This window comes from Pseudomonas sp. VA159-2, assembly GCF_024126635.1.
GTDB classification, from domain to species: domain Bacteria; phylum Pseudomonadota; class Gammaproteobacteria; order Pseudomonadales; family Pseudomonadaceae; genus Aquipseudomonas; species Aquipseudomonas muyukensis.
This window is the reverse complement of sequence record NZ_JAMYBV010000007.1, coordinates 53711-168478: the sequence shown is the minus strand read 5'-3', so window position 1 is coordinate 168478 and position 114768 is coordinate 53711. Positions and strand designations below refer to the sequence as shown.

101 protein-coding genes and 5 pseudogenes (2 of these 106 only partly in view) are annotated in these 114768 nt (G+C 65.2%); 40 read left to right on the top strand and 66 right to left on the bottom strand.

Annotation, left to right across the window (positions count from 1 at the left end):
- Positions 1 to 675, bottom strand: the 5' portion of a protein-coding gene (gene cobF / locus NJG22_RS09430) for a precorrin-6A synthase (deacetylating) (RefSeq protein ID WP_253093982.1). 75 nt of this gene lie to the left of the window's left edge; 675 of the gene's 750 nt are visible here — the first part of the coding sequence; the start codon lies at positions 673 to 675; its stop codon lies beyond the left edge, outside the window.
- A 222-nt stretch (positions 676 to 897) separates the two neighbouring features.
- Entirely contained in the window at positions 898 to 2187 is a 1290-nt protein-coding gene (locus NJG22_RS09425; protein ID WP_253093980.1) for an OprD family porin, read from the bottom strand.
- Between the two features lie 357 nt (positions 2188 to 2544).
- Here NJG22_RS09425 and NJG22_RS09420 point away from each other — a divergent pair, with 357 nt between their 5' ends.
- The 3 genes from NJG22_RS09420 to NJG22_RS09410 all read left to right on the top strand — a co-directional run bounded on the left by NJG22_RS09420 (position 2545) and on the right by NJG22_RS09410 (position 3976).
- Positions 2545 to 2904, top strand: a complete 360-nt coding sequence (locus tag NJG22_RS09420; RefSeq protein WP_217847816.1) for a histone-like nucleoid-structuring protein, MvaT/MvaU family — start codon at positions 2545 to 2547, stop codon at positions 2902 to 2904.
- Between the two features lie 208 nt (positions 2905 to 3112).
- Positions 3113 to 3640, top strand: a complete 528-nt coding sequence (gene gloA / locus NJG22_RS09415) for a lactoylglutathione lyase (RefSeq protein WP_253093978.1) — start codon at positions 3113 to 3115, stop codon at positions 3638 to 3640.
- Between the two features lie 93 nt (positions 3641 to 3733).
- Positions 3734 to 3976, top strand: a complete 243-nt coding sequence (locus tag NJG22_RS09410) for a hypothetical protein (protein ID WP_253093975.1) — start codon at positions 3734 to 3736, stop codon at positions 3974 to 3976.
- Between the two features lie 68 nt (positions 3977 to 4044).
- On the opposite strand, the gene NJG22_RS09405 is transcribed toward NJG22_RS09410, so the two are convergent.
- Entirely contained in the window at positions 4045 to 4866 is an 822-nt protein-coding gene (locus NJG22_RS09405; RefSeq protein ID WP_253093973.1) for a shikimate 5-dehydrogenase, read from the bottom strand.
- Between the two features lie 242 nt (positions 4867 to 5108).
- On the opposite strand from NJG22_RS09405, the gene NJG22_RS09400 reads away from it, so the two are divergent.
- Together NJG22_RS09400 and NJG22_RS09395 are read left to right on the top strand one after the other, a co-directional pair.
- Positions 5109 to 5510, top strand: a complete 402-nt coding sequence (locus NJG22_RS09400; protein ID WP_134689603.1) for a MerR family DNA-binding transcriptional regulator — start codon at positions 5109 to 5111, stop codon at positions 5508 to 5510.
- A 20-nt stretch (positions 5511 to 5530) separates the two neighbouring features.
- Positions 5531 to 6430: a hydroxymethylglutaryl-CoA lyase gene (locus NJG22_RS09395; RefSeq protein ID WP_253093971.1), complete on the top strand. Its 900-nt coding sequence runs from the start codon at positions 5531 to 5533 to the stop codon at positions 6428 to 6430.
- A gap of 539 nt (positions 6431 to 6969) precedes the next feature.
- Here the strand turns inward: NJG22_RS09395 and NJG22_RS09390 are convergent.
- Positions 6970 to 7500, bottom strand: a complete 531-nt coding sequence (locus tag NJG22_RS09390; protein ID WP_253093969.1) for an MgtC/SapB family protein — start codon at positions 7498 to 7500, stop codon at positions 6970 to 6972.
- A gap of 178 nt (positions 7501 to 7678) precedes the next feature.
- On the opposite strand from NJG22_RS09390, the gene NJG22_RS09385 reads away from it, so the two are divergent.
- The 4 genes from NJG22_RS09385 to NJG22_RS09370 all read left to right on the top strand — a co-directional run bounded on the left by NJG22_RS09385 (position 7679) and on the right by NJG22_RS09370 (position 12998).
- Positions 7679 to 7918, top strand: a complete 240-nt coding sequence (locus NJG22_RS09385) for a DUF3203 family protein (RefSeq protein ID WP_253093968.1) — start codon at positions 7679 to 7681, stop codon at positions 7916 to 7918.
- A gap of 121 nt (positions 7919 to 8039) precedes the next feature.
- Positions 8040 to 9449: a cytochrome c oxidase accessory protein CcoG gene (ccoG, locus tag NJG22_RS09380; RefSeq protein WP_253093966.1), complete on the top strand. Its 1410-nt coding sequence runs from the start codon at positions 8040 to 8042 to the stop codon at positions 9447 to 9449.
- 38 nt (positions 9450 to 9487) lie between these two features.
- Positions 9488 to 10897, top strand: a complete 1410-nt coding sequence (mapR, locus tag NJG22_RS09375) for a GntR family transcriptional regulator MpaR (protein WP_253093964.1) — start codon at positions 9488 to 9490, stop codon at positions 10895 to 10897.
- A gap of 55 nt (positions 10898 to 10952) precedes the next feature.
- Positions 10953 to 12998, top strand: a complete 2046-nt coding sequence (locus NJG22_RS09370) for a PAS domain-containing protein (protein ID WP_253093962.1) — start codon at positions 10953 to 10955, stop codon at positions 12996 to 12998.
- Here the strand turns inward: NJG22_RS09370 and NJG22_RS09365 are convergent.
- The 4 genes from NJG22_RS09365 to NJG22_RS09350 form a co-directional block, all read right to left on the bottom strand.
- On the bottom strand, positions 12995 to 13741 hold the full coding sequence (locus NJG22_RS09365) for an SDR family oxidoreductase (protein WP_253093960.1): 747 nt from the start codon (positions 13739 to 13741) through the stop codon (positions 12995 to 12997). The genes NJG22_RS09370 and NJG22_RS09365 overlap by 4 nt on opposite strands.
- A 100-nt stretch (positions 13742 to 13841) precedes the next feature.
- Entirely contained in the window at positions 13842 to 15377 is a 1536-nt protein-coding gene (locus NJG22_RS09360; RefSeq protein ID WP_134689611.1) for a DHA2 family efflux MFS transporter permease subunit, read from the bottom strand.
- The gene (locus tag NJG22_RS09355) at positions 15374 to 16567 is read right to left on the bottom strand and encodes an HlyD family efflux transporter periplasmic adaptor subunit (RefSeq protein WP_253093958.1); all 1194 of its coding nucleotides are present in this window, start codon (positions 16565 to 16567) and stop codon (positions 15374 to 15376) included. Before NJG22_RS09355 ends, NJG22_RS09360 begins: the two co-directional genes overlap by 4 nt.
- Before the next feature lie 30 nt (positions 16568 to 16597).
- Entirely contained in the window at positions 16598 to 17071 is a 474-nt protein-coding gene (locus tag NJG22_RS09350; RefSeq protein ID WP_217847802.1) for a MarR family transcriptional regulator, read from the bottom strand.
- Positions 17072 to 17202: 131 nt separating this feature from the next.
- Here NJG22_RS09350 and alkB point away from each other — a divergent pair, with 131 nt between their 5' ends.
- A complete protein-coding gene (alkB, locus tag NJG22_RS09345; RefSeq protein ID WP_253093956.1) occupies positions 17203 to 17847 on the top strand; it encodes a DNA oxidative demethylase AlkB in 645 nt (214 codons plus the stop codon).
- An 88-nt stretch (positions 17848 to 17935) separates the two neighbouring features.
- On the opposite strand, the gene NJG22_RS09340 is transcribed toward alkB, so the two are convergent.
- The 10 genes and pseudogenes from NJG22_RS09340 to NJG22_RS09295 all read right to left on the bottom strand — a co-directional run.
- Positions 17936 to 18847, bottom strand: a complete 912-nt coding sequence (locus tag NJG22_RS09340; protein WP_253093954.1) for a LysR family transcriptional regulator — start codon at positions 18845 to 18847, stop codon at positions 17936 to 17938.
- A gap of 99 nt (positions 18848 to 18946) precedes the next feature.
- Complete coding sequence (locus NJG22_RS09335) at positions 18947 to 19903, bottom strand: peptidylprolyl isomerase (protein ID WP_253093952.1); 957 nt, start codon at positions 19901 to 19903, stop codon at positions 18947 to 18949.
- The gene (locus tag NJG22_RS09330) at positions 19900 to 20376 is read right to left on the bottom strand and encodes a YbjN domain-containing protein (protein WP_217847798.1); all 477 of its coding nucleotides are present in this window, start codon (positions 20374 to 20376) and stop codon (positions 19900 to 19902) included. Before NJG22_RS09330 ends, NJG22_RS09335 begins: the two co-directional genes overlap by 4 nt.
- A 28-nt stretch (positions 20377 to 20404) precedes the next feature.
- On the bottom strand, positions 20405 to 21052 hold the full coding sequence (locus NJG22_RS09325) for a DNA repair protein (RefSeq protein WP_253093950.1): 648 nt from the start codon (positions 21050 to 21052) through the stop codon (positions 20405 to 20407).
- 15 nt (positions 21053 to 21067) lie between these two features.
- Positions 21068 to 22765 (bottom strand): putative porin, encoded by a 1698-nt coding sequence (locus NJG22_RS09320; RefSeq protein WP_253093949.1) that lies wholly within the window; start codon positions 22763 to 22765, stop codon positions 21068 to 21070.
- Positions 22766 to 22803: 38 nt separating this feature from the next.
- Positions 22804 to 23478 (bottom strand): TonB family protein, encoded by a 675-nt coding sequence (locus NJG22_RS09315; protein WP_253093948.1) that lies wholly within the window; start codon positions 23476 to 23478, stop codon positions 22804 to 22806.
- A gap of 8 nt (positions 23479 to 23486) precedes the next feature.
- Positions 23487 to 23912, bottom strand: coding sequence for a biopolymer transporter ExbD (locus tag NJG22_RS09310; protein ID WP_011534002.1), 426 nt, complete (start codon positions 23910 to 23912; stop codon positions 23487 to 23489).
- A gap of 10 nt (positions 23913 to 23922) precedes the next feature.
- The gene (locus tag NJG22_RS09305; protein ID WP_253093947.1) at positions 23923 to 25728 is read right to left on the bottom strand and encodes a MotA/TolQ/ExbB proton channel family protein; all 1806 of its coding nucleotides are present in this window, start codon (positions 25726 to 25728) and stop codon (positions 23923 to 23925) included.
- Positions 25729 to 25784: 56 nt separating this feature from the next.
- On the bottom strand, positions 25785 to 27335 hold the full coding sequence (locus tag NJG22_RS09300; protein ID WP_253094102.1) for a ShlB/FhaC/HecB family hemolysin secretion/activation protein: 1551 nt from the start codon (positions 27333 to 27335) through the stop codon (positions 25785 to 25787).
- A 227-nt stretch (positions 27336 to 27562) separates the two neighbouring features.
- Positions 27563 to 27727 (bottom strand): annotated as a pseudogene (locus tag NJG22_RS09295) (transposase); the annotation flags it as partial.
- Between the two features lie 556 nt (positions 27728 to 28283).
- On the opposite strand from NJG22_RS09295, the gene NJG22_RS09290 reads away from it, so the two are divergent.
- Positions 28284 to 29306: a FecR family protein gene (locus NJG22_RS09290; protein ID WP_253093946.1), complete on the top strand. Its 1023-nt coding sequence runs from the start codon at positions 28284 to 28286 to the stop codon at positions 29304 to 29306.
- Between the two features lie 49 nt (positions 29307 to 29355).
- Here NJG22_RS09290 and NJG22_RS09285 read toward each other — a convergent pair whose 3' ends face one another.
- On the bottom strand, positions 29356 to 30675 hold the full coding sequence (locus tag NJG22_RS09285; protein WP_253093945.1) for a Na+/H+ antiporter family protein: 1320 nt from the start codon (positions 30673 to 30675) through the stop codon (positions 29356 to 29358).
- A gap of 262 nt (positions 30676 to 30937) precedes the next feature.
- On the opposite strand from NJG22_RS09285, the gene NJG22_RS09280 reads away from it, so the two are divergent.
- From NJG22_RS09280 to NJG22_RS09255, 6 genes are all read left to right on the top strand, one after another.
- Complete coding sequence (locus NJG22_RS09280; protein ID WP_253093944.1) at positions 30938 to 33085, top strand: methyl-accepting chemotaxis protein; 2148 nt, start codon at positions 30938 to 30940, stop codon at positions 33083 to 33085.
- Between the two features lie 205 nt (positions 33086 to 33290).
- Positions 33291 to 34307: an ABC transporter substrate-binding protein gene (locus tag NJG22_RS09275; protein ID WP_253093942.1), complete on the top strand. Its 1017-nt coding sequence runs from the start codon at positions 33291 to 33293 to the stop codon at positions 34305 to 34307.
- Positions 34304 to 35152: an ABC transporter permease subunit gene (locus tag NJG22_RS09270; RefSeq protein WP_253093940.1), complete on the top strand. Its 849-nt coding sequence runs from the start codon at positions 34304 to 34306 to the stop codon at positions 35150 to 35152. The genes NJG22_RS09275 and NJG22_RS09270 overlap by 4 nt, the downstream gene beginning before the upstream one ends.
- Positions 35153 to 35205: 53 nt before the next feature.
- Positions 35206 to 36069: a LysR family transcriptional regulator gene (locus NJG22_RS09265; protein WP_217848099.1), complete on the top strand. Its 864-nt coding sequence runs from the start codon at positions 35206 to 35208 to the stop codon at positions 36067 to 36069.
- Positions 36070 to 36190: 121 nt separating this feature from the next.
- A complete protein-coding gene (locus NJG22_RS09260) occupies positions 36191 to 37108 on the top strand; it encodes an AEC family transporter (RefSeq protein WP_253093938.1) in 918 nt (305 codons plus the stop codon).
- A gap of 278 nt (positions 37109 to 37386) precedes the next feature.
- Positions 37387 to 38244, top strand: coding sequence for a CAP domain-containing protein (locus tag NJG22_RS09255; protein ID WP_253093936.1), 858 nt, complete (start codon positions 37387 to 37389; stop codon positions 38242 to 38244).
- 70 nt (positions 38245 to 38314) lie between these two features.
- On the opposite strand, the gene NJG22_RS09250 is transcribed toward NJG22_RS09255, so the two are convergent.
- A complete protein-coding gene (locus NJG22_RS09250) occupies positions 38315 to 39277 on the bottom strand; it encodes a helix-turn-helix domain-containing protein (protein WP_253093934.1) in 963 nt (320 codons plus the stop codon).
- A 98-nt stretch (positions 39278 to 39375) separates the two neighbouring features.
- On the opposite strand from NJG22_RS09250, the gene NJG22_RS09245 reads away from it, so the two are divergent.
- Positions 39376 to 39987, top strand: a complete 612-nt coding sequence (locus NJG22_RS09245; RefSeq protein WP_253093932.1) for a LysE family transporter — start codon at positions 39376 to 39378, stop codon at positions 39985 to 39987.
- 38 nt (positions 39988 to 40025) lie between these two features.
- On the opposite strand, the gene NJG22_RS09240 is transcribed toward NJG22_RS09245, so the two are convergent.
- Complete coding sequence (locus NJG22_RS09240) at positions 40026 to 41231, bottom strand: MFS transporter (RefSeq protein WP_253093930.1); 1206 nt, start codon at positions 41229 to 41231, stop codon at positions 40026 to 40028.
- Positions 41232 to 41337: 106 nt separating this feature from the next.
- Positions 41338 to 42237, bottom strand: a complete 900-nt coding sequence (locus NJG22_RS09235) for a LysR family transcriptional regulator (protein ID WP_253093923.1) — start codon at positions 42235 to 42237, stop codon at positions 41338 to 41340.
- A gap of 72 nt (positions 42238 to 42309) precedes the next feature.
- Here NJG22_RS09235 and NJG22_RS09230 point away from each other — a divergent pair, with 72 nt between their 5' ends.
- Positions 42310 to 42639, top strand: coding sequence for a cupin (locus NJG22_RS09230; protein WP_253093921.1), 330 nt, complete (start codon positions 42310 to 42312; stop codon positions 42637 to 42639).
- Here NJG22_RS09230 and NJG22_RS09225 read toward each other — a convergent pair.
- Entirely contained in the window at positions 42627 to 43997 is a 1371-nt protein-coding gene (locus tag NJG22_RS09225) for an MATE family efflux transporter (protein ID WP_253093919.1), read from the bottom strand. The genes NJG22_RS09230 and NJG22_RS09225 overlap by 13 nt on opposite strands.
- Before the next feature lie 103 nt (positions 43998 to 44100).
- Here NJG22_RS09225 and NJG22_RS09220 point away from each other — a divergent pair, with 103 nt between their 5' ends.
- From NJG22_RS09220 to NJG22_RS09210, 3 genes are all read left to right on the top strand, one after another.
- Positions 44101 to 44694, top strand: coding sequence for a TetR/AcrR family transcriptional regulator (locus NJG22_RS09220; RefSeq protein WP_253093917.1), 594 nt, complete (start codon positions 44101 to 44103; stop codon positions 44692 to 44694).
- A 297-nt stretch (positions 44695 to 44991) separates the two neighbouring features.
- Positions 44992 to 47397, top strand: coding sequence for a glucose/quinate/shikimate family membrane-bound PQQ-dependent dehydrogenase (locus NJG22_RS09215; protein ID WP_253093915.1), 2406 nt, complete (start codon positions 44992 to 44994; stop codon positions 47395 to 47397).
- A gap of 107 nt (positions 47398 to 47504) precedes the next feature.
- Positions 47505 to 48755, top strand: coding sequence for a carbohydrate porin (locus NJG22_RS09210; protein ID WP_253093913.1), 1251 nt, complete (start codon positions 47505 to 47507; stop codon positions 48753 to 48755).
- 12 nt (positions 48756 to 48767) lie between these two features.
- Here the strand turns inward: NJG22_RS09210 and NJG22_RS09205 are convergent.
- Positions 48768 to 48971: pseudogene (locus tag NJG22_RS09205) on the bottom strand (M20/M25/M40 family metallo-hydrolase); the annotation flags it as partial.
- Between NJG22_RS09205 and NJG22_RS24560 the strand changes: the two are divergent.
- Both NJG22_RS24560 and NJG22_RS09200 read left to right on the top strand, forming a co-directional pair.
- The gene (locus tag NJG22_RS24560) at positions 48943 to 49074 is read left to right on the top strand and encodes a hypothetical protein (RefSeq protein ID WP_290444624.1); all 132 of its coding nucleotides are present in this window, start codon (positions 48943 to 48945) and stop codon (positions 49072 to 49074) included. The pseudogene NJG22_RS09205 and the gene NJG22_RS24560 sit on opposite strands and share 29 nt — an antisense overlap.
- Positions 49074 to 49205 (top strand): annotated as a pseudogene (locus tag NJG22_RS09200) (RidA family protein); the annotation flags it as partial. The gene NJG22_RS24560 and the pseudogene NJG22_RS09200, both read left to right, overlap by 1 nt.
- 75 nt (positions 49206 to 49280) lie before the next feature.
- Here NJG22_RS09200 and NJG22_RS09195 read toward each other — a convergent pair.
- From NJG22_RS09195 to NJG22_RS09180, 4 genes are all read right to left on the bottom strand, one after another.
- A complete protein-coding gene (locus tag NJG22_RS09195) occupies positions 49281 to 50168 on the bottom strand; it encodes a pirin family protein (RefSeq protein ID WP_253093911.1) in 888 nt (295 codons plus the stop codon).
- 299 nt (positions 50169 to 50467) lie between these two features.
- Positions 50468 to 52105 carry a phosphoglucomutase (alpha-D-glucose-1,6-bisphosphate-dependent) gene (gene pgm / locus NJG22_RS09190; protein WP_253093910.1) on the bottom strand — a complete coding sequence of 546 codons (1638 nt, stop codon included), beginning with the start codon at positions 52103 to 52105 and terminating at the stop codon, positions 50468 to 50470.
- Between the two features lie 81 nt (positions 52106 to 52186).
- A complete protein-coding gene (locus tag NJG22_RS09185; RefSeq protein WP_253093908.1) occupies positions 52187 to 54442 on the bottom strand; it encodes an ATP-dependent DNA helicase in 2256 nt (751 codons plus the stop codon).
- On the bottom strand, positions 54439 to 56088 hold the full coding sequence (locus NJG22_RS09180; RefSeq protein ID WP_253093905.1) for a VRR-NUC domain-containing protein: 1650 nt from the start codon (positions 56086 to 56088) through the stop codon (positions 54439 to 54441). Before NJG22_RS09180 ends, NJG22_RS09185 begins: the two co-directional genes overlap by 4 nt.
- Positions 56089 to 56401: 313 nt before the next feature.
- On the opposite strand from NJG22_RS09180, the gene NJG22_RS09175 reads away from it, so the two are divergent.
- From NJG22_RS09175 to NJG22_RS09165, 3 genes and pseudogenes are all read left to right on the top strand, one after another.
- Positions 56402 to 56791 (top strand): DUF2946 family protein, encoded by a 390-nt coding sequence (locus NJG22_RS09175; RefSeq protein ID WP_253093904.1) that lies wholly within the window; start codon positions 56402 to 56404, stop codon positions 56789 to 56791.
- 71 nt (positions 56792 to 56862) lie between these two features.
- Positions 56863 to 59016, top strand: a complete 2154-nt coding sequence (locus NJG22_RS09170; protein WP_253093902.1) for a TonB-dependent receptor — start codon at positions 56863 to 56865, stop codon at positions 59014 to 59016.
- Positions 59017 to 59172: pseudogene (locus NJG22_RS09165) on the top strand (PepSY domain-containing protein); the annotation flags it as partial.
- Positions 59173 to 59346: 174 nt separating this feature from the next.
- On the opposite strand, the gene mnxG reads toward NJG22_RS09165, so the two are convergent.
- Entirely contained in the window at positions 59347 to 65196 is a 5850-nt protein-coding gene (gene mnxG, locus NJG22_RS09160) for a manganese-oxidizing multicopper oxidase MnxG (protein WP_253093900.1), read from the bottom strand.
- Positions 65197 to 65993: 797 nt separating this feature from the next.
- On the opposite strand from mnxG, the gene NJG22_RS09155 reads away from it, so the two are divergent.
- Positions 65994 to 67058, top strand: a complete 1065-nt coding sequence (locus NJG22_RS09155; RefSeq protein ID WP_253093898.1) for a 3-deoxy-7-phosphoheptulonate synthase — start codon at positions 65994 to 65996, stop codon at positions 67056 to 67058.
- Between the two features lie 116 nt (positions 67059 to 67174).
- Here the strand turns inward: NJG22_RS09155 and NJG22_RS09150 are convergent, their stop codons facing one another.
- The 5 genes from NJG22_RS09150 to NJG22_RS09130 form a co-directional block, all read right to left on the bottom strand.
- Complete coding sequence (locus NJG22_RS09150) at positions 67175 to 68521, bottom strand: hypothetical protein (protein ID WP_253093897.1); 1347 nt, start codon at positions 68519 to 68521, stop codon at positions 67175 to 67177.
- A 66-nt stretch (positions 68522 to 68587) separates the two neighbouring features.
- Complete coding sequence (locus NJG22_RS09145; RefSeq protein ID WP_253093896.1) at positions 68588 to 69907, bottom strand: hypothetical protein; 1320 nt, start codon at positions 69905 to 69907, stop codon at positions 68588 to 68590.
- Positions 69908 to 69940: 33 nt separating this feature from the next.
- Entirely contained in the window at positions 69941 to 72676 is a 2736-nt protein-coding gene (locus NJG22_RS09140; RefSeq protein WP_253093895.1) for an Ig-like domain-containing protein, read from the bottom strand.
- A 68-nt stretch (positions 72677 to 72744) separates the two neighbouring features.
- Positions 72745 to 73749: an Ig-like domain-containing protein gene (locus NJG22_RS09135; protein WP_253093894.1), complete on the bottom strand. Its 1005-nt coding sequence runs from the start codon at positions 73747 to 73749 to the stop codon at positions 72745 to 72747.
- 59 nt (positions 73750 to 73808) lie between these two features.
- Positions 73809 to 77903: a hypothetical protein gene (locus NJG22_RS09130; RefSeq protein ID WP_253093893.1), complete on the bottom strand. Its 4095-nt coding sequence runs from the start codon at positions 77901 to 77903 to the stop codon at positions 73809 to 73811.
- A 176-nt stretch (positions 77904 to 78079) separates the two neighbouring features.
- Between NJG22_RS09130 and NJG22_RS09125 the strand changes: the two genes are divergently transcribed.
- The 9 genes from NJG22_RS09125 (at position 78080) to NJG22_RS09085 (ending at position 88732) form a co-directional block, all read left to right on the top strand.
- Positions 78080 to 78361: a peptidylprolyl isomerase gene (locus NJG22_RS09125; RefSeq protein ID WP_166891867.1), complete on the top strand. Its 282-nt coding sequence runs from the start codon at positions 78080 to 78082 to the stop codon at positions 78359 to 78361.
- Positions 78362 to 78374: 13 nt separating this feature from the next.
- Positions 78375 to 80288, top strand: coding sequence for an extracellular solute-binding protein (locus NJG22_RS09120; protein WP_253093892.1), 1914 nt, complete (start codon positions 78375 to 78377; stop codon positions 80286 to 80288).
- Positions 80285 to 81343, top strand: coding sequence for a microcin C ABC transporter permease YejB (locus NJG22_RS09115; protein WP_253093891.1), 1059 nt, complete (start codon positions 80285 to 80287; stop codon positions 81341 to 81343). Before NJG22_RS09120 ends, NJG22_RS09115 begins: the two co-directional genes overlap by 4 nt.
- Entirely contained in the window at positions 81343 to 82359 is a 1017-nt protein-coding gene (locus NJG22_RS09110; protein WP_253093890.1) for an ABC transporter permease, read from the top strand. Before NJG22_RS09115 ends, NJG22_RS09110 begins: the two co-directional genes overlap by 1 nt.
- A 165-nt stretch (positions 82360 to 82524) precedes the next feature.
- Positions 82525 to 83907 (top strand): sigma 54-interacting transcriptional regulator, encoded by a 1383-nt coding sequence (locus NJG22_RS09105; RefSeq protein WP_253093889.1) that lies wholly within the window; start codon positions 82525 to 82527, stop codon positions 83905 to 83907.
- Positions 83908 to 84171: 264 nt separating this feature from the next.
- Positions 84172 to 85563, top strand: coding sequence for a GntP family permease (locus tag NJG22_RS09100; protein ID WP_253093888.1), 1392 nt, complete (start codon positions 84172 to 84174; stop codon positions 85561 to 85563).
- Between the two features lie 11 nt (positions 85564 to 85574).
- Positions 85575 to 86345 carry a 3-hydroxybutyrate dehydrogenase gene (gene hbdH / locus NJG22_RS09095; protein WP_253093887.1) on the top strand — a complete coding sequence of 257 codons (771 nt, stop codon included), beginning with the start codon at positions 85575 to 85577 and terminating at the stop codon, positions 86343 to 86345.
- A gap of 81 nt (positions 86346 to 86426) precedes the next feature.
- Positions 86427 to 88376 (top strand): acetoacetate--CoA ligase, encoded by a 1950-nt coding sequence (locus NJG22_RS09090; RefSeq protein ID WP_253093886.1) that lies wholly within the window; start codon positions 86427 to 86429, stop codon positions 88374 to 88376.
- Positions 88377 to 88456: 80 nt separating this feature from the next.
- A complete protein-coding gene (locus NJG22_RS09085; protein ID WP_133323846.1) occupies positions 88457 to 88732 on the top strand; it encodes a peptidylprolyl isomerase in 276 nt (91 codons plus the stop codon).
- On the opposite strand, the gene NJG22_RS24555 is transcribed toward NJG22_RS09085, so the two are convergent.
- Both NJG22_RS24555 and NJG22_RS09070 read right to left on the bottom strand, forming a co-directional pair.
- Positions 88720 to 89844 carry a methyl-accepting chemotaxis protein gene (locus NJG22_RS24555; RefSeq protein WP_366518790.1) on the bottom strand — a complete coding sequence of 375 codons (1125 nt, stop codon included), beginning with the start codon at positions 89842 to 89844 and terminating at the stop codon, positions 88720 to 88722. The genes NJG22_RS09085 and NJG22_RS24555 overlap by 13 nt on opposite strands.
- Before the next feature lie 126 nt (positions 89845 to 89970).
- Positions 89971 to 90249 (bottom strand): annotated as a pseudogene (locus NJG22_RS09070) (LysE family transporter); the annotation flags it as partial.
- 202 nt (positions 90250 to 90451) lie between these two features.
- Here NJG22_RS09070 and NJG22_RS09065 point away from each other — a divergent pair.
- Together NJG22_RS09065 and NJG22_RS09060 are read left to right on the top strand one after the other, a co-directional pair.
- Complete coding sequence (locus NJG22_RS09065) at positions 90452 to 91129, top strand: hypothetical protein (RefSeq protein ID WP_253093885.1); 678 nt, start codon at positions 90452 to 90454, stop codon at positions 91127 to 91129.
- Positions 91126 to 91566, top strand: coding sequence for a hypothetical protein (locus tag NJG22_RS09060; protein WP_253093884.1), 441 nt, complete (start codon positions 91126 to 91128; stop codon positions 91564 to 91566). The genes NJG22_RS09065 and NJG22_RS09060 overlap by 4 nt, the downstream gene beginning before the upstream one ends.
- A gap of 197 nt (positions 91567 to 91763) precedes the next feature.
- On the opposite strand, the gene umuC is transcribed toward NJG22_RS09060, so the two are convergent.
- Positions 91764 to 93035, bottom strand: a complete 1272-nt coding sequence (gene umuC, locus NJG22_RS09055) for a translesion error-prone DNA polymerase V subunit UmuC (protein ID WP_253093883.1) — start codon at positions 93033 to 93035, stop codon at positions 91764 to 91766.
- Positions 93025 to 93453 carry a LexA family transcriptional regulator gene (locus NJG22_RS09050; protein WP_253093881.1) on the bottom strand — a complete coding sequence of 143 codons (429 nt, stop codon included), beginning with the start codon at positions 93451 to 93453 and terminating at the stop codon, positions 93025 to 93027. The genes umuC and NJG22_RS09050 overlap by 11 nt, the downstream gene beginning before the upstream one ends.
- A 106-nt stretch (positions 93454 to 93559) precedes the next feature.
- On the opposite strand from NJG22_RS09050, the gene NJG22_RS09045 reads away from it, so the two are divergent.
- Positions 93560 to 94225, top strand: coding sequence for an SOS response-associated peptidase family protein (locus NJG22_RS09045; RefSeq protein ID WP_253093879.1), 666 nt, complete (start codon positions 93560 to 93562; stop codon positions 94223 to 94225).
- Here NJG22_RS09045 and NJG22_RS09040 read toward each other — a convergent pair.
- The 28 genes from NJG22_RS09040 to NJG22_RS08905 form a co-directional block, all read right to left on the bottom strand.
- Entirely contained in the window at positions 94219 to 94407 is a 189-nt protein-coding gene (locus NJG22_RS09040; RefSeq protein ID WP_253094100.1) for a hypothetical protein, read from the bottom strand. The two genes, NJG22_RS09045 and NJG22_RS09040, sit on opposite strands and share 7 nt — an antisense overlap.
- A gap of 90 nt (positions 94408 to 94497) precedes the next feature.
- The gene (locus NJG22_RS09035) at positions 94498 to 94689 is read right to left on the bottom strand and encodes a hypothetical protein (RefSeq protein ID WP_253093877.1); all 192 of its coding nucleotides are present in this window, start codon (positions 94687 to 94689) and stop codon (positions 94498 to 94500) included.
- 82 nt (positions 94690 to 94771) lie between these two features.
- A complete protein-coding gene (locus NJG22_RS09030; RefSeq protein ID WP_253093875.1) occupies positions 94772 to 95566 on the bottom strand; it encodes a DNA adenine methylase in 795 nt (264 codons plus the stop codon).
- A 152-nt stretch (positions 95567 to 95718) separates the two neighbouring features.
- Entirely contained in the window at positions 95719 to 96261 is a 543-nt protein-coding gene (locus NJG22_RS09025; RefSeq protein ID WP_253093874.1) for a lysis system i-spanin subunit Rz, read from the bottom strand.
- Positions 96261 to 96812 (bottom strand): glycoside hydrolase family 19 protein, encoded by a 552-nt coding sequence (locus NJG22_RS09020; protein WP_253093872.1) that lies wholly within the window; start codon positions 96810 to 96812, stop codon positions 96261 to 96263. Before NJG22_RS09020 ends, NJG22_RS09025 begins: the two co-directional genes overlap by 1 nt.
- Positions 96813 to 96835: 23 nt before the next feature.
- Entirely contained in the window at positions 96836 to 97888 is a 1053-nt protein-coding gene (locus NJG22_RS09015; protein ID WP_253093870.1) for a contractile injection system protein, VgrG/Pvc8 family, read from the bottom strand.
- Positions 97889 to 97945: 57 nt separating this feature from the next.
- Entirely contained in the window at positions 97946 to 98152 is a 207-nt protein-coding gene (locus NJG22_RS09010) for a tail protein X (RefSeq protein ID WP_253093867.1), read from the bottom strand.
- Complete coding sequence (locus tag NJG22_RS09005; protein WP_253093866.1) at positions 98127 to 98969, bottom strand: phage tail protein; 843 nt, start codon at positions 98967 to 98969, stop codon at positions 98127 to 98129. The genes NJG22_RS09010 and NJG22_RS09005 overlap by 26 nt, the downstream gene beginning before the upstream one ends.
- Before the next feature lie 9 nt (positions 98970 to 98978).
- Positions 98979 to 101567, bottom strand: coding sequence for a phage tail tape measure protein (locus NJG22_RS09000; protein ID WP_253093864.1), 2589 nt, complete (start codon positions 101565 to 101567; stop codon positions 98979 to 98981).
- 131 nt (positions 101568 to 101698) lie between these two features.
- Positions 101699 to 101995 carry a phage tail assembly protein gene (locus NJG22_RS08995; protein ID WP_253093862.1) on the bottom strand — a complete coding sequence of 99 codons (297 nt, stop codon included), beginning with the start codon at positions 101993 to 101995 and terminating at the stop codon, positions 101699 to 101701.
- A 26-nt stretch (positions 101996 to 102021) separates the two neighbouring features.
- On the bottom strand, positions 102022 to 102531 hold the full coding sequence (locus tag NJG22_RS08990) for a phage major tail tube protein (RefSeq protein ID WP_253093860.1): 510 nt from the start codon (positions 102529 to 102531) through the stop codon (positions 102022 to 102024).
- A gap of 12 nt (positions 102532 to 102543) precedes the next feature.
- A complete protein-coding gene (locus NJG22_RS08985; protein ID WP_253093859.1) occupies positions 102544 to 103710 on the bottom strand; it encodes a phage tail sheath family protein in 1167 nt (388 codons plus the stop codon).
- A gap of 83 nt (positions 103711 to 103793) precedes the next feature.
- Positions 103794 to 104216, bottom strand: a complete 423-nt coding sequence (locus NJG22_RS08980; protein WP_253093857.1) for a tail fiber assembly protein — start codon at positions 104214 to 104216, stop codon at positions 103794 to 103796.
- A 1-nt stretch (position 104217) separates the two neighbouring features.
- Positions 104218 to 106011: a phage tail protein gene (locus NJG22_RS08975; RefSeq protein ID WP_253093855.1), complete on the bottom strand. Its 1794-nt coding sequence runs from the start codon at positions 106009 to 106011 to the stop codon at positions 104218 to 104220.
- A complete protein-coding gene (locus tag NJG22_RS08970; protein WP_253093853.1) occupies positions 106004 to 106612 on the bottom strand; it encodes a phage tail protein I in 609 nt (202 codons plus the stop codon). The genes NJG22_RS08975 and NJG22_RS08970 overlap by 8 nt, the downstream gene beginning before the upstream one ends.
- Positions 106609 to 107496, bottom strand: coding sequence for a baseplate J/gp47 family protein (locus tag NJG22_RS08965; protein WP_253093840.1), 888 nt, complete (start codon positions 107494 to 107496; stop codon positions 106609 to 106611). The genes NJG22_RS08970 and NJG22_RS08965 overlap by 4 nt, the downstream gene beginning before the upstream one ends.
- A complete protein-coding gene (locus tag NJG22_RS08960) occupies positions 107493 to 107819 on the bottom strand; it encodes a GPW/gp25 family protein (RefSeq protein ID WP_253093837.1) in 327 nt (108 codons plus the stop codon). Before NJG22_RS08960 ends, NJG22_RS08965 begins: the two co-directional genes overlap by 4 nt.
- Before the next feature lie 2 nt (positions 107820 to 107821).
- The gene (locus NJG22_RS08955; RefSeq protein WP_253093829.1) at positions 107822 to 108037 is read right to left on the bottom strand and encodes a hypothetical protein; all 216 of its coding nucleotides are present in this window, start codon (positions 108035 to 108037) and stop codon (positions 107822 to 107824) included.
- A 44-nt stretch (positions 108038 to 108081) separates the two neighbouring features.
- Positions 108082 to 108684 (bottom strand): phage baseplate assembly protein V, encoded by a 603-nt coding sequence (locus NJG22_RS08950; protein ID WP_253093827.1) that lies wholly within the window; start codon positions 108682 to 108684, stop codon positions 108082 to 108084.
- On the bottom strand, positions 108681 to 109193 hold the full coding sequence (locus NJG22_RS08945) for a hypothetical protein (protein ID WP_253093825.1): 513 nt from the start codon (positions 109191 to 109193) through the stop codon (positions 108681 to 108683). Before NJG22_RS08945 ends, NJG22_RS08950 begins: the two co-directional genes overlap by 4 nt.
- Positions 109186 to 109848, bottom strand: a complete 663-nt coding sequence (locus NJG22_RS08940; protein WP_253093823.1) for a hypothetical protein — start codon at positions 109846 to 109848, stop codon at positions 109186 to 109188. The genes NJG22_RS08945 and NJG22_RS08940 overlap by 8 nt, the downstream gene beginning before the upstream one ends.
- Positions 109845 to 110159, bottom strand: coding sequence for a hypothetical protein (locus NJG22_RS08935; protein WP_253093821.1), 315 nt, complete (start codon positions 110157 to 110159; stop codon positions 109845 to 109847). The genes NJG22_RS08940 and NJG22_RS08935 overlap by 4 nt, the downstream gene beginning before the upstream one ends.
- Positions 110160 to 110161: 2 nt before the next feature.
- A complete protein-coding gene (locus NJG22_RS08930; RefSeq protein ID WP_253093819.1) occupies positions 110162 to 111157 on the bottom strand; it encodes a major capsid protein in 996 nt (331 codons plus the stop codon).
- A 61-nt stretch (positions 111158 to 111218) separates the two neighbouring features.
- Positions 111219 to 111566, bottom strand: coding sequence for a head decoration protein (locus NJG22_RS08925; RefSeq protein WP_253093817.1), 348 nt, complete (start codon positions 111564 to 111566; stop codon positions 111219 to 111221).
- A gap of 2 nt (positions 111567 to 111568) precedes the next feature.
- Positions 111569 to 112714 (bottom strand): head maturation protease, ClpP-related, encoded by a 1146-nt coding sequence (locus tag NJG22_RS08920; protein WP_253093816.1) that lies wholly within the window; start codon positions 112712 to 112714, stop codon positions 111569 to 111571.
- Positions 112711 to 114192 (bottom strand): phage portal protein, encoded by a 1482-nt coding sequence (locus tag NJG22_RS08915; protein WP_253093814.1) that lies wholly within the window; start codon positions 114190 to 114192, stop codon positions 112711 to 112713. Before NJG22_RS08915 ends, NJG22_RS08920 begins: the two co-directional genes overlap by 4 nt.
- Positions 114189 to 114395 (bottom strand): hypothetical protein, encoded by a 207-nt coding sequence (locus tag NJG22_RS08910; RefSeq protein ID WP_119140031.1) that lies wholly within the window; start codon positions 114393 to 114395, stop codon positions 114189 to 114191. Before NJG22_RS08910 ends, NJG22_RS08915 begins: the two co-directional genes overlap by 4 nt.
- Position 114396: 1 nt before the next feature.
- A protein-coding gene (locus tag NJG22_RS08905; protein WP_253093812.1) for a phage terminase large subunit family protein crosses the window boundary here: on the bottom strand, positions 114397 to 114768 show its 3' end. The gene runs 1668 nt beyond the window's last position; 372 of the gene's 2040 nt are visible here — the last part of the coding sequence; the start codon falls outside the window, past its right edge; it ends in the stop codon at positions 114397 to 114399.

The window sequence follows — 114768 nt, the reverse complement described above, 5'->3', positions numbered from 1 at the left end:
GATGCGTGACTTGACCTCCTGCAGCGGCCCCTGCACCAGCAGTTCATCCGCCGTGCCCAGGTAGGCGCCCCAGTAGATCAGCAAATGCGGATCGTCCAGCGCGGCAAATGCACACTGGCCGTCGAGCATCACCAGCACGTTGTCGATTCGCGCCTGCTCGCCCAGGCGTCGCCCCGGCAGCACGGTCAGCGGCTCGCCGATGCGATTGAGGGGGATCTGATGGCGGGCGGCCAGGGCCTGGATGCTGCTGATCCCAGGGATCACCTCCAGCGCCAAGGCCACGCCAGCCAGGCGCACCCGCTCGAGAATGCGCAGTGTGCTGTCGTAAAGGCCTGGCTCGCCCCAAAGCAGGAACGCACCGACCTCGTCGCCCGCCAGCTCCTGTTCCAGCAACCGGGCGTACAGGGCCGCGCGCTGGCGGTGCCAGTCTTGCACGGCGCCGACATAGTCGGTGGCCGCGCCATCCCGGCACGGGTCGGCGACCTGCACCAGGCGATAACCGCCCTGGGGCAGGTAGCGTTCGAGAATGGCCCGGCGCAGGCGCACCAGGTCTTGCTTGTCCGCGCCCTTGTCGAGCACGAAGAACACCGTGGCACGGCGTAGCGCATCCACGGCCTCGTAGGTGATCTGCCGTGGATCGCCCGGGCCGATGCCGATCAGTAGAAGCTTTTTCATCCCCTGCCCCGCCTAGTATGGTGCTGCACAAATAACGCCCCTGATTCGCGGTGCTTTTTGCGCTCATGCTGCATTGCCGCGCCTCGCCGTAGCGGGGCACGACTCGTCGCGACGCTTGCTTGAACACAAAAATCACGCGCCAATTATGGGGCGTATTTGCAAAGCACCACACCAGCAACCGGTGGTCATTTTCGACCGACCACCGGCCGCGGTAAAGGCGGCTTAGAAGATCGAGAAGTTGTAGCTGACGATGACGCGGGTCTCATCCATGTCGCGCGCCCACTTCTCGTAGTTGCTGCGGTAGGTGGAGTTACGCAGGCGCACGCTGACATCCTTGAAGGTGCCGCTCTGTACCTGGTACTTGAGCTCGGTGTCGCGTTCCCATTCCTTGCCTTCGGCATTGCTGCCCGGGACCTTGATGTTGTCACCGTTGATGTAACGGGTGAAGAAGGTCAGGCCAGGCACGCCCAGGGCCTTGAAGTCATAGTCGTAACGCAGCTGCCAGGAACGCTCCTGGGCGGCGGCGAAGTCATTGACCTGGGCGTAGTTGACCAGGTACGGGTTGGTGCCATCGAGGTACGGCATGGCGCTGTCGCCGTACATGCGCTGCCAGCCAGCACTGATCTTGTGGCCGCCCAGGCTGTAGCCGAGCATGCCGCTGAAAGCGCGGTGGTCGATCTGGCCGGCGCGGGCATTGCCGATGTCGTCGCTCTTGATCACCCGCAGGTCGGCCGACAGGGTGCCGACGTCCAGTGGCTGGCTGGCCACCAGGCCAAGGAAGTGCTGGCGGTAGATGTTTTCCAGCTTGGAGACCTGGTACTGGGCGCTGATGCGCTCGTTGAAGCGGTAGTCGACGCCAGCCAGGTCGAAGTGATCGGCCTCGATGTCGCAGGCGTAGCGCTTGTTCTTGCAGTGGACGCGAATGTCCTGGCGGTCGGTGGAGTCCCGCGCGGTGTACTGGTTGAGGCGGGCCAGGGTGAACTTCAGGTCGCGCACTTGCTCGCTGGTCAGCCAGGCGCCATGGAACATGGTCGGCAGCAGACGGCCGTCGTTGTACTTGAGCAGCGGCACATCGGGCATCATCGAGCCGTACTTGAGCACGGTCTCGGAGACCTTGACCTTGCCGGCGATGCCCATCTTGGCGTACTGGTCGGCCGAATGGCGCGGATCGTGGCCGGACGACGGCAACAGGCCGCTATTACTGTCGGCCGGGCTCGAGTCCAGTTTGAAACCGACCATGCCCAGGGCATCGACGCCGAAGCCTACCGGGCCCTGGGTATAACCGGACTGGACATTGAGGATGAACCCCTGGGCCCATTCTTCGCGTTTCGACGCACCCTGGCTGGAACTGCTGTGGCCGTCACGGAAGTCGCGGTTGAAATAGACATTGCGAGCTTCGACCTTGGCAGTGCTGTCTTCAAGAAAACCAGCGGCCTGGGCGTTGGCACCGACACACAGGAAGAACAGGCCGGCAACTCGGCGCCCGGGGGCGAGGGGGAAAGGGGCAAACATGCGAACAAAACATCCAAAAGAAGGGCAAAAAACGATCCGGGCAATCGACTGCACCGGCACTACGGGATGAACGAATACATTTCGACCATCATCCATAATTTTCACCCAGGGCCTCTAGCCCGCACCATGGGACCATGGTCTAAGGCCTCGGCCAGATACCCTGGCAGGGAAGTTCGAATACCGCGCGAAAAACCGGCGAAGTTCCCGGCTTATTGATTGAAAGTTTGCTGTTTACCCCTGTGCGGGCGATGTCTACACTGACACTCAGCGAACAGCTATACCCATCCGCGTGGCCGGCGTTTAGTCCAGTTTATGTTCGTCACGTCAGGCCACCGCAGACTTACAGGAGTGATGACAGTGTCCAGACTTGCAGAGTTTCGTGCTGCCGAAAAAGCGCTTCAGGAACAGATGGCACAACTGGAGGCGCTGAAAAAGGATGCCGGCCTTAAACGCGAAATCGAATTCGAGCAGAAACTAGTCGGCCTGATGAAAAGCTACGACAAGAGCCTGCGCGACATCGTCGCCATCCTCGACCCAAAAGCCAGCCAGCGCGCCCCGGCCGTGGCCGCCAAGCAGCAGCGCCGCCCGCGGGTGGTGAAGGTCTACGAGAACCCGCATACCGGCGAGCTGATCGAAACCAAGGGTGGCAACCACCGCGGCCTGAAGGCCTGGAAGCAACAGTACGGCGCGCAAACAGTGGAAACCTGGGTGCGCTGATGAAACCTCGACACCCGCTTCACACTTTTTTCACAAGCACAGGCTCAGTATCGAACCAGCTAAAGGACTAGCGACCCCATCACGCGCCCGCACACGCGGGCCTCTAATTCCAGCGCCCCGCCTTCATGCGGGGCGCTTTCATTTGCGCTGCCGGCTGACTCCCGTATCATGAACCGCCTCTACCAAGGCCCTGATTCTGGAGTACCCCATGAGCCTGCACGATCTTCAAGCGCTGCCCGGCGTCACCGCCCAGCCTGATACCGCCACCGCCCAGTTCGTCTTCAACCACACCATGCTGCGGGTCAAGGACATCGAGAAGTCCCTGGACTTCTACACCCGCGTCCTGGGCTTTCGCCTGGTGGACAAGCGCGACTTCCCGGAGGCGGCTTTCAGCCTGTACTTCCTGGCCCTGGTCGACCCGGCGCAGATTCCAGCCGACGATGCCGAGCGCCACCAGTGGATGAAGTCGATCCCCGGCGTGCTCGAGCTGACCCACAACCACGGCACCGAGAACGACCCGGCGTTCGCCTACCACAACGGCAATACCGACCCTCGCGGCTTTGGCCACATCTGCATTTCGGTGCCGGACGTGCGGGTTGCCTGCGCGCGCTTCGAGGCGCTGGACGTGCCCTTCCAGAAGCGCCTGCAAGATGGCCGCATGAACCACCTGGCCTTCGTCAAGGACCCGGATGGCTACTGGGTCGAAGTGATCCAGCCGACCGACCTGCAAGGCTGAAGCCGCGCGTCACGCTCGTCGGGCCGGACACCTGCGGCCCCTCGCTGTGGTATATGGAAGGAACTGCTTTCCAGCCACAGCGAGGTCAGGACGATGCAAACCCTTCACTGTGAATACCGCGATCACCACATCACCGCCAGCGTGATGCCCCACCCCAACTCCCCCCTGCCCTATGCGGCCGGCTGCCTGATCACCGATCCCCATGGCCACACCAGCAAGCGCATTTCCATGCCGATGAAATTCTTCAGCAACCTGGAAAATGCCCAGCATGTCTCCCTGGCCCATGGCCGGGCGCTGGTCGACCAGCAGCTGGACCAGGGCCAGAAGACGTTCTAGCTGCTAGGTAGGCGCCGTCCTGCCCGTCGCGTGCTTCGCCAGCAAGGCGCCTACGGTATGAGGTTGGGCTAGATTTCCCGGGCGTACGCCACCGCCGCCGCCACCTGCTCATCGCTTGGGCGCACGCCGGTGTACAACACGAATTGCTCCAGCGCCTGCAGGGCAATCACCTCCAGGCCGGTGATCACCGGCTTGCCCAGTGCTTGAGCCGCCTGGATCAACGGCGTGCGCTCGGGCATCGCCACCACGTCGAATACCCACTCGGCTGCGGCAATGGCCGTCTCGGCAAAGGCCAGCTGCTGCGCCTCGGGCCCGCCGGCCATGCCGATCGGGGTGACGTTGATCAGCATCGGCGGGCACAGGTCGCCCAGCTCGGGCAACCAGCGATAACCGCAGACATCCGCCAACTGGCGCCCGGCCTGCTCATTGCGCGCGACGATGGTGCCCTCGGCGAACCCGGCGTCGCGCAGCGCGCTGGCCACGGCCTTGGCCATGCCACCACTGCCGCGCAGGGCGAAGCCGGTCGCCGGGTCGAGCCGATGCTGCGCCAGCAACTGGCGCACCGCCAGGTAGTCGGTGTTATAGGCCTTGAGGTGCCCAGCGGTATTGACCAGGGTATTGACCGATTCAATGGCCGCCGCCGAGGGGTCGACTTCATCCACCAGCGCCATGCAGGCCTCCTTGTACGGCATCGACACACCACAGCCACGCACCCCCAGGGCGCGGATGCCCGCCACCGCCGCCGGCAGGTCCTGGGTGGTCATGGCCTTGTAGTAGTAGTCCAGGCCCAACTGCTGGTACAGGTGGTTGTGAAAGCGCACGCCGAAAGTGCCGGGGCGACCGGCCAAGGAAATGCACAGGACCGTGTCCCGGCTGGGTGAAATGATCATCGCGACTCCTGCAAAGATGGCTGAAACGATTGCGCCAGCGTAGCAGACCCTGCCGCCGGTGGCCCCTTACACAACCTTTACCCTTTGCCTGCGCTCGCTTGACCGGGCGCCCCCCGCCGCCAGTCTACAACGGCCCGCCACGCGGGTAAGCATCATGGCCGAGGTTCGCCTTGCCCCCCGCCAGCTTGACGTATACGTCAAGCTGGCATTAGGTTAGCGGCATTCCTTTCCCGAGCCCGAGCATGAGCAGCCAGACCTACAGCATCTCCGACCTGTCCCGCGAACTGGACATCACCACCCGCGCCATCCGCTTCTATGAGGAGCAGGGCCTGCTCAGCCCCGAACGACGAGGCCTGGAGCGCATCTACTCGGCGCGCGACAAGGTCACCCTCAAGCTGATCCTGCGCGGCAAGCGCATTGGTTTCTCGCTGGCCGAATGCCGTGAACTGATCGAGCTCTACGACCCCAGCGGCGGCAACCAGAAGCAGCTGCACAGCATGCTGGCCAAGATCGCCGAGCGCCGCGCTCAGCTGGAGCAGCAAATGCTCGATATCCAGCAGATGCACCTGGAGCTGGACACCGCCCAGGAGCGTTGCGAGCAGGCCCTGGCCGCCACCTTGAACACACCGCACAACCACCGTTGATCCGTCACAGGAAGCCTGCCATGTCATTGCCCGAGAAAGTCCGCCTGGTCGAAGTCGGCCCGCGCGACGGCCTGCAGAACGAAGCCCAGCCCATCAGTGTCGCCGACAAGGTGCGCCTGGTGGACGACCTCACCGACGCGGGGCTGGAGTATATCGAGGTGGGCAGTTTCGTGTCGCCCAAGTGGGTGCCGCAGATGGCGGGCTCCAGCGAAGTGTTCGCCGGCATTCATCAGCGCGAAGGTGTTACCTATGCCGCGCTGGCCCCTAACCTGCGCGGCTTCGAAGACGCCCTCGCCGCCGGGGTGAAGGAGGTGGCGGTGTTCGCCGCCGCGTCCGAGTCCTTCTCGCAACGCAACATCAACTGCTCGATCAGCGACAGCCTTGCGCGCTTCGAACCGATCATGGAAGCCGCCCGCACTCACGGAGTACGGGTGCGCGGCTATGTGTCCTGCGTGCTGGGCTGCCCCTATGAAGGAAGCATCAGTGCCGAGCAGGTCGCGCCCGTGGCCCGCGCCCTGCACCAGATGGGCTGCTACGAGGTATCGCTGGGCGACACCATCGGCACCGGCACCGCCGGTGCTACCCGCCGGCTGTTCGAGGTGGTCTCGGCGCAGGTACCCCGCGCGCAGCTGGCCGGGCATTTCCACGACACCTATGGCCAGGCGCTGGCCAACGTCTATGCCAGCCTGCTCGAAGGCATCAGCGTGTTCGACAGCTCCGTGGCGGGCCTGGGCGGCTGCCCGTATGCCAAGGGCGCCACGGGCAACGTCGCCAGCGAGGATGTGGTGTATCTGCTGCAAGGACTGGGCATCGACACCGGCATCGACCTGGACCGCCTGATTGCCGCCGGCCTGCGCATCAGCGAGGTGCTGGGCCGCGTCACCGGTTCGCGCGTGGCGCGCGCACGGACCGCGCACTGATTCACACGATTGTCACAGCAGTGTGGGTGGAGTGTTACCGCCTACACGCCCGCCAGCGAAAAATCGGGTAACAGGGAAACAAATCGACAAAATTTCACGTGCCACGAATTCTTCAAAAATGACCAAGCCATTGATTTTAAAGGCTTTTAAAAAGTTGGCACGGCACCTGCTATATCTTCTGGCATAACAAGAACAAAAAACGCGATACCTAATAAAAACAACAGAGAACGGCTCTGACATAACAAGAACAACACGGCAGAGGCGTAGCAAGCAGATTTTTTTGGAGTCGACGTGCTTTCCTGGGGTACAGGCCCCGCAGCCGGACACAGAACAATAAAACTACCTCCGAGGTAGCGACCGTCCAGGTTGGATCACGTGCGATGAACGCAGGTCAGCGCTCAAAAAAATACGTTTGCTCTTGGCCCCGGTTGGGGGCCGCGCAACACCGAGACAACGGCTGACAAAAACAACAACGGGCCCGTCTCCAATAATAATAAAAGAGCAAGCAACAACGCTTATGAGGGGAGCTTCGGCTCCCCTCAGTGCTTCCTGCTCTCCTCCTCCCGGCGCTTCTCCTCCTGCTCCCCTTCCACCTTCTCCACCAGCACCGGCATGCTTGCCAGTACCAGCAGCGCCAGCACCGTGCTGATCAATGCCGTGGCTTCACGGCCCATGCCGGCGGCGGTACCTATGGCTGCGGTCATCCACAGCCCGGCGGCGGTGGTCAACCCTTTCACATGGCTGGTGTCCTGGCCGTTGCCCTTGAGGATGGTGCCCGCACCGAGAAAACCGATCCCGGCGACGATGCCCTGGATCACCCGGCTCAGCGCCTGCTCATCGGCGCCGGCCATGCCCGGCGCCAGCACGAACAGCGCCGCGCCCATGGACACCAGCATGTGGGTGCGCACCCCGGCCGACTTGCCCTTGCTTTCGCGTTCGAAGCCCAGCACCGCGCCCAGTACGGCGGCCATCAGCAGGCGCAAGAGGATACGCGTCACTTCGCTTTCGTCGGTGATATCGGCGAATTCGGCCTGAATGACCGAGCCTATAGTTTGCAGTAGCTTTTCCATCCCAACCTCCAGCACAGCCGGTAGCCGCCAGCGTTGTTGGCGAACCAGGCACCGCAGTGCCTACACAGATGACCCTGGCGCGCGCGCCAAGTGCCCAGCGCACCACCCAGCGCAACGATGCAGCATCTGCCCCTGCGCTGCTGTCCACTGCTGTAACTACCCACCGGAGGTCACCCCCATGCCTGTTGAAGTCGACCCCAGCACCCGTCGTTGCACCTTGATCGGCGACCATATACGCCTGGAAGCCAGCGGCCCTGAAATCGAGATCGTCACCGATGAACAGTTGCGCATGTCGCTGGCGATCCTGGCCGGCGAGCGCATTCCCATCACCGAAAGCGAAGCCGACGCGCTGACTGTCGCAGGTGCGGTGGATAGCCGCAGGCATCTGAAGAGCAGCGCTCCAGGCTCGGTAATTTAAGGGCCGGATGCCAAACACGGGGAATCTGATACGGTTTTTATCGACATAGCTGAGTCTGTGCTGCAAACAGATCGGGGGCCATAGTGCCCGGGCCTGATCGAGGCCTGATGAGCGATGAACCATGAGCGATAGAATCCCCTTCCGAGTCATCGAGATTGACCCCGCCGCCAGCCACAAGAGCAAAAGCCAGAGCGCTGGCGGCATCCACACCCGCAGTTTCAGCGGCTTCTACCGCAACCTGCGCATCCTCTTCGCCGGCGCGCTGTTCGTGCTGTTCTTCGGCACCGCCTGGTTGCAGTGGAACGGCCGCCAGGCGGTGCTCTGGGACCTGGCCGAAAGCAAGTTCCACATCTTCGGCGCCACCTTCTGGCCGCAGGATTTCATCCTGTTGTCGGCGCTGTTGATCATCTGCGCCTTCGGCCTGTTCGCCATCACCGTGTTCGCCGGCCGCGTCTGGTGTGGCTACAGTTGCCCGCAGAGCACCTGGACCTGGCTGTTCATGTGGTGCGAGAAAGTCACCGAAGGCGACCGCAACCAGCGCATCAAGCTGGCCGCCGCGCCCTGGGGCGTGGAGAAGATCGCCCGGCGCAGCCTCAAGCACGGGCTGTGGCTGGCCATCGGCCTGCTCACCGGCCTGACGTTCGTCGGCTACTTCACCCCGATCCGGCCCCTGGCCGCAGAACTGTTCAGCCTCGAGCTGGGTGGCGTGGCCCTGTTCTGGATCCTGTTCTTCACCGCCGCCACCTACCTCAACGCCGGCTGGCTGCGCGAGGCGGTGTGCATGCACATGTGCCCCTACGCGCGCTTCCAGAGCGTGATGTTCGACAAGGACACCCTGGCGGTGGCCTACGACCCCAGCCGCGGCGAAGCCCGTGGTCCGCGCAAGAAAGGCAGCGACCCGCGCGACCAGGGCCTGGGCGATTGCATCGACTGCACCCTGTGCGTGCAGGTCTGCCCCACCGGCATCGATATCCGTGACGGCCTGCAGATGGCCTGCATTGGCTGCGCCGCCTGTATCGACGCCTGCGATGGGGTGATGGACAAGATGGGCTACGCCCGCGGCCTGATCGGCTACAAGTCCGAGCACAACCTGCAAGGCGGCAAGACCCACTGGCTGCGCCCGCGCCTGCTGGGCTACGCCACGGCCCTGACGGTGATGATCGGCGCGCTGCTGATCGCCCTGCAGATGCGCCCCATGGTGTCGATGGATGTGATCAAGGACCGTGGCCTGTTCCGCGAAAACGCCCTGGGCCAGATCGAGAACATCTACTTGCTCAAGATCATCAACAAGACCCAGGAACCCCAGCACTATCGCCTGCGCCTGGTGGACGCGGACGGCTTCGAGCTGCATGGGCGTACCGAAGTCACCCTGGCCGCCGGCGAGATGAGCGAGTTGCCGGTATCGGTGGCGATGCTCGCCGAGCGCCCGGCCAGCAGCTCGCAGACGCTGACCTTCGAAATCCAGGACAGCGACCAGCCGGGCGTGCGCAGCACCGCCAACAGCCGTTTCGTTGCGCCGATGAACCGCTGATCCCTTACACTGACCCGACCTTGCCTGCCGAAACCACAATGAAACGCTACGAACGATTTGCCGACGACATTGCCGAACTGATCCGCTCCGGGGTCCTGGGCCCCGGCCAGCGGGTGCCTTCGGTGCGCTATGCCAGCCAAACCCACGGGGTCAGCCCGTCCACGGTATTCCAGGCCTACTACCTGCTGGAACGCCGCGGCCTGATCCGTGCCCGGCCGCGTTCGGGCTACTTCGTCAACGCCCATGCGCCATGCCCGTTCAACGAACCCCAGGCCCAGGCACCGGCCAGCGAATCCACCGAGGTGGACGTCAGCGGCCTGGTGTTCTCGATCCTCGACTCGATCAAGGACCCGCATACCGTGCCGTTCGGCTCGGCATTCCCCAGCCCAGCGCTGTTCCCGCTGCAACGCCTGGCCCGCTCGCTGGCCAGCGCCAGCCGCGCCATGGACCCACGCATGGTGGTCACCGACCTGTCGCCGGGCAACCCGCAGCTACGCCGGCAGATCGCCCTGCGCTACATGGTCGCCGGGCTGATGCTGCCGATGGAGGAACTGCTGATCACCAACGGCGCGCTGGAAGCGCTCAACCTGTGCCTGCAGGCGGTCACCCAGCCGGGCGACCTGGTGGCCATCGAGGCGCCGGCCTTCTATGCCTGCCTGCAGGTGCTCGAACGCCTCAAGCTCAAGGCCGTGGAGATCCCGGTTCACCCACGCGAAGGCATGGACCTGGGGGTGCTGGCCCAGACCCTGGAAAAGCACCCAGTCAAGGCCGTGTGGTGCATGACCAACTTCCAGAACCCTGTGGGCGCGAGCATGCCGGAGGCGAAGAAACAGCAACTGGTGGAGCTGCTGCGTCGCCACCAGGTGCCGCTGATCGAGGACGACGTCTACGCCGAGCTGTACTACGCGCAACAGGCCCCCAAACCCGCCAAGGCCTTCGACACCGAGGGCCTGGTGATGCATTGCGGTTCGTTCGCCAAGAGCCTGGCACCGGGCTATCGCATCGGCTGGGTCGCCGCCGGGCGCTTCGCCCAGAAGATCGAACGGCTCAAGCTGATGACCTCGCTATGCGCCTCGATGCCGGCCCAGGCCGCCATCGCCGACTATCTGCAGCATGGCGGCTATGACCGCCACCTGCGCAAGCTGCGCTATGCCCTCGAGGGCCAGCAGGCCAACATGCTCGCCGCCATCGGCCGGCATTTCCCGGCGCAGACCCGGGTCAGCCAGCCTTCCGGCGGCTACTTCCTGTGGCTGGAGCTGCCCGAGCAAATGGACGCGCTGAAACTGTTCCACATGGCCCTGGCCCAGGGCATCAGCATCGCCCCGGGGCCGATCTTCTCGCCGACCCGGCGCTTCGGCAACTGCATCCGCCTGAACTACGGCAGCCCCTGGGGCGACGCCCCGGAACAGGCCATGGAGACCCTCGGGCGCATCGTGCGCTCGTTCTAGCCGACCAACGGGCAAGCAGGCTACAGTTGGGCACCGCCCAGCCCCGGACACCTGCATGCCCGAACCTGAAATCCTCGCGTTGCGCCAGCGCAACGCCGAACTCGAGTCCCGCCTGGCCCAGCGGGAAAGCGACGACAACCTGTACCGCTTCCTGTTCGACACCATGGACGAAGGGTTCTGTGTCATCGAGTTCTTCGACGGCCCCCATGGGCCACTGAGCGACTATGTGCATGTCGTGGCCAACGCCGCCTACGCCCGCCATGCCGGCATTGCCAATGTGGTCGGGCAGAAGCTGCGGGAAATGGTGCCCGACGAAGCCGACGGCTGGGTGGCGCGCTATGGTGCGGTCCTGCGTACCGGCGAGCCGCTGCAGTTCGAGCAGGAACTGGTGGCCACTGGCAGGGTACTGGCGGTCACCACGTTCCGTATCGAGCCGCCCGAACGTCGCCAGGTGGCAGTGCTGTTCAAGGATGTCACCGAGCGAAAGCGTGCCGAACACGCCTTGCACGCGCTCAACGACCAGCTCGAACAGCGGGTCGCAGAAGCCCTGGCCGAGCGCCGTCTGTTCGCCGAGCTGGTCGAGCACAGCGTGGCACGGGTGCATGTGGTGGATACCGAGCTGCGCTTGCTGGCCGTCAATCAGCGCGCGGTGAAAGACTTCGCATTCCTCTTCGGGCATCGCCTCAAGGCTGGAGACAGCCTGCCCGAATGCCTGGCCAATTTCCCCGAAGAACGTGCTCGGTCTGAGGCGATGTGGCGCCGGGCACTGGCCGGCGAAAGTTACCTGGAGACCATCGAATATGGCCGTGGCGCTCGCCTGCGTCATTTCGAACTGCGCTTCAACCCGCTACGCGATACCTGTGGCACCATCATCGGCGCCTACCTGTTCATCTATGACATCACCCGCCAGGTTGGGGAGCAGCAACGCCTGCTCGAGGCCGAAGACGCCCTGCGCCAGGCGCAGAAAATGGAAGCGGTAGGCCAGCTCACCGGCGGCATCGCCCACGACTTCAACAACCTGTTGGGCGGCATACTCGGCGCCCAGGAACTGCTGCGCCAACGCCTGGAGCAAGGGCGCCACGCCGAAATCCCGGCACTGCTCGACACTGCCGGGCACTCGGCCAGGCGCGCCGCCGCGCTGATCCACCGCCTGCTGGCCTTCTCCCGGCGCCAGACCTTGCTGCCCCAGGTCACAGCTGTCGGCGAACTGGTGAAGGGCATGGAGGAACTGATCCATCGCAGTGTCGGGCCAGCCATCAGCGTGCAGGTGCGGTGCGCTACCGACCTGTGGCCTTCCTTCATCGACCCGCCGCAACTGGAAAGCGCACTGCTCAACCTGTGCATCAACGCCCGGGACGCCCTGCCGGCCGGCGGCATGATCGACATCAGCTGCGACAACCGCTGGCTGGGCGACACCGATGCCGCAACCCTCGACCTGCCCAGCGGCCCGTACCTGTGCCTGAGCGTCCAGGACAATGGCCGCGGCATGGCGCAAGAAGTGCTCGCCAAAGCCATCGATCCGTTCTTCACCACCAAGCCGCTGGGCCAGGGTACCGGGTTGGGGCTGTCGATGGCCTATGGCTTCGTGCGCCAGTCCGGTGGTCAGTTGCAGATCAACTCCAGCCCGGGCGCTGGCACCCGGGTGGACCTGTACCTGCCGCGCCACGGCGAAGCCGCCATCGCCCAGCCTGCGCCCAGCGCGGCGCCCGCCCAGGTGCAACGCGCCGCAGCGCGGATCCTGCTGGTCGAAGACCAGGCCGCGCTGCGCCTGGTCATCGGCGATGTGCTCGAAGAGCTCGGTCATCGCGTCGAAAGCGTGGAGCACGGCCCCGCCGCGCTGAAGCTGCTGGAAAGCGGCTATGTGCCGCAACTGCTGATCAGCGACATCGGCCTGCCCGCAGGGCTCAACGGCCGGCAAGTCGCCGAGCGCTGCCGAGCCCGCTTCCCAGGCTTGCCCGTGCTGTATATCACCGGCTACGACGAAAGCGCGGCACTGAGCGACGGCAAGCTGCCGCCGCGCACCCAGGTCCTGCTCAAGCCCTTCGAGCTGCCCGACCTGATCGACAGCGTCGCCGGACTACTCGGCGACCTGGCGCACTAGCGCCCACCGCTCAGGTCGATGAAGCTGCCGGTCGAATACGAGGCCTTGTCCGACAGCAACCAGAGGATGGCCTCGGCCACCTCCTGGGGTTGACCGCCGCGCCCCATCGGCAGGCCCGGCTCGAGCTTGGTGACCCGGTCGGGATCACCGCTCAAGGCATGGAAGCCGGTGTGGATGTAGCCAGGCCGCACGCCATTGACCCGCACGCCCTCGCCCGCCACTTCCTTGGCCAGGCCGACCGTGAAGGTATCCAGCGCGCCCTTGGATGCGGCGTAGTCGACGTACTCGTTGGGCGAGCCCAGGCGCGCGGCCACGGACGACACATTGACGATCGCCCCACCCTGCCCGCCATGGCGCCGGGCCATGCGCAGCAGCGCGTGCTTGGCGCACAGGATCGGGCCGACCACGTTGCTCTTCATCACCTTGAGCAAGCGAAACTCGGACATTTCCTCGACCCGGCTCTGCTGGCCGATGGTGCCGGCGTTGTTCACCAGGGCGCTGACCCTGCCCAGCTCCTGGTCGACCCGTTGGAACAAGCGCACCACCTCATCCTCGACGCTGGCGTCGGCGCGCACGGCGATGGCCTCGGCGCCCAGCGCGCGAACCTGCGCCAGCACCGTCTCGGCGGCCTGGTCATCGACGTGGTAGTTGATGCAGATGCGGTAACCCTGTTGCGCCGCCAGCAACGCGGTGGCGGCACCAATGCCCCGGCTGGCGCCGGTGATGACGATAACCTTGTCCATGAGTCTGCCAAGTTGGGTGGAATAGGCTTACAAGATTAGGGGAAAAGATCTGTCAGGAGCAATGAGTAACCGCAGGCGCCAGCCTTGCTGGCGCCTGCGCTCAGTGGCCCGCCGAGGCGGGGCCGGCCTTGGCGGTGAACGGCGGCTTGGCCAGCCATACCAGCAGGATCAACCCGGCGAACACCCAGGTCAGCAGGGTGAAGTAATCCACCGTCGACATCATGTAGGCCTGGCTGTTGAGGATCTGCTCCAGCTTGGCGTACCCCTGCGGCCCAGCGCCGCCCAGCTGTTCGAGGGTCTGCCGGGTGGCCGGGTCGAAGCTGCTGATGTGCTCGCTCAGATAGGCATGGTGCTGGTCGGCCCGGCGGATCCAGATCCAGGTGGTCAGCGAGGCGGCGAAACTGCCACCCAAGGTACGCAGGAAGGTTGCCAGCCCCGAGCCGTCGGCGATCTGCTGCGGCGGCAGGTCCGAGAGCAGAATGCTCAAGGTCGGCATGAAGAACAGCGCCACGCCGATCCCCATGAACAGCTGCACCAGGGCGATATGCAGGAAGTCCACCTCGTTGGTGAAGCCAGCGCGCATGTAGCAACTGGTGCCGATCGCCAGGAAGGCGACCCCGGCCAGCACGCGCAGGTCGAAACGGTGCGCGTACTTGCCCACGAACGGCGACATCAACACCGGCAGCAGGCCGATCGGTGCCACCGCCAGGCCCGCCCAGGTCGCGGTGTAGCCCATCTGCGTCTGCAGCCACTGCGGCAGGATCAGGTTGATGCCGAAGAAGCCGGCATAACCGCCCACCAGGACCAGGGTGCCAATACGGAAGTTGCGATGCACGAACAGGCGCAGGTTGACCACCGGGTGGCGATCGGTCAGTTCCCAGATCACGAAGACCGCCAGGAACACCACCGAGATCAGCGTGCCAATGACGATGAACGAGGACTCGAACCAGTCCAGGTCGTTACCCTTGTCCAGCACCACCTGCAGCGCTCCGACCCCGACGATCAGGGTCAGCAGGCCGATGTAGTCCATCGGCTGGCGGCTGGTGACCACCGGCCGCGCGCGCATCTGCTGGCGTACCACGGCAGCGGCGAACAGGCCGATCGGGATGTTGATGAAGAAGATCCACGGCCAGCTGTAGCTGTCGGTGATCCAGCCACCGAGGATCGGCCCGGCGATGGGCGCCACTACCGTGACCATCGCCAGCAACGCCAGGGCCATCCCCCGTTTCGCCGGGGGATACACGGCGATCAGCAGGGTCTGGGTCATCGGGTACAACGGCCCGGCCACCACCCCTTGCAATACGCGAAACAGCACCAGCTCCGGCATCGACTGGGCGACGCCGCACAGGAACGAGGCCAGCACGAACAGCAGCGTGGCCCAGATGAACAGCTTGACCTCGCCGAAACGCCGACTCAGCCAGCCGGTCAGCGGCAAGGCAATGGCATTGCTCACCGCGAACGAGGTGATCACCCAGGTGCCCTGCTCCGAGCTCACGCCAAGGTTGCCGGAGATGGTCGGCAACGCCACGTTGGCGATGGTGGTGTCGAGCACCTGCATGAAGGTCGCCAGCGACAGGCCGATGGTGGTCAGCAGCAGGCTCGGCGGGGTGAACTGCGCGGGTGCCTGCTGGCTCATCGCTGGGCCGTCTTGCCGGTGGCGCTGTTGTCGTGGATCAAGCGGGCGATCAGCTGGTCGGCTTCGACCAGCTGGCGATCATATACCTGGGTGGTGTAGCTGGCCTGCTGCGGCGGTTGTTGGGCCAGGGCCGGGCCGCTCTGGTCGTGCAGGTCGACCTCGGCGACAGTGGACAGGCCGATGCGCAGCGGGTGCGCCTTGAGCTGTTCGGGATCGAGGTGGATGCGCACCGGCACGCGCTGGACGATCTTGATCCAGTTGCCGGTGGCGTTCTGCGCCGGCAGCAAGGCGAAGGCGCTGCCGGTACCGGCGCCGAGGCTGTCGACGGTACCGTCGTACTTGACCTCGCTGCCGTACAGGTCGGCGCTGATCTGCACCGATTGGCCGATACGCATGTCGCGCAGCTGGGTTTCCTTGAAGTTGGCATCGATCCACACCTCATCCAGCGGGATCACCGCCATGGTCGCGGTGCCCGGTTGCAGGCGCTGGCCCAGTTGCACGGTGCGCTTGGCCACATAGCCGGTGACCGGCGCCACCAAGGTGGTACGGGCATGGTCCAGGTAGGCCTGGCGCAGGTCGGCGGCGGCGGCCATGACTTCGGGGTGCGACGAGACCACGGTGTCGTCGACCAGGGCGGTGCTGGTGTTCAGTTGCTGGCGGGCACTGTTGACGGCGGCCTCGGCCACGCTCAGGTCATCGCGCGAATGGGACACTTCCTCGGCGGCGATGGCGCCACTGTCGGCGAGAATGCGCCGGCGGTTGTAGTCCTGCCGGGCCTTTTGCAGCTCGGCCTGGCGGGTGGCCAGTTGCGCCTTGAGCGAATCGACGTTGCTGTACAGCCCGCGCACCTGGCGCACGGTGCGCGCCAGCTTGGCCTCGGCCGCCTGCAGGGCGACTTCGCTGTCGGCCGGGTCGAATTGCAGCAGCACCTGCCCGGCATGCACCAGGTCGCCGTCATCGGCGCCGATGCTGGTGACAGTACCGGTCACCAGCGGGGTGATCGCCACCACGTTGCCGTTGACATAGGCGTCGTCGGTGCTTTCGTGCCAGCGCCCGACCAGGCTGTACCAAGCCCAGCTAGCGGCCCCGGCAAGGATCAAAAGCAGCAGCAAGGCCAACAGCCAGGCCTTGCGCTTGCGCGTGTTGTCCGGCGCGACGGCCGGAGTGGAAGTGTCGGCGGGAGTAGCCATGACAGTACCTTGGAAAAGTGTGACTTAGGATCAACGATCGGCGAAGCGGCGGATCGTCAGGGGGTCGCCGGCGTGCAGCAGGATCTTGGCGAGCAGGCCTTCGAGGGTTTTCAGCTCCTGCGCCTCAAGCACCCCGACCAGCTCGTTCATCGCCGCCGCGCCTACCTGAGGCAGGCGATCGGCCAGGCGCTGGCCATCGGCGGTGAGCGCCAGGCGCACCTGGCGACGGTCGTCGGGGCAGCGGTGGCGCAGGATCAGGCCCTTGTGTTCAAGGCGGTCGAGCATGCGCGTCATCGAACCACTGTCCAGGCCCAGGTAGCGGCACAGCTCGGCCGGGGTATCGACCTGGTACTGGGTGACGATGATCAACACCTTGAACTGCGCGGCAGTGACCCCGTCGGCTTCCAGGTGCCAGTCGAGGATACGGTCCTTGAGCAGCGCGGCGCGGCCGAGCAGCATGCCGATGGTGCAGGTCTGGAAGTTTTCCGGGGTGAAATGGGACATGAGGGTCTGCTCGGGCAATTGTGTACAAATATTACTGCCTAGGCAGTGAATGTCAAAGCCTTGATTAGCGGGCTAATTAAAAATTCATGAAGGGGATAGAATGCTCGGCAACTATCGCGTCCAGGTGCGCCATGATCCAATCCGACCTCGACCTGTTCGGCACCCAGCCGCAACGCCTGGCCAGCCATACCGTGCTGCTGCCCGGCTTCGCCCTGGCCGAGCTCGAGGCCCTGCTCGACGCCCTGCGCCCGGTGCTGCGCGCGGCGCCGTTTCGGCACATGCGCACGCCGGGCGGGCAGCACATGGCGGTTGCGCTGACCAATTGCGGGGCACTGGGCTGGGTCAGCGATGCCGAAGGCTACCGCTACAGCGCCACGGATCCGCTCAGTGGCAAGCCGTGGCCAGCACTACCGCCCATGCTGCTGGCACTGGCCGCACGGGCGGCCGCGCTGGCCGGTTTCGAGGGGTTCGTAGCGGATGCCTGCCTGGTCAACCATTACCTGCCCGGCACGCGCCTGAGCTTGCACCAGGACCGCGACGAGCAGGACTACGGGCAGCCGATCGTGTCGATTTCCCTGGGGTTGCCGGCGGTGTTCCTGTTCGGCGGCATGCAGCGCGCGGACCGTACCCAGCGCATCGCCCTGAACCATGGCGATGTGCTGGTGTGGGGCGGCCAGGACCGGTTGCGCTTTCATGGGGTACTGCCGATCAAGCCGGGCGTGCACCCGCGCATGGGCGAGCGGCGGATCAACCTGACCTTGCGCAAGGCCGGGTGACTCTCTCGCCAGCTCATGCTCCGCGTCGCCTGCTTCGCCAGCAAGGCTGGCTGCTGCCGGAACCGTCCATGGCAGCTGTGCGGCTGGTCTATCGGAACCACTCGCGGCGCTCGTCGAACGCGGCGCGGATCGCCGCGACCATCACCTGCACCAAGGGGTCGCCCTCGGTGTCGGCGTTGACCGCCAGCCACACCCGGCGGCGCATCGGCTCGCCGAACAGCCCCGGCAATGCCAGCAGGCCACGGTCCAGGTGCCCGGCATAGTGCGCGAGCAAGCCCACGCTGGCACTGCACTTGATCAACTGGCAGTACATCTCGTAGTCCTGGATCTGCGTCACCCCGGCGCTACGGCTCTGCAGCAGGGCCTGCCAAGGCCTCAGCGCCTCGACGCCGACTTCCCCCTGCCACTGCACCAGCATGTAGTCCTGCAAGTCGGACAGGCTGCCCGGCCGATTCGCCTCGCGGGCATAGCGCTTGGCGATATGCGGTAGATAGTCCAGCGTGGCCAACGCCTCGGGCACGCCACCCTGGGTGTAGCCAGGCGGTTGCAAGTCGCCCAGCCAGAGCGCGATGTCGACCCCTTGCTGCGGCGCCTGGCAGCCGTCGAGCGTGGCCACCTCCAGGCGCATGCCCGCATGCTGGCGCACGAAGTTGATCAGGTTGCGCCCCAGCAGGTCCTGCAACAGCGGCTCGGCCACCGCCAGGCGCACCTGGGCGCCCTGCTCCTGCGGCAACTGCACCGACACTGCGGGCTCGCGGGCTTGCAGCACCAGCAGCAAACGCTCGCCCTGCTGGCTGAGCACCGGGTTGTTGTTGCGGTTGACGAACAGGCTGTAGCCCAGGCGCGCTTCCAGCGCTGCCAGGCGTTTACGCAGCGCCACCGGCTTGAGGTTCAGCCGCCGCGCCGCCTGCATGAAGCAGCCGCAACGGGCGGTGACCAGAAAACAGTTGAGGGTCTGTTCGTCCAGGGCCAACGGCACCTGGGGGCGAACGACAGGCATGGCGGTTTCCGGGGGTCGCCCCCGGGACAGATCGATCGGCATCCCTCGCCTCCCGCGGGCCCGCCTGGGCAGGCCCGGCTCTTCCATGGTTGTTGAGGTTCAGCGGCTGCTCTCGAGCACCTGGTTGAGCGCCGCGCCATCGATACTCAGGGTGGCGCTGTCGAACATGCCTTCGACGTAGGCCTTGGCCACCTGTTCCTGGCGCTGGGCACGCAGTAGCTGGCGCAGACGCGGGGCGACCTCCTCGAGCGTCGCCGCACGCGCCGGCTGCTGCTCGACCAGCTTGATGATGTGGTACCCCGCCGCGCTCTGCACCGGCTCGCTGACCGCGCCGACCTTGAGCCTGGGCACCACCCCGCGCACCTCGGGCAACAATTGCGCCAGGGCTTGCAGGCCAGTGTCGCCGCCCCTGGCGGCCGTGCCGGTATCCTGCGAGTGCTCACGGGCCAGCGCGGCGAAATCGGCATCGCCGGCCTGGGCCTGCTTGGCCAGGGCCTGGGCCTGCTTGCGCAACGCCTCGTCATCCCTGGGGTTCTCCAGCCGCAGGAAGATCTGGCTCAGGCGGTAGCGCACCGGCAATTGCAACCCGGCCTTGCCGGCCTCATAGGCCTGCTTGAGCTCAGCTTCGCTGGGGTAGTCGTCGGGCACCTGGCTCACCGAGTTCAGGTAGTCGCGCAGCACGATCTGCTCGGTGGCCGCGCGGGTCTGCGCCTGGATCTCGGGCCGTTGCAACCAGCCCTGGGCTTCGGCCTGCTGGTACAGGGCCTTTTCCGCCAGGCGCGCGCGGATCCACGCTTCCAGGGCCGGGCGATCGCCACGCAGGTTGGCCCGGGCGTCTTCGGGCAACTGCGCAATCAGGGCCTTGAGCTCACCGCTGCCGACCTTCTGCTGGCCCAGGCTGGCCAGGGCCGGGCCGCTGTCGTTGCTGGCCTGCAAGGACGCCGACGCCGAGCGCGCCGCCGCCACCGGTTCATCGCCCGGGCGCAAGGCCAGGGCGACCGCCACCGCGACCACGGCCAGCGCGCCGGCGCTGGCCCAGAAAGTGCGCGCCGTCACGAGGCGTGCTCTTGGTCTGCGCCGACCTGGGCCGGCTGCGGGTCGGCGACGTTGCGGCTGTAGTCGCGCAGGTAGACGATCAGTTCCTGCAGCAATCGGTCCCACAGCACCAGGCTGCCCAACAGGTGCTGCTGGCTGACGCCGTCGGCGACCACCACGTCCTGTTCCATCACCAGGAACTCGCCCTGCACCGACAGGCGGGCGAAGCGACGGCTGGCGTTCCAGTGCTCGGCCAGGCCCGCCGGCAGCTCGCCCTGGATGCGCAGGGCGCAGCTGAAGGTGAAGTCGAGGAACTCGCCCTCCTTGCCCACGGCACGGTTGCCGAAGCGTACGGCATAGCCCACGCCCTGGCTGGCGCTGAGCAGTTGCACCACGGCGTTCTGTTCGGTGCGATTGACCCGGCAGCCGGCGTCCTGCAGCAGCTGGGTCAGGGAGTCGGCGCTAACGGTTTCGATCAGGGTGACTGCGGTCATGTGCTTACTTCCTTGCGTTGAGAAAACATCACGGGGTCACGCCCGTTGGGGCGTCGAACTGGCTTTCGTAGAGTTTGTCGCCATAGGCCTGGGCCAGCTCCTCGAAGCGCACCCGGGCACCGCCTGCGAACGGCTGGCGCATCTTCACCACATCGGTGATATCGACCTTCTCGTAGGCGACCAGCATCTGCTTGGCCACCGCGTACATCTGCTGGTTGCGTGCCTGGCATTGCTGCACCTGGCCATCGCGCTCGGCCAGTTGCGCCTGCAGGCCGGCGCGCTCGCTTTGCTTGGCCCGCGCCATGCCCAGCAGTTCGTCATAGGCTTGCTTGTACTTGTGCAGCTGCGCGTTGCTGCTGGCCACCAGGGCCTGGGCCTGGTTGTGCACGGCCTGCTGCTGCCCGGCCAGTTGCTCGCTCTGGCCGCGGGCCTTGGCCAGCTGCGCGGTGAGCTCGCGCACCTGGCCCAGGGCGGCATCGCGCTGCTGCTCGGCGGCCTGGCGCGCGGCGCTGGCCTGGGCCTGTTCGCTCTGCAGCGCCTGGAGTTGCTGGGTGGTGCTGCGCAGCTGGGCGCGCAGGCGTTCCTCGAGGGTATCGGCCGACACCGAGGCCGCCAGGCTTGCGCCCAGGGCCAGCACCAGCCAGGTACAGCGACGGCGGTAAGCTCCCTTGTTCATGCCCGTGCTCCTTCCCTAGAAACGGGTGTTGACTTCAAGTTGTAGCACATCGATATCAAACGGCGCGCCGTAGACCGCCTCGCTGCTCAGCCAGCGTGCTGTAGCGTAGACGTTGTCGGCCAGGCCGTAGTTGCCGCCGAGGAAATAACCCTTGGCGTTGGTGCCTCCCAGGTGGAAGCTGGAGTCGTTGAAGCCGTCCGGCAGCGCATCGGGCTCGATGCGCTTGTAGCCGGCGAACAGGTTCCAGTCGCCCGCCTTGCGCATGTCCAGGGCGTTGCCCAGGGTGAACTGGAACATCCAGGCGTCGCTGCCGCTCTTGATGTTGCCGTCTTCATCGACGTTGTTGGCCAGTTGGCCGGCCGAGCGCTTGCGCATTTCGCCTTCGTCGTAGGCCAGGTTGTGGATGTAGTTGGCCTGGCTGCGTAGCTTGAAGTCATGGGGCAGATCGGTGTCCCAGACCAGGTTCAGGTCGAGCAGCTCGAACTGCGAGGCGATACCGACGAATTGCGGTTGCGCCGTGGCGGCCGGGTTGGCCGGGTTCGGCGTGATATCGCGCAGCAGGAACAGGGTGTTGCCCTTCTGCATGAAGGTCGGGCGGGTCTCGTCGGTGTCGCAACCGGGCTGGCCATCCCAGGGCGCACAAGGGCTTGAACGCTCGCCGACGATATCGTCGAAGCGGTAGTAGGCGGCCGCGCCCTTGAGCCGGTTGTGCTCGTTGATCGCCCACTTGGCACCGAGCTGGGCGCCATACAGCCATTTGTTGTCGCTGTCCTCCTTGTCGAAACCATTGCTGGTGGCGTTATCGTCGCTGTACTGCACGGGGAACGCGCCGACGGTACCGAACACGCTGAGGTCGCGATTCACCGGCTGGTCGAAGATCGCCGCCAGGCCGTCGAAGTTGAGGTCGTGGGAATAAAGAATATCGGTGGACATGAACGGGTTGGCGATGCGCCCGCCGGTCAGGGTCAGGCGCTCGCTCGGGCTCCAGCTGACATAGCCCTGGTCGAGCCACAGGTCTTTCTTGCCGAAGCCACCACCGAGGTTCTGGGTGGTCGACACCGGGTTGTTGTTGGAACCGGTGGCAATGCGGATGCCCGCCACCCAGTGCTCGGCCAGTTGCGCCTTGAGGCCGAAGCGCGCGCGCAGGCGCAGGATGCTGTCGCGGTCCTCGCGGGTGTTGAGCAACGGCGGCAGGCTCGAGCTGCTGTTGGAGTTGACGTCGTAGGGGCCCTTCTCGTTGAGCTTGGCAAAGTCGACGATCTCGTTGCTGTTGCTGTCGGCATACGAGCGCGACTCGCCGCGCAGGCGCAGGTCGCCGTCGAAGCTGATGCGCGAAGCCCAGTCGGGGAAGCTATTGGGCGCGGCCCACTGTTCCTGCTTGGCGGTGTTCAGCACTTCGGCCTTGATCTCGTCGCGGATCTGCTGGCGCACGATGGCCGGCACGTACTGCACCCGCACCTCGCCGTTGGCCGCCGGGGCCTGGGCGACGATGGGCGCGCTGCTGGCGGCACGCGCCTGCTGGGCCTCGCGCTCGGCCTGGGCGATCAAGGCAGCGGCCTTGTCCTGCTTGAGCACGCCCTGCTCCACCAGCAGGCGGATCAGGTTGACGGTCGCGTTTTCCGACGGCGAGGCGTGGGCGACGGCCGGACCGACCGCGGTGGCGGCGGCCAGCAGGCCGAGCGCCAGGGTCAATCGGTTCACTGGGCACTTCATGGGTGTGCAACTCCTGTTGGTCTGTGCGGCTGCGTGGTTCATGGCCGGCGCCCCTGCAGGGCGATCTTCACCGGCAAAGTGAGGCTGGCGGGCGGGCGCTGGTCGAGGGCGCGGGCGGCGCGCAGGGCGGCGAGCACCTGGGCATCGACCTCAGGCTCGCCACTGCCGCGCAGCAGCTCGACCCGGGTGATTTCCCCGGCGGCGCTGAGCCAGATCTCGGCCTGCAGGTTGAACACCAGGTTGCGCAGCTCGGGGTTGTCGCGCAGCAAGCGCTGGAAGGCGTAGGCCAGGTATTGGCTGTAAGTGCCGCTGCCCAGCCCCCCACCGCCACCGCCGGCCATGCCGCCGCCCTTGCCGGCACCGACGTTGAAACTGTCGCTGCCGGCCTGCGCGTCACCGTCCATCTGCATGGGGTCGGCCAGGTCCTGGGCTGGGTCCGGCGCCGCTTCGGCCGGCTTGACTTCTTCGGCCTCCGGCACCGGTTGCGGCTCGACGATCTTTTCCTCCACCGGCGGCTCGGGTTCCTTCGGCGGTTCCGGTGGGGGCGGTGGCGGCGGGGGTGGCAGCGGGATGATCGCCGGCACCTTGGGCGCCTCGCGGCGCACCCCGGCCATGTCGTTGGCCCACTGCCACAGCAGCCAGGCCAGGCCTACGCCGGCCACGGCAAGCACGGCCCAGCTCAGCAGGCGACGGGGATTGGCTTTAGCGTGCATACCCGCCCTCACCCCTGGTTCGGCTTGCCGGTCACCAGCCCAACTTGGGCCAGTTCGAGGCGACGCAGCAAGTCGAGCACCTCGACCACCTTCTGGTACTGCACCCCAGCGTCGCCGCGCACGATCAGCGGGAAGTCCGGGTTGCGCGCCTTCTCGCTGCGCAGGCGGTCCTCGAGCTCCTGCAAGGTCACCGGGTAGGCGTCGAGGAACACCTGGCCTGCGTCGTTGATCGAGATCGCCTTGGTCTTGGGCTGGGCCAACGACACCGAGGCGCTGGCCTTGGGCAGCTGTACCTGGATCCCCGAGACCTGCGCGGTGGCGGTGAGGATGAACATCACCAGCACCACCATGAGCACATCCACCAGCGGGGTGATGTTGATGCTGTCCACGGCCGCGTCGGCGTCGTCGTCATGGGCGTTGTTCACCGATGCCATGGCTGCGCCCTCACGCTGGAACCGACGGGCTGATGCCGCGCGCGCTGCTGCGCTGCGCGGCTTCGCCGGCCTGGCCCTGGCCATGCAGCTCGGCCAGGCGGGTGATGAACTCGTCGACGAACACCCGCATGTCGGCGCTGACTTCGCGGTTGCGGGTGGTCAGGCGGTTGTAGCCGAACAGCGCCGGGATGGCGACGAACAGGCCCATGGCGGTGGCCAGCAGCGCGGCGGCCATGCCCGGGGCAATGGCGTTGATGTTGACGTCACCGGCCATGGCGGTGCCGAGGAACACCACCATGATCCCCAGCACGGTGCCGAGCAGGCCGATGTACGGGCCGCCGGCAATGGCGTTGGACAGGCTCGACAACTTCGCCGACAGCGCCTGGTTCTCCCGGGTGCGCACGCCGTCCATGGAGCAGCGAATCGCCTCGATGGTGGCCGCCGACACCTCGCTGGTGTCGGCGCCCTGGGCGCGACGGGTGCGAATTTCCTGCACGGCCACCAGGTACAGGCGCCACAGCGAGGAGTCGAACAGGCGCGCCTGCAGGTCGCGGTCGTCGGCGAACTGCTCCAGGCGCGTGCCGACCGTGGCGAACTGCTCACGGAACTGCGCGTTGGCCGCCGTGACGCGGTTCAAGGTGCGCTGCTTGCGCAGCATGATCACCCACGACTGCACCATCATCAGCACCAGGATGGCGATGATCACCCAGGCATCCACCGGCACCGCCTTGAGCAGGAAACCCAGGCCGCCGAAGCCGAAGCCCGACTGCTGCTCGTCGACGCCGTACACCACCAGCCGCGACTCGGCGCCCTGGGCCAGCACGTCGGCCTGCAGGCTGGCCGGGGTGCGGGCAACCCGGGACAAGCGCACTTCGTCCAGGGCACCGACAAAGACGGCGTAGGAGCTGGCGGCCTCGCCCTCGACCGGCGGCAGGTCGCCGCCAATGCCGATTGCGCCACTGAAGGCCGCTGGGCTGGCGCCCAGGCGCGCGACAGGCTGGCCCTCGACCAGCACGCTCAGGTTGCCGCCCTCGCCCACCAGGGCCAGGTGCTGCCATTGCCCGGCGCTGAGCGCCTGGTTGGCAGTGGCACGCTGGCCGTCGACCTCGACGAAGGGCACGCCCTGGGCCAGGCCCAGCAGCAGGCTATGACCGGCCTCGCGCCGGGCCAGCAACAGCTGCTCGCCCAACGCCTGGTCCTGGCGCAACCAGGTGCTGAAGGTGAAGGCCGCGCCGGCCGGCAGTTGCAGCGAGGCGCTGGCCGGCAGCTGCAAGGCCTGGCCACCGAGCTGGACGGCCCGGCCGATCACGCCATCGACGCTGACCGTCGGCCCTTGCAGCGGGTTACCGAAGGGGCTGGCATCGCGCGGCGTGGCGCCGTCGAAGTGGTACAGCGCGGTGTAGTCGGCGTCGAAGCTCGGCTGGCCAGCGGGGGGCTGGGCCTTGGGATTGCCGTAGTACATCCACAGCTCCTGGCGCTGGCCAGCCTCGATGCGCGGCACATCCACCCAGATCAGCGCCATGCCCATCAGCGGGTCGAACTGCTCGACGTGGTGGTTGAGCACGGTCTTGTCGTCGGCACTGACGAAGCGGATATCCGCGCCAGTCTCGCTGACACCGTCGAAGCTGAAATTACCGGTGTGCAGGCGCACCAGCAGCGCCGTGCGGCCCAACGCCTGGGTCAGGCCGGCGCCTTGGGGCGTGGTGTCCACGGCAATCTGCTTGCGGTACATCCAGTCGTCCTGCCACCAGGCGCTGGCGCTGCCTGGCAGGGCGAAGCCCAGGCACAGCAGCAAGGTCAAGATCAGGCGTTGCATGAGAGGTCTCCAGGTCGATGCCAGTCGGAAGGTTGCAAGCTCACTAGGTCGAAAGCTCAGAAAGTCGCCTGCACGCTGAAGTGCAGGCGCGGGTCGTTCTTGTCGGTGTTGGGGCCGTCCTTGAGCGGCACGGCCCAGTCGAGGCTGCCGGACAACCAGTCGTTGAGGCTGGCGCGGGTGCCGATGCCGACACTGGCCAGGCTGTAGCTGTCGTCCTGTTCGGGCAGGGCGTCCTGCAAGCGCAGTTGCGCGCCTTCGGCGAACAGATAGAAGCGCCAGTCGCTGATGTAGCTGCCGACATAGCGGCCGATGGAGGGGCTGCGCAGCTCCTGGGAGAACAGCACGCCATCGTCGCCGGTGCGTTCGGCGGCCAGGTAGCCGCGCACCGAAGTGGCGCCACCGGCGGCGAACTGCTCGTTCGACACCAGCGGCCCGGAAGCCAGCTGGAAGGCCAGCTTGGATGCGCTTTGCCAGTTGCCAGCAAAGTCGAACGCATAGCTGCCGTCGCCCTTGATCAGGGCGAAGCTTGAGTCGGCACGGAAGCGCTTGTTGTCGAACGCCTGGTCGTCGCTGCCGTAGCCGAACAGGCTGCCGGTGCCGGCCACCAGGTTCAGGCCCAGGCTCAACTGGTCCTGCTCGGTGAAGCGGTAGCCGTTGTAGCCCAGGGTGATCGGTGCGTACTTGAGCGGCACCTTGTCGCGGCTGTTGCCCAGGGCGACTTGCTCGTCGAAGTCCTTGAAGTCCACGCCCAGCGACAAGGCATGGGCCCAGGCGCCGACGCCCGGCAGGTTGTAGATGGCCGAGACGCCGTAGGAATGCCCCTTGCCCAGCACGTTGCTGCCACCCACGGTGGCCACGTCGCTGTCGGACTGGTAGCCGGAGAACTGCAAGGTCCAGCGCGCGTTCAGCGGCATGGCGTAGGAGCCCGACCAGACCTCGGCATTGTCGCGGTCTTCGGGTGCGGTGAACCAGGTCAGCGACACGCTGTGGCCGGCCTGCCAGAGGTTGTTGTAGCCAAGGCTGACGATGCTGCGCAGTTTTTCGGTGTCGGCGCTGTGGTCGTTGTTCAGGCCCAGGGTCAAACTCCAGGGCTGCTTGTCCTCGACTTGCAGGTCGACGTCCATGGTGCCGGGGCGCTGGCCTTCGCGCACCAAGGGCACGACCTGGCGGCCAGGGGTACGGTTCAGGCTCGCCAGTTCATCCTGGACCTGGGCGAAGTCAGGCACCTTGCCCTCCTCCAGCGCCGGCACCTGCTCGCGGATCTCCACTGGCGAGTAATGCTTGGCGCCGACCACGCGTACCCGCCCGACCTTGGTCTCGGTCACGTTCAGGTAGACGATGCCGCCCTCGACCTTCTGCTCCGGCAGCTCGACGAACACCGACTGGTAGCCGCGGGCCTGGTAGCTTTTCTGCAAGGCTTCGCGGGCGCCCTCCAGGTCGGCCAGGGTCCGGTCCGGGCCGAGGTACGGGTACACCGCCTCTTCGATGGCCTGGGCATCGAGCACGGTGTTGCCGCGCACCACGTATTCGTTGATCTCGACCCGCCGTTCAGGCGCGCTCGCCGGCGCCTCGGCCACCGCCGTGGCCGACAGCAGGCACAGCAGCACCCCTGCGCCAACGCCGCATCGTTTGAAGAAAAAATGCTCCACACCGCCCCCTTGAGCGCCTGCAGTTGGTTGGGTTTCTAGTGGTTGTCGTGACGTGCCAGCCAGCTGTGCAGCAGGCCCAGGTTGAGGCTGAACTCGGGCATCGCCTGCAGGCTGGCGCCGAGCACCTCGTCGACCATGCGCTGCAACAGCGACACGGCCATGGGGCTGGCCAGCAGCACGCCGAGGTCATGGCTGAACAGGCTGAAGTTCCACACCCGCGATTTCAGCTCCAGGCCGGCGAACCAGCGGAACAGCAGGTTGTAGGTGAGCTGCTCGTAGAGCTGCTTTTCGCTGGGCACCGAATACAGCAGTTGCAACAGCAACACCTGCATCAGGGTGTGCGGGGCGATGATCATGCCCTGTTGCTCGGCGAGCCTCGCCAATGGCCCCTGGTGCTCGACCAGCAGCGCCTCGATACGCGGCTTGAGCAGCGCCAGCGAGTGCCCGGGGGGCACGCAGCTGGCGACCTCGCGCAGGGCGCCCTGCCAGTCTTCCTGGGAGACGATCCAGACCCAGGGCGCGCCGTAGCGGTACACCGATACCGGCTGCTTGCGCGCGGCCTCGACGATTTTCGCCAGGCGTTGGTCGAGCTCCTGCATTCCCACTTTCGTGTAGCGTTCCATAGATCCCATCGCCCCGCTCCTACGCTGTGCCTGGCCTGGTGGCCCGACGCCCTTTGCGTGTCCATGGCTTTGACGGGGATGGCGCTTTGCTACCGAACTTTTGTCATGAAAGGTTCATCAGGGGATGACGGGAAACTGAACGCTTTGCAGCGACAGGCAAGGGAATACGGATGCAACCCAACCTCAGATACGACGAAATTCAGCTCAATTGATAGTCATTCGCCATTAACACGTTCTCGGAACCCCGCGCCAAGGGTAGAATGCCGCAAAACCGGGAGCCGCAATGAACCACGACCGCCACATCCCCAGCGAAGACGATGCCATCACCGATGCCGCCGCGCACTGGTGCATGCGCCTGCACGCCGAAGATTGCACGGCGGCCGAACAGCGCGCCTTCGCGCAGTGGCAGGCGGCCGACCCACGGCACGCCGAGGAATACCAGGCGATGCTGGAGATCTGGCAAACCGCCGACCTGCTGCCGCGCAGCGCCCAGGTGGTCGAACTCAAGCCGCCGCTTGCGCCCCGCTCGCGTGCGCGCCGTTGGCAGCCGCTGGCCACGGCGGCGGCCGTCACCCTGCTGGCCCTGCCCTTGGCCGGCTGGGTCGGCTGGGAACAGGGCTGGCTGCCGGACAGCTATCAACACTTCGAGGCCGGCAACCAACGCCAGCAAGTACGCCTGAGCGATGGCAGCCGGGTCGAACTGAACCTCAACAGCGAATTGCGCTTTTTGAATTACAAGGACGAACGCCGCGTCACCCTGGTCAAGGGCGAGGCGTTCTTCAAGGTCAGCCACGACGCCAGCCACCCGTTCATCGTCCGTGCCGGCAACGGCCAGACCCGGGTCACCGGGACCCAGTTCAACGTGTGGAAGTACCAGGACCAGGTCAAGGTCACCCTGGTGGAAGGCTCGGTGCTGGTCAGCAGCAATGGCCACAACGGCGGTTACCGCCTGGGCCCAGGGATGCAGGCCAGCTACCACCAGGGCGATTTCGAGCCTGAACTGAACCAGAGCGACGACTACGCCAACAGCCTGGCCTGGCGCAAGGGCAAGCTGGTGCTCGACAACCTGAGCCTGGCCCAGGCCCTGCCGGTGATCAATCGCTACCTCGAGCAGCCCTTGCGGCTGGCCGACGAAAGCACCGGCAATATTCGCATCAGCGGTATCTACAACACCGCCGAGGTCGAGCGCCTGGTCGACACCCTGCCCAAGGTGCTGCCGGTCTACCTCACCCGCAGCAAGGATGGCAGCACCGTGCTCAATCACATCAAGGCACCGCCCAGCCGCGCGGCATCCAGCACACGGTAGGCGCCAGCCTACCGGGACCCGCGGTTGCCTGCAGGCGCGGCGCGAAGCCTTACAGCGACATCGCCGCCAGCCAGCCAAACGCCAGCAACGGCAGGTTGTAGTGGATGAACGTCGGTACCACCGTGTCCCAGATATGGTGGTGCTGACCATCCACGTTCAGCCCCGAGGTCGGTCCAAGGGTCGAGTCCGAGGCCGGCGAGCCGGCATCGCCCAAGGCACCGGCGGTGCCGACGATGCACACGGTGGCCAGCGGGTCGAAGCCCAGCTGCACGCACAGCGGCACGAAGATCGCCGCCAGGATCGGCACGGTGGAGAACGACGAGCCGATACCCATGGTCACCAGCAGCCCCACCAGCAACATCAGCAGCGCACCGACGCCCTTGCTGTGGTTGATCCACTGCGCCGAGGCCTCGACCAGCGACTTCACCTCGCCGGTGGCCTTCATCACTTCGGCAAAGCCCGAGGCGGCGATCATGATGAAACCGATCATCGCCATCATCTTCATGCCTTCGGTGAACAGGTCGTCGGTGTCCTTCCAGCGCACGATGCCCGACAACGAGAAGATCAGGAAACCCACCATGGCACCGATGATCATCGAGTCCAGCCACAGCTGGATGACGAACGCCGCGGCAATGGCCACGCCAGCCACCAGCAGGGTCACCGGGTTGTATTGCACGCTCACTTGCTCGACCTGCTCGATACGCGCCAGGTCGTAGTCACGCTTCTTGCGGTAGCTGAAGCACACCGCCAGCAACAGGCCGGCGAGCATGCCGGCGGCGGGGATGGCCATGGCATGGGTGACATTGACGCCGCTCACATCGACCCCGGCGCGGGCCACGTTGGCCAGCAGGATCTCGTTGAGGAAGATGTTGCCGAAACCCACCGGCAGGAACATGTACGGGGTGATCAGGCCGAAGGTGATCACGCAGGCGATCAGCCGGCGGTCGATGCGCAGGCGCGTCAGCACGTACAGCAGCGGCGGCACCAGCAACGGAATGAAGGCGATGTGGATCGGCAGGATGTTCTGCGACGACACCGCCACCACCAGCATCAAGCCAATCAACAACCACTTGACCTTGCCGCCTTCGGCGTGGCCCTGCCGGTCGATCATCGCCAGCGCCCGGTCGGCCAGGGCATGGGCCAGGCCCGACTTGGCGATGGCCACGGCAAAGGCGCCGAGCAACGCATAGGACAGCGCCACCGTGGCACCGCCCCCCAAGCCGCCGTTGAAGGCCTTGAGCGTGCCTTCGATACCCAGTCCACCGACCAGGCCCCCGGCCAGGGCGCCGATGATCAGCGCGATGACCACATGCACGCGGGACAGGCTCAGGACCAGCATGAGCCCAACCGCGGCAATCACTGCATTCATGGTGTGCAAACCTCGTTACGACAGACAAAAGCGGGACGCTCCGGCGACAGGCTGCGCGCAGGCAGCGGCCGGACCAGGGGATGTTGTTATGAAGGGCGCACACTCTGAAGCACAGGCCGGCATAAGTCAAAAGCCTCTGCGCCGCGCACTACCACCGGGTATAGACGAAAGTCGGAGAATTAAATTGAACGTTTGAATAAAGAAAGCCGCGCGAGCGCCGACACAGTCGGCAGCATCAAACCTATTACAAGGGATTTTCCCCATGCCTTTGCTGCGACAACTCTCCATCCAATGGAAGATCACCCTGCTGGCGGGCCTGTGCCTGGCCGCCATCGTCACCCTGCTCGTCGGCCTTTCGCTGTACCGCATGGACCACAGTTCGGACCTGGTCAAGGCCAGCAGCATGCAGATGCTCACCGAGGCGGCCCAGTCGCGCATCGAGTCCCAGGGCGAAGTGCAGGCCCTGAACATCCGCCGCCAGTTCATGGACGCCTACCAGTACGGCGCCGGCTTTGCCCGCCAGGTGCTGTTCCTGCGCGAACAGGCGGAAAAACGCTTCCTCGACGCCTACGACCTGCGCCAGGACATGACCGCCCAGGTGCGTGCGGCCTTGCAGGCCAACCCCGACCTGCTGGGCCTGTCGCTGGTGTTCGAGCCAGGCGCGCTGGATGCCAAGGACAAGTTGTTCGCCGGGCAGAGCGAGCTGGGCAGCAACGAGACCGGGCGCTTCGCCCTGTACTGGTCGCAACCGCGCGCCGGCCAGCTGACCTCGATGGCCCTGCCCGAGCACGACATGGCCAATACCGAGATCGGCCCCAGCGGCCAACCGGCCAACACCTGGTGGGTGTGCCCGCGCAGCACCGGCGCGGTATGCGTGGTCGAGCCCTACTTCTATGACATCGACGGCCAGCGCGTGCTGATGACCAGCATCGTGTTCCCGCTCAAGGCCAACGGCAAGGTGATCGCCACCTTGTCCATCGACATCAACCTCAACAGCCTGCAGGCCCTGAGCCAGGCCGCCAGCCGCAGCCTCTACGAAGGCCGCACCACGGTCGGCATCCTCAGCCCGGTCGGCCTGCTGGCCGGCTACAGCGCCGATGCCGGCCTGCTGGCCAAGCGTTTCGACCAGGTCGACCAGGCCCAGGGCGGCGAACTGGTGCGCAAGCTCGCCGACGGCAAGCTGCAGATCCTCCACGACCAGCAGCGCCTGAAGGTGCTGGCCGCCTTCGAGCCGATCCCCGGTGGCAAGCCCTGGGGCGTGCTGCTGGATGTGCCGGAAAACGCCCTGACCGGCCCGGCCGAAGCCCTCAAGCAGGAACTCGACACCCTCAACACCAGCGGCACCCTGCTCGAACTGGGCCTGGGCCTGGCCGCCGCCATCGCCGGCCTGCTGCTGGTCTGGCTGATGGCCCGTGGCGTGACCCGGCCGATCCTCGGCGTGGCCGCCATGCTCAAGGACATCGCCAGCGGCGAAGGCGACCTGACTCGCCGCCTGCAATACGACAAGCGCGATGAGCTGGGCGAGCTGGCGGGCTGGTTCAACCGTTTCCTCGACAAGCTGCAACCGACCATCGCCGAAGTGAAGCGCTCGGTGCAGGCCGCCCGTGGCACCGCCGACCAGTCCGCGGCCATCGCCGCCCAGACCAGTGCCGGCATGGAGCAACAGTACCGCCAGGTCGACCAGGTGGCCACCGCCTCCCACGAAATGAGCGCCACCGCCCAGGACGTCGCCCGCAGCGCTGCGCAAGCCGCCCAGGCCGCGCGCGAAGCCGACCAGGCCACCCGCGAAGGCCTGGCGGTGATCGACCGCACCACCACCAGCATCGACACCCTGGCCGCCGACATGAGCAGTGCCATGGCCCAGGTCGAAGGCCTGGCGCACAACAGCGAGAAGATCGGCTCGGTACTGGAGGTGATCCGCTCGATCGCCGAGCAGACCAACCTGCTGGCCCTCAACGCCGCCATCGAGGCCGCCCGTGCTGGCGAAGCCGGACGCGGTTTCGCCGTGGTCGCCGACGAAGTACGCAACCTGGCGCGCCGCACCCAGGAGTCGGTGGAAGAGACCCGCCAGGTGATCGAGGCCCTGCAGGCCGGCACCCAGGAAGTGGTTGGCGCCATGGACAGCAGCCATCGCCAGGCCCAAGGTGGCGTCGAGCAGGTCGGCCAGGCCGTCAGCGCATTGCAGCGCATCGGCCAGGCGGTGACGGTGATCACCGACATGAACCTGCAGATCGCCAGCGCCGCCGAGGAGCAGAGTGCAGTGGCCGAGGAGATCAACAGCAACGTCGCCACCATCCGTGATGTCACCGAGTCGCTGAGCGGCCAGGCCAACGAATCGGCGCGGGTCAGCCAGTCGCTGAACAGCCTGGCCAATCAGCAGCAGGGCCTGATGGACCAGTTCCGCGTTTGATTCCCCCCGTCGGGGCTGCTACCAGCCCCGATTTCCCAGGCTGGCGCGTTCCCCTGTAGGAGCGGCCTTGCGTCGCGAACGGGGCGCGCAGCGGCCCCAGATGCTGAGTCACCCTCAAAATTGCAGGGGGCTGCTGCGCAGCCCCATCACCCTCGTCGTCTACACTTCTGGCGCAACCCAAGGACCGGCAACCGACGAGGCGCCAATGAAGAAGTTCCCCACCTTGCTGGCCGGCCTGCTCCTGGCCTGCGGCCTGGCCAACACCGACACCGCCGCCGCGACCGAACAACCCGCTCCCATCCATTTCGGCGCCATCGGCTGGGAAAGCGGCGCGCTGACCACCGAGATCCTGCGCCTGATCGTCGAGCACGGTTACGGCTACCGCACCGACACCCTGCCCGGCAGCACGGTCAGCATGGAAGTGGCCCTGGCGCGCAACGACCTGCAGGTGATCGCCGAGGAGTGGGCCGGGCGCAGTCCCGCCTGGGTCAAGGCCGAACAGGCCGGCCAGGTGTTCGCCCTGGGCGACACGGTGAAAAACGCCGCGGAAGGCTGGTGGGTACCGGCCTACGTGATCAAGGGTGATCCTGCACGCAACCTGAAACCCCTGGCCCCGGACCTGCGCAGCGTCGATGACCTCAAGCGTTACCCCGAGGTGTTCAAGGACCCCGAAGCCCCCGGCAAGGGCCGTTTCCTCAACAGCCCCAGCGGCTGGACCTCCGAGACCGTCAACAGCCAGAAGCTCAAGGCCTATGGCCTGGACGGGCTGTACAACAACTTTCGCAGTGGCTCCGGCGCCGCCCTCGACGCCGAGATCGCCTCGGCCATCCGCCGCGGCCAACCGGTGCTGTTCTATTACTGGAGCCCCACGCCGCTGATGGGCCGCTACGACCTGGTACGCCTTGAAGAACCGCCGTTCGACGCCGCCGCCTGGGCCACCCTGACCGATGCCGCCAACCCCCGGCCCAAAGGCAGCCGCTCGCTGCCAGCCAAGCTCTCCATCGGCGTGTCGAAGGCGTTTCGCGATAACTACCCGCAACTGGTCGCGGCGTTCGAGAAGGTCGACCTGCCCATCGCCACCCTGAACAAGGCCCTGGCCCGCATGAGCGAAACCCGGCAGAAGCCACGCGACGCTGCGATTGCCTTCCTGCGTGACAACCCGCAGGTGTGGAAAGCCTGGCTGCCGGCCGAGAACGCCGCCCAGGTCGAGGCCGGCCTGTGAGCGGCGGCTTTCCCGAAGCCCTGCAGTTTTCGTTCGCATCCTCGGTCAACCAGCTGGTCGATTGGCTGGTGCTGCATTACGGCGATCACCTGCGCAGCCTCTCCGATCAGTTGCTGCAGCTACTGGTGGGGCTGGAGAACCTGCTGCGCGCCCTGCCCTGGTGGCTGCTGTTGCTGCTGGTCGGCCTGCTGGCCTGGCATGCCAGCCGCAGCCTGGCCAGGGCCCTGGGGCTGACCGGCTTGCTGATGCTGATCGGCGTGCTCGGGCTGTGGGACAAACTGTTGCAGACCCTGGCCCTGGTACTGGTGAGCACCGGACTGTGCGTGCTGCTCGGCGTACCGTTGGGCATTGTCCTGGCCACCCGTCCGCTGGCCCGGCGCCTGCTGCTGCCGGTGCTCGACGTGATGCAGACGCTGCCGGCCTTCGTCTACCTGATCCCGGTGCTGATGCTGTTCGGCCTGGGCAAGGTGCCGGCGGTGTTCGCCACCTTGATCTACGCCCTGCCGCCCCTGGTGCGCCTGACCCAACTGGGCCTGGCGCAGATCGACCCGTCGCTATTGCAGGCCGCCCATGGCCTGGGCGCCGGGCGCTGGCAGCGGCTACGGCGCATCGCCCTGCCCCTGGCGCTGCCAAGCATCATGGCCGGGCTTAACCAGTCGGTGATGATGGCCCTGTCGATGGTGGTGGTGGCCTCGATGATCGGTGCCCGCGGGCTGGGTGAAGACGTGCTGGCCGGGATCCAGACCCTCAATGTCGGCCAGGGCGTCGAGGCGGGCCTGGCGATCGTCGCCCTGGCCATGGTCATCGACCGCATCAGCCAGGCCTACGGGCAGCCCAGGCGCTGAACCAGGTATTCGCGTATCGTGTCCACCATGCCCGCCACCGGAGCTTGCCTCGCGTGTCCCTCAAAGCCCTGCGCACCCTGGTCACCATCGCCCGCCACGGCACCTTCGCCCGTGCCGCCGACCTGCTGAGCCTGACCCCGTCGGCCGTGAGCCTGCACATCAAGACCCTGGAGGACGAACTGCAGGTGGCCTTGTTCGACCGCAGCCGTCGGCAAGTGGTGCTCACCGAGGCCGGCCAACTGGCCGTGGCTCGCGCCGAGGGGATTCTCGCCGCCTACGACGAACTGGCCGACACCCTGGCCAGCGGCCCGGCGCTGCGCGGCCGGCTGCGTATCGGCGCCATCCACACGGTGCTGGCCCGGCGCCTGCCGCGAGCGCTGGTGTGGATCAAGGCGCACCACCCGCAATTGCATGTCAGCGTGGTCTCCGGCATGTCGGCGGAGCTGGCGCGGCGGGTCGAAGATGGCGAGCTGGACGCAGCCATCACCACCGAGCCGGTCAGCCCCTATCCGCAGAGCCTGCACTACGTGCCCTTGTTCGAAGACCGCTTCTGGGCCATCGCCAGCGCCGAGCTGGCTGGGCAGAGCCTGCCCGCATTGCTCGCCAGCCAGCCGTTCCTGCGCTTCGACAAGCGCGCCTGGGCCGGTCGGCAGATCGAGCAGGAGCTGCGCCGCCAGCGCCTGCAAGTCAGCGAGCAAATGGAACTGGACAGCCAGGAAGCCCTGGCGCGCATGGCCGCCATGGGCCTGGGGGTGGCGATCATCCCCATGAGCGACGACGACCTGGCCCGCCTGCCGGCGGCCAGCGTGCTGCCCTTCGGCGAACCGCAACTGACCCGGCGCATGGTGCTGCTCGAGCACGAGAAGAGCCAGCGCAGGCACTTGAGCGCGGTGCTGAAAACAGCGCTGGAGGCCTAGGGGCGCAACGCGGCCCTAGCAACAATGCAGTTTTTCTCAACAGTCACTGCAGAAAACACCGTTTTTTCTGCGCACTGCCCTCCGCTACCCTGTGCCGGTACCCGTTCACGGACTGCCCGCCATGCTCCACCTGCTGCTGACCACCCTGGTCCCGATCATCCTGCTCATCGCCCTGGGCACCTGGCTGCGGGTCCGCGGCTTTGTCGCCGAGAGCTTCTGGCCCGGCGCCGAGCGCCTGAGCTACTACGTGCTGCTGCCGTCACTGTTCCTGCATGGCCTGGCCAGCGCCAACCTCGACGGCGTGCCGGTGCTGGGCATGGTCGGCGTGCTGATGCTCTCGACCCTGCTCGGCGCGCTGTTGCTGCTGCTCTACCAGGGCGCGGCCAGCCACGACGGGGCCGACTTCACCTCGGTGTTCCAGGGCGGCGTGCGCTTCAACAACTATATCGGCGCCACCCTTGCCGCCGGCCTCTACGGCAGCGCCGGGATCGCCCTGGCGGCGGTGGCCAACGCCGCCATCGTGCCCTTGGTGAACCTGCTCTGCGTGTTGGTGTTCGCCCGTTTCAGCGCCCGCCACAGCTCGCCGGCCACGGTGCTCAGGGCAATCTTCGCCAATCCGCTGATCGTCGGCTGCGCCGGCGGCCTGCTGCTGCGGGTGAGCGGCCTGGGGCTACCGGCGGGGCTGGAGCCGACGGTCAAGGCCTTGGGCCAGGCCGCCTTGCCGCTGGGCTTGCTGTGTGTCGGCGCAGCCCTGGGTGGCGCGCGCCTGGGGCAACAGGTCAAGCCACTGCTGGCGGCCTCGCTGTTCAAGTTCCTGGTCATGCCGCTGACCACCTGGGGCCTGTGCCGCCTGCTCGGCCTGGACGGCCAGGCGGCGGTGGTGGCGGTGCTGTTCCAGGCGCTGCCCACCGCCTCGTCGTCCTATGTGATGGCCCGGCAGATGGGCGGCAACGCGCCGCTGATGGCGACCATCATCGCTTTGCAGACCGTGCTTGGCGCCGCGACCCTGCCGTTGGTGCTGAGCCTGGCGCTGGGTTGACGCCGTTTGGCTAGGCGCTGTACGAAAAGCCTTGATCCAAGGCCTACCGCAAGAGCGCCGAAACCCGGCACTTGCTGTTCTACCGGCCGAACCCGGCGTTGGCCCATTGAGCCATGGCAAATCGCACTTTCCCGATTACCCACGGTCTACTCCCTCTTTTGCCGCTCGCAATCGATTGCCGGGCGTTTTCACGCATCGCACAACGCCGGGCCAAACACCGCGCGCTTGTGTAGGATGAGCAGCGCAGACCCGACGCTGCCAGTTACAGGGAGATCCACATGCGCGTCCCATCCGTTGCCTGCCTCTTCGGCCTGACGCTGGGCCTGCTCGCCAGCAGCGGCGCCCAGGCCTTCACCGGCGAAGAAGCGCAACTGATCGATACGATCAACCGTTACCGCAGCCAGGCCCAGCGCTGCGCTGGCGAAGCCTCGCTGGAACTGCCGCCGCTCAACAGCGACACGCGCCTGGCGCTGTCGCCGGAAGGCACCCGCGACCTGCAGCAGGCCATGACCCGCGCCGCCTACCCCATGGTCAACGTGCAAGCCATCAGCCTGTCCGGCCCGCGCGACGCCAAGGCGGCGATGAAGGCCGTCGAGGAAAGCTTCTGCCAGGTGGTGCTCGACCCGCAGTTCGTCGATATCGGCGTCAGCCAGGAAGGCCGCGACTGGCGCATCGTCCTGGCCCGGCCACTGCTCAGCGGCCGCCTGGGCGACTGGCAGGCCGAAGGCCAGAAGCTGCTGCAGGAAGTCAACGCCGCGCGCAACCTGCCGCGCCAGTGCGGCGGCCAGCCCTACCCGGCCGCCCCCGCCCTGACCTGGAGCACGCCCCTGGCCGGGGTCGCCGCCACCCACACGCGCAACATGGCCAACCAGAACTTCTTCGACCATATCGACCGCGAGGGCCGCACCCCGGGCGACCGCGCGGAGCTGGCCGGCTACCTGTACCGGCAGATCGGCGAGAACATCGCCGCCGGGCGCGACACCGCGCGCAAGGTGGTCGATGGCTGGCTGGCCAGCCCTGGGCATTGCGCCACCCTGATGAACCCGGACTTCCGTGAACTGGGCGCGGCCTATGCCGTGGACCCGAAGAGCGATGCCGGCATCTACTGGACGGGGTTGTTCGGTACGCCGCAGTAGGGCACAAAAGATCCGCCTGCCATGCACACCCCCTGTGGCAGCATGGCCATGGAGGCGCACCGCCCCGATCTCACGACCTGCGCAACGCCTGCGCCGTGCAGCCAAAGCGCCGCCGCACCCACTTGCCCAGGTAACTGGCGTCGCCCATGCCCACTTCATCGGCGATCTGCGCCAGGCTGTGGCTGGAGTTGAGCAGCCGCCAGCGCGCCTGCTGCAAGCGCATCTCCAGCCACCAGGCCTTGGCGCTCATGCCATGACTGGCCTGGAACTGGCGGTCGAGCTGGCGCCGACTGATACCCAGCTCGGCGGCCAAGGCCTCGATGGTCACTGGCGCCGCCAGGTGATGGCGCATCAGCGCGCTCGCCCGTTGCACCGCGCGCGCCTGCTCGGGCCCAGCCTCCAGCGAACGCAGGGCATGGCGGCTGTCGCGGCTCTCGTCCACCAGCATGTCGGCCAGCCCCTTGAGCGCCCGGGCCCGGCCACTGGCCTGGGCGATCAGGGCCACCGCCAAGTCGATGGCGGCGGTGCCGCCGGCGCAGCTGATGCGCGCGCCATCGAAGCAGTACAACTGTTCGGTCAGCACCTGTAGCTGCGGGAACGACGCGCGAAACTCCGCCTCGTGGCGCCAGTGCAGCACCACCTTGTGGCCCTCCAGCAAACCGCAGGCGGCCAGCAGGAACGCCGCGTTGTCGATGCTCACCAGCTTCACCCCCGCCTTCACCGCCTGGCGCAGCAAGGGTTTGTAGCGCGGGGCCAGCGCCGCGGTGGCCGCGGCATTGCGCCCACCGAACAGCACCAGGTAATCGAAGTCGCTCCAGTCCAGCTGTTGCGCGGTCAGCTCCACCTGCACCACCGCGCCACTGCTCGATTCCACCGGGGTGGCATCGAGCCCGAGGATGCGCCAACTGCAGTAGCGCTGGCGGCTGTAGTCCTCGTCATCGGCCGAAAACCGCAATTTGTCGAGAAAACCGCCAAAGGGCAGCAGCGCGAACGCCGGCAAGGGCAGGATCAGCAAGCGCAGGTCGGGTGTCATCGGGCGTCCAGATAGAACCGTTGAATGTCCAGATAATACCCGTCCATTGCAACACTGTGCCCTACACTGGCGCCCTGAATTGGTTAAAGGCACCTAGCATGGCACTCCACACCTGGCTCATCTACCTGCTGGCCAGCATTGGCCTGTCGCTGACCCCCGGCCCCAACAGCCTGCTGGCCCTGACCCACGGCGCGCTATACGGTGCCCGGCGAACGCTGTTCACCATTGTTGGCGGGGTGTTCGGTTTCAGCGCCCTGATCGCCCTGACCCTGTTCGGCCTGAGCGCCCTGCTGCAAGCCTCGGCCTCGCTGCTGAGCGTGCTCAAGTGGCTGGGCGGGGCCTATCTGCTGTGGCTGGGCATCCAGTTGTGGCGCAGCCCGGCGCTGCACCTGGAGCAGCCCCAGGGCAGCGCCCGGCTGAGCAATGCCGGGCTGTTCCGCCAGGGCTGCCTGTCGGCCATGGCCAACCCCAAGGTGCTGTTGTTCTACGGCGCCTTCCTGCCTCAGTTCATAGACCCGCAGCGTGGCTTGCTGCTGCAGTTCGTGGTGATGGCGGCGACCTTCGCCAGCGTCGAGTGCCTGGTCGAATACCTGCTGGCGCGCCTGGCGTTTCGCATTCGCCCGTGGCTGGCCAAGGGTGGCCGGGGCTTCAACCGTTGTTGCGGGGGATTGTTCGCGGTAATCGGCGTGGCCTTGCCACTGGGGCGTTAGCCAAACGTGACCGGCCCGCTCGCGCAGGGCCCGGTCGCTCAACGGCCTCGCCCATCCGCGACCAGCAGGAACACCGCCAGCGCCACGGCCGGCAGCCCCGCCCCCAGCAGCGCCACGCCGCCCCAGCCGAACTGCGCGTACACCCCGCTGGCCAGCGCCGAGCCCACGGCCCCGCCGAGGAAGATGCTGGTCATGTACAGCGCATTGAGCCGCCCGCGGCTGGCCGGGTCCAAGGCATAGACCTCGCGCTGGCCGATCACCATGTTCATCTGCACCGCGAAATCCAGCAGCACCCCGGTCACCCCCAGGCCAATCACGCTCATGCCCGGCGCGCTGACACCGAGCACCAGCGCCAGCGGCGCCAAGCCCATCGCCAGCAACGACGCCCGCCGCCCATGCCCGGCATCGGCCAGGCGCCCGGCCAGCGGCGCCGCCACCGCGCCCACCGCCCCGACCAGGGCGAACAGGGCAATCTGGCTCTGGCTCAGGCCATGTTCCTGCGCCAGCGCCAAGGGCACTGCGGTCCAGTACAGGCTGAAGGCGGCGAACATCAGCGCCTGGTACAACGCCCGCTGGCGCAGCAGCGGATAGCGGCGCAGCAGCACCAGCAGCGAGCGCATCAGCCCGGCATAGCTGGCCTTGTGCTCAGGCACACGGCGCGGCAGGGTCAGCGCCAGCAACAGGATGATCGCCAGCATCACCCCGGCGGCGCCGATGAACACCACGCGCCAGCCGAAGTGATCGGCCACCAGGCTCGACAGCGGACGCGCCAGCAGGATACCCAGCAGCAAACCGCCCATGATGTTGCCCACCACCCGCCCGCGCTGCTGCTCGGGGGCCAGGTGCGCCGCCAGGGGAATCAGCATCTGCACCGACACCGAGCTGAAACCGATCAACCCGGCATAGGCCAGGAACGCGGCCCCCTGGCCGTGGCCACGGGTGCCGGCCAACAAGAGACTGAGGGTGGCCAGTAGCGCGGTGGCGACCATCAACCGGCGGTTTTCCAGCAAGTCGGCCAACGGCACCAGCAGCAACAGGCCCAGGGCATAACCCAGCTGGGTCAGGGACACGATCAGGCTGGCACGCTCGCCGGACAGGCCCAGGTCCGGGGCGATCAGCCCGACGATGGGTTGCGCGTAATAGATATTGGCGACGATGGCGCCGCAGCAGAACGCCAGCAGGGTCACCAGGGCCCGGCTCAGGCCAGGGGCCGCGGGTTGGGCGACAGTCAGGGAAGGATGCATGGGGCAATGCCTCGCGAATGACAGAAAGTGCGCGCATGGTGCCGTGCCCGCCTGCGGACGAGAATCCACCGCCTGCGCAACGGGCTTTTGCGCAGCGCGCAACGGTTCAGCCTGCCAGCAGTGCCTCGCAGAACGCCACGAACGCCATCACCCGCCGCGAACCGCGGTGGTTGGGCAGGTACAAGGCATTGATCCCGGTGCTGGCGATACCGGGGCTGACCTCCCAGTCGGCGAACAGGCGGTGCAGGCGCCCGGCCTCGACATCGCCGCGCACCAGCCAGTCGGCCAGCAGCGCGACGCCGCTGCCGGCAATGGCGGCCTCGCGCAACAGGTCGGCGTTGGCGCTGCGCAGGGGCCCGGCGACATTCAGCTCCAGGGTCTGCTGCCCCTGACGCAGCCGCCAGGGCCGGGCGGCCTGGCCGTAGCGAAAGCGCAGGCAGGCGCAATCGGCCAGTTGTTGCGGCTGCTGCAAGGGCGCCCGTGCCGCCAGGTAAGCCGGGCTGGCCACCAGCCAACGCTGGAACTGCCCCAGCCGGCGGCACACCAGTTCGTCGCTGGGGGCAGGCTCGCCGAGGCGGATGGTCAGGTCGTAGCGGCCATCGAGCAGGTCGTCGAACCGATCGCTGAGGTCGATGTCCAGCTCCAGCCCCGGGTGGCGCGCCAGAAACGCGCCCAGGTGGGGGGCGATCACCCGCCGCCCGAACTCCACCGGCAGGCACAGGCGCAGCACCCCCACCGGCGCCTCGCCACGATCGGCGACGCTGGCATCGGCATCGGCCAGGGCCTCGACGATATCCCGCGCACGCTGGTAGTAACCGGCACCGGCTTCGGTCAGGCTCACCTGGCGGGTCGAGCGATTGAACAGGCTGGCGCCCAGGTCCTGCTCCAGGGCGTCGACCAACCGCGACACCGACGAGGTCGCCACGCCGAGCTTGCGCGCGGCGGCGGAAAACCCCCGGGCCTCGACGGTAGCCATGAACGCCTTGATCGCCAGCAGCTTGTCCATTGCACTTTCCCTGGGGCAAAGCCGGGAACCTTCCTACAATCTTGCCGTGCAATCAACTCCATGGAGGTCTTCATGCCTGGCAACCTGTTCACTGCCCTGCCGCCCCTGGACGCCCAGGCCGAGGAGCAATTGAGCACCTTGCTCGAACGCCCGGGCGTGCGTATCGAGCGCATCGTTTCCACTGGCCAGGCCAGCCCGTCCGGCTTCTGGTATGACCAGGACGAAGGCGAATGGGTGGTCCTGCTCAGCGGCAGCGCCGGGCTGCAGCTGGCGCATGAAAACCAGCCTCGCGTGCTGCGCGCTGGCGATCACCTGGACATCCCCGCCCACTGTCGCCACCGGGTGGCCTGGACCGAACCCGGCGTGGCGACGGTGTGGCTGGAGGTGTTCTATCGCGCCTGAACCGCAGCGCCGCGCGGCGCCGGCCGCTGCAGCTGGTAGAAGCGCCAGGGCAGCAGCAGCGCCGCCACCGTCAGGCCGCTGGCAAAGCCGACCCACACCCCTACCGCGCCCAGCGCCGAATGGAACGCCAGCCAGTAGCTCAGCGGCAGTGCCAGCAACCAGTAGCTGACCAGCGTCACCCCCACCGGCCAGCGGTAATCCTGCAAGCCGCGCAGGGCCCCCAGCGCGGTGGACTGCAAGCCGTCGGCCACTTGCATGGCGGCGACCACCACGAACATCGGCACGGCGATGGCAATCACCTGCGGGTCGTCGCTCATGGCCTCGGCGATGCGCCGGCCAAACAGCGCCAGCAGCACCGTGGCCAGCAGCATCCAGGCCGTGACGCTGATGAAGGTGGCGCTGCCGATGGCGCGGATGCGCGTGGTCTGGCCACGGCCCTGGGCCTGGCTGATGCGGATGCTCACCGCCGCCGCCATGCCCAGCGGCAGCATGTACAGCAGCGCGCCGATCGACTGCACCACCTGGTTGGCCGCCAGGGCCGCGTTGCCCAGCCAGCCGAGCATCCAGGCGGCGATCACCACCGCGCCGGCCTCGGCCAGGTAGCCCAGGCCCAATGGCCAGCCCTCGCCGAGCAAGGTCTTCCAGCCCAGGGGCGGCCCCAGGGGCGCCAGGCGGTAGCGCGCCAGCGAGGGCGCCAGGCGCCAGTAGGCCAGGGCCAAGGCGACCGCCAACGACTCGGCGATCACCCCGGCGATCCCCGCCCCGACCAGGCCCAGGGCCGGCAGGCCGAAATGGCCATGGATCAGGCCATAGCTCAGCGGGATATTGAACAGCACCGCGCTCATCACCAGCAGCACAGCCACCCACGGCCGGCCAATGGCCTCCAGCACGTCCTTGAACACCACCGCCAGGCAATAGGGGATCAGGAACACCGCCATGGCCTGCCAGTACGGCGTCAACAGCGCCACATCAGGCAGCGGCACGCCCAGCCATTGCAGCAGCGGCAAGCTGGCGAGCATCGCCAGGCAGCCGAGGCTGCCGACCAGCAGGCCGTAGCCAAGCCCGCCACGCAAGGTGCGCGCCACATCAGCCGGGTCATCGGCGCCATGGGCATGGCCGACGCGCACGCTCAGGGTCGCGAGCATGCCGTACAAGCCTGCGTGGAAAATCAGCCCGGCGCTGCTGGTCAGGGCGACACAGGCCAGTACCACGGTGCCCAGCGATGCCAGCAGCACGGTGTCGGTCAGGCTGATCAGCTCGGCGGCCGACAAGCCCAGCACCAGGGGCAAGGCCAGGCGCAGCAGGCCGGGCAGTTCGCCCAGCCAGGCCACCGGGGTCGTTGAAACACGGGCAGTCACGGTCACAACCTCCAATTGACATACGCTGCGTATGCTAATGCCATTTATTGACATACGCAACGTATGCTAATTTGCGCTGCATCGCTTTCGCCTTGGAGTTCCCATGCCCGCCCCTCGCCGCAGCCGCGCCGCCATGAGCGCCGACACCACCGAACGGCTGATTGCCGCCGCCCGCCGCCAGTTCGCCGAAAAGGGCTTCGCTGCCGTGGTCATGGACGACCTGTGCGCCGAGGTCGGCCTGACGCGTGGCGCCCTGCACCACCATTTCGGCGGCAAGGCCGGGCTGTTCAGCGCCGTGGTCCAGCACCTGCTGGACGCGATCAACCAGGCCCTGGATGCCCGCTACGACAGCCATACCGACCCGTGGGAGGGCTACATCGACACCTGCCTGCACTACTACGACCTGCTGCACGACCCGGCCTTGCGGCGGATCCTGCTGCAAGACGCCCCGGCTGTGCTCGGCCCGCGGCTGCGCGAGCTGGAGGAAGCCAGCTACATCGGGCCGATGGCCCAGGGCCTGGTGGAGCTGCAGCAGGCCGGGCGGTTGCGGGCGTTCGATGCCGTGGCCATGGCCCATTTGATCAACGGCGCAATGGGCGACAGCGGGATGTGGGTGGTTGCCCAGGACGATCCGCAACAGGCCGCCGAACGGGTGAAAGCAGCGCTGCGCTGTTTGCTGGAAGGCTTGCAACTGTAGGAGCGTGCTGGCGAAGCAGGTGCCGCGGTGGATGGCACCGGCTATGCCGGTGTTCGCCGGCAAGGCCGGCTCCTACGCCGTCTGCGGCCTGCCCGCCCGTAGGAGCCAGCCTTGCTGGCGAACCAGGCGCCGCAGTGGCTGGCACCGGCTGCGCCGGTGTTCGCCGGCCGCGACCTGCCAGCCTTGCGCGCGAAGCAGAAGACACGGGAGCGGATGGAATCTCGAAAATGTACTAACTTGTTAATTAGCTTGCTAAGGGCTTACACTGCCGCGCATTCCACCTGCGAGATCCCCGGCATGAAACACACCCCCCGCGCCCCTGGCGGCTCCACATTCATCCTGGTCGGCCTTGGCGTGGTCATCGCCCTGCTCGGCCTGCTCCTGGCTGCTGGCGGTGTCACGCTGGCCGGCCTGGGCGGCTCCTGGTACTTCCTGGTCGGCGGCCTGGCCATGGCCATCGCCGGCATCCTCATCGCCCGGCGCAAGCCGGCTGGGGCCTGGCTGTACGCCCTGTTCCTGCTCGGCACCCTGGCCTGGGCGCTGGCCGACACGGGCCTGGTGTTCTGGCCGCTGTTCTCGCGCCTGTTCATGTTCACCGCGATCGGCCTGGTGGTCGCGCTGGCCTACCCACAGCTGGTGCGGCGCCAGGCGCGCGCTGCCTATGCCGTGGCCGGCGTGCTGGCCGTGGGGCTGGCCATCGCCGCCGGCAACATGTTCGTCGCCCACCCCAGCGTCGCCGCCAACGGCAAGGGCCCGGGCCTGACCCCGGTAGCGCCGGGCAAGGCGCAGCAGAACTGGGCCCACTACGGCAACAGCGAAGGTGGCAGCCGCTTCGCCGCGCTGGACCAGATCAACCGTGGCAACGTCGACAAGCTCCAGGTGGCCTGGACCTACCACACCGGTGACGTGGCCATCAGCGACGGCAACGGCGCCGAGGACCAGCTGACCCCCTTGCAGGTCGGCGACAAGGTGTTCATCTGCACCCCGCACAACAACCTGATCGCCCTGGACGCCGACAGCGGCCGCGAGCTCTGGAAAAATCCGATCAACGCCCAGTCCAAGGTCTGGCAGCGCTGCCGCGGCATGGCCTACTTCGACGCCAGTGCCCCCCTGGCGCAACCGACCCGGCCGGGCAGCTCGCCAGTCACCGTGGCCCACGTGGCGCCCGGCGCCAACTGCCAGCGACGCCTGCTGACCAACACCATCGACGGCCGCCTGATCGCCGTCGACGCCGACACCGGCGCGTTCTGCCAGGGCTTCGGCCACAACGGCCAGGTCGACCTCAAGGCCGGCCTGGGCAATGTGCCGGACTCGTACTACCAGTTGTCGTCCGCGCCGCTGATGGCCGGCACCACCGTGGTGGTCGGCGGGCGCGTCGCCGACAACGTCCAGACCGACATGCCCGGTGGCGTGATCCGTGGCTTCGACGTGATCAGTGGGGCCATGCGCTGGGCCTTCGACCCGGGCAACCCGCAACAGCGCAACGCCCCGCAGGGCGACGCCACCTATGTACGCAGCACGCCGAACAGCTGGGCGCCGATGTCCTACGACCCGGCGATGAACACCCTGTTCCTGCCGATGGGCTCCTCGTCCACCGATATCTATGGTGTCGAACGCAACGCCCTGGACCACACCTACGGCGCCTCGGTGCTGGCCCTGGACGCCACCACCGGCAACCAGAAATGGGTGTACCAGACCGTGCACAACGACCTCTGGGACTTCGACCTGCCGATGCAGCCGAGCCTGATCGACTTCACCGGCGATGACGGCAAGACCGTGCCTGCCGTGGTGATCGGCACCAAGGCCGGGCAGCTCTACGTGCTCGACCGTGCCACCGGCAAGCCGCTGACCCAGGTCGACGAAGTGCCGGTCAAGCCGAGCAACATTCCCCATGAGCCCTATTCCCCGACCCAGCCGAAATCGGTGGGCATGCCGCAGATCGGCGCGCAGACCCTGACCGAGGCGGACATGTGGGGCGCGACCCCTTACGACCAGCTGCTGTGCCGCATCGACTTCAAGAAGATGCGCTACGACGGCCTGTATACCGCGCCCGGCACCGACCTGTCGCTGAGCTTCCCTGGCTCGCTGGGCGGCATGAACTGGGGCAGCCTGTCCACCGACCCGGTGCACGGTTTCATCTTCGTCAACGACATGCGCCTGGGCCTGTGGATCCAGATGGTGCCGTCGCAGAACCAGGGCGACGCCGCCTCCGGTGGTGAGGCGCTGAATACCGGCATGGGCGCCGTGCCGCTCAAGGGCACGCCGTACGCGGTGAACAAGAACCGCTTCCTGTCGGTGGCCGGCATCCCCTGCCAGGCACCGCCCTACGGCACCCTGACCGCCATCGACATGCACACCCGGCAGATTGCCTGGCAGGTGCCGGTGGGCACCGTCGAGGACACCGGCCCGCTCGGCATCCGCATGCACCTGCCGATCAAGATCGGCCTGCCGACCCTCGGCGGCACCCTGTCGACCCAGGGCGGCCTGGTGTTCATCGCCGGCACCCAGGACTTCTACCTGCGCGCCTACGACAGCAGCAACGGCAATGAGATCTGGAAGGCCCGCCTGCCGGTGGGCAGCCAGGGCGGGCCGATGACCTACGTGTCGCCGAAAACCGGCAAGCAGTACGTGGTGATCAGCGCCGGCGGCGCGCGTCAGTCGAGCGACCGTGGCGATTATGTGATGGCCTACGCCCTGCCGTAAGCATCGCGCTCCCGCACGCGCCAAGCACGCTCCCGCAGGCCTTGCACGAGGCCCTGCAGGAGCGCGCTTGGCGCGCCATGGCCTTCAGCAGTTCCGAGAATTTCGCAATGCGCTTCGTACCTCGCATCACCCCCGCCCTGCTCCTGACCCTGAGCAGCACCACCGCCCTGGCCGACGCCACTACCCTCACCGGCGACTGGGGCGGCCTGCGCCAGCGGCTGCAAGCCGACGGCGTCACCTTCACCGGCGACTACAGCGGCGAGACCGCCTACAACGCCCGCGGCGGCCTGCACCGCTCGGCCCGCTATGCGCAGAACATCAAGCTCGGCGTGCAGTTCGACCTGGCGAAGCTGTACGGCCTGGACGATGCCGGCCAAGTCCAGTTGAGCGTCAACGACCGCCGCGGCAACAGCGCCTCCGAAGACCTGGTCGGCAACCGTCTGCCGATCCAGGAAAACTACGGCGGCCTGTATACCCGCCTGACCGAGCTCAGCTACGCGCGCAACCTCACCCCGGCGCTGAACCTCAAGCTCGGCTACATGGCCATGGGCAACGACCTCGGTGGCCTGGACAGCGGTATCCTGTGCAACTTCATGAACGCCGGGTTCTGCGGCCATCCGCTGAACATGTCCGGCGGCAGCGGCTGGAGCAACTATCCCAACGCCCACCTCGGCGCGCGCCTCAAGTACGACCTGGCGCCGGCCTGGCAGCTACGGCTGGCGGCGTTCAACGTTGACCCCGCGAGCAACGGCAATGCCAGCCGCGCCTGGCACCTGGGGCCCAAGCACACCACCGGCACCGTGCTGCCGCTGGAGCTGGTGTACAAGCGCCAGGGCGCGCTGCCGGGCGAATACAAGCTCGGCTACTACTACGACAGCTCCAACGTGCAGCGCATCGGCAGCGACAAGCACGTCGCCGGCCGCAGCGGCCACTACCTGCTGGTCGACCAGGCGCTGTGGCACGGCCCGGCATCGCCTGGGCGCAGCCTGCATGCCTTTGGCCAGTACTCGGCATCGAGCCAGGCCGCCTCGCCCTTCACCCGCTGGTACGGCGCCGGTGTGGTGCTGTACCGGCCGTTCGCAGTTCGTCCACGCGATACCCTGGCGTTCGGCTACGGGCGCGCGGTACCCAACCCGCGCAGCCGCAATGTGCTGCAAGCGGCGGCGCTCGAGGCCGGGCAAGGCTTGCCCAACCTGGATAGCGCCGAGCAATTGCTCGAGCTCAGCTATGGCTACCAGGCCACGTCCTGGCTGAACCTGCGTCCGGACGTGCAGTACATCGTCGAGCCTGGGGCGTTTGGCGCGCAGGACATCGACAATGCCTTGGTGTTCGGCTTGCAGGTCAAGGCGACGTTCTGACGCCCCGCGACCTCAAGCCTGCCTGAGGTACTCGGCCAAGCGCCGCAGCATCGCGTCACAGCCCTGCAACTGCTCGACACTGACGAACTCATCTGGCTTGTGCCCTTGCGCCATGCTGCCCGGGCCGCAGACCACGGTGGGGATACCGGCCTGGTCGAACAGGCCGCCTTCGGTGCCAAAGGCCACGGTGGCGAAGTCATCCGAGCCACTGAGCAACGCCACCCACCGCACCTACCTGGCCTACCGCGACCGCGAACAGCATGCCGACGCCGAACAGACTTCCTCGACCAGCAACGTCAGCACCTTCGGAGCCCACTGATGCCTACCCATACCCGCATCCGCATGTTCAACACCAAGGCCACCTACCCCAACCAGACCCTGGACAACGACCTGTGCCAGGCCGTCAGGGCCGGCAGCACCCTCTACTTGCGTGGCCAGGTCGGCACCAATATCGCGGTGCTGCCGGCGCAGCTGTAACCCAAAAAAACAATCGCCGGCTTGCCGGCGATTGAAATCTACCTGTGGTCAGTGCCGGGCGCCACGCTCGGCGCCGCCCATCTGGCCGAAGCGTCCGGCCTGGAAGTCGTCGAACGCCTCGGCAATTTCTGCCTGGCTGTTCATCACGAACGGGCCGTAGCCGACGATCGGCTCATCGATCGGCTCGCCGCTGAGCAGCAGCACGCTGACATCCTCCAGCGCCTCGATGCGCAAGTCCTCGCCGTCACGCTCCAACAGCACCAGGCTGGCCGGGCCGGCTTCGCGCTGGTCATTGACCCGCAGGTTGCCGCGCAATACCACCAACGCGGCAGTGCGGCCGGCGGCAACGGGCAGTTGCAGCGAGGCACCCGCCTTCAGCCGCAGGTCCCACACGTCCATGTCGGTGAAGGTCCGGGCCGGGCCCTGGTGATCCAGGTAGCGCCCGGCGATCACCCGCAGGCTGCCCGCCCCGCCTTCCAGGTTCACCAGCGCTATGTCTTTGGCCAGCAGGGTCTGGTAGCCGGCGGCGGCGTGTTTGTCCTTGGCTGGCAGGTTGACCCACAGCTGGACCATTTCCAGCGTGCCGCCACGCTTGGCGAAGGCCGGCGAATGGAACTCCTCGTGGAGGATGCCGCCGGCGGCGGTCATCCATTGCACGTCGCCCGGGCCGATCAGCCCGCCGGCGCCGGTGGAGTCGCGGTGTTCCAGCTCGCCCTGGTAGACGATGGTCACGGTCTCGAAGCCGCGGTGCGGGTGCTGGCCGACGCCACGACGGGCGCTGGTGGGCGTAAAATCGTGGGGGCCGGCATAGTCCAGCAGCAGGAACGGGCTGATATGGCGGGCCAGGTTGTCGTAGGTGAACAGGCTGCGTACCGGGAAACCGTCACCCACCCAATGGGCGTGGGGGCTGCGGTAAATACCTTGGATCTTTTTCATGAGAAGCCTCCTCTCGTGGATGGCTGTCACCTTACCGGTGAGGCTAATCATGCGGTAGACAGCTAAAATGGCATGGATCGTTCCAAAAATGGAACAACCTACTCGGCAGCGACTTGCGCTGAACATCGGCGTCGCCTGGTTCGCCAGCAAGGCTGGCTCCTACGCAGAGAGCAGCCTACTGCGCCCTGTAGGAGCCAGCCTTGCTGGCGAACCAGGCGACGCGGTACATGGGTTCGCCACTAGCAGCCAACGCCTGCGCAGAGCAGCCTACAGGCCGGTAAACCGCTGGCAGAGGCCGGTCAGGCGATCGCCGCATCCACCAGCACCTGGGCTTCGGCCACCAGGCGCTTGAGGTGCGCCTCGTCGATGAAGCTCTCGGCGTAGATCTTGTAGATGTCCTCGGTCCCCGACGGCCGCGCGGCGAACCAGCCGTTGGCGGTCATCACCTTCAACCCGCCGATGGCCTGGTGGTTGCCCGGCGCGTGGCTGAGGATCTGCTCGATCGGCTCACCGGCAAGCTCGGTGGACTTGACCTGCTCCGGCGCCAGCTTGCTCAGCAACGCCTTCTGCCGTGCATCGGCCTTGGCCTCGACGCGGGTGGCGTAGGGCTTGCCCAGCTCGGCGGTGAGCTCGGCATAACGCTGGCTCGGCGTGCGTCCGGTGCGGGCGGTCATCTCGGCCGCCAGCAACGCCGGGATCAGGCCGTCCTTGTCGGTGGCCCAGACGCTGCCGTCGCGGCGCAGGAACGAGGCGCCGGCGCTCTCTTCGCCGCCAAAGCCCAGCGAACCGTCGAACAGGCCCTGGGCGAAGAACTTGAAGCCCACCGGCACTTCGTACAGCTCACGGCCCAGCGCCGCGGTAACACGGTCGATCAGGCCGCTGGAGACCACGGTCTTGCCCACCGCCGCATCGCTGCGCCATTGCGGACGGTGGCGGTACAGGTAGTCGATGGCCACGGCCAGGTAGTTGTTCGGCTGCAGCAGGCCATCGGCGGTGACGATGCCGTGCCGGTCGTGGTCGGGGTCGCAGGCGAAGGCGACGTCGAAACGCTCGCGCAGGCCGATCAGGCCCTGCATGGCGTACGGCGAGGATGGGTCCATGCGGATCTGCCCGTCCCAGTCGACGGTCATGAAGCGGAACGTCGGGTCGACCGCGGTGTTCACCACTTCCAGGTTCAGCTGGTAGCGCTCGGCGATGGCCGACCAGTAGCGCACCCCGGCGCCGCCCAGCGGGTCGACACCCAGGCGCAGGTTGGCGCCGCGGATCACCTCGAAGTCGATGACGTTTTCCAGGTCGGCGACATAGCTGCTGACGTAGTCATGGCGCTGGGTGGTCGCCGCGCCAAGGGCTTGCTGGTAATCCATGCGCTTGACCCCGGCCAGGCCGGCGGCCAGCAGTTCGTTGGCCTTGGCCTCGACCCACTTGGTCACGTCGCTGTCGGCAGGGCCGCCATTGGGCGGGTTGTACTTGAAACCACCGCTTTGCGGCGGGTTGTGCGACGGGGTGATGACGATACCGTCGGCCAGGCCCTGCTGGCGGCCACGGTTGTAGCAGAGGATGGCGTGGGACACCGCCGGGGTCGGGGTGTATTCGTCATCCTTGCTGAGCATCACCTGCACGCCGTTGGCGGCCAGCACCTCGAGGGCGCTGGCGGCGGCCGGCGCCGACAGCGCGTGGGTGTCGGCACCGATGAACAGGGGGCCGTCGATGCCCTGCTCCTGGCGATACAGGCAGATGGCCTGGGTGATCGCCAGCACGTGGTATTCGTTGAAGCTCAGCTCCAGCGAGGTGCCGCGGTGGCCCGAGGTGCCGAAGGCCACGCGCTGGGCCGCTACCGCGGCGTCGGGGCGGCCGGTGTAGTAAGCGGTCAACAGGCGGGGGATATCGACCAGCACGCTGGCCGGAGCCAGTTTGCCTGCCAAAGGACTGAGCGTCATGCAAGAACCTCTAGATTCAACGGATGTTGGGGTTGGAACGCGCAGTGTACTGGGAGTTTCAGCGCCAGGCGATGGGCAGGTTCAGGCGCAGTGCCACCAGCTGGGGAACATCTGCCGCACCCGCGGCTCGGCGAAGCGCTCGTCGATCAGCAGCAGCACGCCACGGTCCTGATCGCCACGGATGACCCGGCCCGCCGCCTGGATCACCTTGCGCACCCCGGGGTACAGGTAGGCGTAGTCGAAGCCCGCGCCAAACTGCCGGCCCAGGCGCTGCTTGAACTGCTCGTTGACCGGGTTGACCTGGGGCAGCCCCAGGGTGGCGACGAAGGCGCCGATCAGGCGCGTGCCCGGCAGGTCCACCCCTTCGCCGAACGCACCACCAAGCACGGCGAAGCCAACGCCCTGCCCGTCCTCGACGAAACGCGCCAGGAACGCCTCGCGACTGGCTTCATCCATGCCCGGTGCCTGGCGCCACTGGGGGATGCCGGGGTGGGTCGCGGCCAGCAACCCGGCCACCTGTTCCAGGTATTCGAAACTGCTGAAGAACGCCAGGTAGTTGCCCGGCTGACGGCGGTACTGGGCGGCGATCAACGCGACGATCGGCGCCAGCGAGGCCTGGCGCTGCTGGTATCGGGTCGACACCTCGCTGACGATGCGTACCTGAAGCTGCTCGCCGCGAAACGGCGCGGCGACTTCCAGCCAGGCCGTGTCGGCCGGCATGCCCAGCAGGTCGCGGTAATAGTGCTGCGGATTGAGGGTGGCGGAGAACAAGGTGACACTGCGCGCCGCGCTCATCCGCGGCGCCAGCAGCCGCGCCGGCACCACGTTGCGCAGGCACAACGTGGCCAGGCGCCGGCCACGCGGCCCGCTACGCTGGGTGATGTCGAACAGGAAGTGCGGGTCGAACAGTTCGGCGACCCGGCTGAACTGCAACGCCTGGTAGAAGAACTCCAGCACAGCGGGCTCGACGTCGCTCGGGGCCTGGTTCATGCGCTCCTGGATCAGCCCGATGCACTGTTGCAATGCCCCAAGGAAGGCGTCGGGCAATTGCTCGACCGCCTGGTACGGCGCCACCTGCGCCTTGTACAACGCGTTCCACTGCCGATTCAGGCGGTCCAGGGCGCTGCCCAACCCGGCCGGCTTGCTCTGGCGCAGGGCCAGCAACCGGCCCTGGTCGAGGCTGGCGCTGTACATCTGCCGACCGCGCTCCACCAGGTTGTGCGCTTCGTCCACCAGCACCGCGGTGCGCCACTGGTTGACCTGGGCCAGGCCGAACAACAAGGCGTGGGCATCGAAATAATAGTTGTAGTCGGCCACCAGCAGGTCGACCCAGCGCGCCATCTCCTGGCCCAGGTAATACGGGCAGACCTGATGCGCCAGGGCCACCTCGCGCAGCGTCGAACGGTCGAGCAAAGGCACCTGCGCCGCCGCCGCGCGGGCGGCCGGCAAGCGGTCGTAGAAACCCCGCGCCAATGGGCATGACTCGCCATGGCAGGCCTTGTCCGGAAATTCGCAGGCCTTGTCGCGGGCGATCAGTTCGAGGCTGCGCAGCGCCGGTTGCGCGCAGGCCTGGGTGATTTGCCGCAAGGCATCCAGCGCCAGGGCGCGGCCGGGCGTCTTGGCGGTCAGGAAGTACAGCTTGTCCAGTTGCTGCGGTACCACCGCCTTGAGCAGCGGAAACAACGTGCCGAGGGTCTTGCCGATGCCGGTGCTGGCCTGGGCCATCAGGCAACGGCCAGTGCTCACCGCCTTGTACAGCGTCTCGGCCAACTGCCGCTGGCCCTGGCGGAACGCAGGATAGGGAAAGCGCAGCGCCTGTAGCCCCAGGTCGCGCTCGGCCAGGCGCTGGGCCTGCGCTTGCGCCCAGGCCAGAAAGCACTGGCACTGGCTTTCGAAGAACTGGCGCAGTTCGTCGGCGCCATGGCGTTCGCTGATGAGGGTCTGGCGATCGCTGTCCACCTCCAGGTACACCAGGGCCAGCTCGATGTCCGCCAGTTGCCGCGCCTGGCACAGCAGCCAACCGTAGACCTTGGCCTGGGCCCAGTGCAACTGGCGATGGTTGGCCGGCTGGCGAGCCAGGTCGCCGCGGTGGGTCTTGATCTCTTCCAGGCGGTTGCGCGCCGGGTCGTAGCCATCGGCCCGGCCACGGACGCGCAGGCCCTGGTACTCGCCCTCGAGCGTCACCTCGGCTTCATACCCGGCCCCGCGCCGGGCCACCACCCGGCGATGCCCGGCCATGCCTTCCTCGGCGGTGGGCGACGGGGTGAACCGCAGGTCCAGGTCGCCAACCTTGGCGCTGAACTCGCACAGGGCCCGCACGGCAACGGTATAGCTCATGCCGGCGGCGCCCAGCGGACATGGCACACCGCAACCGGCAGGCCGTGTTCATGGCAGAACTCGAGCCAGCGCAGCTGGTTGTCCTGCAGGCGGTCCCCCGGGCCCTTGACCTCGACCATGCGGTAGCGCCCCGCCTGTGGCCAGAACTGGATCAGGTCTGGCATGCCGGCGCGGTTGGCGCGGATATCCTGCAACAGGCGCACGAAGCAGGCCTTCAGGTGCGCTGCCGGCACATGGGCCAGGGCCTGTTCGAGCAACGCCGCATCGAGCATCTGCCAGAACACGAACGGCGACTGCAGGCCCTGCTTGGCCGCGTAGCAGTCGCGAATGGCCGCGCGGTAGCTGCCATCGTCCAGGCGGCCCAGGCAGCGCTCGAACAAGGCCGCCCGGCGCTGCCGGAAATCGGCGTCATGCAGGTCCTGGGGGCCGGCCTGGAAGGGGTGGAAAAACGCCCCCGGCACCGGGGCGAAGATCGCCTCCCAGCACAACAGGCCGAACAGGCTGTTGAACAGCGTGTTCTCGACATAATGGGCGACAGCGCCGGCCTGTTGCAGGTGCACCCGCACGGCTTCCTCCACGCCCAGCTCGGCGAGTTCCGCCGGCAACACCAGTTCGATCGGCGCGACCGCGGCCTGGCGCCGGCGCGGCTGCGGCGGCCCGCCCAGCTTGCGCTGCAGGCGTGGCAACAGGCGCGCCAAGGCCTGTTGTTCCAGGGCATTGGCCGGTGCCGAAGCCATGCGCGTGGCCAACGCGTGGGCTTGTGGCCACTGCTCGCGGCGCTCGTGCACCCGCACCTGGCGGATGCGCGCCTCCGGGTGGGCGCAATCGGCGTAGACCTGCAGCGCCAGGTCCCAATCGCCCAGGCGTTCGCACTGCTGGCCGAGGCTGAACAACAGGCGCGCCCGCCGCCGGGCCAGCCAAGGGTTGCCACTGTCGAACCCAGGCAACGCCGCCAGCACCTCGGCCGGCGCCACGCCCTGCTGCAGCTGCTCGGCGCACTGGTGCAGGGCCATGGCCAGGTCGACCTCCGCACGCTGGCGCAGTGCCCGGGAATCGTCGCTGAACGGCACCTGTTCGTAACGGAATACGCCCAGGTCGGTGAGCACGAAGTCCGACCAGTCCTGGTACAGGTTGCCGAAGAACAGCAGGCGCATGCGGTCGCACAAGGGTTGCAGACGCCAGTGCAGCAGGTCTGGCGCAAAGCCTGGGTACCATTCGGCCAGGGGCCTGGCGGGCAGCTCCAGCGCCTGCAATTGCGCCAGCAGCTCGGCCTTGCCCGCCCGTGGCCGCGCCAACTGCCCGGCAAAGCACAGTGCCAACTCGTCCTTGCGCAGCAGCGGCCACAACTGCTCGAGCGTCATGGGCGCGTCGGCCTCGACCCAGCCCAACGCCAGCAGGGGCGCCAGCGCGGCCTGGGTGTCGCCGATTTCGCTGTAGTCGAGCTTGTCGCTGCGAAACCACTGGCCCTTGCGCATGACCATGCGCACCAGCAGGGCCTGGGCGGCAGTCGGCAAGCCGGCGAAAGCCTGGATGAAGGCGAGCTCGTCGTGGTTCAGCAGGTCGGCATAGCGCTGCTCGACCCAGCTCAGGACCTGGCGGAAGTTGTGCAGGTAGTACAAGGGGTCGTCGACGGAATGGGCGATCACGGGGCTGGAAGCAGGGCTGGGAATGAATGCTGGTTATACATACAGCCTTGCAGCGATACAAGTGCCGGCGGGCACTCGGTCCGATGGGCGGTATTCACGGTTTGTGGGTCGCGGGGGGCTGCAGGTGTCCATCGCAATTGGTGTGGCGCCTATCCGATCGAGCGCCGCCCGCGCGTCCTGCTTGGCGAACCGTCCCTGCCCCGCTAAAGACACTCATACGAATTGCCATGGCCATGCAAATGCGCTTTTCAGGCACTGCAAAACCTGTAAACTCCGCCCTCGAGTTCGCCTGACCACTGCCCGAGCCTTACCCATGACGCTGGCCCGCCACACACGCTCGCAAGTCGCCTGGGTGCTGTATTTCAGCATCCTGTTCGGCGCGTTGCTGTGCGCCATGGGCCATGGCCAGATGGCCGGCTTGCGTCTTGCCGGGCTGGATGACGCCGCCTGGTGCGCGGCCGACAGCAGCGGCGTGTTCAAAGGCGACCAGGACCTCAGCGACCCGGTGCTGCCGGCCAGCGGCGACTGCGTGATCGCCAGCCTGTTCAACGCCACGCTGCTGGCCGTGTTCTTCGGCCTGCTGGCCTTGCTCAACCTCGAGCCGAGCCAGCCCTTACCCAGACAACCCGCGCCACGCCTGCCCAAGCAGCGCTGGCCACTGGTCAATCCCCGCGCCTCCCCCGCCGCGCTTCTCGCGTTCTGACATCGCCACGCCCGAGTGCCGCCTGATCGGCAGCGGGCGTGCGCTCATCGATTTCAGCCAGGAAGCCTTGCATGTTTCGCATGACCACTTTGGCGCTGCTCGTTGGCAGCGCAACCTGCGCCTGGGCGCAAAACGACACCTTGACCCTGCCCGCCAGCAACGTCACCGCCTCCACCGACCAGAACCAGGAGGCTACCCGCCTCGACCTCGACCGGCCCATCGAAAGCGGCTCGCGACTGAACCTCAGCGCCCGCGAGAACCCCGCCTCGGTCAGCGTCGCCGACCGCCAGACCCTGGCGCGCATCGGCGCGCGCAACTTCCAGGACGCCGCCAACGCCTTGCCCGGGGTCAACGCCTCGGCGCCACCTGGCTGGGGCGGCTATGTGGCGTACCGCGGCTTCAATGGCGCCCAGATCAGCCAGCTGTTCAACGGCATCAACCTGCAGTCCGGGGCCGCCGGGCGCCCAGTCGGGGCATGGATCTACGACCGCGTCGAACTGCTCGGCGGACCGTCGTCGTTCCTCAACGGCAGCGGCGCGGTCGGCGGCAGCCTGAACATGATCACCAAGCTGGCCAACCGCGACGAGGACACCTTCGAAGGCCGTGTCAGTTATGCTCGCTACGACACGATGGAAACCTCGGTCGGCGTCAACAAGGCGCTCAACCGCGGCGACGGCCCCCGCCACTACGCGCGGCTGGACTACAGCCGCACCCACACCAATGGCTATATCGACCGCCAGGAGAACGGCGCCGGCAACCTGGCCTTCTCGCTGCTCAGCGACATCAACGACCAGCTCTCGCATACCCTGGCCATCGAGTACCTCGAAGAGCAAGAGGACAGCCCATACTGGGGCGCGCCGGTGCTGCAACCGGCGGTCGGCACCCTGCACATCGACAAGCACAATCGCTTCGACAACTACAACGTCGAGGACGGCCGCTACGAGCAGCGCACCCGCTGGCTGCGCTCGATCACCGACTATCGCATCGACGACAGCAACCAGCTACGCAACACCTTCTACCACTACAACGGCCAGCGCGATTACCGCAACCTCGAGGTGTACCGCTACGACGCCGGTAACACCAGCATCGCCCGCTCCGGCGGCTATCGCCAGCGCCACGACCAAGCGCTCAACGGCAACCGCGTCGAGCTGACCCACCAGGGCCAGCTGTTCGGCCTGGCCAGCGACTGGGCGTTCGGCGTCGACTACAACCGCAACCAGCAGACCCTCTACCCGCTGTCCAAAGGCGCCTTCGACCGCATCGACCCGAACGGCTTCCAGCCCGGCCACTTCCTCGACATCCCCGGCATGGACGCGCCGCGCGTCAAAGGCCGCAGCACCACCACCGACACCAGCGCAGGCTTCGTCGAGAACCGCACGCGCCTGACCGACCAGCTGTCGCTGGTCTCGGCGCTGCGCTACGACCATATCGACTTCGAGGTGGTCGACCACGTTAACCGGGCCAAGCTGGCGCGGCGCTGGGACGCTTTCACCGGCCGCCTGGGCCTGGTCTACGACCTGACCTCCAACGTCAGCCTGTACACCCAATACAGCACCTCGGCCGAGCCACCGGGAGGCTCGCTGACCGGCGCCTCGCTCGGCCAGGTCGGCGATTTCGACCTGAGCAGCGGGCGCCAGGTGGAAGTAGGCAGCAAGTTCGACTTCCTCGACGGACGCGGCTCGGCCACGGCGGCGGCGTATCGCATCGTGCGCAAGAACATCTCGGTGCCCTCCTCGACCGTGCCCAACGCCACCGAGCAGGCAGGCCAGCAAACCTCTACCGGCATCGAGCTGGCGGCCTCGTTCAAGGTCACGCCCAAGCTGCTGGCGGCGGGCAACTTCAGCTGGGTCGACGCCGAATACGACGAATTCAACGAGACCATCGGCGCCGTGGTGCACTCGCGCAAGGGCAAGCACCCGGTGAACATCCCCGAGCGCGTCGCCAACCTGTGGCTGACCTACGATCTGGCGCCGGGCTGGCAGGTCGGCGCCGACGCCCGCTATGTGTCGTCGGTGTACGCCAACACCGCCAACAGCGCCTGGGTGCCGTCGTATACCGTCTACGGGCTGTCGATGACCCACGACCTGGACCAGCACGTGCAGCTCAGCGCACGGCTGCGCAACCTCACCGACGAGGTCTACGCCCGCTTCATCCACCAGACCAACACCCAGTACTACCTGGGTGAGCCGCGCAGCCTGGAAGTCGCTGTGCAGTGGCGCTACTGAATAGGCCTCAAGCGCCAGCCATACCTATGGCAGCGCTGGCTGGGCAGCGTCGCCTGCCTGTGCATGGCGCTGTGGTTCGCTTCTGGGGTGGTCATGCTGTGTGTCGGCTACCCCAAGCTGACCCAGGCCGCGCGCCGGGCTCACCTGCCGGCACTGCCGGCGGCGTTTGCGGCACAGCCATTGGCCGGGCGAGTAGCGCGAAACCGACTGCTGCGCAGTAAGCAGCTTGCTTGGCATGCCTGTGTCATTGGCGCATCCGTACAGGTGAAAATCGCCAGCGTGCCGGCCCCGGTAGCATGGGGCGACGTGTCGCAAGCACGGGGTAGCCCCCTACTGCCCCGACGCCATCGTCGGCGGCGCCTCATTGGTCACCCGCAACACCCCCCACAACCCCGACGTACTGCCATACGCCGCATAATCCCGGTACAGGTAATCGCCCGGCAGCGCATTCGCGCCCCCGGCACTGGGCAGCATGAAGCTGAAGTGCGCCGCCGGCAGCACGCTCTCCTGGGCGCCGATGTACATCGCCATCGGGTTGTAGCCAAAGCGCACCGAGCCAATCCCCGGCAGCCCCATCGGATAGCCCTCGACGTCATTCTTCTCGGCCTGGAAGTTGTGCAACGGCCAGACATGCCCATCGAGCTGGTAGGTCATGCCGCGGCTCCCGCCACTGGGCATGACGATATGGTTGCGCACTGGCTGCCCGGGCTTGGCGTACAGCACCGGGGTCTGCGGGTCACCGCCAACCAGGGCGTTGCTATAGGCCATGTGCGCATTGGGAATATCGGCAAAGCCCAGCCCGTCGGCATGGCCGAACGGCGAGTCCGGGGCCATGCCGAAGCGCAGCCACAACGGCTCGGTCCGGTAGTTCACCGCCATGTTGCCGTTGTCCTGCGGGTCACCTGCCGCGCCGTTGCCCTCGGTGTTGATCCCCGCCACCGGGGCGCCGTCGGCCCAGCGCATGTTCAGCGCGCGCTGCCACACCGTGACGAAGTCGCGGTAGTCGGCCTGGCCGCTGACTTTCACCGTGGCCTGGGCGCGGCTGGCGGTATCCTCGGCCCAGGTCGCGCCCTGCGGCAGGATGCTCATCGCGCCCACCAGGCCCTTCTGCGGCTGCTTGATCACGTCCGCCGGGGTCAGGTTGAGGCCGCCGAACTCGATGGCGGTGGTGTTGATGTTGTCCACCGTGCGGCCCAGCTGCAGGGTCGGCTTGCCTTCGCGCTCCAGGTGCCCGGCATAGTACTGGTACACCTTGCTCGGGTAGGCGCCGCTGCTGCCGGTGCGCGGCGCCACGGTCTGCACCGGGTTCAGGCCGACGTTGACGCCATCGGACTTGGTGATGTCGTAGGCCAGCAGTTGCGCGTGCAAGCCCACCTGGCTGGACGGACGCATCAGGTTGTTGGCGAAGGCCGTGGCGCCCTCACTGTCGAAGCGATCGCGCTTGACCACGTTGTGCATCACCGCGGTGCTGGGCAGGTCCGGCATCATCAATGGCAGGCGGTTTTCCAGGGTGACGCTGATGCAGTCGCCGGCATTGGCGCGCAGGATCAGCGGCTCCACCGGCACGCCGGGCTTGAGCTTGCCAGTGCCTGGGTCGAGGTCGGCCTTGCGCACATAGAGGATGGCCGTCGGGTCGTGCAGCGGCGCGCTGTGGCCACCGACGGTGAAGGTCTCGCCATCCTCGGGGTCGATCCCGCTAACCAGCGGGATGCTGGTACGCCGGCTGTTGAACACCAGGGTGCCGCCATTGGCCTTGAGCGCGCCGCCAACGTGCTGGCCGACGCCATTGGGGTCGTTGATGGCCAGGTTGTTGCGGTTCTCGAGGATGTCATTGGCCAGCGCCGCGACCACTTCGTAGCTGCGCTTGACCGTCGGCCGGGTGCCGATGCCATTGGCGTTGACCGTGGTTTTCGGGCAGATGCCGTCGAAGTTCACGGTGTTGCGCATGGCCACCGGCTGTGGGTTGTTGGGCAGTGGGAACAGGTCGGCGCGTTGCGCGGTGTAGTTGCGCATGATGCCCCAGATACCGTTCCAGTAGCCCTCGAGCGCCGCGTCCAGCGAGTACAGGTAGTCGCCGTTGCTGGCCGCGGAACTTGAGATCATCGACACCGGCGCCATGAAGCCCAGTTGCTCGGAAATGCCGATCATCTGCGAGGACTTCCACCCCGAGTTGGAGCTGTTGCCGAAGCCCGAGCCATTCTGCAGCCACTTCACCCCATGCAAGGTGACGTTGTGTTCCTCTTCATGGCCGCCGGCGTGCATGCGCAGGCGCACGTTATCACCCGAATAGGTGCGCAGCATCGGGGTGAACGGGTCGCCCGGCTCGCTGCCGGCCTTGTTGATATGCGGCGGGAACAAGGTGGTGCCGCCCGTGGGGCCGACCGCCTGGGTGATCGCCGAGGGCGCCAGGTTCATCGCCGGGATGGCCCGGTCGGTGCGGGTCTGCAGGGCATAACCAAGGTCGCCGCCAGGCCCGTCGGCCTGCATGCCGCGCTTGCCGTCGGGGCCGACCTTGTTCGGGTCGAACACCCGCAAGGCCAGGGGCTCGTTGCGGTAGTTGACGACGAACATGCCGGGGTCGTCCACCGAGATCGCCTGCGGGCAGGGCCGAGTCGGGCAACCGGGGTTGATGCCGCCGCGCGCCTCGACGATGGCCTCGAGCAGGTTGGCGGCCTTGCCGCGCACCGGCGGGTTGATGGCGTAACGGAAACTGTCGGCGGTGGCCGGGTAGGCCTGGCCGTCCGGCACGCCGTTGGGGCCGGCGCCAACGTACACGCCGGCTTCATAGGCGTGCTGGAAGTCGCTGTATTCGAGGAAGAACTCGCGGTAGCTATCGTTCTTGCCATCGCCATCGTGGTCGCCGGTCTGGATCACCGCCTGCCACGAGGTCGGGCCGCCGTCCTGGCGGGTGGCCGGGTTGTACAGTTGCTCGCCGGTCTCGGCGTGGTACCAGGTGGATCCGGCGGGCTCGGCCAGCACGGTGGCGTACAGGCCCAGTTGCTGGTGGGTCGAGGGGCCGAGGTGGTCGTGGGTGAAGATGGTGCCCAGGCCGCGGTCGACGTTATGCACGTTGACCAACGGGTCGGCGAACCAGCGTTGCATGGCGGTGCGCGCACCGAGCCAGTCGGCCCGGCCAAAACGCCCGAAGTACGGGTGCTGCTTGGCTTTCGGGCAGGTAGCGGTGCCATCGCGGGCATCGCCCTCGCTGCAATTGTTGAAGCTGCGGATGGCATGCACGCGCTCGACCACGCTGCCGGGCGAGAGGATGCCGTCCTCGTAGTTCCAGCCGTTGGCCGAACCGTCGGCGGCAGTCAGGTCCCACTTGGGCAGGTGGATATGCTGGCCGATCACGTCGGTCGGGGTACGCACCTGGTAGTCATCCATCTCGTAGAACGACGGAATCAGGTTGGTGTGCACATATTGGGTGCAGTCGAAGGTGTTCATGCGCATCACCAGCGGCTCTGGTGGGCGCTGCTTGGTGATCACCGGCCAAGCGTCCTCCCACAGGGCCAGGATGCGCGCCTGCGGGAAGTGGTAGCCGACCTTGTTGTACACCGCGTCGAACTGGATATTGGCCGCCTTGTAGATGCGGGGCCGATCGGCGGTGAAGCTGGAGGCACCACGAAAGCTCATGCCGATGAGGCTCTCGCCGCTGAAGAACTCGCCCGCCCCGGACGCCTGGGTCAGGCGTTTACCACGGTCATCCATGCACGGCTCATAGAACGGCGCGCCGGCTGTGGGCAAGGCGCCGTTGGTGCGAAAAGCCTTGGCCACCGGCTGGCTGCCGGGGATCAGGGCGAAGCTTGGGTGCTCGGCCTTGGCGTGAAACTGCATGGCCGCCTGCTCGACCTCGGTGCCCTCCTCGGGCAGGTAGATCGGCTTGGCCTTGTGCACCACCTTGGAAAAATCCAGCTTGGTGGTGGTGGTCAACGCCTCGCCGCCGGCCGACACGCCGTCCAGCACATGGCGACCAAGGCCGCCGTCCCAGCCATCGACCTGGTTGGGGTCAAGGTTGGCCCACAGCGCCTTGCCGCTGTCCTTGAGCTGGCGGGCCAGGGCCGGGTCGAGCATGTCCAGCGGCGGAGTCGGCGGGCGTTGGCCGACACTGCTTTCCATGCCGCCGATCCAGAACGGATAGCCGGGGTTCTTCAGGTTGCCATCGGCGTTGCGGTTGCTCTCGCCGCGATCGACCAGCGCGAGGGAGCCGACCGCGCGCGGTGCGGCGGGTTCGTCCGGATGATCGTCACCCTCCTCCTCGTCATCCTCATCGTCATGCCCGGCGAGCAGGGTCTCGGAGAGCTTGGGCACCACCGTGACCTTGCCCGGCATCGGCGCCATGGCCTTGCCTGGCAGTGGCACGATGGCCGGGATTGGCGTGCCGGCGACGATCTCGCCATCGGGCAAGGCCCGTGCGCCCAGTGCCGGCTTGCCACTGCGCAGGGCGAATGGCGTGGTATGGAAACCGTTCTCTCCCTCGCCACTGACCGCCAACCGAGTGCCCGGCTCGAACACATCGTGCACCCGCCACATGGCCCACATGCCCTGGGCGAAGTGCGGATAGAAATGGCAGTGGTAGATAGCGTCGCCCGCCACCCGGTTGCGGTTGCCCGAGCCACCGTTGGCGATTTCGTAGGTGTAGCCCACGCCCGGGCCGATGCCCTGGGCGTCGATGTAGTCAGAGTTATCGTCGTTGGGGTTGAACAGCCACTGGTGCCCGTGCAGGTGGAAAATGTGCTGCTCGTGGCCATTGTGGGTGTTGCGAAACTTGGTGAAGTCACCGATGTAGCTGTGGTGCACGTTGGCCGGCTCGGCCGGGTACAAGGCCATGCTCGCCTTCACCCCGGTGGCGCTGGCCGGCGGTACTTCGCCTGGGCGGATATGCTCGAGGCCGACGTTGGCCGGGACATCCACCAGGGTGCCGATGTCACCGACGGTATGGGCGCTGAGGAAGAATTCCTCGTAGGCGCACGACAGGCAGTCATGCATCGGCCCCACCCCCAGGCGGTTGGCCACCACCTCGGCGCCCATGCCGCCGGAGCCGTAGTTGATCATGAACGAGTCGCGGGTCGGTTCCAGCACATGGCCCATCACCGGATCCGCCCAGTAACCGGGGAAGGCCTGGGTGCCGGCCACCTCGTCGGCGAACTGCGAGGCGAAGTCGCGAAACGCCTCGAGCCGGTTGGGCAACGCCGGGTTGCGCTTGCCAACGCTTTCCAGCGGGTAGGTGCTCTTGGGGAAGCTGCCGTCGGGGTTGGGGCCCATGACGATGGCATCGGTCTCGCTATTGATGATTTCGTTGCCGTCGACCATGGCGATGATCGGCTTGCCGGCCTTGCCTTCGGCGATCCACGGCTGGCTTTGCGGGTAGCGCGCCGCGTAGTCGATCACCGGCTGGCCGGTGGCGGTGCGGCCCGTGGTGGCCAGGCGCATTTCCTCCTCGGTCAGGGTGTTGCGATAGGTACGCCCGGCCTTGGGCACCACCACCACCTGGCCGAACAGGCCGTTGGCGACATTGCCGGCATTGCCCTCGCCGCCGAACGGCGCGCCGCGACTGGAAGCGGCGAAGGCGCCTTCACGCTCGGCATACAGGGTGTAGCTGCGGCTGCTGCCCGGGGCCACCAGGAAGTTGCCGTTGCGCCCGGTGTTGGCGGCAATATCGGCGATGCTGTTGACCGCCTGCATGCCATTGACCTGGAAGCCCACATGGCGGTCGCTGACCTGTTCGTCGGCGATGAAGTGCTCGCCCCCCTCGCCGTCCGGCAACTCGCCCTCCTCGCCCTCCTCGCCTTCTGGCTCCTCAGGCTCGATGCCGTGCTTGTTGGGGTTGGCCTGGTAGGCCAGCAGGTTGGTCAGGTTGACCGTCAGGCAATCACCGGCGGCCACCCGCAGCACGATCGGCCGCGGGCGCTTGTCTGGACGCAGGGTGACCTTGCCTGGCACCGCGGCGCCGCCGTTGCTCAACGGCACCTGGCGCTCGTCCACCACATCCTGGCGCAGGGCGAACAGCATGCCGTTGGCGTTCTGCGCGCCCAGGCGGTTGAACATCAGTGGCTGGTCCAGGGCCACCACGTTGGCCACCAGCGTGCGCTGGCACTGCACGGCCGCCTCGCTGCTCGCCTGCCAGGCGAGCAGCGCCAGCAGCAATGAGGACAAGGCCGGGCCTTTGCGGGGAGTCGACATGGGGCACCTCCGGGACGCAGGGATTCTGCGCAGAGCAGCAGCAAGGCCCGTGCCAGGAAATTTATGGATATTTTTCAGATGGTTATGGCTAAGCAGTCGCGACCCAGGGGAACTTGCCCCACTACTAGCAACCGGAAGTGGGGATCCGCTGGCACCGGCTGCGCCGGTGTTCGCCGGCAAGGCCGGCTCCTACAACGCTATCTGCGCACCCCTGCCCCCGTAGGAGCCAGCCCTGCTGGCGGACCAGGCAACGCGGTTCCCCATAAGGCCCAATCACCCCGATAGCATTTAATGATTGAACGCCCACATGCAGGTGCAGTAAGCTCGGCCTCAATCACTGGAGAGCAACATGTCGAAACAATCCTGCAACCACGCCAACACCACCGGTCGCGCCGCGCACCGCGTGCTGGCCGTTGCCGGTCGTAACGCCGTTGCCTCGTTTTATTTTGGGTATTGGTTTAGCCACTAGGCGCCGACTCCCACCCGGCGCCCACCTTCGAGGGGCCGCCGAACATGAGAATACTCAAACCCCCGGTCGGCTCCCCGACCGGGGGTTTTGTTTTTCCGGGCCTTCACACACCGATTCAGCTTGAGGACAGATTCATGAACTACACCACCTATTACCGCACTTTCGCCTGGCGATTTAGCCAGTTCCGTTCGGGCCAGCCTGCCGCCTCCGTTCGGTCGATTTCCGGTGGCATTGCCGCACAAACACCCCTTTTGACGATCTGTCGAACACCTCGATAGGGCCGACCGCGCGGGCCCGAACCCGCCGTCCGCCCAGGGAAATACACGCCATGCAAGCCACCCACCTCGCCCTGCCCCTGACCCAGCCGCAAGCGGCCAACACCACCGTCAGCCAGCGCCTGCCCAGCCCGCACCTGCTTAAACAGCAGATGCCGCTGTCCAGCGAACTCAGCCAGCAAGTCCAGGCCCAGCGCCAGGCGATCCGCGCCATTCTCGAAGGCCGCGACGAGCGCCTGCTGGTAGTGGTCGGTCCCTGCTCGCTGCACGACCCGCGCTCGGCCCTGGAGTACGCCGACCGCCTTGCCGCCCTCAGCCACGAAGTCGACGACCGAATGCTGCTGGTGATGCGCGCCTACGTGGAAAAACCGCGTACCACCGTGGGCTGGAAAGGCCTGGCCTACGACCCGCACCTCGATGGCAGCGACGACATGCATGCCGGCATCGCCCTGTCCCGCGGGCTGCTGCTGGGCATGCTCGAACGCGGCCTGCCGGTCGCCACCGAACTGCTACAACCGATGGCCGCTGGCTACTTCGACGACCTGCTGGGCTGGGCCGCCATCGGCGCGCGCACCACCGAGTCGCAGATCCACCGCGAGATGGTCAGTGGCCTGGAGCTGCCCGTGGGCTTCAAGAACGGCACCGACGGCGGCATCGGCATCGCCTGCGACGCCATGCGCAGCGCCGCGCACCCACACCGGCACTTCGGTATGGACGCGCAAGGCTACCCGGCGATCATCGAGACCCTGGGCAACCCGGACACCCACCTGGTGTTGCGCGGCGGGCACCAAGGCCCAAACTACGACGCGCAGAGCATCGCCCAGGCGCGCCAGGGGCTGGCCAAGGCCGGGCTGCCGGCACGGATCATGGTCGACTGCAGCCATGCCAACAGCGGCAAGGACCCGGCGCGTCAGCCTGCGGTATTCGAGGAGGTGCTGCGCCAACGCCTGGCCGGTGACCGTTCGATCGTCGGCATGATGATCGAGGGCCACCTGTTCGAGGGCTGTCAGGCGCTAGGCAAGGGCGCGCTGAAGTACGGGGTGTCGGTTACCGACGGGTGTCTGGGTTGGGACAATACCGTCCGGCTGTTGCACCAGGCGGCCATAGCCCTGCGCTGAATCCCGTATGCCAGCGTCACACCTCAGATAGTCGGGGTCAGCCCTTGCAGGTATTGAAGGGCTGCCCGGGGCCAGGTAGCGAGTCGCCCACTGTCGCGCCACAACCCGAGTGGATCTTATTCAGTCGCCTGATCCAAGGGCAGATAGGTCACCAGCTTCCCGTCAGGCGCCTTGGGGTCCAGGCGCAGTACTGGCAAGTACCGATGCGTTTCCGTCACGTACTCACGTTGAAAGCGACGAGCATTGGCAGGCCCCGGCTCCGCTGGAGGGTAACGAACCTTCGGACTGTAGAAAAACGCCTCAAGTGGCAGTTCCCCTGGCTTGTCCTGGGGCCACGCCTGCACAATCACCTCGTTCCAGTCATAGTCTTCGTTGACACGCCTGTGCTCCTCGAGACTCCATCGATGCGCTTTCACGCCAACATCAAACTCTGCCGGATCAGGGCGAAACGCGCAGGAGTTGCGAGGTGGAGTGGGATATCTGTTCAGCCATGCCGTTTTGTCGGTAATCCCAGAACAGATTCCCCGATCCACACAAGGTTGTCCGAGGTTGCTGGTACCGCCATCGAATGGATAGATACAGCTCATGATCAGGCGTCGAGTGACCGGCCCCCCCAATGGCGATACGATGTATCCCTGCGGCCAGATCGTGATATCCAACCCCGCATCCACCGAAAAATAGCTGAACGAGACACTATTGTTACGTTGCGAAGCTGGGCTGGGATTCCACGCTTTGAAGCTACCCACTCCCGTACCACGCACCAGCACTCCATTGCAGAAGAAGCGCGAGCGACCATCCGGGCAGACACTGTCCTGACTGGCATACCGCGCATTGATCGCCTTCGCCACCTCATAACCGTTATACAGCTGCTCACGCTGATCGAAGCCGAACGGTGCATCTCCCGCTACATAGCGCAATACCGGGAGCCACTGTCCAGTGGCCTGGAACCAGGCCATCTGACTGCGCTGAGCGCGCAGCAACGCATCGCTAAGCCCCAGCTGGTAGTAGATCGCCTGCACTGGCAACTGCTTCGGCTGGCTGGCGTCCCAGTACCCCAGGCGAACCTCGTTGCCTTCGCGACCGACGACCTGGTAAGGCTTGCCCTGAGCCGCTGCATCGAACCCTGCGTGCATGACATAACCGCTGCGCTCGGGGTTGCCCACGGTCTTGCCATCGCGGCGCAAGAGCTGGAAAGGCTCGTATTGCTGCCGGTCGGCCAAGGAGTCGTGACGCCAGAACTCACGCTGATGCGCTTCTATCATCGGCCGCATCAGCACGCCGCTGCAGGCGTCCTCGGGTTCATTGCCCAGGCAGCGCGCAGGCGTTGCCGCCACCCGCTGGTTGAGGGCGATGGCGGTTTGCGCGCCGTTCATGGCATTGGCATCCAATATCGACAACGAGCAGATCAGCCAAACCTTCACCGCCAGGCACAGCGATCCGTGACTCAATTCCATCCAACGCATGTTCAACACTCCCAGTCAAACCCTGGTCCGCACACGCCACTCAGTCAGGTAGCAACACCCTGCACTTCATTGCACCTCCTGCTCCTCTGGCAGATAAACCACCAGTGCCCCCCCCGGCGCCGCCGGGCGTAAACGCAACACCGGCAGATAGCGCCCGGTCTCGGCGACAAACTGGCGCTGGAACTCCCTGGCCCCCACGAGCCCGTTAGCACCGGAGTAAACCGCATCACTGTGGATGAACGCCTCAAGTGGCAGTTGCGCGGGGATGTTCTGCGCCCAGGCCCTGAGCATCAGTTCGTTCCAGCCATAAATGTCGCCAATTCCAGCGGCGCGCGCCTTGAATCGGGTCTCGGCGCCCAACTGAAACTCGTCCCGGTCGACCCCATAAGCACAGCTCTGATACGGCTTGCCGCGGTAGCTGGCAATCCAGCTTTCAGCTTTGAGTGCCCCACAACGTCCACGAAAACTGCAGACATTGCGGTTGAGTCGCGTACCTGCATCGAAGGGGTACACGCACATTGGCAAAATCGGGGTCGTAACCGGGTAGCCAGAGGCAAACAACACGAAGCCCTGCGCCTTGTAGGTCTTGGTCACAGCGGTGTCATGGGCAAAGTAGGCAAAAGACACTCCCTGTTCCTGGGTGAAGTCGGTTGGCACCGGATTCCAGGCTTTGTACTGGTCGTTGTCAACCGTGCGGACCCAGACGCCATTGCAGTAGAATCGGGCTCGTCCATCCGGGCAGACAGTGTCCTTGCTGGCATACCGCGCATTGATCGCCTTCGCCACCTCATAACCGTTATACAGCTGCTCACGCTGATCGAAGCCGAACGGTGCATCTCCCGCCACATAGCGCAATACCGGGAGCCACTGTCCAGTGGCCTGGAACCAGGCCATCTGACTGCGCTGAGCGCGCAGCAACGCATCGCTAAGCCCCAGCTGGTAGTAGATCGCCTGCACTGGCAACTGCTTCGGCTGGCTGGCGTCCCAGTACCCCAGGCGAACCTCGTTGCCTTCGCGACCGACGACCTGGTAAGGCTTGCCCTGAGCCGCTGCATCGAACCCTGCGTGCATGACATAACCGCTGCGCTCGGGGTTGCCCACGGTCTTGCCATCGCGGCGCAAGAGCTGGAAAGGCTCGTATTGCTGCCGGTCGGCCAAGGAGTCGTGACGCCAGAACTCACGCTGATGCGCTTCTATCATCGGCCGCATCAGCACGCCGCTGCAGGCGTCCTCGGGCTCATTGCCCAGGCAGCGCGCAGGCGTTGCCGCCACCCGCTGGTTCAGGACAATGGCGGTTTCCACACCACTCATGGCATGTGCGCCAGGCATTGCGATCACGCAAAGCATCACCCACGACAACACACGCCCCAGGTTTGTCGAATCCATCTTTCTTCTCCTGTCCCGTATCTGGGCTCGGCATCATCCATTGCGTGGCGTCACGCACATGCCACCATAGATGTTCGTGTTAGGCGTGTTGGCAGAGCAGAAATAACCGGAGAACGCATAGGCATGGTGGTAGAACATGCCAGCATCACTGCTCACTTTGACGCAGTTCCATATGTACCTGGGCAATGGCAGCGGTGCTCCGTAGACCCGCTGCATATCGGCGATGAACGCGGCAGTGACCGGACTTCCACCCAGGCTGTTCATCCACTGGATAGCCTGGGGCCAGCTCCATTTCGGGTTACGCATATCGGTGCGCAAGTTGAGGTTCCACACGTTACTGACGTTCACCAGATAACTGACCTGAGTACCCGCGTCGTCAGTCGCGGTGATGGTTGCCTTGCCATTGGCATTGCCCGTGACCTTGCCACTTCTAGGATCCACCGAAGCTACAGTGGGCTTGCTGGAAACGTAACGGCAAGCCCCCGAACCGCCGCTGGCAGTACGCACGGCGGTATTGCCGATCGAGTCGAGGCCCTTGGCGGGCCAACCATATTTCACCGACAACCCGTTGAGGTTCAGCGTGTCAGTGGCCATCCACAGTTGGTAGCGCACAGCATGTTGCACCGCTTCTGAACGTCCTCTCTCCCGGCCCGCACGCGTCACGCTGTAAGTGAAGGTCAACTGCCCGTTCAGGCTTGCCGTGACCAAGCGTGCGGGAAACAGGAAGCTCAGTGGCTGATCCGGGTCGTGAATCAACGGCTCGCTGTCGAACGTCACCGCTCCCGTCACATGCAGACGCACGCTATCGCCAGGGCGCAGGCCGGCTGCCTGGCCCTGGAACAGCACGGTCGCGCCCTGCGGCGGTATTTGCGAGGGGTCGAGGCAGCCTTTGGCATTGGCCTCCATCACCTGCGGCGCGCCTAGCTGCAACGGCACCCCAGCCGTGGCGGTGAAGGCCACGGTTGCCGACTGGCGAACCTGCTGGTCGGACTGGCGCGTGACGCGGTAGTGCAATTCGCTGAGATGCTCCAGGCCGGCCGCCAGAACCTCGGCCGGTAGCGACCACTCCTGCCCATGACCACAGAGGCGGATACTGGCAGCCGCGTTCACGCCCAGCAGGATGAGCGTTACCTGGTCATCCTCATGGCGGTCCGGGTAGTCCAGTCGCACCTTCACGGGTTGCCCGGCGACCACACGCACATCGTTGTCCTCGTCCATGTCGACGACCTGTGGCGCCGGCAGTGCCACCGGCATCTGACCGACCTGCAACCACAACCGTGGGGACTGGCGAGGCGCCGCCGGCCCCGGGCACTCGACGCTGTAGCGCAGTTGCAGGCTACCTCCGTCCAATGCCTCGAGGTGCTGCGGCGGAATCAGGAATACCAACTGGCCGCGACCAGCATCCGCGCGGCTTACCCGGCGAGTCACTTCCCAGACATAGGGCTGACCGTTGGCAGTGAAACCCTGCCAGCACAACTTCACCCGATCGCCATAAGCCAGACCAAAGTAGCGCACGACCACCGCCTGGCTCGGTTGCGCGGGGTCGAGCCGGCCCTCGAAATCGGCGCTGGGGTCGGCAAAGGGCAGCCCAGGCAAGGCACCGCTGACTTCCAGGTAGCGCGTACCGGATCGTGCCACCACCTGCCCTTCGCGCCAATAACGGCAGGCCAGCGTCAACCATCCACCGGCCAGTTGCGCCAACCAGCCTGCCGGTACTTCAAACAGGTAACCTTTGCCTGTCTCATCGATGCGTCGACGCAGGTCGAGCCCAAACGAGTTGGCATCGAGACTCAGTGGCCGGGCGACGAAATCGAAACCTTCGAGTACGAGTTCGATTTCGTCGCCGACGGCTACCTGCAGGCACGAAGCCCACACCATGATCCGTATCGTCGCGGCGGCAGAATCGACCTGTTGCTTCTCGATCGCGCCCTCTACGCGTGGCGCATCGCCCAACCCTGGCTGCAGTTGCACCGATACCCAGGTGACCGCCGACCACTTTTCCGAGACATCGCCCACTACATCGATGATCCGATAACGCACCGGTATCTGCCCGCTGTCACCGGCATTGGCGATATGGGCAGCGGGAACCTCGACCCGCAAGGGTTGCCCGACCTGGTCATCGGCAAAGCGGTACTCCACCAGCTGGTTGCCCCAGGCCAGTTGCAACAAGCCGCCCGCCTGCATGTACAGCCAAGGCTTTATCAGCACCCATGCCGACTCTCCAGATACTATCTGCGAATCCACTACCGGAGCCTCCAGGCCACCATGCCAGGCGGTATCAGGTGTCGGGTCCGGACCGCCAGGGAGTGTCGGCTTGCACAGTACTTCAAGTACCGTCGTGCAACCGACCTGCTCCTGCCCTGCGTTGCGTGTGATGCGACAGTACAGGTCGCCAATCCCCTCTACCACCTGATTGCTCGGCAGATAGAAGGGGATGTCGCAGCCCACCTGCTCGGTTTCCAGATAAGCCGTGAACAACGGACTCGCATCGCTGCCTCGGCCATGCCAGAACACTTCGAGAAAATCATCGGCGCGCATGTCCGGGTAGCGCTGGAGCATGACCACGAGCCCCTGGGGCTCGGGTTGCAGCAGGCCGCTGTAGACACCCACTTCGGCCAGCCTGTCCAGAAGTGGCGCACCGGGAATGAACATCCGCGGCAAAGCGACACTGGCCAGGCCAGGCCTTGCAGCATCGGTGAAGTGTTCATTGAAACGCTGGCGCGCCTGCTCCAGGGTTTCCTCGTCTGGCATTTCGAACTCACTGTTCATTTTTTCCCGCCTTGTTTTCTGGACTGGCCCGAACACTCACCACGATTATCTGCTCACCTGGACCGAGCTCAGCTCCTGAAACAGAGCACCTGACGCAGCGTGTTGGCGTCAGTCGTCTCGGAGGTCACTGTGTCGCTGCGCGGATCGAAGGTTGTGGCCGTCCCTGAACCCAAGCCGGCCTTCCCCCCCCAGATCGGATAGTCAGGCAGTCCAAGCTCACGCATCTTCAGCGCAAAGCGGCCTTTGAGGTCGTTGAAGTCCAGCGCCTCCGGCAATCGCCCACCAAGCCCTACGCATTGCTGATTGGCCCGATCCCAGGTCGCCCCCGTGCTGGATACCACCTCGAATTGATGAATGCCCCGTACCGTCAATTGATAAGCCTGCGGCTGCCCCGGCAACTGCGCGGTGATCGTAGCGTTGCCATCGCGCAGGACAGTGACTCTGCCCTGTGAGTCCACGGTCGCGACACTTGTGTCACTGCTGGCGTAGCCCGTCGCACCGGGTGCCTGACGCACGAAACTGAAGACCTCGCGATCCACTCCGGGCTTGGGTAACAACATCTCACCGTTGCGATAGACCGCTACCAACAGCTTGCTGCTCAGGTCATGGATGTAGTTGCCGGCAAAACCTTGGGCGAGCTTGAACGAGAGCGGCGGGCTGGCAGCCTGCTCACAGAGTCGCTGCAACGGGAGTGCTGGATCGCCGACGCCGACACAGTAGCTGATCTGCACATCCGCACCCGCGAGGGGCTCGAACAAGGCCTTGGCAAGCAGTAGCCGAATAGGCCTCGTTGAAAGACCGACCACCGTGCGCGGTCCCTCGATCACCTGCTCATTGACCAACAGCCTCACAGCCAGGCTCTGTTGGTTGTAGGCCGGGCCACCGGTCATGGTCGTGACCTCCAACCCACCGCCGGGAATATCGCTCGGATCAAGCGTTGCCCCTTTCGTAACCAACGTCGTCGTGGGCGCCGCCAAGTCGGCCCACGCAGGGCTCACGACGGTTGTCAACAGCACACCAAACATCCAGGCCCGGCCAGCCTTGGCCGGTCCTTTATTGATCCAATGGCACATAACGGTTCTCCTTGGCTGCCAGGGTCTGACGACCCTGACAGCTCACACAGGCAGGGGAGTCAGACGCGACGCAGTTCGTTATCTGCTGCAACCTTGGCGCCAGGCGTTGTGTCCGGATGGCCGGTCACCAGACGATTGCGCAGAAGGGACTGCACCGCCGAACTGTCACCGCCCCCAGCCGGATGCCCCCAGGTCACCACCCGGCCATCGGAGGTCAAGGCAGTGAAACCGTTGCTGTTGGCATAGATCGCCCGCACGTTGGTCAATCCAGGCACAGTGGTGACATTGCCGCCCGAAGTGGCGTGCCCCCAGGCCACCACGGTGCCGTTGCTGCGCAGTGCGGCGAAACTCCAGGCACTGCCCACCACCTGGACGATGTCGTCAAGTTGTAGGATGTTGGCCGGGATGGTGCCGCCATTGGTCACATTGCCCCAGGCCACCACATGCCCGCTGCGTCGGCGGGCACAGAAGGCATGCCAGGTGCTGGTCACCTCGACGATATCGGTGAGCGCCGCGATATTCGGCGGAACGATACCGCCATGGGTGGCGGCCCCCCAGGCCAGGACTTGGCCCGCCGTGGTAATGACCGAGAAGGCCTGAGCAGTGGCGCCTTCAAGGGTGGCGATATCATTGCGCGCCTTGATGTTCGCCGGTGCGTTCCCGCCATAGGTGGCGTTGCCCCAGGTCTCCACGCTCATGTCGTTGCGACGTACCACGAAGGCCGCGTAGTTGCCTTTGACATAGAAGTTGTCGGTACGGTTGGCGATAGCCGCAGGTATCAAGCCGCCGTTGGCCGCCTGCCCCCACGCCAGCAGCATGCCATTGCTGCGCTTGGCGGCAAACGCCAGGCCTGCGCCATAAACCTCTACGATATCCGTGAGCTGGCGAATGTTCTGCGGGATGTCCGCGCCATTGGCCATTACCCCCCAGGCACTGAGTGTGTTGGTGTCCTGGCGTTGGCCGACGAACACGGTGGAGTTGCTGCGGATGAAGCGAAATGGCTTGCCCACGTCCTCGGCACGCAATGCCCCGCCTTCGGCCGCATTGCCCCAGGTCACCACGTTGCCATTGTCCAGCCAGGCCGCACAGGCACTGCGGGTGGTACAGAGCCCACGCGCATTGTCCAACGCCATTCCCGGTCCACGTCCTCCCCAACCCACCATTCCCCAGTAGGCCAAGGCAAAGCGTCCGGGAGTATGCGGCTGGTTCTCGATCAGTGCGGCGAACGCCGCCGTACCGTTAACCTGGGCATCGTTACCGGTGCCGAACACATTGCCGGGATTGAGCAGCACCGCATCGGACAGGTTACGCACCCGCAGTACCTTCCAAGGCTCCTTGTCCAGCCAGGTGTAACCTGCGGTCCAGGTGGTATCGCCCTGGTACTGCCACTCCACCAGGATCGGCTGTGGGGGCGTGGTAGTGCTGTAGGCACTGATCACCCGAGACGAGCCTGAAGCCCGGTATGTGGAGACGTTGTAACGAGCACCGAACAGACGCATGGTACCGCTGCTGAGCACTCGGCTGACGGTGTAAGCGCTGCTGTCCGAAGATTCCGTAGAGCCGTTCGGGTTACGGAAAACGGTATAGGACAAATCGACCTTCTGATTGAGTAGCGCTGAAATGTCGGCATAGGGCACGGTGATACTCAGCGCCAGGCCCGCCTCATTCGCCAGCACAGTCCTCGGGTAATACTTGGCCCCATTCGGATGGTTCAGCTTCAGCGTCACCAGGTCACCACCGCGCAACTGAGCAGCTGCCGCGATGTGTACCGTGGCCCCGCTGCGCACATCGTCCGGATTGAGATTGCCATTGACGGCCTCGACGAAGATCGGCAACGGCAACGCGGCACCTTGAACCCGTATCGTGATCGGTTTGGAGCTTTGTTCAGCACCCGTGAGCCGATACACGTTGTAGTGCACCACCACATCGCCGTTGTTGCTGGCCCTGACGACATCGGCCGGGATCCGCTGCTCCCGCGGCTGACCTTGCTGGCCTTCGATGACGCGTTCCGAATAGACATAGACACTGCCTGGATTTTGGCCAGCCCAACTGACCTCCCACTCATCACCGACTTGCAAGTCGGCAGCCGCGACGATGCGCAGAGTGACCGGGTCGTTGGGCGCGAATGGCTTGGCAGGGTCGAGCACCACCCCGCCTGTGCCAAGAAACTCCAGTGGGGGCAGGTCCTTGCTCGGCACCACGCCGATGTTCAGGATCAGCGGTTCAGACGTGCGATCAGGCTTGCCCGGTTCAAGGATGGTGTAGGTGAGCGTTACCTGGCCGCCCGTGTTATCGAGTAGCAAATCGTGAACGATCGAGAAGTAAGCGGGCTCTTTCAGGTCCGCAGGCAACTCATCGAAGAACGACTTCCCTACCGCTGCGGCCCAGTTCAGGCGGATCGTTGTCTGCGGTGGGGCAAAGAAACGCACGATCACATCGATGCCACCGAGATTGTCGGCAGGAATGACGTTACCGTCGGCAAATACCGGGAATGTCTCGGGCGCGGGCAAATCATACAAGCCTCTGCCCACCCCAACGGACGTCGTCTCCGATTCCAGAGGCATCGGCAGACCAGCGCGTTCAATCTGGAAACTCAGCGCCAGGCTACCGCCATCGAGCGACACCAGATTTACGGCGGGGTCGATCCTGAAGATGAAGTCCTTGCCTGCCTGCGCGCTGCTGATTCGACGTCGTTCGCTATAACGCAATGGGGTCTGATCCGCCCGGGTCCCTGTCCAGAACAGCGTCACCCAATCAAGCGCCAGCAGGCCAACGGCGGCCTCGATGTGCACGGTAGCGGTCTTGCTGTTGGCCTCTACCCTATCGTCCTTGGCCTCGAGCAAGGTGGGGGCCGTCAGTTGTCGCGCCTGGCCAATGAACGATACGAAACTGCGTTTTGAAGGGAACGTTCCAGCCCCTCGCTGGATCCGGTAGAAGGCAATCCCGGCGCCCATGCCCAGTGCCAGCAAACGAAGATTTTCGATACTGAACGTTACCCCACGTCTAGCATCCAGGCTATTCACGGTTCGCGCAGGGAGTTCATGCTCGAAGATTTGACCCGCCGCGGTAATGCCGCGCCAGGTAAGGGTGACAACGTCACCTACCGTTAGATTGAACCCAGGTGCAAGCCCACGAGCATCGACCATGACGGAAAGATCATTGGCACCCAACTTGCCAAGGTCAATCACATCCACCTGTGCTGGTTCTGATGTCTCATCGATGATCAGCGGCTCGAGCAGGGTGCCATCGTCAAACTCGACTTTGACTGCCCCACGCAATGACCAGCCGCTGGACTGACGCTGAACCTCATCCGTAACCTGATAAACGAGAATAAGGTTGTCGCTCTGCCCGGCGTCCCTGATCACCTCTTTGGGCACTGTAATGACCACTGGTGTGCCGGCTTGCGCAGGTTCAACGACTTGCTCTACGAACACACCACCCCAGCTCAATACGATGAGATCGTAAGCCCGCATATAGAGGTAGGCCGGGATGGTTACATTGATATCCTGCTGCCCGGTCACACCCTCAGGAGGTACCGTCGCCTGAGGTGGCAAGAGCCGGAAATGACCAGGCCTGTCGGGCTCAGGATCAACGCCCCCTGGCTCCACCATCCGACTCAGTACGTTCAAGCGCAGGGACTCTTCGGTGTTCCCCGAAGGGGCACGAGTGACGCGATGCCACAACTCGGACACGACACCCTCGATCTGTTCCGGCGAGGGATCTGCGCCAGGCCGGACGAACCCTGGCACCTTTTCGGCCGCTACATCGAGGAAGAAATGGGCACCGGGCTGACCGGACACCGGTGTTTTCCCGGCGTCTGGCGGCGGGCCGACGATGCCAGTGGCCACAGGCTGACTCGGATCACGCCAGAACACCTCGATCCGATCCCCCTGGTTCATCTCCGGATAGGCTTGCACGATAATTTCCAGGCCATAGACACCTGCCTTGACCATGTGGTAGTTGACCCCGACATGCGCGCCGAGTGTGCCGCGCAACGGGTAGACCTGGCGTGGAATGAAAATACGCTGCAAGGTACCCGCAGCGTTGATCGATGGTGGAAAGCGGAGTTTGTTAAAGGCATCCAGCAAGTCCTGGAGAGAGTAATCACCCTCCGGCTGTACGGCTACTAAGTTGTTCTGTGTGTCATTGGCCATGCTGAAGCCCCTTCGAAGTGTGGGAGTAAGTCAACGGTCGCCTGATTGAACGACTGCCACCAGTCACGGCACAACTGACAGAAATGCTAGGTAAAGCGCCTTGGAGCTGTCGCTTGCAACAGACAGCGCGCGCGCTTTGCGCTAGGCTTGCGCCTTCATCCACAAGGAGCATCACCATGGCCCGCGCCACCGCCCGTCACATCCTCGTCAGCAGCGAAGACCAGTGCAACGCACTCAAGGCCCAGATCGAAGCCGGTGCCGACTTCGCCGAAGTCGCCAAGGCCAATTCCACCTGCCCCTCCAGCCGCCAGGGCGGCGACCTGGGTTCGTTCGGCCCCGGCCAGATGGTCCGTGAGTTCGACACCGTGGTGTTCAGCGCGCCGCTGAACGTGGTGCAAGGCCCGGTGAAGACCCAGTTCGGCTATCACCTGCTGGAAGTGACCAGCCGTCAGGACTAAGTCATCGCAGACGATGACCGGCCTTGTAGGAGCGGACTCATACACGAATGCGTCAGGGCAGGCAAAGTTGCCTGGGAGGACGCTATCGCGGCTGAATCCGCTCCTGCAGGTCCTCTGTGGCCTGCTGTTGTCATGCATGGCCAACGCCGCCCCGACCCATGCCCTCACCGTCTACGGTGAAGCCCCCCGCTACCCCGAACGTTTCCACCACTTCGACTACGTCAACCCCGCAGCCCCCAAGGGCGGCAGCCTGCGCCGCTCGGCCATGGAGATCGGCCAGTTCGACCATGTCCTGCCGTACATCGACAAGGGCACTGGCGTCAGCCAGGTCGATGGCTGGCTGTACGCGCCGTTGGCGCTGCGCTCGCTGGATGAGCCCTACACGGTCTACGGGCTGATCGCCCAGCGCCTGGAACGCGGCCACGAGGATGCCTGGCTGCGCGTCTACCTCGACCCACGGGCCAGGTTCGCCGACGGCAAGCCGGTGCGCGCCGAGGACGTGCGCTTCAGCTTCGAGCTGCTGATGGGCCAGGGCAGCCTGAAGTACCGCACGCAGTTCGCCGACGTCAGCGGCGTGACGGTCGAAGGCCCGCGCCAGCTGCGCTTCGACTTCAAGCCGGGCCATGGCCGTACCCTGCCCCTGGAACTGGCCGGCCTGCCGGTGCTGCCCGAGCACGATTGGCAACAACGTGATTTTGCCAACGGCGCCGGTTTCGACCCGCCGCTGGGCAGCGGCCCCTACCGCATCGGCCGCATCGACAACGGCCGCAGCATCACCTTCGAGCGCGACCCCAACTGGTGGGCCCGTGACCTGCCGGTGGCCCGCGGCCTGTACAACTTCGCGCGGATCCGCATCGAGTACTTCGGCGACACCGAGGTCGCCCGCCAGGTGCTCAAGGGCGGCGGCTACGACTACAACCGCGAATACTCCGCCACGGCCTACACCCTGGGCTACAACGGCGCGGCGCTGGACGACGGGCGCCTGCGCCGCGCCCACCTGGGCCAAGCCAAGCCGCAGATCGCCCAGGGCTTCGTGTTCAACCTGGACAAGCCGCTGTTCAAGGACCGTCGCGTGCGCCAGGCGCTGGCCTTGCTCTGGGACTTCGAGTGGAGCAACCGGCAGATGATGCGCAACCTGTACATCCGCCAGCAGAGCCTGTTCTCCAACACCCCGCTGGCGGCACGCGCGCTGCCCGACGCGGACGAGCTCAAGCTGCTCGAACCGCTGCGCGGCCAGGTCCCGGAGGAAGTGTTCGATCAGGTGTTCACGGCACCGGTCACCGACGGCTCGGGCCTCATCCGCCCGCAACAGCTGCAGGCCCTTGCCCTGCTCCAGGCCGCAGGCTGGCACCCGGAGGGCGACCGCCTGGTCAACGCCCAGGGCGAACCGCTGAGCTTCACCTTCCTCAACGGCCAGTCGGGCCTGGAACGCCTGCTGTTGCCGTGGAAACGCAACCTGGCGCAGATCGGCGTCGCGCTGAACATCCGCAACATCGATGCGGCGCAGTACGTCAACCGGGTCATGGCCCGCGACTACGACATGGTGGTCACCGGCTACCCAGTCACCCTGTCGCCGGGCAGCGAGCTGTATACCTATTTCGGCTCGGCCGCGGCCAACGACCCCGGCTCGAACAACCTGATGGTGCTCAAGGACCCGGCCGTGGACCACCTGCTCGATGGCCTGGTGCGGGCCAGCAGCCAGGCCGACATGCTGCGCCATGCCCATGCCCTGGACCGGGTGCTGCAATGGAATTACTACTGGATCCCAAACTATTACCCGCCTGGCAGCTCGACGGTATGGTGGAACCGCTTCGGCCTGCCCAAGGTGCAGGCCGCCTATGACGAAGGCCTGGATACCTGGTGGGAGATCAGCCCTACGCCGTTGACCGGCGCGCAGATGGCCGAGCGCCAGGAGAAAACGCCATGACGGCCTATATCCTGCGCCGGCTGTTGCTGATCGTGCCGACCTTACTGGCGATCCTGCTGGTCAACTTCGCCATCGTCCAGGCCGCACCCGGCGGGCCGGTGGAGCAGGCCGTGGCCCGCTTGCAAGGCATCGGCGGCGGCGCGCCGGGCGCACGGGTCGAAGCGCTGCAGGGCGGCTCGCGGGCCAGCCGTGGCCTGGACCCGAAACTGATCGAGCAGATCAAGCAGCAGTACGGTTTCGACAAGTCCGCCCCCGAGCGCCTGTGGCTGATGCTCGGCCAGTACGCCCGGCTGGATTTTGGCCAGAGCTTCTTTCGCGGCGCCAAGGTCACCGAGTTGATCCTCGACAAGCTGCCGGTGACCTTGTCGCTGGGCTTCTGGGCGACGCTGATCACCTACCTGGTGTCGATCCCGCTGGGCATCCGCAAGGCAGTGCGCCACGGCAGCCGCTTCGATGCCTGGAGCAGCGCGCTGATCGTCATCGGATACGCCCTGCCCTCGTTCCTGTTCGCCCTGCTGTTGATCGTGCTGTTCGCTGGCGGCACCTCGCTCAACTGGTTCCCGGTGCGCGGCCTGGTGTCGGACGATTTCGACCAGCTCAGCCTGCTGGGCAAAGTGGCCGACTACTTCTGGCACCTGGTGCTGCCGGTGGGCGCGCTGGTGATCGGCGGCTTCGCCACCCTGACACTGCTGACCAAGAACGCCTTTCTCGAGGAGATCTCGCGCCAGTACGTGGTCACCGCCCGGGCCAAGGGCCTGAGCGAGCGCCGGGTGCTGTACGGGCATGTGCTGCGCAATGCCATGCTGCTGGTGGTGGCCGGGGTGCCGCAGGCGTTGATCACGGTGTTCTTCGCCGGCTCCTTGCTGATCGAGGTGATCTTCTCCCTCGACGGCCTGGGGCGCCTGAGCTACGAAGCGGCGGTGTCGCGGGACTACCCGGTGGTGTTCGGCACCTTGTTCATCTTCACCCTGGCCGGCTTGCTCATCCGCCTGGTTGGCGACCTGTGCTACACCTGGCTCGACCCGCGCATCGACTTCGACGCGGGGGGCCGCTGATGCTGTCGCCCATCGCTCGGCGTCGCCTGCAACGCTTTCGCGGCAATCGCCGTGGCTGGGTTTCGCTGTGGCTGTTCGCCGCATTGCTGCTGCTGAGCCTCGGCGCCGAGCTGGTGGCCAACGACAAGCCGCTGCTGCTCGGCTACCAGGGCCAACTCTACAGCCCGGCGCTCAAGCGCTATACCGAGCAGCAGTTCGGCGGCCAGTTGCCGTTCCAGCCCGATTACCGCAGCCAGTACGTGCGCCAGCTGATCGAGGGCCAGGGCGGCTGGATGCTGTTCGCGCCGATCCCGTTCAGCGCCGACACGCCCAACTACGACTTGCAGGTGCCCACCCCCAGCCCGCCGAGCACGGTCAACTGGCTGGGCACCGACGACCAGGGCCGCGATGTGCTGGCGCGGGTGCTGTACGGCACCCGGGTGTCGCTGCTGTTCGCCTTCGCCTTGACCCTGCTCAGCGTGCTGATCGGCGTGGGCGCCGGCGCCCTGCAGGGTTACCACGGCGGCTGGGTCGACCTGCTCGGGCAACGTTTGCTGGAAGTGTGGTCGGGGTTGCCGGTGCTGTACCTGCTGATCATCCTGTCCGGTTTCGTCGAGCCGGATTTCTGGTGGCTGCTGGGGATCATGGCGCTGTTCTCGTGGCTGGCCCTGGTCGATGTGGTGCGCGCCGAGTTTCTCCGCGGGCGCAACCTGGAGTACGTGAAAGCTGCGCGGGCACTGGGCTTGCCGGACACCCAGGTGATGCTGCGGCATATCCTGCCCAATGCCATGAATGCGACCCTGACCTATGTGCCGTTCATGCTCACCGGGGCGATCACCACCCTCACCGCGCTGGACTTTCTCGGCTTCGGCATGCCGGCGGGCAGTGCCTCGCTGGGCGAGCTGGTGACCCAGGGCAAGCAGCACCTGGAAGCGCCTTGGCTGGGCTTCACCGCGTTCTTTGCCCTGGCGTTGATCCTGTCGTTGCTGGTATTCATTGGCGATGCGCTGCGCGAGGCGTTCGATCCACGCCGGTAGAAACATCACAATTTGTGGGAGCGGCCTTGCGTCGCGAAAGGGCCGCAACGCGGCCCCAACGGTTCGATGTGTTGCAAGAATGGTCGGGGTTGCTACGCAACCCTTTCGCGACGCAAGGCCGCTCCTACAGGTTCCGCGCAAATGCTGACCCAATGGATACCCACCATGCACGACAACCTCAAGGACTACCCCCAGGTCCGGCAACTGGCGATCCGCTCGCTGTTCGAGATCATCGAGCAGTCCAGCGAGGGCACGGTGATCGTCGACCGCCAGGCGCGCATCGTCTGGATGAACGAGCGCTATGCCCGGCGCTTCGGCCTGGCCGACGCCGCCAGCGCCATCGGCCAGCCCTGCGAAGCGGTGATCCCCGGCAGCCTGATGCGCGAGGTGGTCAGCAACGGCAAGCCAATCCTGCTGGACATGCTCGACACCGCCAACGAGCCACTGGTGGTGATGCGCCTGCCGATCCATGACCACCAGGGCGCGCTGATCGGCGCCATCGGCTTCGCCTTGTTCGACGAACTGCGCAGCCTGTCACCGTTGCTCAAACGCTATGCGACCCTGCAGCAGGAGCTGGCCAGCACCCGCTCGCAACTGCGCGCGCGCCAGGCGCGCTACAGCTTCGCCCAGTTCGTCGGCAGCAGCGCCGCGTGCCTTGAGGCCAAGCGCCGGGCCCGACGTGGCGCCGCCAGCGACTCACCGGTATTGCTGCTGGGCGAGACCGGCACCGGCAAGGAACTGCTGGCCCATGCCATCCACGCCGCCTCGCCACGGGCGCCCAAGGCCTTCGTCAGCATCAACAGCGCGGCGATCCCCGAGACCTTGCTCGAGGCCGAGTTCTTCGGCACCGCCCCCGGCGCCTTCACCGGCGCCGAGCGCAAGGGGCGCAGCGGCAAGCTGCAACTGGCCGAGGGCGGTACGCTGTTTCTGGACGAGATCGGCGACATGCCCCTGGCCCTGCAAAGCAAGCTGCTGCGGGTGCTGCAGGAGAAGGAGTACGAGCCGGTGGGCTCCAACCAGATGCTGCGCAGCGATGTGCGGATCATCGCCGCCACCGCCATCGACCTGCAGGCGGCCATGGCCCGTGGGACGTTCCGCGCCGACCTGTACTACCGGCTGAATGTGCTGCCAATCGAGGTGCCGCCGCTGCGCGAGCGCCTGGAGGACCTGCCGGCCTTGTGCGAGGCGATTCTCGCCGAGCTGGGCAGCCAGTATGAGTTGGAACCTGAGGCCCAGGCGCTGCTGGGGCACCATGCCTGGCCGGGAAATATTCGCGAGCTGCGCAATGTACTGGAGCGCGCGACCTTGCTGGCGGACCAGCCACGATTGGGCGCGCAGGACCTGGCCAATGCGCTGGGGCCGGTGAGCCCGGTGCAGGTCGCCACGCCAGTGTTGGACTATCGCGAGGCCTGTGTTCAGTTCGAGCGGGGGTTGCTTGTCGATGCCCTTGCGCGCAACGCCGGAAATGTTCCGCAGGCTGCGCAGGCATTGGGCTTGGGGCGCTCGACGCTGTACAAGAAAATGGCCGCGCTGGGCATTTCGTCTTAATAAAGAGAGCTGAGTTTCCAAATAGAGACTGGCAACCCTGTAGGAGCCGGCTTGCCGGCGAACCAGACGACGCGGTGGATGGCACCGGCTATGCCGGTGTTCGCCGGCAAGCCGGCTCCTACAGGGGATAGACGAACGTCTCAAGATCGAGACAAATTCTCTAAACATCAAATAGTTATTCAATAAAATCAATTAGTTACACCGATGGCACGAATATCGCTAACAGCCAATCCAACCATAACAACAACAGTTGGAGACCCCTCGATGACCGTGCTCATCGCCCTCGCCGCCCTGGCCCTGCTGATGGTCGCCGCCTACCGCGGCTACAGTGTCATCCTCTTCGCCCCCATTGCCGCCCTGGGCGCGGTGCTGCTCACCGACCCCGCCGCCGTGGCCCCAGCCTTCACCGGGGTGTTCATGGAAAAAATGGTCGGTTTCATCAAGCTGTACTTCCCGGTGTTCCTGCTCGGCGCGGTGTTCGGCAAGCTGATCGAGCTGTCGGGCTTCTCCCGTTCCATCGTCGCCGCCGCCATCGGCCTGCTCGGCACCCGCCAGGCGATGCTGGTGATCGTGCTGGTGTGTGCCCTGCTCACCTACGGCGGCGTTTCGCTGTTCGTGGTGGTGTTCGCGGTGTACCCGTTCGCCGCCGAGATGTTCCGCCAGAGCGACATCCCCAAGCGGCTGATCCCGGCAACCATCGCCCTGGGCGCGTTCTCCTTCACCATGGACGCCCTGCCCGGCACCCCGCAAATCCAGAACATCATCCCCAGCAGCTTTTTCAACACCACCGCCTGGGCCGCGCCCTGGCTGGGGTTGATCGGCACGCTGTTCGTGTTCTGCGCCGGCATGCTCTACCTGCAGCGCCAGCGCAACAAGGCCCAGCGCGCCGGCGAAGGCTACGGCAGTAACCTGCGCAACGAACCGCAGACCGCCGACGACATCGTGCTGCCCAACCCTTGGCTGGCCCTGGCGCCGCTGATCCTGGTGGGGGTGATGAACCTGTTGTTCACCCACTGGATCCCGCAGTGGTATGGCGCCAACCACACCCTGCAACTGCCGGGCATGGCCGCGCCGGTGCAAAGCGATGTGGCCAAGCTCACGGCGATCTGGGCGGTGCAGGCGGCCTTGCTGGTGGGCATCCTGATGGTCCTGGTGTGCGCCTTCGGCACCCTTCGCCAGCGCCTGGCCGAAGGTAGCAAAAGCGCCGTGAGCGGCGCCCTGCTGGCGGCGATGAATACCGCCTCGGAATATGGTTTTGGCGCGGTCATCGCCTCGCTACCGGGCTTCCTGGTCCTGGCCGACGCCTTGCGCGGTATTCCCAACCCGCTGGTAAATGAAGCCATTACCGTCACCCTGCTGGCCGGCATTACCGGCTCCGCCTCCGGTGGCATGAGCATTGCCTTGGCGGCCATGAGCGATAGCTTCATCGCCGCCGCCAACGCGGCGAACATCCCGCTGGAGGTACTGCATCGGGTCGCGGCCATGGCCAGCGGCGGCATGGACACCCTGCCGCACAACGGCGCGGTGATCACCCTGCTGGCAGTGACCGGGCTGACCCACCGCGAGGCCTACAAGGACATTTTCGGTATTACCCTGATCAAGACCCTGGCCGTGTTCGTGGTCATCGCCACGTTCTACGCCACCGGCATCGTCTGAAGGAGAACGGCATGACGCTCAAAGGCAAGACCGCACTGGTCACCGGTTCCACCAGTGGCATCGGCCTGGGGATCGCCCAGGTGCTCGCCGAGGCCGGCGCGAACATCCTGCTCAACGGCTTCGGCGACCCGGCATCGGCCATCGCCGAAATCGCCCGCCACGGGGTGAAAGTCGCCCATCATCCCGCCGACCTGTCCGATGTCGCGCAGATCGAACAGATGTTCGCCATGGCCGAGCGTGAATTCGGCGCGGTGGACATCCTGGTCAACAACGCCGGCATCCAACATGTGGCGCCGGTCGAACAGTTCCCGGTCGAGGCCTGGGACAAGATCATTGCGTTGAACCTGTCGGCGGTGTTCCATGGCAGCCGCCTGGCCCTGCCGGGTATGCGGGCACGTGGCTGGGGGCGGATCATCAATATCGCCTCGGTGCACGGGCTGGTCGGCTCCACCGGCAAGGCCGCCTATGTCGCGGCCAAGCACGGCGTAATCGGCCTGACCAAGGTGATCGGCCTGGAGACCGCCACCAGCAATGTCACCTGCAACGCCATCTGCCCCGGCTGGGTGCTGACCCCCTTGGTACAGAAACAGATCGATGACCGCGCGGCCAACGGTGGCGATCCGTTGCAAGCGCAACACGACCTGCTGGCAGAGAAGCAACCGTCGCTGGCCTTCGTCACCCCTGGCCATCTTGGCGAGCTGGCGCTGTTCCTGTGCAGCGAGGCCGGCAGCCAGGTGCGCGGCGCAGCCTGGAACGTCGATGGCGGTTGGCTGGCGCAGTGAAACGGCTAGAGTGAAAGGAAGGATGGCACCGGCCTTGGCCGGCGCCCACCTGCGGTCACCCTACCTTTGAGGGTTCCTGATATGCACGACGTACTCTGGCGTCCCACCACCCGCCAGATCGAAGCCAGCCGGATGGACGCCTTCCGCCGCTGGGTCAACTTGCGTTTCAACCTGCAACTGGGCGACTACCCCGCCTTGCATCGCTGGAGCATCGAGCAGCGCGCGCCGTTCTGGCAGGCCCTGGCCGAATACTTCCAGGTACGCTGGCATGCCCCGCCCAGCAGCACCCTGGTGGAAGGCCCGCAGATGAGCGACGCGCGCTGGTTCACGGGTGCCACCCTGAATTTTGCCGAGCACCTGCTGCAACGTCGCGACGACCGCCCCGCCGTGGTCGCCGTCGGCGAGGATGGCAGCCGCCACAGCCTCACCCACAACCAGCTGGCCGCCCAAGTGGCCGGGCTGCAACAGGCCCTGCGCCAGCTCGGCATCCAGCCCGGCGATCGCATTGCGGCAGTAATGCCCAACACCTGGCAGACCCTGGTCGCCATGCTCGCCGCCAGCAGCCTTGGGGCGGTGTGGTCCAGCTGCTCGCCGGAGTTCGGCGCCCACGCCATCATCGACCGTTTCAGCCAGATCGCGCCGCGGCTGTTGATCGCCTGCGCCGGCTACCCGTACGCCGGCAAGACCTTCGACCAGGTCGACACGCTCAACCAGGTACTCGCCCAGTTGCCGCAACTGCAGCACCTGCTGGTGCTGCCGCACAGCCGCGCCGCCACCCGTGCCGATGAATTCGGCCCGGTGCCGACCACGCTGTGGGCCGACTTCTTCCAGCCCGGCGGCAGCCCGACCTTCACCGCCCTGCCCTTCGACCACCCGCTGTATATCCTCTATTCCAGCGGCACCACCGGCGTGCCCAAGTGCATCGTCCACCGTGCCGGCGGCGTGCTGTTGCAGCACCTCAAGGAGCACGGCCTGCACAACGACCTGAAGGCCGACGAGGTGTTGTTCTACTACACCACCTGTGGCTGGATGATGTGGAACTGGCTGGTGAGTGGCCTGGCGCTGGGCGCCACCCTGGTGCTGTACGATGGCTCGCCGTTGCACCCTGGGCCCGAGCGCCTGGTGGACCTGATCGACGCCGAAGGCATCCACGCCTTCGGCACCAGCCCCAAGTACCTGGCGGCGCTGGAGCAGGCCGGGGTCAAGCCGGCCAGCTCCCATCGGCTGGACAGCCTGCGGCTGATACTGTCCACCGGCTCGCCGCTGTCGCCCCACAGCTACGACTATGTATACCGCCAGTTCAAGGCCGACCTGTGCCTGGCGTCGATGTCCGGGGGGACCGATATCGTCGCCTGCTTCGTGCTCGGCAACCCGTTGCTGGCGGTGCGCCGTGGTGAAATCGCCGGCAAGGGCCTGGGCATGGCGGTGCAGGTGTGGAACGAGCAGGGCCAGCCGGTCACCGGCGAGAAAGGCGAACTGGTGTGCATCCATCCCTTCCCCTCGATGCCCTTGGGCTTCTGGGGCGACCACGATGGCAGCCGCTATCACCAGGCGTACTTCAGCCAGTTCGAGGGGGTCTGGTGCCAGGGCGACTATGCCGAGCAACTGCCGACAGGCGGCCTGGTCATCCATGGCCGCTCCGATGCCGTGCTCAACCCGGGCGGCGTGCGCATCGGCACGGCGGAGATCTACCGGCAGGTGGAGAAGGTCGAGCAAGTGCTGGAAAGCGTGGCCATCGCTCAGGATTGGCAAGGCGACGTGCGCGTGGTGCTGTTCGTGCGCCTGGTTGACGGGCTGCAGCTGGACGACGCGCTGCGCCAGCGCATTCGCCAGGTGATCCGCCAGTTCGCCACGCCGCGCCATGTGCCGGCGGTGATCGCCCAGGTCAGCGACATCCCCCGTACCCTCAGCGGCAAGCTGGTGGAGCTGGCGATCCGCAATGTGGTGCACGGCTTACCGGTGAAGAACACCGACGCGCTGGCCAACCCCGAGGCGCTGGAGCAGTTTCGCGACCGTCCGGAACTGCGCTGAGCCGATCGCCAGCGCGCTTGCGCTTGCACCCCGACGCGGCATAATGGCGCCCTTTTTGCGCCGAAACACAGGTACCCACCATGAAAGCCCAAGCCCGCCACATCCTGGTCAAGACCGCTGAAGAGGCCGAGAAACTCAAGCAGCGCATCGCCAACGGCGAGGCCTTCGACGTGCTGGCGAAGAAGTTCTCCACCTGCCCGTCTGGCAAGCGCGGCGGCGACCTGGGCGAGGTGCGCCCGGGGCAGATGGTCGGCGCCATCGACCAGGTGATCTTCAAGAAGCCCCTGCGCGTGGTGCACGGCCCGATCAAGAGCAAGTTCGGTTACCACCTGGTACAGACCTTCTACCGCGACTGAGCCCGCCGCTGCAGCAGGGCCGGCGCTTGCTCGCCGCTGGCCACCACCCGTTCCAGCCCCTCCTGCACCCCCAGGCTGGCGCGCTCCATGTCGGCCACGGCCTTGAGCATGGCCGCGGTATCCCCCGCCACATGGGCATGGAGCGCATCGAATGCACCACGGTGCACGGCTGCGTGGGGCGCGTCGATCTCCGGGTAGCCGGCCAGGTGGGCATAGTGCCGGGCGCCATCGCCCTCGCGGTACCACTTGCCCAGGCGGCAGCCGGTGTGGTCGGTGAAGTCCGCCAGCCCCTCCTGCGATACCCCGAACAACACCTTGTACACGCGAAACTTGTAGAGCAGGTGATCGAGCTTGGCCAGCTCGCAGAAACTGCGCAGCGCCGACACCGATGCCGAGCTTTCCGCCACCGTCGACATGTCCAGCAACTGGCGCATGGTGCTGGCCGCGGACTGGCCCACGGCACTGTAGGACGACGACTGTTCGGCCAGGCTGGCAATGTGGCCGCGGCTTTGCGCACTGTCGGCACGAATCGCCGAGACCAGCGTGCCGATTTCGGCGGTGGCGTCGGCCGTACGCCGGGCCAGGGTCCGGACTTCGTCGGCCACCACGGCAAAACCGCGCCCGGCATCACCGGCCCGCGCCGCCTCGATGGCCGCGTTCAGGGCGAGCAGGTTGGTCTGGTCCGCCACCTCGCGGATGATTTCCAGCACACCGCCAACCTGCTGGGCCTGGTGGTCGAGCTTGCCCACCTTTTCCGATGCCTCGCCAGAAGCATCGGCCAGTTGCTCGAGGTTGTCGGCGATCGCATCGATGCTGCTCTGGTTGTTGCTGGCGATGCCCTGGATGCGAATGGCGTACTCGCGCTCCTGCTCCATGCTGTGGGCCAGGCTGGCGAACGAGGTCTGGGTCATTTCCAGGGACTGCGAGAACGCCGACAGGTTGCCCGCCAGACGGGTGAGCACCTGGTTCTCCTGCGACAACAGGGTGGCCTGCGCCTCGGCGGCGGCGGCACGCCGTTGCGCTTCGGCCAGTTGCTCGCGCACCTGTTGCAAGGCGTTGTTCAGGTCGTTGATGTGCCTATCCTGCTGGCCTGCTTTGTTCCACCACTTCACACTTGGCTCCTGGGACACGCCCACCGCTTGATGCCCGACACCGCTGCGGGCATTGACCGGTAAAGCTCCCAGCATCCGGGCAACGGCACAAGCATCACCTGGCGGTTAAAACAGCGGATCAGCCCGTCAGCGGCGCGCGGCCAACAGGCCCAGGCCCGCGCAGCCCAGCAACGAAGCGCTGACCCGGTTGAACAGCCGGCGCGGCCCGGGCCGCTCGAACCAGCGTTGCAGGTAGGCCCCGAGCCCGGCATAGATGGCAATGGCCGCCCACTCCAGCAGTAGGAACAACGCGCCCAGTTGCAGGAACTGCTCGCCGACCGGGACGGTGCTGCCCACCGCGACGAACTGCGGCAGGAATGCGGTGAAGATCAGGATGGCCTTTGGGTTGCCTAACGACACAGAATATATACTATATTCTCCACTAACCTTCCCTCTTTTTAGCGAGATAGTCTTCGAGCTGTCAATACTCGGCATTCGGCTTTACGTCTTGGTTCGAACACCGTGGCAATCAGCAGTTTTGCGTTTCTGTAACGCCCTTTCAATCAAAGAGAAGACATGGCAATCTGCCCTTCCTCCCCAACTAGACGAACAACCTCCGAGGGAAATTATGGATGACTTTTTCTCTGCTAGCGCAATGACCATATTATTGTCTTTTATTTTAATCGTCACGGCAATCTTCGCTTATGTACGCGCATCAAGAAGCGAGGAGAATGAAAATCTTTTTTTAAAACTGTTAAACCCCGAAAACAACAAAGAAATTTTTAAGTTATACAAAGAATTTTTCTTAAGGTCGGGAGCCGTATCAGCAATATTTTTCCTCCCTTTCTTTGCTTTCAACCTGAGCCTAGCGAAGACTGTCATTCAATTACTTGAGGGGGATAGCACAACAAGTGAAGCCCAAGCAAAATCCAATACCATTGTTGGATTAATGTTAATCGAAAAAATGCAAAAATCTTCATTGATCCTCCTCTTTCTTTTCTCGGCAGTTCTGGTTGATCTTAGTATTGATAAACTTTTTGGTCTTGGATCAAATGGCTATGTGACAATTCTTGCCGCTGGGCTTTGGTCATTAATCCTCCTTGATCACAAAATCATCGAATATCGAATTCGTAAAGGTTGGTATGGGAGAAATGAATTCGAGACACGAGAAATTATTCACTTCGCTCTAAGTCACGCCAACAAAGATGACTTCAACGATCAAGGAGGACTAAAGAAAATCGTTCCTCTTCCTGAAATTCCCGAACCTGAGATTGCCCCAAGCAAGGCATGGGGAACCCAAGCATGAATCAAGATAACACCACAGAATTCATTCGCAGAGCGCTAAATATTCTTTTCGTGTCAAACCCCAAGGGAACCAGCCTAGGGATACTGGTAGGAGTAGTCCTTCATGGTATATTTGGAATTTTCTCCCCCATATTAAAAACTTTCGAACTTCTAAACTTCTCTAGCTTGAAACTATGGCATTTTATTGGCTTGGGGGTTACCGCAACCAATATAGCGCCATATTTAAAAAGGCACGAAGTAGACCCCACCATTCAATCCGCTCTAGAATACATCAAGCAACAGCTAGCCGAAGGAAACATAGCTGAGTGGCAAGCAAAAAAAATGTACATCACCCTTCTGGAAAAAGTCATCGCAACTGTTGCACTTGAACACGAAGCGGCGGCGCAGGCTCAAAAACTAAACTCAATAACTCAGCCAGATAAAGAACCCCATAATTGATCAGCACCAACCTCCTCAGAGTATAGTATCTCCATGTGTCAGACATTGTGCTGGAGAGTTTAGAATACAAAGCGCCCAGCCCTTACATAAAAGCCTTGGGCGCTTTTTTAACCGCTGACGAAGTTCCAAAAGGGCATAGAGGGACATAGGATGGCGCTCAGCTTGCCCATTTTTGCCCCATGATCTGGGCTGCCCTTCTACCGGACTCGCCATAGCTGATCGATCCGCGTGGTGTACGAACGACTCATCATCTCGCGCCGCATCCCCCAGTCAGGGGTGTAGGGGACGCTGGCCGTGCGCATCGTTCCTCGGCCGTACTTGCCGTTGATTTCGTCCAGCATCGACATCAGTCGATCGCAAGCCGCCGGCTGCGTCACTGCGAACAGATCATCACTGAACTCCCCCGGCTGCCGCAGATCCATCAGCAGAACCTCGGCCTTGCTATAGCGGAAACCCAAGCGGTAGACCTGCGCCGCCGCTTCGGTGGCGGCCCTGGTGAGCAGCATCGTGTCGTTGGTTGGATATGGCAGCTCGACCAAGGCGCCCTTGGCATACTTGGCTTCGTCCGGGTTGAACATCCCGGTACGGATGCTGACCCGCATGCGCTTGCATACCGATCCCTGGGCGCGCAGCTTCTCCGCCGCTCGCGCCGTGTAGGTGGCCACCGCCTGCTTGATCGGTGCCAACTCCATCAGCCGCTTGCCAAACATCCGACTGCAGCAGATCTCCTGCTTCGGCGGGTCAGCCTCATCTAGCTCGAGGCAAGGCGTGCCGGCGAGCTCGCGCGCGGTCTTCTCCACCACCACGCTGAATTTGTCGCGCAACATCCGCGGATCTGCCTTCGCCAGGTCCATGGCCATGCGGATGCCCATCGCCTCGAGGTGTGCCGTCATCCGTCGGCCAATGCCCCAGACCTCCTTCACCTCAGTGTTGCGCAGCACCCAATCGCGCTTGAAGTCATCAGTGATATCGACCACCCCGCCCGTATGCGCCTGCAGGCGCTTGGCCGTGTGGTTGGCGAGCTTTGCCAGGGTCTTGGTGCGGGCGATCCCCACACCGACGGGGATGCCGGTACAGCGCAGCACCTTGGCACGCACCTCCCGGCCGAACTGGGTCAGGCTCCCCTGCACGCCGGTAAGGTCAGCGAAGCATTCATCGATCGAGTAGACCTCGGCCGCGGGCACCATCGACTCGATCAGCGACATGACCCGCTCACTCATGTCGCCATACAGCGCATAGTTGGACGAGAACGCCACGATGCCATGCCGACGCAGCTTCTCCTTGGCCTGGAAATAGGGTTCACCCATCTTCACGTAGGGCTTTGCATCATACGACCTGGCGATCACACAACCGTCGTTGTTGCTCAACACCACGATGGGGGTCTTTGCCAGATCCGGCCGGAACACGCGTTCGCAGCTCGCGTAGAACGAGTTGCAGTCGATCAGCGCGAACACCTGGTCACTGGGCATGATCGCGCACGCTGTAGCGAACCACACCCCAGATGACCAGGTCGTCGCCCTCCATGACGTGCCGCGGTGGGTAGGCGGGATTCTCTGATTGCAGGATCAGCACCCCATTGCGCCGGTACAGGCGCTTGCAGACGGGCTCGGCGTTGATCGCGGCAATCACGATATCGCCATGCTCGGCTTCGGTGCTGCGGTCTACGATGAGAAGATCGCCGGAGTAAATTCCGGCTCCCTGCATGCTGTCACCCTCCACCTGAACCAGGTACACGTGCGGGGCACGCAGGTCGAACAGCTCGTCCAGGGAGATATGGCGCTCCAGATGATCCGCCGCCGGCGAAGGAAAACCCGCCGGTACACGGAACGCATATACCGGCAACAACGCAGGACCGCCTGTTGGCGTTCCGAGGAAAGTGATGGTCATGGCAGATCAACCCAAATGAATAGCTGTATATTCATACAGTAAACTGTGAGAATGTTCCGCCGTCAACGTGCGGAGGCGATGTCGCCGACAAACGAGCGAGGTGTTTATGTGCGGGAGGCTAAGTCAGTACCGCGGAATTCACGACTTTGTGGACACCCTGAGCATGTCAGAGGCCTGGCGCAACAACGTTGGCGACCAGGCCTTAGGCCGGTACAACGTCGCACCCACGACCAACGTGGCGGTGCTTCGGGTAGATGATGCAGGCCCGCGCGCGGACCTGGTGAGGTGGGGATGGCGGCCACACTGGGCGACCGACCGTGCCGCGCCGATCAACGCAAGAGTCGAAAAGGTGGCGCACGGACCCTTCTTCAGGGCTATCTGGCCGCACCGGGCAATTACGCCGGTGGACGGCTGGTTCGAATGGGTTGATGAAGGCGGGCCGAAGAAACAGCCCTACTACATCCGCCGACGTGATCAGCGCCCCGCCCTGTGCGCCTCCATTGGCCAGTTCACCGGGAACGAACACGACGGGTTCGTGATCATCACCGCCGATGCCCAGGGCGGGCTGGTCGACGTGCACGACCGCCGGCCAGTAGTGCTGCCGCCTGATCTAGCAATCGAGTGGGTCGCGGCCGGCATGCCCAGCGAGCATGCCGAACAGATTGTGCTGAACCTGGGGGAGCCGGCCGAGGCTTTCGAGTGGTATCGCGTGGGCACCGCCGTGGGCAACGTGCGGAACCAGGGCCCACATTTGATAGAGCCCGCTCAGTGACGGACCAGAGGCTGGTGTCCAAGCGAGTAAAGCTCGTAGTCGGTAACAGCCTGGAACGCTGATTCAGCGATGAGCCGGAGGCGGGCTACCTCTTCAGCCGGAGCGCCGGTAGCTTCGGCGTTGTGGTAGGTGCGCAAAGCCGCGATAGCCTCGCGAATCAGCGGCTCGCCCGCACTTATCATTCCTTCGATGGTTCGCTTCACAGCTCTATCCTGATGGTTTGACCAGCGCATTATAGGACGCTTCGCGGAGATGACCGGCTCAGTGGTGGATCAGAGGCTCTTGGCCGCTTTCTGGAACTCCGACACAGCGTGGCACGCTAAATCCGCCGCTCGCCGCAAACGCTCTATCTCTCCGGCCGTAGCACCGCCATCCTTTGCGTCGTGGTAAGCATGCAAGGCCTCCAGCGCTGAACGTATGATCGGCTCACCAACAGCCACCACCTCATCGCTCACGTGCTTCACGATCGCGTTCCTCCTGGCAGCAGGGAACGACCAGTATAGTGCGACCGAAGCACCCGGCGATGAGCGGTGACCACCGGTTCACTTAGAAGAGCTGCCCCAACTGCGCCGGCTCCCAATTCAGGATCACCAGCTCGCCAGTCAAGTCCGCCTGGCCGTACCGCTGATTCGCCGTGGTGTAGCGGATATCCAGGCGCTCCGTGTGGAACCCATCGAACGCCCGTCGGATGTCCGGGTGGTCATTTATACTGACCATCACCTTGCCCTTGCAGCGGCGCATGAAGTCGGCCATCCGCTCGTACTCCTCGAACGGGAAGTCGACGCCGTAGCCGGCGGTCTGCCAGTAAGGCGGGTCCATGTAGAAGAACGTGTGCGCTCGGTCGTAGCGCTCGGCGCAATCCTGCCAGGAGAGGTTTTCGACGTAGGTGCCGGCCAGGCGCTGCCATGCGGCCGAGAGGTTCTCCTCGATGCGCAGCAGATTGATAGCCGGCCCCGTGGTGGCGGTACCGAACGTCTGCCCTGTGACCTTGCCGCCAAAGGCGTGCTGCTGCAGGTAGAAGAACCGCGCGGCGCGCTGGATGTCCGTGAGCGTCTCAGGGCGGGTCATCTTCTGCCACTCGAAGATCTGGCGGGAGCTGAGCGCCCACTTGAACTGGCGGACGAACTCCTCGAGGTGGTTCTGCACCACCCTGTAGAGCGTCACTAGATCGCCGTTGAGATCGTTGAGCACCTCAACCGGTGCAGCCTGAGGGCGCATGAAGTACAACGCGGCACCGCCTGCGAAGACTTCGACATAGCATTCATGAGGGGGAAAGAGGGGGATCAAGCGGTCGGCCAGGCGGCGTTTGCCACCCATCCAGGGGATGATTGGAAAGGTCATAGGTGTGCAAGTCTTTACTGTATGAATAAACAGGTGTTAGGCTCGCCGCGCTTTGTGCACAAGGCAGGGGCCACGGCTGGACTTGCAGGAAGGGTCTGCGGGTTCGGCGGGCCGGGCTGGATGTTGGCGCATCCGCCCGGCTCGCCTCTTTACTACTTCGTGACTTCGCGCACGTAGGCCTGACAGGCCTTGAGCGCGATCAATCCTCGATCGCCTTCGTCGGTGATGGCGACAATTCGTCGAGCATGCGCCGGGTCAAGTTGGGCGCGTAGGGCTCCATCCACCACGCCTCCGGTGCCGGCGGGCGCTCGCCCCCCACCGCCACAACCCTGGGCGGCAACGGATCCGGCGTCGACCAGGACTGACAACCGCAGATCAGCAGTAGCAAGCCGGTCGCGCAGGCGAGCCTGAGCTTGTTGGGCATCGTTCATCTCCTTCCAGTGTGTTTTGTCCTGCAGCTGCAGGCGATCTTCCAGATCTCGCCGGGCCGCCTGCTGGATCTGCAGCTGATCAAGGGCAGCGCCGGCAGCGGCTTCTCGCTCACGGCCGTGCGCCTGGTCCTGCTGGGCAAGCTGTCGCTCATACCCCGCTGCTTGCTTCTCCAGCTCGTCGGCCTGCCACTCCCAGGCGAGACGCGCACCCACCGCAGCGCCGAACAGAAACGACAGCAGCACCCACCGCCCACCGAGCGACATCAGATCAGCACCTGCTCGGCGCGCTTGTAGATCACCAAGCGATCCTCCAGGCCATTCAGGCCGCCGTTGATACGGCGCGTGATCGCCTCGAACGACGCCGGCCCCTTGTCGGCCAGCGAATTAAGGCCAGCCTGGTGCCAGAACCACCCCGCCGAGTCCGCGGCATGCTCGGGGCGCTCGAGCAGCTCCGGGTGCTTGAGCAGATCCAGGCCCAGGGCCTCGCCGCAGCGCTGGTAATTGTCATGGCCAGTCACCTGGATCAGGCCCCGGCCGCGGTACCGCTGGCCATCACCGTCGGCCTCGGGTGTGTTGCCCAAGCGGGCAGCGAGCTTGCCGGTGTCGTACTTGGCCAGGTATTGGTCGCTACCCAGTTCGCGGACGTAGCGCAATTGGCCCGATTCATGTCCGACCTGGGCGAGGAAGGCACGCTTACGCAGCGGGGTGACGATGCCCCACTTCACCATCGCGGCATTCAGCGCGGGAAGAAAAACGCCGGCTTGAGTGCCGGCGCTGGGGAGGATCTGCTGCAGCTGCTTGAGGGTGACAGTCATCTTGAATCTCCTGAGCTGGCCATTCAGGCCGGTTTAACGTCGACCACCTTCAGTGGCTGTTTGGCTTTCTTTTTCTTGCCCTTGGCTTTCGCCTTGCCCTTCTTGCCGCCGTTGCACTCAACGGCGGTGGACCAACCACCGGCATCGAATGTCTGCTCGACACTGTCGACCAGGTACTGGCCGTCTAGCCCAACCTTGAAGCCCTGGGCGTTGATCAACCTTTCAGCGAAGAGATCGGTTCGCCCGGGCATCTGCAGGCGCACGCCGGCCGTGCTGCGGTTGAACGCTGCGAGCTTGGCTTTTGCCGCCTGCTGGGCAGCCGATTTGTTGGGGTAGATGTGCCGGTCGGTGTGCACGCCTGGCAGGCCGGAGGGTGCGTCATCGTTACCCAGCTCGACCACCGCGAGCTTTCCGGTCTTCTTGTCCTGATGCGTGGTCTTCACCGCCTTCTGCGCGTTGCGGTCGCCAAGGCGAAACTGCCAACGGCTGAGATCCGCCGGGGTGATGGTGATGGCGCCGAACGCCTTACCGCTGGCACTTAAACTGGCTTCGCGCGGCATGACCAGCAGCTTGCCGTCACCGACTTTCGCGGTGCAGTCATACTGCTTGGCCAGCCGCGTGATGAAGTTGAAGTCCGACTCGTTGCGTTGGTCGACCCGATCCACCTTCGTCTGCACTGGGCAAACCGGTGCCCAGCCGTTGCGCGCCGCGATGTCGCGCACGATCTGCGACAGCGGTACTGCCTCCCAGCTGCCGCTGCGGATCGTCTTGCCGCTACCACGCATATCGCTGGCCTTGCCCCTGATGACGATGGTGCTCGGCGGGCCGGAGACCTCGATCTCGTCGACGGTATAGCGGCCAAGCCGTGCCAGCGCCTGGCCGGCGTAGCCGAGGAAGATCTCGATGCCGGCGCCCCGCGCGGGCAATGACACTGCGGCGTCCCGATCATCGATCCGCAGCTCGAACTCGTCGGAGTCCATACCGGGCTTGTCGGTGGTTCTCAGCAGCAGCAAGCGGTCGTTGATCAACCGCGTGATGTCGTTGCCGTCAGCAACGATACGAAACGTAGGCTGCATAGCCCCTCCAGAAATGAAAAGCCCCGCACTGGGCGGGGCTCGTTATGTCGCAATGAATCAGGTCCACAGCTCTACCGTCTCGATCGACGGCGTTGGCAGCTCAGGCAGCACGATCACTACCCCGGCGCGGTAGGGCTGTGGCTCATCGGCCAGCCCTGGGTTCTGCGCGAACACCAGTTCTACGGTGCCGTTGAGGTGGCCGTAATGCTGGTAACACAGCGCATCGAGCAGATCCCCGTCAGACGTTCTGCATGTCGTTGCCATACGCGACGAACTCCAGTGAGAAACCTTGCTTGCGTGGTATGCCGCCGGCCAGCAGCGCGCCCTGCTCCTCGTCCACACTGGTCAAGCACCAGGTGCCGAGCACGTCGCCGTAACCGGTGACCAGGCTAACCGGCTGCAGGCGGCGGACTATCGTGCGCAAGGCATCCAGTTGCTTGATGCCGCTTCGGCTGGTGAAGATCACCCCCTTGAGCGTCAACTTGTCATCACCCTGCCCCACCGCCTGCTGCGCAATGGTGCGCGTCAGGCGTTCCTGACCGGCCCAGCGCGCCGACGTCTGTCGCCGCAGCTCGTCGAAGGCCGCCGTATCCAGGTTAAAGTAGTACGGCTGCAGCTTGGCATCGAGCGGCTGCAAAATCAGCAGGTGCGGGAACGGCTTCACGGCCTCAGCTGCAGGCGTCGCCAACGGACCCAGCGCGCCGGTCGGCAGGATGTTCGCCAGCGCTGGGCTGGCTTGGCCGGCGATGCGGTTGATCGCCGCTGCGGCCTTGCCAGCCTGCTCCTTGAGCGAGCCGAGACGGTCTTGCACCGCCGCGGCGCCGCTCACCACACGACTGTAGGTGGACGCGACCTGGCCCACCGTTGACTGTGCGGCGTTGATCCCGCGCATCATGCGCTGCAGCCGCTGGCCGAGGGCCGGGCCAAGGACGGGCAAATCCTCGAGCTCGCTCGCGGCGCCGGTCATATCGCTGACGGCGCCACTGAGCGGCCCAAGCATTCCATCAAGGCTGGTGCGGCCAGCCTCCCCCGCAGCGATCAACGACGAAAGCGTTGATTGCATGGATTCCATGTAGGCCATGGCACCTCCTTAAACGTGAGGCTCATCGAAGAGCTGACCCGCGGCTTGCCGTGCGAGGCTTTCCCGCGACCAGGTTTCCCAGCTGTTGCGAATCATCCCCTCGAGCGAGCGGAACACCTGCTGAGGGTCCTTGACGTCGCCTTGCACGGTGATCGGCATGTTGGGCATGTACGAGAACTGCTGGTCGACCTTGGGCGGGTCCGTCTTGGGCTTGGCCTGCTCGAGCGCCTGGGCGACAACGGGTGCCGTAGGAGCGGGAGACGCCGCGGCGATCGACCGCGCAACATCACCTGGTGCTGCCTTGTCCTTGTCGGCCTTGGCCAGCTGTTCGTCATCGCCGAACAGTTTCTTGCCCAGCCAACCGCCGAGGCCCTCGCCGCCCATGCCGCCGATGGCGGCACCAATGGCCCCGCCGATGGCGGTACCGATGATCGGCACAACAGACCCAATCGCCGCACCGGCAGCACCGCCCGCCAGAGCGCCGGCCAAACCGCCCGCCGCACTGCCGTAGCCCTCGGCCTTCTCGTCCTGCGTTTTCGCGTTCATGGCCGTGTCGATCACGGTCATGCCGGCATCAAGGACTTTCCCACCAGGCAACTTGGCGACCACCTTCGACACCTTGCCGACCGCCCCCAGCATTCGTCCCATCCGGCCAACATCGGAAACCGCCGACGCCGAGGCCACCCCAGTCGCGGCACCCGCGCGCGCCACTCGCCCGACTGCACCCGTTGGAGCGGACGGACGTGGCCCAGGCCCGCCACGCCCCTTACGCTGCTGCCGCCGTCGGCGCCGGCCACCCGGTTCGCCAACGGCGGATGAGGTACCGAACCCGCCGAGGTCCTTGGCGTTGACGACAAACACCCGCTGAGGCTCGCTACCCAGACCGCCGCCGGCATCATTCGCCGCGGCACCGCCGAACACCTTGCCCAGCACACCCAGGCCGGCATCGACGACCTTGCTGCCGGTCTCGGGGACGTCATCGGCACCACCACCGCGCCCCATGCGACGGCCACGCATAACGTTCAGGACGCCCTTGCCGATCTTCGCGGTGCTGTAGACAGCCAGCAGTGCACTGATGCCAGCAGCGATACCTGTAATGCCTATTACCAGGCCAGGGAGCTTGTCCGACAGCACCGTCAACTTGCGGGCAACGAAGGTAATGCCCTGGCCGATCCTGTCGGTCACCGGGCGTATCGCGTCACCGACACTGCGCATGCCGTCATCGATCGACTGCAGCGTCTCGGCCCAGATCTGCGAGGACGTCTCGCGGCGTTCGGCCAGGTTCTTGTCCAGAATCCCGGTGGCCTTGGTCGAGTCGTTCTTCAGTTGGGTGTAAAGGTCGCGGTTCTGCGAATACGCCGTGAGTGCGGCCTTGACCTGCATATCGGCGAACAAGTCGCCGGTACGCAGGGTTTTCTCCAGGGCATCCAGCGCGGCCTTAGCCTTGACCGGGTCGGCTTCCTTGCTGATCCCCGCCTGGGCATCCTTGATCTTCTTGGCTTTGGCCGGGTCCGTGGCTTCGACGTACTTCATAGCCAGGGCCATCGACGACTCGATCGTCGACATACCCTTTTGAATACCGGTGTTCAGCGAGGCCTGGTAGTCAATACCCGCATCCTTGTAGGCTTTGACCACATCACCGGCACCGATCTTCTCGACCCAGTTCTTGAAGTTGTTCGCCGCTTCATCCGAGCTGCCGGCGGTCTTCATCTGCACCTGCAGCATCGAGCCAAGCGACGTCACCGCATCCAGGCCGGTACTGCCGTTCTTTTCCATGCTGGCCAGCAGTTGCGGGAACCAGCGCGCCATGTCGCTGGCCTCGAAGCTGCCTGCCTGACCTTGGTAGGCGATCGCCTCAAGCGCCTGCTCCATCACCTTAGGGTCCGTGATCTTGGCGTTCTGCTGCAGCGCCATGATCATCGACGCGGTGTCGACACCGCTGGCCCCCTGCCCGACCGCAAACTTTGCCGCCGTGGGCGCGTAAGCCAGCGCCTTGTCCAGTTCCATACCGGCACCGACGAGCTGGTTGACCAGGTCGGCAACGTCGTTGCGCGACATGCCGGTGTCCTTGGCCGTGTCGATCACCGTCCGTGTAAGCTGCGCTTCCTCGGGTTTGTTCGCCACATCCGCCTTGATCGCGATGTCACGGATCACAGCCTGGTAGCCTGCGCTGATCTTCGTCGGGATCGCCGCCATGCCGACCCCGACTGCCGTCGCGGCCAGGGTGGGCTTGAGCAACGACTGACCCGAGCTGATCTGCTGCCGGCCTTTCTGCTGCAGATCTGCAGCTTTCGCTTCACGCCCCAGGCGCTGGTATTCCTTCGACAGCCGGCCGACCTCGACGCCCTGTTTCTTCAGCGCATCGAGGTTGCCCTCGAGCCGCCGCAGCAGCCCGGATGCAGCCGCCGAGCCGCTATCGTGCGCTTTCTTCCATTCTTCCTTGAGCTTGATCGTTTCGCCGATGGTGTTCTTCAACACCTTCGCGCGACTGCCACTCTCCTCGAGCTTCTTGATATGCCCCTTGGCCGTGCCGAATGCCGCACCAAGCGATGCAGCAACGGCGCCGCCGATTTCCAGGGCGATCGCCAGCTTTGCCATGCGCTACCCTCCTGCAGGCTCAATCCGTGAGCCACCAAACGATGTCCATCCACGACATCACCGAGATCTCGGCCGCCGAGAAACCCAGCTCCTTGGCCAGCCGTTTGGCCAGCCGTTTCTGAGCGCGGGGGTCAAACCCCGTCGTCTTGCACCAGACGAAAATAGCCGGCCTGCAGGCGCGTGTAGTCCTTCAGCGTCAGGCTCTCGAGATCCTTCACACCGACCTCGGCCAGCGAGGCGAACAGGTTCAGCTCGCGCTGTTCATCGTCGCCATCCGACGTGCCCTGGGCGGTGCGGATATCACGCACGGTCGGCGCACGCAGCGACAGCTTGTCGACCTGAATGCCGTTGCACTCCGAGGGGCGGCTCAACTGGACGATGACGCGATCGGCTTCAACCTGCAGGTACGCGGGAATCTTCTTGCTCATGAGGTGTTGTCCTTTTCAGTGAGGGGTTACAGGCCCAGGGCCTGGCGTTGAGCGGCGAGCTGGTCGACGCCGTCGATCACGCGCTTCATGCCCAGGGCATCGATCTCGTAGACCAGGCGGCCGTCGACCTCGAGCTTGTAGTAGGTCACCGCGACGTTGTGCTTGATCTCGGCCTTGTCGCCCGGCTTCCAGTCGCCCATGTCGACTTCCTTCAGCGCGCCGCGCAAGGTCACCACGACTGGCGTAATGCGGCCCTTGAGACCCTTGAACGCACCGCGGAAGGTGCCGTTGAAGGCGGTACCGTCAGCCAGGCCGAAGAACTTTAGCGACTCGCGCCGTACACCCGTGGTGGTGAAGCCGGCCTCCTGCTTCTCCATGCCCTGCTCCATCTCGATCGGCATGTCCATGCCGCCAGGACGGTGCTCCTCCATCTTGAGGGTGAGTTTGGGCAAGGTCAGGCTGGGCACGTCGCCCTGGAAACTGACGCCGTCGACGAACAGGTTTAGGTTGGCCAGTGTTTCGGGGATCATCGCCATGCAGGTTGCTCCTTATGCGTTGCCGTCGAGGACTTCGGTCAACCACTGGTTGGTGACCTCGACACGGAAGTTGGGGTTTTCAGCCGGCGGGACATCGGTGAAGCGGATGTTCCAGTACACCTTGCCCTGCTCGAGCTGGCTGGCGGTGTTCAGTTCCGGGTCGGCGAAGACCTCGAAGTTGATGATCGCGCCCTGGTTCTTCAGGTCGCGCATGAAGGCCTGCAAGCCTTCGGTGACGTCCTTGACGTAGGTGGCGGTGATGGAACGGTCGACCGCCCACTTGTGGCCGTAGAGGATCGCGTCCATGACGATGTCCATGGTCCGCACGCGGGTGACGAACGCCCACTTCGGATCGCTCGACAGCGTGCGGTTGCCCCACAAGCGGTAGCCGTCGTCGCGGATGATCGTGGCGATATTGGCGTTGTTCAGCAGGTTGGCACGGCAGGTCTCGTCGCCGTCGAGAAACTCGATCGGCCGCGAGGTGCCGGTGATGCCGACGAACTCCTTGTTCGACGGCGAGGCCCAGAAGCCGTACTCGCTGTCCGTCCACGCGAACAGGCCGGCGACCCAGGCCGAGCTGGGGGCGTCCACTGTGCTGCTCGCATCGGTGTCCCAGAACCGCACACCGGGGTCGACCAGGAATGCGCGCTTGGCGCCGAACTCCCCGGCATAAGCGGTGGCCGCTTCGTCAGTAGTGTTCGGCCCGTCGATGATGGCGATACCGCGCAGCTTGTCGGCCAGGGCCACCAGCGCGGTGCCGACTGCCTGGGTAGCGCTGTGCTTGGGCGTCACCAGCAGCCGCGGCTGGGCGTTGAAGCGGCTCTTGCCGTCGAGCAGCGCCTGCAGGCCGGTGCGATGGCCGTCTGCCTTGGTACCGCCGATGATCGCCGATGTCTGTTCAGCAGCATCCTCGAGCTTGGCCACGCCGCACGCGACGATGACGGCCTTGGCACGGGTGTAGATGGCACGGCAGGCCTTGGTGATCGCCGCGCCTTCGCCGAACGCGGCGACCGCCTCGCGCTCGCTGGTGATCAGCACCAGGTCATTGGCCTTGGCCGTGGCGCCTGGGCCTTCGGTGAAGGTGTCGACCAGACCGATGATCGAGGACGACGGCAGCGCGATGCTGCGCGCCCCGGTGTCGACGTTGGTCACGGTAACGCCGTGAAAGAATCCACTCATGCAAAGTCTCCAGAGACGAAAAGGCCCCGCAGTGCGAGGCCATTGATACAGCAGAAAAGAAAACGCCCCGTCAGTGCGGGGCGTTATTCGACGGGGGCTTCATCAGGCGCTAGAGGCCACTGAATTTCCTCAGGGAAACCCGCCTGATGCTCGATCTCATTCAGAGAAATACGGTATTGCTTCCATTTGATCAGGCTTGCACGGGTTTCCTCCGTTGCCTTGCCCAGTTCTACAGCGTCTTCCAACGGCGCAATACGCAGCGCCGCGACGCTCAACGCCTTGTCACGCTGGGCAAATGCTGTTTCGCGATATTGCTCTGCCGTTGGTGGAGGAACATCGACCAGCATGGGCCTAAGTCCGCTGTAATCGATCGCCTTGCCAACGGCCACACCAGCAAAAATCCCCGCATGTTCTGCCGCGCTAATTTCCTCCGCATCATCAGGTAACACTAAGTTAATTTCATCGTCGTAAAACGTCTGTTCGGACCTGCTGAAAAAAATAGTCAAGTTAATGCCCCTTGGCCATGTAGAAAATCGTCATTGGCCCAGAACCGTTGTTAGTGATGGACGAAAACGAAAGAGTAGACTTCGTTGATGTGTACACGGGATCGGCGCCTACCGCCGTGTTATTCAGCCGAGAAGGCGTGGTAACCATGGCCGATAACATCTCATTGGGAAAAGCGATTGGCAACGGGATAGAAAGCGCCTGGGTTCCAGCAGCTGTATAGCTATATATACCCCACTGTTCAATCAAACCGCCCGGCAACTTTTGATACCCGGCCACCTGAACTAACGACTGCCCACTAGTAAACAACTGCGCTACCGCCTGCGCAACATAGTTGTATGTACAGTCAACCGAGATAACCCAGTTTGAGGTCCCATCCGATGTGCAAACGACAGAGTCGCCACTGCGCATCACTCCGGCAGGCGCCATAAATTGCAGCATTCCCGACAACGTGTCGCCAGCTACAACCTTCAACGTATTAGTGCCGAACACGGCGCTGGCAGCGTGGATAGTAATAGACGCACCAGCGCGCACCGTGCTGGCTTTCGGTAGCGTAAGCGAGCCGCCTCCGGTTCCACCGAAAACCACCAGCGCCCCCGCATCAGCCGCAGCCAATGTCACATTCGCGCCGCTCAGATCCTCCGTTCGAATACCGCTTAGCCCCAGACCTGCACCCCTGAGCTTTTTGGGCGTGACAAATGTCGCATCGTCGGTACCGGTAGCCACTTGTAAAGACGTGGCAATTTTCGCGATGCCCCGCACAGTCTCGGTCGCCTGGACGACGAATTTCGCGATGGCCTGTAGTACGCGAAGCGCAGTCATAGGAGCGGCATCGTCCGCCCCCGCCTCGGCCTGGTCCTTGGTGGCAGTTGCGATACCGTACTCGCTCAGGCTTGTCGGATTGGTGCCGCCGACAACCCGGCCATATTTATCGACCGTCACGGCCCTGTAAGTACCCGCATTGACACCTGTACGGCCTGCGACCATTTCAAAGACCAGGGCAGTGGTGCCCAGGACAATCGGTGCGTCCGTCACAAGTTGCCAACAGCTGTCGCCGTTAGCTGTTCCCTTTTCAACACTGACGAACAGGCCTGGCGTCACCTCGGCACTGGCATCTGCATCCGGCGCGCGCTTCCATGCACCCGATGCGAGCACGATGTAGATACCGTTGTCCTTGCCCTGGTTCTGATCTTTTACCAGCACCCGAGCACCGTCCGGCAACAACTCACCGTCGATGGTCTGGATGCCACTGAGCACGATGTTCTGCGTGGTGGCCACCAACACCGAGTGTTTGTAGTCGAGTTTCGAAAGCGCCTCAATCACCACGGTATCAACGTACTCTCTTGTCGCGAGTACAACCGCCGGGTCAATCTTCAACTGCACATTACTGGCGCTGCTGACGATCAGGTTCATGCGCACAACCTGGGTCCGACCCGAGCCCTGGCTCAGCAGTGGCTTGTAGGTCGGTGGGCAGTTGGCAACTGCGATCATGTCGCCGTCTGCGTCATACAGCGCGATTTCCCGAATCCAGCGACCACCGACATCGGCCGGGATGATCTGCTCGGCCACGATGATTGCCGCGTTGTTGTCGTCCACCTTCAACTGGTTCAGCGGCGCGCGACGCCACTCGTTGATCAGGCGGGTCTGGGAGGCATTAGGCGTGGGGTCGGTGTTGTTCGCATCCCCCACGCCCATCTGCGTGATCTTCCACGGAATCCCGAGGGCATCCGCGTTGGCCTGCTTGGCCGCCCCCACGTTGGTGAGGATGGCGTAAAACTGTGAGCTCTGATCAACCATAAGAAATATCCAGGGAGTCAATAGTGTGATCGCGGCCGCCGCGCCCGACCGCGCCGGTAACCTCGATATCCAGTAGCGCTGGCGGGTACACGTCGAGTTGGTCCCCTTCGTTAAGGCCATAACCGATGTAGATGGCCCCCCGCGTCTCCATGCTGATCTCGAGCCCGATCATGTGGCGGCTCACCGGCTTGGCGTCATCGAGCAACGCAGACAATTCGCGATAGGTTTCATCGCTGATGCCTCCGTTCGAGACACCGACTTTTAGCGAGAACGTCCCGCGCACGCCCCGCGGCGCCATGCGAAACCACTCAACGATCTCGATGAGATAGCCAAACGGCTCGACCACCCGCCGCAACGCCCCCAGCGTGCCCTTGTGGGCATGCACGAAGAACGATGAGCGAATGACCGAGCGCTTGACCTCGTCGGACCAACTATCGTCCCAGCGATCCACGGACCAGGCCCAAGCCAGCTGGTACAGCAAATGGGCCGGACAGGTATCGGGGTTGTAGAGCGTGCGCAGCGGCACATCGATTACCTCGTCCGTGGCCACTTCCACAGCGCGCTCCAGCGGGGTGCTGTTCACCGGGAGGAGGCTTTTCATGGTGACTCACCGCGGGTAACGCTGATGTCCTCGCACCAAGCTGCCTCGGCTTTGGTGGGTCGAATATCAGACCAGCCCACCAGTTCCACCCGGCTGACGCCGGCAATGTGCAACTGGGCGTCTACTCCCGAGCGCGCCACCTCCAGGCCCAGCCGACGCCGGGGGTTCACCCAGGCAGCCAAGCGAGCCCTGCACTCGGCCAAGACGGCTTCGTTCTCAGGCCCCGTGCCCGACATGTAGACAATCGCGGTGACCCGGTACAGGAGGATCTGCGCGCCCTGGACGGTGAGCCGATCCGCGACCGGCCGCACGTCATCGTCGTTCAAGTGCAACCGCACCGTTTCCAGCAGATCGGCGGATGGCTGCCCGTTCCCTTCCAAGTCTAGGACCGTGACAACGACCTCGGCCGGGGCCGGGCTTTCCGCAGTGGCGTCAGCGACGCGCCCAGAGGCATTGCGCGCATGCAGGATGTAGCTGTTTCGCGGCCCCGCCGTGCTCAGCCCCTCGTAGACCAGCTGCACCCGTTCGCGTAACGCATCGTCTGCCTCCATGACCCGCTCTACCGGAGGGACCGCATCCAGGTCTTGGGCCTGCACGACAAGGCGCTGCAAGTTCACATTGGCCGCCAGGTGATCCAGGTCGGCGCCAGTCGCATAAGCCAGCAGCAACGCCTTTGCAGCATCGTTGACCCGCGCCCTGTTCTGCATGCGGCGGTACGCGCCCAGCTCGAGCAACTTCGTGATTGGATCACTCTCGAGCAACGCATCCCACTTGTCGCCCATGTACGCCCGGAAGCGCTGCAGCTCTTCACCGTAGATCCCCTCAAAATCGAGGCTTTCCAGCACCTGGGGCGCCGGCAACTGCGACAAATCCACTGCGCTCATACACTCACCTCCAACACCGCGCTGTCGCCCAGGTACTCACCGGTCAACTGCAGATCGATCTTGCCGCCAACCACCGCCAGCACCCGCACACGCTCAAGCCGCAGCCGCGGCTCCCAACGGCCCAGGGCGCGCGCCACCTCGGCCTGCACAGCGCTCTTCCAGCCATCGTTGACCGGCAGATCGACGTAGCGCCGCAGCTGGCAGCCATACTCGGGCCGCATACGGCGGCTGCCGACCGTGGTGCCGAGGATGTCCTCGATGGACTGCCGCAGGTGCGCAACGCCGGCAACCGGCAGACCCGTTCGACGATCCATGCCGATCATGATCAGGCCTCTTTGAAGTCGGAGCGGTTGCGCATGTACGCCAGGCCCACCGCGTCATCGCCGCTGATCGTCACCTTGCCCTGCACCACTTCAACTTCAACCCAGTCAGGCAGGATCAACTTGCGGCGGGTGTACTCCTGGTCGATGAAGGTCACCGGCCCGCGCGGTACCGGCGCTGCTTCGTTGCCCTCATCAAGCGCTTGCTGTGTTCTGGCCATGGTTTCCTCCAGGCATGAAAAAGCCCGCGCTTGGCGGGCTCTGGTCAATGTTTGTGGTTTGCCGTGTTGCCGGCGGTGTCGATGATCCGGCCACCGCCGTTGATGTCTCCGGTGACCGTCAGTGGCCCGTTGATCGTGACAGCGCCGGTCAGCGTGATCGTGCTGGCCTCGGCGGAAATGCTGTCGGCCTTGGCGGTGATGCTACCGGCCTGGGCCGTGATGGCGTCGTCTGTCAGCACCGCCTGGGTCGCCCCGACCTGCACTGTTACCGTGCCGCTCGGCAGCTGGACGGTGTAGCTCTTGGCTTGCCAGTCGTAGACCAGAGAACCACCGTCATCGAAACGCCAGACCTCGACGTGGTCGCGGTTGTCCGGCTGGGCGCCGGCATTGCCGTAGAGACCTGGCACGAACGTGCCCTGGGCGGGCTCGCCGCTGGGGCTGATCAGCGCGCCCTGCTCGTCCAGGCTCGGCGCGCGCCAGTGCCGCGCCTTGCCCGCGGCTTGGCTGTGCCAGCGCACCCAGGCGCTGGTCCAACCGGTGCCGTCCGAGACCCGGACCATGGCGGCGGCGAGATCGACGGCGACTACTCGGCACGGGATCACCAAGCTGGCCAGCATCCGGTCGTGCATGGCAGATGCATAGCTCATGACAGACCCTCCGGGCTAACGGGCTCAGCGTCCGGGCCGACCTTCAGCACCAGGGTGCCAGGCGGCTGTATGGGCCAGGGCCACTCTTCCTGGCCGAGGTAGATGATTTGGGTCCACTCGACGAGCCAGACGGCGTAGCCATCCAGCTCTGGCCGCGTCCAGTCCTGAGCAGCCCGAACGAACTTGGCATGGTCGACCTCAATCCCCCACGTCTGCATTCTCAACAGGACGGTCAACTGTGCCGCCGAGAAAGCGGCAATCTTAAGGGCGTTGTCTTCCTCGCCCGCGATAATCACACGGGCCTCGAAGCGCGCCTCCACCCCGACTTCGCCAGTACCAGGGTCCGGGCCGGGCTCCCACTCCACCACTTCAATCACCACGGCGGGCATTGCGATACGCTCGAGCCGGTCAGGCATGGTGCCCACGTACTCCAGCGCAGGCAGCGTCCGCGCGATATGCTCCTCGATCGCTGCATACAAGCGCTCGAGGGGAATCGGATCCTCAGCCATTTCCAACCCTCCCCAACAGTTTCTGCAGCTCGTAGTTGAGCTCCTGCCTCATCACCTCCAGCAGGCGCTGGTGTGCCTTCGCGGTCCAGGCCTCGAAATGCGGCTTGACGTCCTTAAGCGAGATCATGGCCTTGGCCAGCGGGAAGCGGCTGCCGTTCTCAGCGATCCAGCCCGAGCTGGCACCGCCCTTCCCCGACACCTCGCTGGCCGGGTAGTCGCTCGCCTTGAAGTGCTTGCTGGCCGTACGGATCCAGATGTCGGGGTTGCTCCCGTAGACGGCCTTGAAGAACGCCCCCTGATAGCGCCGCCCTGCCACCGAGACCCCATTGCGGGTTTGCCGTGGCCGGCCGGCGCGACTCGCCGCGATCGGATCAAGGCCGAACCACAGCTTGCCGCGCCCGTCGCCACCGACTGGGTAGGCACGCAGACGCTGCCGCACTGAGGCCACAGCGATTCGCTCCTGCACGGCGACCGCCCTGCCCACGTGGGTACGCAGCCAGCGCAGTGTCTTGTTGATCGCCCGCCGCTGAGCATTGGCGATGGCCTTGGGGGCCAGCGCCGCGAACTCATCGAACTGGGCGACCTGCTGAGGCACTGCCTGCAGGGTGATCATGCCGGTGCTGGAAGACACCTTGTGATAGCTGCCAACGCTCATGGCGCCTTCCTCAGCACAAGGCTGACCAGGCCATCACCACCAGGCTCGATGCTGGTGATGGTGTAGCTGCCGCCACCATCCTCCTCCGGCAGATCGATCTCGACCTTCTGCCGGATCTGAACGCCCGCATTGTCCGCGACACGAATGACCAGGTGCGGCTCGCGCAGGGCCGTGGTGATGCGGCCCATCTTGGGCTGCAGCCAGGGCGCCGAGAACATCCCCAGCACCTCGCGGCCCTCGATGAGCGCAGTGTCGCCCAGGACTTCGAACACCGTGTCGTCCACTTCGTCGATCAGGTCCCGGAAGGCCATGATCAGAGAGTCAGGCGGATGACGGCACGGGGCCGGGTGCAGAGATGCAGCGGGTTGGACTGGGCCTCGCCAGCGACCCCCTTCCCGAACGACATCTCCTCAAGCTTGCTGTAGTACGGCAGCCCCTCGGTGTTAACAGTCTCGATGTAGTCAGCAGGTGCATAAACCGAGAGGAACAGTTCCGATACACCCTCCGGCACCAGGCGGGCTTCGTCGTCGGCAACGAACGCAACACCGCCTACCTTGCCGCGGTAACGCTCCCAGCTGATGCCACCAAACTCGAACGACTCACGCCCATCACCGCGCAAGGCTGCGGCCTGTTGGCTGCCCTTGTAGGTATCGACTACCGACTTGTGCGCGATCAGCTTCTTCCAGAACGTCTTACCGCAGAAGGCGCGAGCACCAGTGGTGGTGACATTGCCGAGCGCGTCCTCCTGCATGTCGAGGGCATCCACACACTGCCCCTGGACATTCGCCTCCGGGTCATTGAGCCCCATCGACAGCTTCTGCTGCTGCACACCGAAGACCTTGTAAATGTCCAGCAACACCGAGGTCCCGTCGGCGTCGAACACCTTGCCGTTGATTGCCCCCATACGATGAAACTCGTGGGTCGCATCCAGCTGGCTACGGGCCTTGGCCAGGCGCTTGTTCACTACCGCCTGCACAGCCTGCAGCTCGGTCAGGGAGCCGAAAGCGCGGATCCCTTGGATCTCGTCCGCCTTGATCGCAAAGCGTTGCGGCAGGTGCACGGTGTTGAACGGGATCAGGTTGCGCTTGCTGCCGGCCACCACCAGGCCAGAGGTGCCGCGCTCACCGGCCGGTACCAGGGCGAGCGTATCGCCGTCCTTCTCGATCTGCACGGTGAGGGTAGTGACACCCTCCTCCTGGAACAGACCGAGCGCGGCCAGGCGGCCGGGCACGTACTCCTGCTCATTGATGGCAGCAGTCAGGGCTGCAACGCTGAAAGCATCGTCTTGAAAAATGGCAATCTCAGCCATGAGGCACTCCAGAAAGTAAGAACCCCGCTCGAGGCGGGGTTGATGGGACAGTGGGTGTTGGTCAGCGCAGGATGATGTGGTGCGCCGCCAGGGCCTGCTCAGCGTCAGCGTCGAGCCCGGTCAGTAGGGCTTCGCTCACTTCGGCCAGCCGTACTACCGCGCGACCGCGGCGCACGGTTTCCGACTCGCCAAGCGAGGCAAACAGGATGCACACGGCTTTCTCGCTGCCGTCTTCAGCTGCGGGGCTGTAGGCGGTGAACTCACCGCTTGCCGTGACCAAACCGAGCAACTGGCCGGCGACCAGGGCCGGGCCGGCTACAACGCTGATCGCCTCGCGTGAAATCTGGCCGTTGCCTTCGGACAGCAGAAACTCCCCGGCGTGAACCGGTTCTCGTTGGATGGTGCTCATGCTCATGCTCCTTTCGTGGCGGCCTGCCGGCGGGCAGCCCAGATGCTGGATGGATTGGGTAGCTGGGACTTGATCTTGTCAGGCTCGTCATCGGCCGGAGGCAGGCTGTTGTCGATCTCGAAGCCCTTGCCGGAGCTGACCAGTTTCTCGAACAGCCGCGCGCGTACCGCGTCATGGCCCAGGCCGGCCGTCACGAACTCCTCGGTGAGCTCGGGCAACCGCGCCGCCACGCATAAATCGTGAACCCCCTTTGCCCGGATCAGCGCGGCCTGCACCGTGGCCTTGTCGATCAACTTGGTCGAAGCGATCAGCGTGGCCGCCAGGTTGCTGATACCGGCCTTGGCGCAATCCTGGGTGATCATCAGCGCCAGCGCCGTGGAGGCTGCTGGATCAGGCGGGGTTGCTGCAGGTGGAGTTGTTGGGGCATCGTCCGGCGTCTGATCGGCCAGCTGATCCAGCAGCGCCTGCGGCGTCTGGCGGTATCGCTTCATCGCTGCGCCCTGCGCCAGGCAGGCTTTGACCTCGACCCCGGTGCCCACCTCATCAGCCAGGCCCAGCGCCAAGGCCTCCTGAGCCGTCAGCCAGGTTTCATCGTTGACCATCCGGCGCAGCTCGGCGTCGTCGATGTCTGGGGCCTTGGCCCGGTACGCCGCGATGATGGCTTCGAAGGTCTGGTCCAGGACGTCAGCGACGCGGCGCAGGTCCTCGGCATCGCCGCTGGTCCAGGTCCACGGGTTGTGCACCATCAGCATGGCGTTAGAAGCCATGACCAGGCGGTGGGCGCCACAGGCCGCGACACTGCCGGCACTGGCGGCCAGCGCATCGATACGCGCGGTGCAACGCTCGCCAAGGCGATTCAGCGCGTTGTGAATGGCCAGGCCGTCGAACAGGTCACCACCAATGGTGTTGAACGCCACCACGACCGGCGACACGCCGTCATCGATCGCCTTCAAATCCTTGATAAACTCGTTCGCAGTGATGCCCCAGCCACCGATCTCACCGTAGATGTAGATTTCGATGGGGACAGGCTCGGTGTTGGCAGCGCCCTCGCCTTCGGCCGCTGCGCTGATCTTGTACCAGTGCTGGTCTTCGACCTTCGGCGCCGAGGGCGCCTTGTTGAAGATGCGGAACGGCATCAACGGTTTCATGATTTCTCCTTCTCTTCGGGGTCCTCTTCGACCGCCGACAACGTGGTGTACTGGAGGCCCAAGTCCTTCGCCCGGGCGAGATCGGCGGCGTTCTCTTCGTCGACCACCTCTGCATCGGTCCCGTCGCGCAAGCAGGTCTCGCTGCGCGACTTGAAGCCAGCGGCAATTTCCATCTGCCGTGATTGAACGTCCTGCACCGGATGGATGTAGGCCCAGCCCTGCGGAACCCACCGGGTGCGCTGGTACTCCCGGCGGCGCTGTGCGTAATCCGGAAGGTCGAGCACTCCAGCCAGAAAAGCCATATCCAGCCAGGCCTGACGCACGGGCCGGCACAACTGGTGGACATAGACTTGGAACTGGAGCTGCTCCAGCCGCCGCCGGAACTCGGTCAGCACCACACGAATCGCACGGTCATTCACACCCTGCATATCGCCGGTCATCAGTTCATAGGGCAGCCCCGTCCCTGCTGCTGCAGCCATCAGCTGCTGCCGCATGAAGTCGGGGTAGTTGTTGCCAGCGTCCGGCGGATCCGAGAACTCGACCTGCTCACCAGGGAGCAGTTCCTGCATCGTGCCGGGCTCGAGCCCCACCATCGGCGTGAAGCCGTCGCGTTCGAAGCTGACTGGCGCTCCGGTGACCGGATCGAGCGGCGGGAGACCTTCCGGGGAGGGCTTGCGCACGAAGCCTGCGAACAGGTTCGCCACTTCCTGCCGGAACAATACCGCGTCATCGAAGTTGTCCAGGCTGCGCAGGCGCTTCAGTACCGGCGCCAAACGCGGCACCCCGCGCAGTTGGCCAGGCTCGAGTGGCTCGAACACGTGCAACATCTGCTCGGCCGGTATCCGCACCAACTGGTTGTAGCCGACATTCAGCGTGGTCTTGTCACTGGGGTGGTTGCGATAGCACCAATACGCCACGCGCCGGCCCATGCCGTTGAACTCGATCCCGGCCCGGATAACGTTGCCGAAGCGGGTCACCTCGAACTTGTCATGGGGGACGAACTCCGGCGACAGGCACTGCAACTGCAGCGGCACTGCGTAGCCATCCTCCAGACGACGCGGACGCAGGCGGATAAAGCATTCGCCTGACTGCTCCACGGTACGCGCCACCAGGGCCTGCTGGCCGTAGAAGTCGGTGAGCTGATCGGCGTCCGCCTCATCGACCCAGTCCTCCCATAGCTCCTGCATCGCCCTACGTACAGCCTTGTCGAGCAATCGCGGATGCGGGGTGATGCCGGTGCCGATCAGGTTGCTGACGCGCTTGTCGATGACATTGGCCGCGTAGGGGTCATTGCGAACCGCGCTGCGGGAGCGGGATCGCAGGTTGCGCATGGCCGGCATGATCAGGCTGTTCACGCCTGTGTCCGGCGCGTCCCATCCTGATGAGCGCCGTCCCTCGGCGGCGCCTTCGTAACTGGCCTTGATTCGCTCCGGCACCAGGATGCCGGAGCGGCCAAGGGACAGATAGCGTCCGCTCACAGTCCCTTGCCCCCGTGGTAGATGCGAGTCACCCGCGAGCGTGGTCCCGCGGCGCTCACCAGCTCGGTGCGGATGAGGTCGCGGGCCTTGATCAGCTCATCGACCGTTCGATACTCGACGGTGCGGTCCGAGTAGCGAACTATCTTCTCGCCGCGCGCGATCGCCCGCTCGACAGCGTCGAGGTGTGCTTTGGTGTAGGCCATGTCAGCGTCTCTTCAGGTAGCCGCTGCTGGAGCTGCGGCGTTGCATAGATTGAGGTGCGGCCTGCGGGGCCGACGTCGGTGGCCGCGGCTCGCTGCGCCTGACGGGTGCCGGGGCAGGTGCCGACTGCGCGTCGTCTTCGTCCTGGTCGTCATCAGGCTCGAGGGCCTGGGGCCGGGCTGGCTGCTGCTCGCCCTGGTCGAACAGGCTGGCCTGCGCAAGTGCCTGCCGCAGCTTGTCCCAGTCGTGCTCGCCATATCGGTGCAGGCCGAGGAAGTTGGCCATGGCCAGGTTGTAAACCATGAGGTCCAGCGCCTCGTTGCGCTCGGCTTTGCTCTTGACCCATTCGATCCGCTTATAGCCCTTCACGTAGCG

Bases quoted from the DNA above. Each gene is read 5' to 3' on its own strand.
- NJG22_RS09340 (WP_253093954.1), bottom strand. From the start codon at position 18,847: ATGCCTGTCGTTCGCCCCCAGGTGCCGTTGGCCCTGGACGAACAGACC.
- ccoG (WP_253093966.1), top strand. From the start codon at position 8,040: ATGAGCGATAGAATCCCCTTCCGAGTCATCGAGATTGACCCCGCCGCC.
- NJG22_RS09425 (WP_253093980.1), bottom strand. From the start codon at position 2,187: ATGTTTGCCCCTTTCCCCCTCGCCCCCGGGCGCCGAGTTGCCGGCCTG.
- NJG22_RS09090 (WP_253093886.1), top strand. From the start codon at position 86,427: ATGCACGACGTACTCTGGCGTCCCACCACCCGCCAGATCGAAGCCAGC.
- NJG22_RS09245 (WP_253093932.1), top strand. From the start codon at position 39,376: ATGGCACTCCACACCTGGCTCATCTACCTGCTGGCCAGCATTGGCCTG.
- NJG22_RS09185 (WP_253093908.1), bottom strand. From the start codon at position 54,442: ATGAGCTATACCGTTGCCGTGCGGGCCCTGTGCGAGTTCAGCGCCAAG.
- NJG22_RS09215 (WP_253093915.1), top strand. From the start codon at position 44,992: ATGAAACACACCCCCCGCGCCCCTGGCGGCTCCACATTCATCCTGGTC.
- NJG22_RS09020 (WP_253093872.1), bottom strand. From the start codon at position 96,812: ATGACTGTCACCCTCAAGCAGCTGCAGCAGATCCTCCCCAGCGCCGGC.
- NJG22_RS09000 (WP_253093864.1), bottom strand. From the start codon at position 101,567: ATGGCAAAGCTGGCGATCGCCCTGGAAATCGGCGGCGCCGTTGCTGCA.
- NJG22_RS09260 (WP_253093938.1), top strand. From the start codon at position 36,191: ATGCTCCACCTGCTGCTGACCACCCTGGTCCCGATCATCCTGCTCATC.
- hbdH (WP_253093887.1), top strand. From the start codon at position 85,575: ATGACGCTCAAAGGCAAGACCGCACTGGTCACCGGTTCCACCAGTGGC.
- NJG22_RS09250 (WP_253093934.1), bottom strand. From the start codon at position 39,277: ATGACACCCGACCTGCGCTTGCTGATCCTGCCCTTGCCGGCGTTCGCG.
- NJG22_RS09175 (WP_253093904.1), top strand. From the start codon at position 56,402: ATGACGCTGGCCCGCCACACACGCTCGCAAGTCGCCTGGGTGCTGTAT.
- NJG22_RS09025 (WP_253093874.1), bottom strand. From the start codon at position 96,261: ATGTCGCTCGGTGGGCGGTGGGTGCTGCTGTCGTTTCTGTTCGGCGCT.
- NJG22_RS08940 (WP_253093823.1), bottom strand. From the start codon at position 109,848: ATGAGCGTTGGCAGCTATCACAAGGTGTCTTCCAGCACCGGCATGATC.
- NJG22_RS09330 (WP_217847798.1), bottom strand. From the start codon at position 20,376: ATGACCGCAGTCACCCTGATCGAAACCGTTAGCGCCGACTCCCTGACC.
- NJG22_RS09235 (WP_253093923.1), bottom strand. From the start codon at position 42,237: ATGGACAAGCTGCTGGCGATCAAGGCGTTCATGGCTACCGTCGAGGCC.
- NJG22_RS09110 (WP_253093890.1), top strand. From the start codon at position 81,343: ATGCTGTCGCCCATCGCTCGGCGTCGCCTGCAACGCTTTCGCGGCAAT.
- NJG22_RS09085 (WP_133323846.1), top strand. From the start codon at position 88,457: ATGAAAGCCCAAGCCCGCCACATCCTGGTCAAGACCGCTGAAGAGGCC.
- NJG22_RS08930 (WP_253093819.1), bottom strand. From the start codon at position 111,157: ATGGCTGAGATTGCCATTTTTCAAGACGATGCTTTCAGCGTTGCAGCC.
- NJG22_RS08925 (WP_253093817.1), bottom strand. From the start codon at position 111,566: ATGAGCACCATCCAACGAGAACCGGTTCACGCCGGGGAGTTTCTGCTG.
- NJG22_RS08995 (WP_253093862.1), bottom strand. From the start codon at position 101,995: ATGAGCAAGAAGATTCCCGCGTACCTGCAGGTTGAAGCCGATCGCGTC.
- NJG22_RS09360 (WP_134689611.1), bottom strand. From the start codon at position 15,377: ATGAGCCAGCAGGCACCCGCGCAGTTCACCCCGCCGAGCCTGCTGCTG.
- NJG22_RS09155 (WP_253093898.1), top strand. From the start codon at position 65,994: ATGCAAGCCACCCACCTCGCCCTGCCCCTGACCCAGCCGCAAGCGGCC.
- NJG22_RS08950 (WP_253093827.1), bottom strand. From the start codon at position 108,684: ATGAGCTATGCATCTGCCATGCACGACCGGATGCTGGCCAGCTTGGTG.
- NJG22_RS09285 (WP_253093945.1), bottom strand. From the start codon at position 30,675: ATGAATGCAGTGATTGCCGCGGTTGGGCTCATGCTGGTCCTGAGCCTG.
- NJG22_RS09130 (WP_253093893.1), bottom strand. From the start codon at position 77,903: ATGGCCAATGACACACAGAACAACTTAGTAGCCGTACAGCCGGAGGGT.
- gloA (WP_253093978.1), top strand. From the start codon at position 3,113: ATGAGCCTGCACGATCTTCAAGCGCTGCCCGGCGTCACCGCCCAGCCT.
- alkB (WP_253093956.1), top strand. From the start codon at position 17,203: ATGATCCAATCCGACCTCGACCTGTTCGGCACCCAGCCGCAACGCCTG.
- NJG22_RS09395 (WP_253093971.1), top strand. From the start codon at position 5,531: ATGTCATTGCCCGAGAAAGTCCGCCTGGTCGAAGTCGGCCCGCGCGAC.
- NJG22_RS09365 (WP_253093960.1), bottom strand. From the start codon at position 13,741: ATGGACAAGGTTATCGTCATCACCGGCGCCAGCCGGGGCATTGGTGCC.
- NJG22_RS09045 (WP_253093879.1), top strand. From the start codon at position 93,560: ATGTGCGGGAGGCTAAGTCAGTACCGCGGAATTCACGACTTTGTGGAC.
- NJG22_RS09060 (WP_253093884.1), top strand. From the start codon at position 91,126: ATGAATCAAGATAACACCACAGAATTCATTCGCAGAGCGCTAAATATT.
- NJG22_RS08955 (WP_253093829.1), bottom strand. From the start codon at position 108,037: ATGGCCAGAACACAGCAAGCGCTTGATGAGGGCAACGAAGCAGCGCCG.
- NJG22_RS09100 (WP_253093888.1), top strand. From the start codon at position 84,172: ATGACCGTGCTCATCGCCCTCGCCGCCCTGGCCCTGCTGATGGTCGCC.
- NJG22_RS08920 (WP_253093816.1), bottom strand. From the start codon at position 112,714: ATGAAACCGTTGATGCCGTTCCGCATCTTCAACAAGGCGCCCTCGGCG.
- NJG22_RS09320 (WP_253093949.1), bottom strand. From the start codon at position 22,765: ATGAAGTGCCCAGTGAACCGATTGACCCTGGCGCTCGGCCTGCTGGCC.
- NJG22_RS09310 (WP_011534002.1), bottom strand. From the start codon at position 23,912: ATGGCATCGGTGAACAACGCCCATGACGACGACGCCGACGCGGCCGTG.
- NJG22_RS09315 (WP_253093948.1), bottom strand. From the start codon at position 23,478: ATGCACGCTAAAGCCAATCCCCGTCGCCTGCTGAGCTGGGCCGTGCTT.
- NJG22_RS09325 (WP_253093950.1), bottom strand. From the start codon at position 21,052: ATGAACAAGGGAGCTTACCGCCGTCGCTGTACCTGGCTGGTGCTGGCC.
- NJG22_RS08985 (WP_253093859.1), bottom strand. From the start codon at position 103,710: ATGAGTGGATTCTTTCACGGCGTTACCGTGACCAACGTCGACACCGGG.
- NJG22_RS08990 (WP_253093860.1), bottom strand. From the start codon at position 102,531: ATGGCGATGATCCCCGAAACACTGGCCAACCTAAACCTGTTCGTCGAC.
- NJG22_RS09230 (WP_253093921.1), top strand. From the start codon at position 42,310: ATGCCTGGCAACCTGTTCACTGCCCTGCCGCCCCTGGACGCCCAGGCC.
- NJG22_RS09030 (WP_253093875.1), bottom strand. From the start codon at position 95,566: ATGACCTTTCCAATCATCCCCTGGATGGGTGGCAAACGCCGCCTGGCC.
- NJG22_RS08960 (WP_253093837.1), bottom strand. From the start codon at position 107,819: ATGATCGGCATGGATCGTCGAACGGGTCTGCCGGTTGCCGGCGTTGCG.
- pgm (WP_253093910.1), bottom strand. From the start codon at position 52,105: ATGACGCTCAGTCCTTTGGCAGGCAAACTGGCTCCGGCCAGCGTGCTG.
- mapR (WP_253093964.1), top strand. From the start codon at position 9,488: ATGAAACGCTACGAACGATTTGCCGACGACATTGCCGAACTGATCCGC.
- NJG22_RS09220 (WP_253093917.1), top strand. From the start codon at position 44,101: ATGCCCGCCCCTCGCCGCAGCCGCGCCGCCATGAGCGCCGACACCACC.
- NJG22_RS09405 (WP_253093973.1), bottom strand. From the start codon at position 4,866: ATGATCATTTCACCCAGCCGGGACACGGTCCTGTGCATTTCCTTGGCC.
- NJG22_RS08935 (WP_253093821.1), bottom strand. From the start codon at position 110,159: ATGGCCTTCCGGGACCTGATCGACGAAGTGGACGACACGGTGTTCGAA.
- NJG22_RS09170 (WP_253093902.1), top strand. From the start codon at position 56,863: ATGTTTCGCATGACCACTTTGGCGCTGCTCGTTGGCAGCGCAACCTGC.
- NJG22_RS09390 (WP_253093969.1), bottom strand. From the start codon at position 7,500: ATGGAAAAGCTACTGCAAACTATAGGCTCGGTCATTCAGGCCGAATTC.
- NJG22_RS09255 (WP_253093936.1), top strand. From the start codon at position 37,387: ATGCGCGTCCCATCCGTTGCCTGCCTCTTCGGCCTGACGCTGGGCCTG.
- NJG22_RS09350 (WP_217847802.1), bottom strand. From the start codon at position 17,071: ATGTCCCATTTCACCCCGGAAAACTTCCAGACCTGCACCATCGGCATG.
- NJG22_RS09050 (WP_253093881.1), bottom strand. From the start codon at position 93,453: ATGACCATCACTTTCCTCGGAACGCCAACAGGCGGTCCTGCGTTGTTG.
- NJG22_RS09280 (WP_253093944.1), top strand. From the start codon at position 30,938: ATGCCTTTGCTGCGACAACTCTCCATCCAATGGAAGATCACCCTGCTG.
- NJG22_RS09115 (WP_253093891.1), top strand. From the start codon at position 80,285: ATGACGGCCTATATCCTGCGCCGGCTGTTGCTGATCGTGCCGACCTTA.
- NJG22_RS09015 (WP_253093870.1), bottom strand. From the start codon at position 97,888: ATGCAGCCTACGTTTCGTATCGTTGCTGACGGCAACGACATCACGCGG.
- NJG22_RS08910 (WP_119140031.1), bottom strand. From the start codon at position 114,395: ATGGCCTACACCAAAGCACACCTCGACGCTGTCGAGCGGGCGATCGCG.
- NJG22_RS09010 (WP_253093867.1), bottom strand. From the start codon at position 98,152: ATGGCAACGACATGCAGAACGTCTGACGGGGATCTGCTCGATGCGCTG.
- NJG22_RS09400 (WP_134689603.1), top strand. From the start codon at position 5,109: ATGAGCAGCCAGACCTACAGCATCTCCGACCTGTCCCGCGAACTGGAC.
- NJG22_RS09370 (WP_253093962.1), top strand. From the start codon at position 10,953: ATGCCCGAACCTGAAATCCTCGCGTTGCGCCAGCGCAACGCCGAACTC.
- NJG22_RS09240 (WP_253093930.1), bottom strand. From the start codon at position 41,231: ATGCATCCTTCCCTGACTGTCGCCCAACCCGCGGCCCCTGGCCTGAGC.
- NJG22_RS09125 (WP_166891867.1), top strand. From the start codon at position 78,080: ATGGCCCGCGCCACCGCCCGTCACATCCTCGTCAGCAGCGAAGACCAG.
- umuC (WP_253093883.1), bottom strand. From the start codon at position 93,035: ATGCCCAGTGACCAGGTGTTCGCGCTGATCGACTGCAACTCGTTCTAC.
- NJG22_RS08970 (WP_253093853.1), bottom strand. From the start codon at position 106,612: ATGAAAAGCCTCCTCCCGGTGAACAGCACCCCGCTGGAGCGCGCTGTG.
- NJG22_RS09105 (WP_253093889.1), top strand. From the start codon at position 82,525: ATGCACGACAACCTCAAGGACTACCCCCAGGTCCGGCAACTGGCGATC.
- NJG22_RS09355 (WP_253093958.1), bottom strand. From the start codon at position 16,567: ATGGCTACTCCCGCCGACACTTCCACTCCGGCCGTCGCGCCGGACAAC.
- NJG22_RS09210 (WP_253093913.1), top strand. From the start codon at position 47,505: ATGCGCTTCGTACCTCGCATCACCCCCGCCCTGCTCCTGACCCTGAGC.
- NJG22_RS09065 (WP_253093885.1), top strand. From the start codon at position 90,452: ATGGATGACTTTTTCTCTGCTAGCGCAATGACCATATTATTGTCTTTT.
- NJG22_RS08965 (WP_253093840.1), bottom strand. From the start codon at position 107,496: ATGAGCGCAGTGGATTTGTCGCAGTTGCCGGCGCCCCAGGTGCTGGAA.
- NJG22_RS09135 (WP_253093894.1), bottom strand. From the start codon at position 73,749: ATGTGCCATTGGATCAATAAAGGACCGGCCAAGGCTGGCCGGGCCTGG.
- NJG22_RS09150 (WP_253093897.1), bottom strand. From the start codon at position 68,521: ATGCGTTGGATGGAATTGAGTCACGGATCGCTGTGCCTGGCGGTGAAG.
- NJG22_RS08975 (WP_253093855.1), bottom strand. From the start codon at position 106,011: ATGGTTGATCAGAGCTCACAGTTTTACGCCATCCTCACCAACGTGGGG.
- NJG22_RS09005 (WP_253093866.1), bottom strand. From the start codon at position 98,969: ATGGCCTACATGGAATCCATGCAATCAACGCTTTCGTCGTTGATCGCT.
- NJG22_RS09290 (WP_253093946.1), top strand. From the start codon at position 28,284: ATGAACCACGACCGCCACATCCCCAGCGAAGACGATGCCATCACCGAT.
- NJG22_RS09305 (WP_253093947.1), bottom strand. From the start codon at position 25,728: ATGCAACGCCTGATCTTGACCTTGCTGCTGTGCCTGGGCTTCGCCCTG.
- NJG22_RS09275 (WP_253093942.1), top strand. From the start codon at position 33,291: ATGAAGAAGTTCCCCACCTTGCTGGCCGGCCTGCTCCTGGCCTGCGGC.
- NJG22_RS09140 (WP_253093895.1), bottom strand. From the start codon at position 72,676: ATGAACAGTGAGTTCGAAATGCCAGACGAGGAAACCCTGGAGCAGGCG.
- NJG22_RS09385 (WP_253093968.1), top strand. From the start codon at position 7,679: ATGCCTGTTGAAGTCGACCCCAGCACCCGTCGTTGCACCTTGATCGGC.
- NJG22_RS09040 (WP_253094100.1), bottom strand. From the start codon at position 94,407: ATGATAAGTGCGGGCGAGCCGCTGATTCGCGAGGCTATCGCGGCTTTG.
- mnxG (WP_253093900.1), bottom strand. From the start codon at position 65,196: ATGTCGACTCCCCGCAAAGGCCCGGCCTTGTCCTCATTGCTGCTGGCG.
- NJG22_RS09195 (WP_253093911.1), bottom strand. From the start codon at position 50,168: ATGAAAAAGATCCAAGGTATTTACCGCAGCCCCCACGCCCATTGGGTG.
- NJG22_RS09145 (WP_253093896.1), bottom strand. From the start codon at position 69,907: ATGGATTCGACAAACCTGGGGCGTGTGTTGTCGTGGGTGATGCTTTGC.
- NJG22_RS09120 (WP_253093892.1), top strand. From the start codon at position 78,375: ATGACCGGCCTTGTAGGAGCGGACTCATACACGAATGCGTCAGGGCAG.
- NJG22_RS08945 (WP_253093825.1), bottom strand. From the start codon at position 109,193: ATGGCTGAGGATCCGATTCCCCTCGAGCGCTTGTATGCAGCGATCGAG.
- NJG22_RS09410 (WP_253093975.1), top strand. From the start codon at position 3,734: ATGCAAACCCTTCACTGTGAATACCGCGATCACCACATCACCGCCAGC.